The organism is Nocardioides baekrokdamisoli, assembly GCF_003945325.1.
GTDB lineage: Bacteria > Actinomycetota > Actinomycetes > Propionibacteriales > Nocardioidaceae > Nocardioides > Nocardioides baekrokdamisoli.
On sequence record NZ_AP019307.1, the window covers coordinates 2,395,543 to 2,509,218 of the forward strand.

The window sequence follows — 113,676 nt, forward strand, 5'->3', positions numbered from 1 at the left end:
ATCCCCACCGCACTCCCCAAGATCCCCGCAGACGGCGGCCTCCAGCCTGCGAAGGGGACGCAGCCGTGATCCGGGCCGGGCGCCGCGGCGGCGCGGACTGGTGGCTGTTCGCCGCAGTCGGAGGACTGATGGTGATCAGCCCGTTGGTGGTGTGGTCGGCGACCCAGAACGGGCAGGCAGACGGCGGAGCGGGCGGGGTCACGTACCTGGTCAAGCAGCTCATCAACATCGCCATCGGACTGGTCCTGATGGTCGTCGCGATGCGTACCGACTACCGCATGATCCGGCTGTTGACGCCGATCGTGTACCTCGGATCCGTCCTCGGTCTGATCCTGGTCCTCGCCATCGGCACCAACGTCAACGGACACAAGGCCTGGATCCAGTTCGGACCTGTCTCGATCCAGCCGGCCGAGTTCGCCAAGCTCGCAGTGGTGGTGTCGATGGCACTCGTCATAGCCGAGCGCAGCGAGCGTCGTGGTCGCACCATGCACGTCGTCACGCCGAGGGACCTCCTGGCGATGCTTGCGTTGGTCGTGCCTCCGGCGTTGCTGATCATCCTGCAGCCGGACCTCGGGACCGAGATCGTGCTGGGTGTCACCGTGTTCGGCGTGCTGGCTGTCGCCGGGACACCCGCGAAATGGCTCGCCGGGATGGCTGCGACAACTCTTGTGGGCATCGCCGTCGTGGTTCAGGCACACGTCCTCAAGCAGTACCAGATCGACCGCTTCATGGCCTTCACCAACCCGAACCTCGACCGTCAGGGCGCCGGCTTCAACGTCCAGCAGGCCAAGATCGCGATCGGTGACGGCGGCTGGTTCGGTCAGGGGCTCTTCCATGGCCAGGTCACCCGCTCAGGGCTGGTTCCGGAGCAGCACACGGACTTCATCTTCACCGTCGTCGGCGAGGAACTCGGCCTGATCGGCGCGCTGGTCGTCGTCGGGCTGCTCGGCGTGATCCTGTGGCGTTGCCTGGTGATCGCGAGGAACTCACCCGACATGTTCGGCCGGGTCTGCGCCGCCGGTTTTGCGACCTGGTTCGGGTTCGAGGCGTTTGAGAACGCCGGCATGTGCGTGGGCATCATGCCTGTCACCGGCGTGCCGATGCCGTTCGTGTCATACGGGGGATCGGCGATGTTCGCCTGTCTCGCCGCAGTGGGGCTGCTTCAGAACTTCCACCGGCGCACGTCGTGAAGCGCACTGAGTCGATCAGCGGATCCCGCACCCGGGTGCCGCCGAGGTGAGCAGGCTCTGGAAGGCCGCCTGTCCCGCCGCTGCCTTTCCGTCGTACTCCGACGTGAGGAGTTTGATGCTGACATCTCGGGTCACGACCCGGTCCATGCAGGCCTTCTGCGTGGCGGTGATCTTGGTGCCGAACCCGTCGTTCAGCCGCTGACGGAAGAACTGCACGACGCTGTTGTCGGGGGCGCAGTCCACCAACTGGGTCGCGAGGTAGGTCGCGTCGTCGACAGACCACGTCACCTTCTCGCCGAGTACGTGCTGCACGCCGACCCTCTCCATTCTCGCCACGCCTACGTGGTCGACCAGGTGGTCCGCGACGCACTGGGCTCCGGCGGCGTCGTACGGGATCGGCGGCGACTGCGATGTCAGGCTGTGCAACAGCGAGGCCTTGAATGCCGCCTTGAGTGCGCTCGCCGTCGCCGCGGTGTCGCTGGCGCTCGCGTCCGCGGACGGCGTGGACGGCGTCACGGAGGCTGACGTACTCGTTGCCACGGGAGCCGAGGAGTTCGACGGACTTGCGGGATGTGCGGAGCCGCACGCGGTGAGTGCCGCAGCCGAAACACCGGCGGCAAGGACGAGAGCGACGCGACTCAGAGCCATGGTCGTCAGGCTAGAGGTCACGCGCGGGGCACGCACTCGAGGTGCATGGAGAAGGTGTGAGCGAGCACTCACTCACGATAGTTAGGGAACCTATGCATCGCGGGAGTAGGGTGACTCCCGATGAGCGAGCAGGCGAGCCCCGACAGCATCGGCACGGGCGAATACACCCACCAGCAGATCCTCACGATCATGTCCGGGCTGATGCTCGGGATGTTCCTCGGATCCCTCGATCAGACCATCGTGAGTACGTCCATCCGGACGATTTCGGATGATCTCCACGGTCTGTCCGCGCAGGCCTGGGTGACCACCGCGTACTTGGTGACCTCGACGATCACGACGCCGATCTACGGCAAGCTCGGCGACCTGTGGGGCCGCAAGAAACTCTTCATGTTCGCGATCTCGATCTTCATCCTCGGGTCGCTGCTGTGCACGCTGTCCACGTCCATGTACGAACTTGCGGCCTTCCGTGCCTTCCAGGGACTCGGCGCGGGCGGCCTCTTCACCCTCGTGCTGGCCATCATCGGCGACATCGTCCCGCCGCTGCAGCGCGCCAAGTACACGGGCTACTTCATGGCTTCATTCGGGTCCGCGAGCGTGCTCGGTCCGGTCATCGGAGGTCTGCTCGCCGGTACGACCTCCATCCTCGGTGTCGCGGGCTGGCGTTGGGTCTTCCTGGTCAACGTGCCGATCGGCCTGATCGCTCTTGTCGTCGTCTACCGCACGTTGCACGTCCATCACGTCCGCCGCGATGCGAAGGTTGACTGGCGGGGCGCCGTGGCGCTCGTCGTCTGCCTCGTCCCGCTGCTCGTGGTGCTGGAGCAGGGCCGGTCGTGGGGCTGGACCTCGGGCCGTTCACTCGGCGCCTTCGCGATCGCCGCCGTCGGCCTGGTCGCGTTCCTCTGGGCCGAGAACCGGGCTGGTCTGACCGCACTGATCCCGCTCAAGTTGTTCACCATCCGCCCGGCCGCGGTCACCATCGTCGCCAGCGTCATCGTGGGCGCCGGGATGTTCGGCGGAATGATGCTGCTGCCGCTGTACATGCAGATCGTCCACGGTGCCTCGCCGACCCGGTCAGGCTTCCTGATGCTGCCGATGGTGGCGGGCCTGATGCTCGCCTCGACAGTCGCCGGCCAGGTGATCTCGCGGACCGGCCGGACGAGGATCTTCCCGATCCTCGGAGCCACCCTGATGGCACTGGCCCTGTTCTTGTTGACCCAGATCTCGGCGGACACGCCGCTGTGGCAGGTCGACGTGATGATGTTCGTCCTCGGCTACGGGGTGGGCAACTGCATGCAGCCGCTGATCCTCACGGTGCAGTCAGCGGTGCCGCCGCAGGCGATCGGTGTCGCGACGTCGTCGGCGACCTTCTTCCGGCAGATCGGCGGCACCATCGGTGTCGCGGTGTTCCTGTCGATCATGTTCGGCGGGGTGTCCACCAACATGTCGAAGGAGTTCGCTGCCACCCCGGCGGCGGCGATCCAAGCCAAGCAGCATGCCAGTCAGCTGGCGGGGATCACGGACGACTCCGCGGTCATCAACACCATGCCGCAGCCGCTCCAGCACGCGGTGAAGCAAGCCTTCGCGGAATCGATGACCCCGGTCTTCTGGATCGCGGGCGGACTGGGCATCCTCGCCATCGGCGTACTCCTGCTGATGCCGGAGGTGGAGCTCCGCAAGACCTCTGCCAACGCGGCCGTACGCCAGGCTGCGGCTGCGGCGAGCGAATAGGTAGCCCTGCGTACGCGTCGTAGGCTTGTCCTCATGCCTGCGGACGTGATCAGCCCCGAACCGGCGTCGGTCTTCCCGCTGTTGGAGCCACGCCTGTCGTTGGTGTCCAAGCCGATCCAGTACGTCGGCGGCGAGCTGAACTCCACCGTCAAGGAATGGTCCAGTGCCGATGTGCGCTGGGCGCTGATGTACCCGGACGCCTACGAGGTCGGGCTGCCCAACCAGGGCGTCCAGATCCTGTACGAGATCCTCAACGAGCGCGACGGGATCCTGGCAGAGCGGACCTATTCGGTCTGGCCGGACCTCGAGGCGATCATGCGCAAGGACGGGATCCCGCAGTTCACCGTCGACTCGCACCGTCCGGTGCGCGCCTTCGACCTGTTCGGTCTGAGCTTCTCCACTGAGCTCGGCTACACGAACATGCTCAACGCGCTCGATCTGGCTGGCATCCCGCTGCACGCCGTCGATCGGACCGAAGAGGACCCGATCGTCATCGCCGGCGGCCATGCGGCGTTCAACCCCGAGCCGATCGCCGACTTCATCGACGCCGCCGTCCTCGGCGACGGCGAAGAGGCCGTGCTGGCGATCACCGAGGTCGTACGCGAGTGGAAGGCCGAGGGTCGCCCGGGCGGCCGCGATGAACTCCTGCGCCGACTGGCGATCAGCGGCAACATCTACGTCCCGAAGTTCTACGACGTCACGTACGCCGCCGACGGTCATATCGAGGCCGTCGTCCCGAACCACCCGGACGCTCCGTGGCGCGTACGCAAGCACACGCTGATGGACCTCGATGCCTGGCCGTACCCGGCCAAGCCGCTGGTGCCGCTCGCCGAGACCGTGCACGAGCGCTTCTCGGTCGAGATCTTCCGTGGTTGCACCCGCGGCTGCCGCTTCTGCCAGGCCGGGATGATCACCCGCCCGGTGCGAGAGCGGTCGATCAACACGATCGGCGACATGATCGAGAACGGCATCCGCAAGTCCGGCTTCGAGGAGGTCGGTCTGCTGTCCCTCAGCAGCGCGGACCACACCGAGATCGGCGACCTCGCCAAGGGCCTGGCGGACCGGTACGAAGGCTCGAACGTCTCGCTGTCGCTGCCCTCGACCCGCGTCGACGCGTTCAACATCACGTTGGCGAACGAATTCTCGCGCAACGGCCGCCGCAGCGGTCTGACGTTCGCGCCCGAGGGTGGCAGCGAGCGGATGCGCAAGGTGATCAACAAGATGGTCACTGAAGATGACCTCATCCAGACGGTCTCCGCCGCGTACAGCCATGGCTGGCGCCAGGTGAAGCTCTACTTCATGTGCGGCCTCCCGGAGGAGACCGACGACGACGTCCTGCAGATCGCGGAGTTGGCCAAGAAGGTCATCGCCAAGGGCCGCGAGGTCACCGGCCACAACGACATCCGCTGCACCGTCTCGATCGGCGGGTTCGTACCGAAGCCGCACACCCCGTTCCAGTGGGCCGCGCAGCTGGATCACGAGACGACCGATGAGCGCCTGAAGAAGTTGCGCGACACCGTCCGCGACGACCGCCGTTACGGCCGCGCGATCGGTTTCCGCTACCACGACGGCAAGCCGGGCATCATCGAAGGCCTGTTGTCGCGCGGTGACCGTCGCGTAGGCGGGATCATCGAGCAGGTCTGGCGCGAGGGGGGCCGTTTCGACGGCTGGAGCGAGCATTTCTCGTACGCCCGCTGGGCCGAGGCCGCGGGCGTCGCGCTGGACGGGACCGGTGTCGATCTCGACTGGTACACGACTCGCAGCCGCGCCTACGACGAGATCCTGCCGTGGGACCACCTGGACTCGGGCCTCGACAAGGATTGGCTCTGGGCCGACTGGGAGGACGCCCTCGCGGTCGCCAACGGCGAGGACATCGAGGTCGAGGACTGCCGCTGGACGCCGTGCTACGACTGTGGTGTCTGTCCGGAAATGGGCACGGAGATCCAGGTCGGCCCGACGGGCCAGAAGCTGCTGCCGCTCCAGGTCGTTTGAACTAACTCACATGTGAGTGAGCTGGGGGATCGCCTCACTGCTCGCCGTTGATCGTTCCGACTGCAGTGATCAGATAGCCGGCCGGCGTGCGCTGGAGCGTGAATGCACGCGGTGCCCACCGTGGGACAGTCGCGTCAGCCGTCTGGTCCTTCGTGATGTGCAACTCCACGGCGTACGCGACGCAGCACGACGGTGAAGGCATCGCGAGCGGATTGCGCCACTGGTCGAACCCGAGTGGACCGATGCCCTGCGTGCCCACGCAGAGGTCCCCGTTGACGAAGGCCGACCGCAGCGCGAAGCGCTCAGCCGTCGCGCAGTCGCCGTTCCCGGCTGCGGTCAGGTAGGCGCTGAGCGCACCGAGCGGGGTGGCGGCGCGGCTGTCAGGACCGGCTGGATTGGCTGGGCCGTCCGCACAGGAGGCATCGCCACCGCACTCGGAGGATCCGGAGGTTGCGTTCGCGGAGCCTCCGCATCCGGTGAGGCCGGCCAGGATGAGTGCCACCGCTGCGAGCGTCACCCCAGATGAAGCCATGATCGAACTCTCCTCTGGCCCGGCGGAATTGGACAGCGGGCGCGCCGTCAGATCAGGCGCTTGGCGAGGTTCCAGTACGTCCGCGAGATCGCTCGCGGAGCGTTGCCGACCGTCATGCCGCTGCCCTCGCCGGGGTTGAGGTCGCCGGTGATCAACCACGCCAGATCGCGGTCGCTGACCTTCCGGCGGGCCTGGAGTTCGCGGCGACGATCGCGGATGAGCTGACGGTTCTGCCACAGCCACTTCCAGCCGTTGACCTTCTGCGTCGCCCAGCCGTCCTTCTTGGCCATCAGCAGGATCGCCAGTTCCAGCCCGCACAATGCCGGGGCGAGGACGAGGAGCGTACGCAGCTGGAACAACGTCAGGATCATGAAGAGCCGGTTGCGCTCGAGCAGGTAGTACTTGAGGTCGTTGCGGGAGAACTCGTAGAAGTGCAGCACGATCGCGTCCGGGACGTACGCCACCCGCCAGCCGTGCTGCCAGGCGCGGAGCGACAGGTCGGTGTCCTCGCAGTACGCGAACATCGGTTCGCAGAATCCGCCGAGCTCGGCGAAGCGGTCGGCGCGCATGGCCGTGGCGGCCCCGGTGGCCGACGGGATGTCGCGCGGCTCGGCCCACGAGGTCGCCGGCTCGTCGCAGCCACCGGCCCAGCTCAGGCCGGTGTAGTGCACCGGGTTGCCGGCGGAGTTCATCAGCTCCGGCGACTGGAAGAGCCGAAGCGACGCGCTGGTGATCCCGACCTCGTCGGTCAGGCCCGCGGCGAGATGGGCGAGAGCGAAGGGGTCCACGACGGCATCGCTGTTGATGAACGCCAGGACGTCGCCCGAGGCATGGCGGGCACCGAAGTTGCAACCTGCAGCGAAGCCGAGGTTCGAGCCGGGGTCGACGACGACCACGCCCGGACGGTCGCGGACACGGTCCACCCCGTCGTCGGTGCAGCCGTTGTCGACGAGGACGACCTCGACGGCGACCTCGCGCGAGGCGAGAGCAGCGTCGACTGCCTCCACCAACAACGGCTCGTCGCCCCAGGCCAACATGACCACGGAGACGCGGGTCATGGGGCCTCGTCAGACTCGACAGCGGGCTCGACGGGCTCGCCGTTGATGTGCTCGTCGATCTCGAGGCGGATCAATGCCACTTCCTCGGCCAGCGCCCGGGTCCGGTCCTCTGCGAGCCCGAGCTCATAGCTCAGCTGCGAGGTGAGCCCGAGCAGCACGATCAGGCCGACGAAGAACACCAGGTTGATCGGTAGGACCAGCCCGACAGCGCGAGTGGCCTCGCCGAGCAGGCCGGGGAACACCCCGATCAGCATCGACCCGATGCCGATGACCAGCCACGCCATCGCGTACCGCTCGCGCATCCGGCGCCGGCGCAGGAGTTCGAACAGGATGACGATGATCGCGATGCCGACGATCAGTCCGATGGCGTGGGCGCCGGTCATCAGGCCGCCTTCCTCAGGGCCTCGGCCAGGCCTTGTTCGAAGTCGGCCGGCCAGCGACGTACGAGTGCCAAGAAGAGCGCCACGACGGCCCGGAAGAGGTAGATCGCCGCCCGGATCGGGGACTGGCTGGGCGTGCCGCCGGCGCGTACACGCATGTCGACCGGCACCTGGGTGATCTTGCAGCCCAGTCGGACCGCGATCACGAGCGATTCGACCGTGTCGCCGAGGTATTCGGCGGGGTAGTGCTCGGCGAAGATGTGGATCGCGCGCCGTCCGGCCACCCGGTAGCCCGAGGTGGCGTCGGTGAGGCGCGTACCCGCCACCGCCGAGAGCACCGCTGCGAGCAGGACCATCGCCCACCGGCGCGGCCCACGAGCGACGTAGGTGTCTCCCTTGTGCGCGAAGCGTGCTCCGATGACCACGTCGGACGTCTCCAACTCGGCGACGAGTTGAGGGAGGAAACGCGGATCGTGCTGGCCGTCCGCATCGATCTGCGCGGCCACGTCGTAGCCGTTGCGCAGCGCGTACCGGAAACCGGTCCGCATCGCGCCCCCGACACCGACGTTGAAGGGGAGGATGGCGACCCGGGCGCCGGCTTCGCGAGCACGGGCCGCGGTCTGGTCCGCGGAGCCGTCGTCCACGACCAGGACGTCAACCGACGGGTTCGTGGCCCTGATCTCGGCGATGGTGTCAGCAATGCACGCCTCCTCGTTCCACGCGGGAACGATGACCAAGACGCGCGGTCCTGCAGGGCTATCCACTCGCGCAGATTAGCAAGGAGCGAGCCGGATTCCGGCTCTGGCATGATGCCCCCGTGCCGAGGACTGGAGCAGAACAGCGTGCCCAGGGCCCTCTTGTGTGGGTGTTGTTGGTCGTCTCGGCCGGCCTTGCCTGGGCAGCCTGGGCGGTGAGTTCGCCTGCCGGGTCCAGCCCGGATGACGATTTCCACCTCGCCAGCATCTGGTGCGCGGACGGTCCGTCCGCCGGTGCCGCCAGAGGAGATGTCTGTACGCCCGCCGACGGCCCGCCGACGTCAGGAGCCATCAATCGGGTGGTGCCGAATGACGTCCTGGTGGTCGGTCAGCACGGGCCGGACTGTTTCCGGTTCATGAGCCAGGTCTCGGCCGTGTGCGTACGCCTCGTGCCGCCCGGCACGACCGTGCACGTCACCAACGCGGGGCTCTACCCCCAGGGCTTCTACAAGGTCACGCATCAGTTCGTGTCGTCGTCGGTCACCACGACGGTCATGTGGATCCGCGGGTTGAACATCGTGCTCGCGCTCGTCGTCTTCGGTCTGGCCTTCCTGGTCAGCGGGCGCCGCACCCGGGCTGCGCTAGCGCTCACCCTCGGCTTGGCGATGTGTACGCCGATCGGACTGTTCTTCATCCCCTCCACCAATCCGACGGCGTGGAGCACGATCGGCATCGGCAGTCTGTGGGTCTTCGTGGTGGCCTACATGGACGCTGACGTCGCCTGGCGGCGTTGGACTGCGGCAGGCGGGGGATTCCTGGCGTGGCTCATCGCGGTGATGGCCCGCGCCGACGCCCCCGTGTACGCGGCTCTGACCGTGCTCGCCGCCGCGGCTATCGGTACCGAGCGCGGCCGGCTCATCACCACCAAACTGATCATGCCCGGCGCGCTCGTCGCGCTCTCGATCGGAGCGTTCTTCGCAGGCTCCGGTGGGTCAGTGGCGTCCAAGGGAGTTGCACCGACCGCCGCCGGCGCGACGCAAGGAGCGCCAGACTTCATCCTCCAGCAGATCGCGTACAACACGGCGCACCCGTTGCACCTGTTGCTGAGCAACATTCCGGGTTTGTGGGAGTACGAGCGAAAGCTGTTCTACACCGGTCCACTCGGGTGGGGCGACACCCCGATGAGCGAGCAGGGGTTCATCATCCCGGTGGTGCTGCTCGTGATCATGGTCACCGCGATCCTGCGTTACCGCGGATGGCATCGGACCGCGTACGTGTGCCTGTTCCTCGCCGCCCTCGTCATTCCGCTGGCCGTGCTTCAGCAGAGCCATCTCAGCGTGCACTCCGGCTACGTGCAGCCGCGTTACCTCTATCCGTTGATGTTGGGACTCCTCGGCCTTGGTCTGTCGGCGCACATCGGGTCGGGCCGATTCGACCGTATTGCCCGCAATCGTTGGGTCCTCGTCCTCACCTGGGCGGTGATCTCCGGGTTCGCCTCGCTGGCTCTGCACATCGAACTGCGTCGGTATGTCAGCGGTATCGATGTGAGCGACCTGAACCTCGACAGCCATCGTGAGTGGTGGTGGGTCGATTGGCCGCTGTCCCCGATGGGTGTGTGGGTGATCGGCACGGTCGCGATGGCGGTGAGCGTCGGGTTGCTTCTCCGGATCGCGCTGGTGAACGCCCGTTCGGTCGAACCAGTTCTCGACGCCTACGATCACTCCCGTGAGTCGTCAGCCGCCTGAACAACAGGCACCGCCTGTCCAGCGTCTGCGGATGCGGTACGCGAAGCGTGGCCGGCTCCGTTTCACCTCCCACCGCGACTTCTCCCGCGCGTTCGAGCGGGCGATCTTCCGCGCGCGTGTGCCGATGGCGTACTCGTCCGGCTTCAACCCGCACCCGCGGATCTCGTACGCCGGTGCAGCTCCCACCGGCGCGGCTTCCGAGGCTGAGTACGTCGAGATCATGCTGCGTGAGATCGTCGATCCGGCAGCAACGATGGCGCTCCTCGACGATGCCCTGCCGGACGGCCTCGATCTGGTCGACGTGGTCGTGTCCGAGGGTGGCTCGCTCGCGGACCGTCTGCAGGCCTCGTCGTGGCGGATCGACATCGATGCGCCCGCCGAGCAGATCGTGGCATCGGTGGCTTCCTTCCTGGCGGCCGACGAGGTCACTGTCGAGCGGATGACCAAGCGCGGGCTGCGTACCTTCGATGCGCGCGCTGCCGTGGTGTCGTTGGTCGCCGAGGACGGGGGAGTCGCGCTCGTCCTGCGACACCAGGAGTTGGCCGTACGCGCCGACGACGTCATCAACGGCCTGAAGTCGTACGGACTCGAGCCGATCACCGTGCCGCTCCTGACCCGCCTCTCGCAGGGACCGTTCGACGACGCCACCGGTGCGATCGGCGACCCACTGCGCTGAGGTCCTCACGTTCGGGCCCACCCCGCGGCACTGCGGGATCAGCCCGGAAGCGTGTGATGTGCGATACTCAACGCGGTAGCCGATCCGCGGCGGTCACCCGACCGCCAGGTGAAACTCCCGACGACGTTCTCGCCGGACACCTGAGTTCTTGAGGTGGTCGGCACAGGAAACGGTTCCGGTCGACCCGACCGCGACGCGGCCCACACACGGGCAAGCGACCGCGGTGAGGCAGATTGAGCCGCTTGTTGACGCTCCGCGGTGGGCGTCGTCGAATCGATCAGGCTTTGCGCCCGTACGGCGTCGATTTCGGCGTACGCGGGACAACGACACGAGTTCGCCCGGTGTGTCGCGGCGGACGTAGGAGTTGGCATGACCAACGACAGCAGCACCACGCCCGAAGCAACCACCGACGTCACCGTCGAGGAGTCCTCCGCTCCGGCGAAGAAGGCTCCCGCCAAGAAGGCAGCAGCCAAGAAGGCGACGACGTCGGCGCCCGCCAAGAAGGCAGCAGCGAAGAAGGCCCCGGCGAAGAAGGCCGCAGCAGCGGCCGAGGACGACGAATCCGCCGCTCCGGCGAAGAAGGCTCCCGCGAAGAAGGCTGCTGCCAAGAAGGCGCCGGCGAAGAAAGCCGCCGCGAAGCGACCGGCGAAGAAGGCAGCAGCGGCTCCCGTCGAGCCGCTCGAGGTCGAGGCAGCCGACGAGACGTCTGCCCCCGCAGCGCCTGCGGCTCTGTTCCAGGTCCCGGAGAAGGCCCCTGCCGCGAAGCGTCGCTCGAAGGCTGTTGCCAAGCCGGCTCCGGAGCCCGCGGAGGACGACGAGCTCGAGCTCGACGCCGAGGACGGCGACGCGGCCGGCACCGATGACGAGGTCGTCGAGGCAGACATCGACGCGGACGACGCCGAGGACGAGGACGCCGAGGAGAACGAGGACGGTTCGCCGACCCCCGCACGCCGTCGCCGTCGTCGTGGTGGCCGCCGTCGCCGCAAGGGCCCGAACTCCGGTGGCAACGCCCAGGCCGGTGACGACGACGCCGAGGACGACGAGGACGAGACCGACCCCGAGAACATTGAGAGCGACGACCAGGTCGACGGCGAGGAGACCGAGGGCGAAGGCGGTTCGGCCAACTCGCGTCGCCGTCGCCGTCGCCGTCGTGCCGGGGAGTCCGGTGGCACCTCGGACGATGACCCGGAGAACACCGTCACCCGAGTACGCGAGACTCGTACGGCGGAGCAGCAGATCACCTCGATCTCGGGCTCGACCCGTCTCGAGGCGAAGAAGCAGCGTCGACGCGAGGGCCGTGAGGCCGGCCGTCGTCGCGCCCCGATCGTGTCCGAGGCTGAGTTCCTGGCCCGCCGCGAGTCGGTCGACCGCGTCATGGTCATCCGCCAGCGCGAGGACCTCACTCAGATCGCTGTGCTCGAGGACAAGGTCCTCGTCGAGCACTACGTCGCCCGCGAGTCTCAGACCTCGATGATCGGCGACATCTACCTCGGTCGCGTCCAGAACGTGCTGCCCAGCATGGAGGCTGCGTTCGTCGACATCGGCAAGGGCCGCAACGCGGTGCTGTACGCCGGTGAGGTGAACTGGCCCTCGCTGGGCTGGAAGGACGGCCAGCCGCGCAAGATCGAGTCGGTGCTGTCAGCCGGCCAGACGATCCTGGTCCAGGTCACCAAGGACCCGATCGGACACAAGGGTGCCCGCCTGACCTCGCAGATCAGCCTCGCCGGCCGCTTCCTCGTGTACGTACCCGACGGCACCACCTCCGGTATCTCCCGCAAGCTCCCGGACACCGAGCGCAACCGTCTCAAGGCGCTGCTCAAGGAGATCGTTCCGGACACCGCCGGCGTCATCGTGCGTACGGCTGCCGAGGGCGCTTCGGAGGAGGAGCTGACCCGCGACGTCGAGCGCCTGAAGGCCCGTTGGGCCGACATCGAGGCCAAGGTCGGCGGCAATGCGCCGCAGCAGTTGCACGGTGAGCCGGACCTGACCCTGAAGGTCGTGCGCGACCTGTTCACCGAGGACTTCTCCAAGCTTGTCGTCCAGGGCGATGACGCGTGGGCGACGGTCCAGGGCTACGTCCAGCACGTCGCGCCGGATCTCGAGGAGCGCCTGGAGCGCTTCGCGGTCGGCGACAGTGCCGGTTCGAACAACGGCAAGGACGCGTTCCAGACGTACCGCATCGACGAGCAGATCTCGAAGGGCCTGGACCGCAAGGTCTGGCTCCCGTCCGGCGGCTCGCTGATCATCGATCGCACCGAGGCGATGACCGTCATCGACGTCAACACGGGCAAGTTCACCGGCTCCGGGGGCAACCTCGAGGAGACGGTCACGCGCAACAACCTCGAAGCCGCCGAGGAGGTCGTACGCCAGCTCCGGCTGCGCGACATCGGCGGCATCATCGTCGTCGACTTCATCGACATGGTCCTCGAGTCGAACCGTGATCTCGTCCTGCGCCGCATGGTCGAGTGCCTCGGCCGGGACCGTACCCGCCACCAGGTCGCCGAGGTCACCTCTCTCGGACTGGTCCAGATGACCCGCAAGCGGATCGGTACCGGTTTGCTCGAGGCGTTCTCCAGCAACTGCACCCACTGTCAGGGACGCGGCGTCGTGGTCCATGACCACCCGGTCGAGGACAGGGGCGGCAACTCCGGCAGCGGGGCTGGTGGCGAGGAGCGGCGTCCGCGCCGTTCACGTGGTGGTCGGGCCGCAACGGTCGTTGCCGAGGTTGACGGCGACCACAAGATCCCGTCGCCGGCGACCTTCGCCGCAATGGCCCGCCACGAGGGCGAGGATGGTGAACTCACCGACTCCGTCGAGGGCGATGCCGTCGTCGCGGTGGAGCCAGAGACCGAGGTCGTGGAGACTCCTGCCCAGGCAGAGGTCGAGGCCGTGACGGTCGAGGCTGAGCAGTCCGAGGCGCCGACGGAGGAGTTCGTGGCCGCCGTTGTGGACGAGCCGGTCACTGAGACCGCTGTGGAGGTCGTTGAGGCTGCGCCTGAGACCCCCAGCGTGCCGGAAGCGCCGAAGGTATTGACGCGTACGCGCGGCGGTGCCCGTCGCGCTGTCGTATCGACCGGTGAGGCGGTCTCGCTGGTCGCGGACGACGTCGCACCCGCGGTGATCGAGACGCCGGCAGTCTCGGCGGTGACGACGCGTACGCGTGGTGCGAAAGCGCCCGCAGCCGAGTCGCCGGTCGCTCACGTCCCGGTCAAGAAGAAGCGCTAGATCCTTTCCGGCTCAACGGTTGTCGTCGCGACCGTTGAGCCGGAGAGGTCGGCCGGTGCCCGTGGTTTTGCGGGGGAGAGGCCGCTCCCGTACTCTTGACCCTCGGCGCGTAACCCGTGCCAATCTGCCGGCACCAACCCATCCCTGGATGGATTGCCGTGCTGCAGACGAGACGTTGAAACAGACAAAGGAGACCGCGGTGTACGCGATCGTGAAGGCTGGCAGCAAGCAGCAGAAGGTTGCCGTCGGCGACGTCATCCAGATCGACCTCGTCGCTGGCGACGAGGGTTCGTCGGTGACCCTCCCGGTCGTCATGCTCGTGGACGGCGAGAAGGTTTCGGCCTCGGGTCTCGACAAGGCCTCGGTCACCGCTGAGATCCTCGGCGGCACCAAGGGCCCGAAGATCATCATCCAGAAGTACAAGAACAAGACCGGCTACAAGAAGCGCCAGGGTCACCGTCAGAAGTACACCCAGGTCAAGGTCACCGCAATCAACGCGTGAGCGTTGTAGCGATATCCGAAACTTCAGAGATCCAGAGGGACTGAACAATGGCACACAAGAAGGGCGCATCGTCCTCCAAGAACGGTCGTGACTCGAACGCTCAGCGCCTCGGCGTGAAGCGCTTCGGCGGCCAGACGGTCAACGCCGGCGAGATCATCGTCCGCCAGCGTGGTACGCACTTCCACCCGGGCGCCAACATGGGCATCGGTCGCGACGACACGCTGTTCGCGCTGGCCGCCGGTGCGGTCGAGTTCGGCACCAAGCGTGGTCGCCGTGTTGTGAACATCGTCGTTCCGGAGTGAACTGACGACTTCGAGTTTGTCCGAAGGGCGTCCCGTTTTGGGGCGCCCTTCGTGTTTTTCCCACCCACCTGAGAGGCTGACCTCATGGCAGTGCCCACCTTCGTCGACCGCGTCACGCTGCATGTGGCGGGCGGTCGTGGCGGGCACGGCGTCGCGTCAGTGCACCGGGAGAAGTTCAAGCCGCTCGGTGGTCCCGACGGTGGCAACGGGGGCACCGGAGGGTCCGTGATCCTGCGGGTCGACCCCGACGTGACCACCCTCATCGACTATCACCACAGCCCCAAGCGCAAGGCAGCCAACGGCGGCCAGGCGGCGGGTGACTTCCGCAACGGTGGCCGGGGTGCCGACATCGTCCTCTCGGTGCCCGAGGGCACCGTCGTCACCGACATGCAGGGCAACGTCCTGGCCGACATGATCGGCGTCGGTACCGAACTCGTCGTCGCCCAGGGCGGCGCCGGTGGCCTCGGCAACGCTGCGCTGGCGAACTCCAAGCGGAAGGCGCCCGGCTTCGCCCTCCTCGGCGAGCCCGGGGAGGAGCGGGAGATCGGCCTTGAACTCAAGGTCGTGGCCGACATCGGTCTGGTCGGTTTCCCCAGCGCCGGCAAGTCGTCGCTGATCGCCGCCATCTCGCGGGCCCGCCCGAAGATCGCCAACTACCCCTTCACCACGCTCGTCCCCAACCTCGGGGTCGTACGCGCCGGCGACATGGTCTTCACCGTCGCCGATGTCCCGGGCCTCATCGAGGGTGCTGCGGAGGGACGTGGCCTCGGACACGAGTTCCTCCGCCACATCGAACGCTGTGCCGCGCTCGTACACGTCGTGGACGCCGCCTCGATCGAGCCCGGGCGCAACCCGGTGGACGACCTCGCGGTCATCGAGAACGAGCTGGCGCGTTACGGAGGTCTTGAGGACCGCCCCCGGCTCGTTGCGCTGAACAAGATCGATGTCCCCGATGGGCGGGACCTGGCCGAGATCACCCGCGCCGACATCGAGGCGCAGGGCTACCGCGTCTTTGAGATCTCGGCCGCCTCCACCGAGGGCACCAAGGAACTCATCTTCGCGATGGCCGAACTGGTCACCGCCGCGCGCGTGGAGAACCCGGACGCGGCTCCCGCACAGCGGATCGTGCTTCGCCCCGCCAGTGTCACCGGCGGCAAGGACTTCACGATCACGCCGACCGCCGACGGCTTCGTCGTACGCGGCGACAAGCCGGAGCGCTGGGTGCGTCAGACCGACTTCGGCAATGAAGAGGCGGTCGGCTACCTGGCCGACCGGCTCGATCGTCTCGGAGTGGAGGCGCGGCTCCTCGAGCTCGGCGCCGACGAGGGCGACACCGTCATCATCGGGCCTCCCGAGAACGCCGTTGTGTTCGACTTCAAGCCGTCGGTCCAGGCTGGTGCCGAGATGCTCGGTCGTCGTGGCGAGGACCAGCGCTTCTACGAGGAGCGCCCGGCTGCGACCCGTCGCAAGGAGATCGACGCGTTGATGCCGACCCGTGCCGAGACCGAGACCCGCGCCGATGTGGCCCGTCGGCTGGATGCTGAACAGGCCGCAGAATCGGTCGAGGTCGGCCCCACCAGCTATGTGATCGGCTCGGAGGACGACCCCGACTGGGACGGCCGCGATGACGCGTAGTGAGGTTCTCGACGCCCGCCGTGTGGTCGTCAAGGTCGGTTCGTCGTCACTGACGACCGCCGCTGGCGGCATCGATCCCGAGCGGGTCTCTCGCCTCGTCGATGTGCTGGCGGACGTACGCGCCCGTGGCATCGAGGTGGTGCTGGTGTCATCCGGTGCGATCGCTGCCGGTCTGGCTCCGCTGGGCCTGTCGGCACGTCCGAAGGCCCTGGCGGCCCAGCAGGCCGCAGCCTCGGTCGGGCAGGGCCTCCTGGTCCACCGCTACACCGAGGAACTCGCTCGCCACGGCCTCGTCGCCGGTCAGGTCCTGCTGACCGTGGATGACGTCTCCCGGCGTGCTCACTACCGCAACGCCACCCAGACGCTGTCCACGTTGCTGGACCTGGGCGTACTCCCCATCGTCAACGAGAACGACACCGTCGCCACCTCGGAGATCCGGTTCGGTGACAACGATCGGCTCGCCGCGCTGGTCGCGCACCTGGTCAGTGCGGATCTTCTCGTGCTGTTGAGCGACATCGACGGGCTCTACGACGCGCCTCCTGCCACACCCGGTGCCACCCGGATCGCCGAGGTCGCCGACATCGACGCCCTCGAGGTCGAGGTCGGCTCGGTCGGGGCTGCCGGTGTCGGCACCGGTGGCATGGTGACGAAACTCGACGCCGCCCGGATCGCGTGCTCGTCAGGGATCCCGGTGGTCCTTGCCGCCGCCGATGACGCCGCAGATGCGCTCGTCGGGAAGCCGGTCGGCACGCTGTTCCATGCAGCCGGACGCCGCCGACCCCGGCGACTGCTCTGGCTGGCCCACGCCACCGAGACACTCGGCACCGTGACCGTCGACGCCGGGGCTGCCCGCGCCCTCGTCGAACGCGGCGCATCCCTGCTGGCCGCCGGGCTGATCGGCGTACGCGGTTCCTTCGTGGCCGGCGACCCGATCGCCGTCGAAGGGCCCGACGGGGTCGCCATCGCCCGAGGCCTGGTCAACTACGACGCCGAGGAGCTTGCCGATCTCGTCGGGGCCCAGGGCGTACGCGAAGTCGTCCACCGCGACGATCTGATTCTTCTCTGACGCGTCAGAGAAGAATCACGGGTGCGAGGAGTCCTTGCGGAGCCAGACCCAGAGTGCGACCAGCGGCACGATCAGGCCGCCGAGGCCGAGGATCAGGAACGCCCAGAGCCCCGTGACGTTCTCGACGAGCCACGAGAAGTTCTGTCCGAAGAAGCCGGTGATGAAGGTCAACGGCAGGAACACGGTCGCCAGGACCGTGAGCCGTTCCATGGTGGCGTTCTGGCGTACGCCGACCCGTGTCTGTTCGACCGAGATCACCGACAGGTTTGCGTCGAGGATGGTGCTGAGCAGGTCCCGCTGGGCCGCGACCTCATCGTTGATCAGGGCCAGGTGGTCACCGACGTCGCGCAGGTACGGCTGCAGAACCCCGTCCTCGATCGCGCGTTGAAGGCCGTTGATGACCGCGATCAACGGGTGCACGGCGCGATAGAAGTCCGTGGCTTCCCGACGCAGGGAGTAGATCCGTTCAGTCGGAGCTGAGCTGCCGGAGAACACGGTCGCCTCGAGCTGGTCGATGTCGTTCTCGAGACCGGCGACGACCGGCCCGTAGTCGTCGACCACATGGTCGAGGATTGCCCACAGCACGGCGGCCGGGCCGGCCCTGAGCAGTTCCGGTCGCTGCTCGAGACGCAGCCGCGCCTCATGCAGTTCGCTCGCGATGCCCTGCCGGACGGTGATCACGAACGTCGGAGCCAGGAACACGCTGATCTCACCGAAGTCGATCTCCTCGGTGGCGTCGTCGTACCGGGCCGTACGCAGGATGACGAGTTGGACGTCCCCGTCGTACGCCTCCAGTTTGGGGCGCATGTGGAACGTCTGCGCGTCCTCGACGGCGAGCTCGTGCAGGTTGAAGGCCTCGCGTACGCGGCTCAGCTCATCGGGAGTGGGTTCGAGGAGACCGAGCCAACTGAACCCCTCCGCCTGGCACAACGTCGAGGCGTCGTGCAGGTCCATCGGACCGGAGCCCTGGCGTTGGCCGTCCACGTAGTGGGCGCAATCGACGATCATTTGTCCTCCAGGTGCGGAGCCGATCCGGTGCGGATGGGACCACGGTATTCCGTGCGGCGCCGAGAGCGTCGCGCCGAGCCGGTCAGTCGCCGATGGCGGACTTGCCGCGCTGGACGATCAGGGGATCGGGTTGACCGACGACCGAGTGGTCCTTCCCGTCGTACTCGACGGTGGAGAGGAAGTAGCGCATGGCGCTCAGCCGCGCACGTTTCTTGTCGTTGGACTTGATCGTCGTCCACGGCGCGGTCTTGGAGTCGGTGCGGTAGAGCATCTCCTCCTTGGCAGAGGTGTACGCACTCCACTTGTCGAGTGATTCCAGATCCATCGGCGACAGCTTCCACTGCCGTACGGGGTCGATCTGACGAATGATGAACCGCGTGCGCTGCTCCGACTGCGTCACCGAGAACCAGAACTTCGTCACGTGGATGTCGGACTCGATCAACATCTTCTCGAAGCGTGGAGCCTGCTCCATGAAGGTCTCGTACTCGTCGTCGGAGCAGAAGCCCATCACACGCTCGACTCCGGCCCGGTTGTACCAACTCCGGTCGAAGAGGACGAGTTCGCCCGCGGCCGGCAGGTGGTTGACGTACCGCTGGAAGTACCACTGCGTCCGTTCGCGTTCGGTCGGCTTCACCAGCGCCACCGTGCGCGCGTACCGCGGGTTGAGGTGCTCCATGAAGCGCTTGATCGTGCCGCCCTTGCCGGCTGCATCGCGACCTTCGAAGACGATCACGTGTCGAGCGCCGGTCTTCTGCTGCCAGTTCTGGAACTTGATCAGCTCGACCTGCAGTTGGTACTTCTCGATGTCGTACACGTGACGGTCGAGCCGTTCCTCGTACGGGTAGTTCTCCCGCCAGGTGTCGACGGCGTTGCCGTGCCGGTCGATCAGGATCGGGTCGTCGTCGTGGTCGTCGCCGATGTGGTGACCGTCGATGTTGAGGCTGTCGATGTACGCACGCAGGTCCTCGATCACGCGGCGAACGTACGGGCCGCAGTTGAACGCCGGGTTAATCGGCATCGCGCCGTACGCTGGGCGACGCCATGACCCGTGTCTATCTCGATCACGCCGCTTCCACGCCGATGATTCCGGCGGCGCTACAGACGTTGCTCGAGTTGTCGGGTCAGGTGGGCAACTCGGCCTCCTTGCACGGCTCGGGACGTGCCGCGCGCCGTGTTGTCGAGGAGAGTCGTGAACAGGTCGCGGCGGCTCTGGGAGCGCACCCGACCGAGGTGATCTTCACCTCCGGGGGGACGGAGTCGGACAACCTCGCGATCAAGGGAATGGCCTGGGCTGCGCGGGCCGCCGATCCGGCCCGCAACCGAGTCGTGGTGAGTGCTGTCGAGCACCACGCGATCCTGGATCCGGCGCACTGGCTGCACTCGGCGCAGGGCTTCGAGGTTGATGAGATTCCGGTTGACGGCGACGGCCGACCGGACATCCATATGCCGTTCCTCGGGCCGGACGTCGCTGTCGCGAGCCTGATGTGGGCCAACAACGAGACCGGCACGCTCCAGCCGATCGAGGACCTGGTCGACGCCGCCCGGACGACGGGGGTGCTCACCCATTCGGATGCCGTCCAGGCGGTCGGATCGGTACCGGTCGATTTCGGGGCGTCGGGCCTGGACGCGTTGACGGTGTCCGGTCACAAGCTCGGCGGGCCGATCGGGGTGGGCGCCCTTCTCGCACGGCGCGGCCTCGCCCTCACTGAACTTGCGCACGGAGGTGCCCAGGAGCGAGCCCGCAGCGGCACGATGAATGCGCCGGCCATCGGGGCCTTCGCGGTGGCCGTCGAAGCCGCAGTGGCGGACCAGTCCACCTTCGCCGCACGGGTCGGCGCGCTGCGCGACCACCTGGTCGCCGGGATCCTGGCGTCGGTCCCGGACGCGACGCTCAACGGCGGTTCGGACCGCCTCCCGACCCATGCCAACATCACCTTCCCCGGTTGCGGTTCCGATGACCTGCTGATGCTGCTCGACGCCTCGGGCGTGGAGGTCTCTACGGGGTCGGCCTGTACCGCCGGAGTGCCCCAGCCCTCGCACGTCCTGCTGGCGATGGGCCGCTCCGAGTCGGACGCCAGTTCGAGCCTGCGTTTCAGTCTTGGGCGCACCACGAGGGCAGACGACATCGAGCGCGCCGTCGCGGCCGCGGCCGACGCCGTTCGCCGACTTCGGCACCAGTAGCCACGCCCGTAGGCTTGCCTGCGTTATGAGAGTGATCGCGGCAATGTCAGGCGGAGTCGACTCCGCCGTCGCCGCGGCCCGCGCCGTCGAGGCCGGGCACGACGTCACCGGCATCCACCTGGCGCTCTCCCGCAACCCGGCGTCCTACCGGTCCGGTGCGCGCGGGTGCTGCACGATCGAGGACTCCAACGACGCCCGCCGCGCCGCAGACGTGATCGGCATCCCGTTCTACGTCTGGGACCTCAGCGACCGGTTCCACGAGGACGTGGTCGTCGACTTCATGGACGAGTACGCCGCCGGGCGTACGCCCAATCCTTGCCTGCGGTGCAACGAGAAGATCAAGTTCGCCGCGGTACTCGACCGAGCGCTGAACCTCGGCTTCGACGCAGTCGCGACCGGGCACTACGCGGTCCTCAAGGACGGCCCGGACGGTGTCGAACTGCACCGCGCCAACGACCAGGCCAAGGACCAGTCGTACGTCCTCGGCGTGCTCACCCAGGACCAGTTGAAGCATTCGCTCTTCCCGCTCGGCGACACTCCGAAGCCGCTCGTCCGCGAGGAGGCGGCTCGCCGCGGCCTGCTGGTCGCCGACAAGCCGGACAGCCACGACATCTGTTTCGTCGCCGACGGCGACAATGCCGGTTGGCTGAAGGAGAAGCTGGGCGAACGTCAGCCCAACACGGGTGGGTCAATCGTCGACGAGTCCGGAGTTGAGCTCGGTACGCACACCGGCACGGTCGGATTCACGATCGGTCAGCGCAAGGGCCTGCGGATCGGGGTTCCGGCGGCGGACGGCAGGCCCCGGTTCGTGCTCGACATCGAGCCGGTCAGTGGGACCGTCACCGTGGGCCCGAAGGAACACCTCGCGATCGACCACATCTCCGGGATCCGTCCGCTGTGGGCAGGATCTGCACCGACCACCCTCGACGGCTCGGTCCAACTCCGCGCGCACGGTGACGAACACCGAGCGAGGATCACGGTTTCGAGCTCAACCAACGAACCGTCGGTGGAGATCGACCTGCACGACGTCGCGTACGGGATTGCCCCGGGTCAGGCAGCCGTGATCTACGACGGCACGCGGGTCGTGGGTTCCGCGACGATCGCGTCCACTCGTCGGGTGTCGCAGTGACGATCGCGACCGGTATCGGCTCGATGCCCGGTGAGGACATCGCCGAATCGATCCGGGTCGTCCTCGGCGAGCTCCCCGAGCTGCCGTACCTGCCGGAACTTCCCGCGCGTGGTGCGGGCGCGCACATGATCGGGCGTGCGCTCGCACTGGTCGACCTGGACGCCGACCTCCAACCGGCCGGGTGGCGACTCACCGGCACCGCAGGGGGCCGGGGCCGCGATCAGCGGCGAGCGCAGAGCCGGTTGGCGCAGGACCTCGACGTCCTGGAGGAACAGACGCAGGACTACACCGGAGCCTTCAAGGTCCAGGTCACCGGACCGTGGACATTGGCCGCGACTGTGGAGCGCCCTCGCGGGGACCGCCTCCTCGCTGATCACGGAGCGCGTCGCGAGCTCGCCGAAGCACTGGCCGACGGCCTGACCAGCCACATCCACGACGTACACAAGCGCGTGCGCGGCATCACCCGGCTCGTCGTCCAGGTCGATGAGCCCTCGCTGGCCGGAGTGCTTGCCGGCGCGATCCCGACGGCGTCGGGGTACGGACGACACCGCTCGGTCGACCTTCCGGAGGCCTCTGCGCTTCTCGAAATCGTCCTGGGTGCGGTCACCGCCGAAGGTGCCGAACCCTGGGTGCACAGCTGCGCACCGCGTACGCCCTGGTCGCTCGTCCGCGGTGCCGGCGCACGCGGCCTGTCGGTGGACCTGAGCCTGATGTCGCCTGCCGATCACGACGTGCTCGCCACCGCACTCGAGGCGGGGGAGACGGTGGCGTTGGGCGTGGTGCCGAGCCTCGACGCCACGATCAGCGACAAGCAGGTCGTGACCTCAGTGCTCAGGTGGCTGGACATGCTGGGACTCGACCCCGAGGAGCTCGGTCCTCGACTGATCGTGACGCCGACCTGCGGCCTGGCGGGTGCGAGCCCTGCGTACGCGCGAACGGCGCTCGCCCAGTTGAGGACGAGCGCCGCTGCGCTGAGTTGATCGACGCGATCAGCTGAAGAGGCCGAGCTTTCCGTACTTCTCCGCCAGCAAGTAGTAGACCGTGATACGCGACTTGGTGCGGTCGGCCTTCATCGTCTCCGCGACCTCGTCAAGGTCGGCGTCGGCGTCAGCGTCCGACAGCTCCAGGCCCAGCTTCTTCGTGAGGAAGTTGGCCTTGACGGTCGCGCGCTCCTCGGCGTCGGACAGTGCGACGTAGCGCGAGTCCGCATCGGTCATCACCAAGCGGTAGTTCTTCTCCAGACCCGCGATCGCGGCGTCGTCCGCATCCGGACGGTAGATCTTGACGTCAGCTGCCCAGTCGGCCATGTCAGTGCTCCCTCTGTGAATGGCGCCGCCGAGATCGGGCGCTCTGCTCGATCGTAGGCACGGATCTCACCGAGGCATAGAGCGATCGGTGAAGTCGTAGGTGAACAACAGGCAGCCCACAACGACGACGCGGCGCCCGCCCCGGAGGGCGAACGCCGCGTACTCAGTCGTGCTGGATCACGCCATCGCGCCGGGTGCGGTGTGATCGCCCTGGATCTCGGAGTGCTTGACATTGAGCACGATCCACAGCAGAGCCGAGGCGCCCCACATCATGAACGCGCCGACCAGGAAGGCCGTCGTGGAGCCGTGCGTGAACGCCGCCTGACCGACCGGGGAGACGGTCATTTGTGCTGGCGTCAGAGCGGCCCCGTGACCAGCGGGCAACTGGGCGACGAGCGCGTTGGCCTTGGACGTGATCGCGTTCACGGCGATGGTCGACAGGATGGCGAGCCCCAGGGCACCACCGAGCTGCTGAGCGGTGTTGAGCACGCCCGAGCCGACACCCGCGTCCCGCTCGTCGACACCGTGCAACGCGGTGAGCATCATCGGGATGAACGTCAGAGCCATGCCGAACGCCATCACAGCGATGTACGGGAAGATCTGCGTCCAGTAGTTCACGCCGTCGACGTACACCGGTGACATGCCACCACCGACCCAGCGGTGGGTCAGGTCGGCGAGGTTGGCCGCGGAGTCATTCACGTGCAGTCGGCTGAACATGAACAGCGACAGGCCGGCAAGCGCGGTGCCGGTGCCGGAGATGAATCGGGGATCGACCTTCGCGACCAGCTTCGAGGAGATGACGGCGCCGAACACCATCGCGAACGGGAACGGCAGGAATGCCAGGCCTGCCTGCAGCGGCGAGTAGCCCATCACGTTCTGGATGAACTGGGACAGGAAGTAGAACATCGCGAACATCGCGGCCGGCACGATGAACATGGTCGTGAATGCGACTCCGCGTGTCCGGTTGGTCAGGATCCGGATCGGAAGGAGCGGGTGCTTCATGCGTCGTTCGACGACGAAGAACGCAACAAGTAGAGCGGCTCCGACGATCAGGAAGGCGAGCGTCTCGCCCGACCCCCAGTGTGTGTGTCCGCTGGTGTCCGGGACGCCGCCGTGCTCCACGCCGTACACGATCGAGACGAGCCCGAGGGTGACGGTGAGGGCGCCGAAGACGTCGAGGCTGTTGCGGCTCTTCTCCGACTCCGCGAGTACGCGGGTTGCCAGGAAGGCCGCCACCAACCCGATCGGGACGTTGATGAAGAACGTCAGCCGCCAGCCGTGGACGCTGCCGATGTCCAACCCGGTAAGCCAGCCGCCGAGCAGGAGGCCGATCGCCGCCCCGACGCCGGAGAGCATCGCGAAGATCGAGAAGGCGCGGTTGCGCAGCGGACCGGCCGGGAAGTTCGTGGTGATCAGAGCGAGCGCGGTGGGGGAGGCCAGTGCTGCCCCGACGCCCTGGAGCGCACGGGACGAGAGGAGCATGCCCTCGTTCTGGGCGAACCCACCCAGCGCCGACGCGACGGCGAAGAGGGTGAGGCCGATGACGAAGACCTTGCGGCGTCCGTAGAGATCGCCGGCGCGACCGCCGAGGAGCAGCAGACCGCCGAAGGCGAGGGCGTACCCGGTGACGACCCACTGCAGGTTGCCCTGGGAGATGTGCAGGTCGTCGCGGATGTGGGGGAGCGCGATGTTGGCGATCGTCGAGTCGAGCACCACCATCAGTTGCGCGGCACAGATGACCAGGAGGGCAAGTCCCAGGTGCTTGTTGGCGGTTCCGGATTCCTCCGGTGCCGCCACGGTTGCGGTGTCTGTCATGTCGCTGCCTTTCGGAGGGGGTTCAGCGGGTCTGGACCGGTGCGCCGAAGGTGGCGGCCGGAAGGATCACGTGGTCGATGACGCGGGTGACGAGTTCGCTCGTCGGGACTTCACCGAGCAGGTACGAGCGGTGCAGCACGATCGCTGCGAGGGCGGGGCCGATGATCTCGAGGTCGATGTCGGGAGAGACCTCTCCGCGTTCGACGGCGGCCCGGTAGATCGCCTGGGTGACGGCGAGCTTGGGGCCGATGAACCTCTCGCGGAAGGTCGTCGCGAAATCGGGGTCGGTGTGGGTGGCGGTCAGGACAGCGCCCATGACCTCGGCGGCGCGAGAGTTGGCGATCCCGGTGTGGCCGCAGAAGGTTTCGATGAGGTCGCCCCGCAGGGTGCCGGTCGCCGGGATCGCAGGGTTCGGCATGTCCTTCGCCTTGACCAGCGCGTCGATCACGAGAGCAGCCTTCGACTCCCAGCGGCGGTAGAGCGTGGCCTTGGACGCCTTCGCCTGCTTGGCGACCGCATCCATCGTGAGTCGGTCGTACCCGACCGCCACGAGGAGGTCGATGGTCGCCTCGAGGATCTCGTCCTCGCGATCGCCCTCGACCCTTGGTCGCTGTCGAACTTCCACCATGTGTGCCGCCTACTTGGTACGAAACCGTTTCGTTCCATCAGAGAGTACGAAACGGTTTCGTTTCATGTCAACAGGTCCTCGGCGAAATGTCGGTGGACCTTGGCAGAATGCCCCTGTGACCGCCGTTGAGGATGCCCGCCAGCGACACCGCTTGCTCAGCGAGGAGGTCGAGGACGCGCGTTACCGCTACTACGTCCTGGACAACCCGACCCTCGCCGACGCTGACTTCGACGTCCGCATGCGTGAGTTGGAGTCGCTCGAGGCGGAGTTCGCCGAGCTGCGTACGCCGGACTCGCCGACCCAGAAAGTCGGCGGCGCAGTCGCCACGGAATTCACCGCCGTGGACCACCTCCAGCGGATGGAGTCGCTCGACAACGCGTTCACCGAGGAGGAGTTGGCTGCCTGGCACGCCCGCGTCGAACGCGACACCGGTGCTGCACCCGCGCTGCTGTGCGAGCTCAAGGTCGACGGTCTTGCGATCAATCTGCTCTACGAGGACGGCCGTCTGGTCCGGGCTCTGACCCGCGGCGACGGCACCACCGGCGAGGACGTCACCCCGAACGTGATGACGATCGCGTCGATCCCGCACCGCCTGACCGCGACCGAGGAGTTCCCGGTCCCGGCGTTGGTCGAGGTCCGCGGTGAGGTGTTCCTCCCGTTGGTGGCCTTCGAGGCGCTCAACCTGTCACTGTCGGAAGCCGGCAAACCGATGTTCGCGAACCCGCGCAACTCGGCTGCGGGGTCGCTGCGGCAGAAGGATCCGCGGGTGACCGCGAGCCGCGCGCTCGACATGGTCTGTCATGGCATCGGTGCGCGCCGCGGGTTCGAGCCGACCGCCCAGTCGCAGGGCTATGCCGCGATGAAGGCCTGGGGCCTTCCGACGTCGAAGCGCTTCAAGGTCGTCCCCGATCTGGCGGCGGTGCAGGAGTTCATCGCCCACTACGGCGAGCACCGCCATGACGTCGAGCATGAGATCGACGGGGTCGTGGTCAAGGTCGACGAGGTTGCGCTGCAACGTCAGCTCGGGTCGACCTCGCGCGCTCCGCGCTGGGCGATTGCGTGGAAGTACCCGCCCGAGGAGGTCAACGCCCGGCTCCTCAACATCTATGTCAACACGGGCCGGACGGGTCGAGTGACACCGTTCGGCGTGATGGAGCCGACGAAGGTTGCCGGCTCCACCGTCGAGATGGCGACGCTGCACAACTCGTACGAGGTCAAGCGCAAGGACGTACGCCCCGGCGACACCGTGATCCTCCGGAAGGCGGGCGACGTGATCCCGGAGATCGTCGGGCCGGTGCTCGCGCTGCGCCCCGAGGGGCTGGCCGAGTGGGTGATGCCGACCGAGTGTCCGACGTGCCACACGCTGCTGGTCGAGCAGAAGGAGGGCGATCGCGACCTGCGGTGTCCCAACCACCAGTTCTGCCCTGCCCAGGTGCGGGAGCGGTTCAACCACGTCGGCAGTCGCGGAGCCTTCGACATCGAGGGGCTCGGCTGGGAGGCCGGCGTCGCTCTGCTCGATGCAGGAGTGGTGACCAACGAGGCGGACGTCTTCGATGTCACCGCTGAGGATCTCCTGCGCACGGAGCTCTTCACCCGCGAGCCGAAGAAGGACGAAGAGGGCCGACAACTCTCCGCGAACGGGGCAAAGCTCCTCGAGGGGATCCAGAAGGCGAAGGACACGCCGCTGTGGCGGGTCCTGGTCGCGTTGTCGATCCGCCATGTCGGGCCGACCGCGGCGCGTGGGCTGGCCACCGAGTTCGGTTCCATGGAGGCGGTTCGATCCGCGAGTGTGGAGGAGTTGGCCCAGACCGAGGGCGTCGGCCAGGTGATCGCGGAGTCCGTCCGGGAATGGTTCGCCGAGGACTGGCACGTCGACATCGTGGATCGCTGGGCCGCCTCGGGCGTACGCATGGCGGACCAGAAGGACGAATCGATCCCGCAGACCCTCGCTGGCCTGACGGTCGTGGTGACCGGCGGGTTGCACGGCTTCACCCGCGACTCGGTCAAGGAGGCGATCATCACCCACGGAGGGAAAGCCGCCAGTTCGGTGTCGAAGAACACCGATTACGTGGTGATCGGCGAGAACGCCGGTTCCAAGGCCGCCAAGGCAGAGGAGTTGGGCCGCCCGATCCTGGATGAGGAGGGCTTCGTACGCCTCCTTGAGGGCGGACCGGAAGCACTGTAACTCCGAGTTACAGTTTGCTAGGTTGGGTCGCATGACCTCGATCGAACCCAGCGCTCCCGTCCTCGTCACCGGCGGCAGCGGCTACGTCGCCAGCTGGATCGTCCGGTATCTGCTGGAGGACGGCCGGACGGTGCGTGCGACCGTACGCAACCCCGACAAGGCCTCCGGGTTGGAGCACCTGCACGCTCTGGCGCAGGAGCATCCGGGTCGCCTCACCCTGCACAAGGCTGACCTGCTCGAGGAGGGCAGTTACACCGAGGCCATGCAGGGCTGCGAATTGGTCATCCACACCGCTTCGCCCTTCCTGATCGGCAAGGTGAACGACCCCTACGAGGACCTCGTACGCCCCGCTCTGGAGGGCACGAAGAACGTCCTGGACTCGGTGGAGGCCACTGCCTCGGTGAAGCGGGTGGTCCTGACCAGTTCGGTGGTGGCGATCTACGGTGACGCCGTCGAGATGCGCGGCAAGGACGCGTTCACCGAGGCCGACTGGAACACCACGAGCTCGCTCAGGCACCAGCCGTACTCCTATTCCAAGACCGTCGCTGAGCAGGAGGCGTGGAAGCGTGCCGAAGCCCAGGACCGTTGGGATCTCGTCACGATCCACCCGGGTCTCGTGCTGGGCCCGGCGCTCACCAACGTCAGCGTCTCCGGCTCGATGGCGACCATGAAGATGTTCACCGACTACTCCCAGGCGACCGGCACCGCCCGGCTCGAGTTCGGCATCGTGGACGTACGCGACGTCGCCCGAGCTCACATCGCGGCCGGCTTCACGCCAGAGGCGCACGGGCGCTACCTCACCAACTCCGAGTCGCTGAGCATGCTCAAGATCAGCAAGACGCTGCGCAAGGCCTTCGGTTACCGACCGTCGTTCCCGCTGATCGAGGCGCCGAAGGCTGCGGTCATTCTGATCGCACCGCTCGCCGGCCAGACCCGGGAGTTCATGAGGAAGAACGCTGGTTACCCGCTGAGGTTCGACAACTCGCGGACCGTGAGCGAGTTGGGTGTTCAGTTCCGCCCCGCCCGGGAGTCGGTCGTGGAGCATTTCCAGCAGATGATCGACGACGGCCTCGTGAGAGGCTGACGACGTGGACAACAAACTGTTCATCATCGTGCTGGTTGCGGCTGCGGCCGTGATCGGCGCGGCCGGGCTGTCCCGCTACATCACCAATTTGAGGATCGGCGAGCGGATGGCTGCCCGCAAGGCCGCCCTCAGGATCGAGAACGCGACCGCGGATGACGCCCTGAGCGATCCACTGCTGCGTTCCCTCATCGCCTGCCCGCAGTGCGGGACCGCGGGCCAGTTCGACGTCCTGGACGGGAAGCAGTGTCGGTGCCACAACTGCGCCGCCATGTGGGACGTGGGCTGAGCGCCAACTACGCTTCCCTGCATGCCCGAACTTTCCCGTGACGAGGTGCGCCATCTGGCGGATCTCGCCCGGATCGACCTCAGTGATGCTGAGCTCGACCACCTGGCCCCGCAGTTGAACGTGATCCTCGAGGCCGTCGCCTCGATCCAGGGTGTAGCCGGCGACGATGTCGTCCCGACGTCGCACCCGATCCCGATGACGAACGTCTTCCGCGAGGACGTCGTGGAGCCATCGCTGACGCCTGAGCAGGCGCTGTCGGGTGCCCCGTCAGTCGATCAGCAGCGCTTCAGTGTGCCGCGCATCCTGGGGGAGGAGTGACCATGAGTTGGATCCATCGCACTGCCGCCGAGCAGGCTGCAGCTCTCGCCGCCGGCGAGGTCACCAGCGTCGAGTTGACCCAGGCTCACCTGGACCAGATCGCCGCCACCAACGACGACCTGAACTCGTACCTGCACGTCGACGCTGCCGGAGCTCTCGCCCAGGCGGCTGCCTCGGACGCGCGGCGCCTCAAGGGCGAGCCGCTGCACGAGTTGGACGGCGTCCCGATCGCGATCAAGGACGTCCTCGCCACGCACGGCCTGCCGACCACGGCCGGGTCGAAGATCCTCGAGGGTTGGGTCCCGCCGTACGACGGCACCGTCGTCGCCAGGATCAAGGCGGCAGGTCTGCCCATCCTCGGCAAGACCAACATGGACGAATTCGCCATGGGGTCGTCGAACGAGAACTCTGCGTACGGTCCGGTGAAGAACCCGTGGGACCACACCTGTATCCCGGGCGGTTCAGGTGGTGGTTCGGCTGCGGCTGTCGCCGCATTCCAGGCGCCACTGGCAATCGGCTCCGACACGGGCGGGTCCATCCGTCAGCCGGGTGCGATGACCGGCACGGTCGGCGTGAAGCCGACGTACGGCTCGGTGTCGCGCTACGGCGTGATCGCGCTGGCGAACTCACTGGACCAACTCGGCCCGGTGACCCGCACCGTGCTGGACTCCGCGCTGCTGCACGAGCTGATCGGTGGTCACGACCCGAAGGACTCGACGTCGGTGACCACGCCGGTCGTCGGTCTGGTCGAGGCTGCCCGGCAGGGCGCTGCCGGCGACCTGAGCGGTGTCCGCGTGGGCATCGTCAAGGAGCTCCAGGGTGATGCCTGGTCCGCACCGGTGGTCGAGCGTTTCAACGAGTCGATCGAGATCCTCAAGGGCCTCGGCGCCGAGGTCGTCGAGGTGAGCCTGCCGAACTTCGTGCACGCGATGGCGGCGTACTACTTGATCCTGCCGGCTGAGTGCTCGAGCAACCTCGCCAAGTTCGATGCCATGCGGTACGGCCTTCGTGTGACGCCTGAGGGCGACCCGAGCGCGGAGGACGTGATGAGGGCCTCGCGCGACGCCGGTTTCGGCGACGAGGTCAAGCGCCGCATCCTGATCGGGACGTACGCGTTGAGCAGCGGCTACTACGACGCGTACTACGGCCAGGCGCAGAAGATCCGGACCTTGATCATCGAGGACTTCAAGAAGGCGTTCGAATCTGTCGACGTGCTGGTGTCGCCGACGGCTCCGACGACCGCCTGGTCGATCGGGGAGAAGGCGGATGACCCGCTCGCCAACTACCTCCAGGATCTCGCCACCATCCCCGCCAACCTGGCGGGTGTACCCGGGATCTCCATCCCGTCCGGGCTGTCGGCCGACGACGGCCTGCCCACCGGGATCCAGTTCCTGGCACCGGTACTCGAGGACGCCCGCCTCTACCGCGTCGGTGCCGCTCTCGAGGCGGCCCTGACCAAGCAGTGGGGCGCCCCGATCACCGCCCCGGCGTACGCGAAGGAGGCGTAGATGGTTCTGAACAACACGGTGGCCGAGACCTTGGTTCCGTTCGAGAAGGTCCTCGAGACGTACGACCCGGCGATGGGCCTCGAGGTCCACGTCGAGCTCAACACGAACACCAAGATGTTCTGCGGTTGCCCGACCGGCTTCGGCGCCGAGCCCAACACGCAGGTCTGCCCGACGTGCCTCGGTCTCCCCGGCGCGATGCCGGCGGTGAACCGCAAGGCTGTCGAGTCAGCCATCCGGATCGGTCTGGCGCTGAACTGCGAGATCGCCGAGTGGTGCCGGTTCGCCCGGAAGAACTACTTCTACCCGGACATGCCGAAGAACTTCCAGACCTCCCAGTACGACGAGCCGATCGCCTTCAACGGCTATCTCGACGTCGAGGTCGAGGGCGAGACCGTACGCGTCGAGATCGAGCGGGCGCACATGGAGGAGGACACCGGCAAGTCGACCCACGTCGGTGGCGCGACCGGTCGCATCCACGGTGCCGACCACTCGCTGGTCGACTACAACCGTGCCGGCATCCCGCTCATCGAGATCGTCACCAAGCCGATCCTCGGCACCGCCGAGAAGGCACCGTTGGTCGCCAAGGCGTACGTCTCGGCGCTGCGCGACCTGATCGTCGCTCTCGGTGTCTCCGACGCACGCATGGACCAGGGCTCGATCCGCGCCGACGTGAACCTGTCGCTGGCGCCGAAGGGGTCCGGCACGCTGGGCACCAGGACCGAGACCAAGAACGTCAACAGCCTGCGCTCGGTCGAGCGTGCGGTCCGGTTCGAGATGTCCCGGCACGCCGGGATCCTCGACGCCGGCGGTGCGATCCTGCAGGAGACCCGTCACTTCCATGAGGACACCGCCACCACGTCGGCCGGACGCCCCAAGAGCGACGCCGAGGACTACCGATACTTCCCGGAGCCGGACCTGGTGCCGGTCGCCCCGAGTCGTGAGTGGGTCGAGGAACTCCGTGGGACTCTCCCGGAGCCGCCACCGGTACGCCGTGCCCGCCTGCAGGCGGAGTGGGGCTTCGCCGATCTGGAGATGCGTGATGTCGTCAACGCCGGTGCGACCGAGTTGATCGGGGCGACCGTCGCGGCTGGTGCTGCGCCGCAGGCTGCGCGCAAGTGGTGGACCGCCGAGATCGCTCGACGTGCCAACGAGACCGGCGTCGAACTGGCCGAGGTCGGCATCACCCCGACCCAGGTGGCCGAGGTGCAGGCGCTCGTCGATGCCCGGACGATCAACGACAAGCTCGCCCGTCAGGTCTTCGAGGGTCTGTACGCCGGCGAGGGCACGCCGGCCGAGATCGTCGAGAAGCGCGGTCTGGCGCTGGTGTCCGACGACGGTCCGCTGATCGCGGCCATCGACGATGCACTTGCGGCACAGCCGGATGTCGCGGAGAAGATCCGCGGCGGCAACCTCGGTGCCGCCGGTGCGATCATCGGGGCGGTCATGAAGGCGACGCGCGGCCAGGCCGACGCGGCTCGCGTACGCGAACTGCTGCTCGAAAAGCTCGCCTGAAGACCTGTCGTACGAATGCGGTCGCCCGGGCAACCGAATTCGTGCGGCGAAGAGTGGTCGGCGTACGCTGGCCGGTCGTACGGTCCCGCACGGAAGGGTCCTGACCTCGAAGGGAACCCGATGGCGAACTGGCCGTTCAGCAGGAGCCAGCCGAAGGCCCCGGTCATGAGGCTCTATGACGCCATCAATCGACGTCGCGACACCCGCCGTGAGTTCAACGGCACCGTCGTCGACGACGAGGTGCTGACTCGACTGCTCTCGGCCGCCCATGCCGCGCCCAGCGTCGGGATGTCCCAGCCGTGGGACTTCGTGGTGATCCGCAACCCCGAGACGCTGGCCGCGTTCCGCGACCACGTCGCCTCCGAGCGTGACGTCTTCGCGGCGTCCTTGGACGGCGAGCGTGCTGACACGTTCTCCCGGATCAAGATCGAGGGCATCGTCGAGTCCGGTCTGGGGATCGTGGTCGGGTACGACCCGACCCGCGGCGGCTCGAACGTGCTTGGCCGACACGCGATTGCGGACGCCGGGCTCTACTCGACCGTCTGCGCGATCCAGAACATGTGGCTCGCCGCGACTGCCGAAGGGGTTGGCGTTGGTTGGGTGAGCTTCTATCGCGAGGAGTTCCTCCGCGAGTTGGTCGGCATGCCCGAGCACGTACGCCCGGTGGCGTGGTTGTGTGTCGGTCCGGTCGACGACCTTCCCGAGGTCCCCGACCTGGAGCGGTACGGCTGGCGGCACCGGTCCCCGCTCACGACGGTGCTGCACGACGAGCTCTACGGCCGGCGTACTGACGACTACGTGCCGACCTCCGTCGCCGCCCCGTCGGCCCTGGCCCGCCGCGAGGCGAACGAGCGTCTCGGCGCCCTGGCGACGCCTCCGGGCGCGCTCGGCCGCCTCGGTGAGCTCGGCGTCTGGGTCGCGGCCTGTCAGGGCGAGGTCCCGCCCCGTCCGATCCAGAACCCACGCCTGGTCATCTTCGCCGGCGACCACGGTGTCGCGGCGCACGGCGTCTCGGCCTTCCCGCCGGCGATCACCGGTGCGATGGTGCGTACCTTCCTGATCGGCAAAGCCGGTGTGTCGGCGCTGGCGAAGGCCAACGGTGTGGCGGTACGCGTCCTCGACATCGGGGTCGACGAGAACTTCGACGACATGCCGGCCGATGTGGTCGCGACCCTGCAGAAGCACAAGGTCCGCCGGTCATCGGGCGCCCTCCACCTCGAGGATGCGCTGAGCGCGACCGAGGTCCGTGCAGCCCTCGAGGCCGGCGCAACTGTCGCTCGTGAGGAGATCGCCGCCGGCGCGGATCTGCTGATCAGCGGTGACATGGGGATCGGCAACACCACGCCGGCCGCCGCCCTGATCGCGGCTGCCCTCGGCCTGCCTGCCTCGGAGGTCGTCGGGCGCGGTACCGGCATCGACGACCAGGCCCTGACCCACAAGACCGACCTCATCGACCAGGCGCTCCGTCGCGTCGGCTCCCGGACCAATGACCCCGTCGAGACCTTGCAGGCGCTCGGGTCGGCGGATCTTGCGGCCAGCGTCGGGTTCCTCCTGACCGCTGCAGCGTCGGGCGTACCTGTGCTTCTGGATGGCCTGATGGCCGTCGCCTGCGGACTGACCGCTGATCGGATCGCCCCCGGTGCGGCGGCCTGGTTCGCCGCCGGACACCGGTCCACCGAGCCGGCTCAGACGCTCGCCCTGGCCAAGATGGGCCTGGAACCGTTGCTGGACCTCGGCATGCGCCTCGGCGAGGGCTCCGGAGCCGTTGCCGCGGTGCCGGTGGTACGCAACGCCGTCGCGCTGATGCGGGATGTGGCGTTGCTGTCCGAGCTCGGGGTCGAGTAGCGCCTCCGTGCTACCGTGCAGCGTTCCTGCCCCCGCGGCAGGACGGTATGTGCTCAGCGAAGTCCGGTGAGATCCCGGCGCTGTCCCGCAACGGTGGTCCTCGACACGAGGCGAGCCCGGACGCCTGGCACCTGCCACGACACCTGTCCTCGGAGGAAGGCCGGATCGTGCGGGCCATTCTGGCCCCGGGCGAACGCACTTCGTCCTCCTTGGCGCATCGGAGGATGAACTGATGAATCGTTGGACGTCAGCCCGTACGGCCGCGGCCGTTGCCGTTCTCGCGGCTGGGCTCAGTGCCTGCGGCACCTCGACCGGCAGCGCCGGTACGACCGGCGGCTCTTTCCCGGTCAGTGTCGGCAGCAGCACCGCCGCGATCACTCTGACGGCGAAGCCGATCAGGATCGTCTCGCTCTCTGCGACCGCGACCGAGGATCTCTTCGCGATCGGCGCCGGCAGTCAGGTCGTCGCGGTGGACAAGGACTCCGACTACCCGGCGAGTGCTCCGCACACCCAGCTCGACGCGTACCAGCTCAACGCCGAGGCAGTAGCCGCCTACAAGCCCGACCTCGTGATCGAGGCAGGGCTCACCCCTGCTCAGGTCGGCCAGCTGACGCGCCTCCACATCCCCGTCCTGATCGAGCCTGCTGCCGCGAACCTGGACGAGGCGTACGCGCAGATCAACGAGCTCGGCAAGGCAACCGGCCACGTGTCGGAGGCGGCCGATCTGGTCACGTCGATGAAGTCGAAGGTGGCGTCGATCATCGCTCAGACGCCGAAGACGTCCGGGACCTTCTACTACGAACTCGACCCGACCTACTACTCGGTCACGAGCTCGACCTTCGTCGGCCAGCTGTTCAAGATGCTCGACCTGACCAGCATCGCCGACAGGACCAGCAACGCGGCCGGCGGCTACCCGCAGCTCAGCGGCGAGTTCGTCCTCAAGTCCAACCCGGGGTACGTCTTCCTGGCGGACTCCATCTGCTGCGGCCAGAACGCGGCGAAGGTCGGCACGCGTCCCGGCTGGTCGGCGCTCAGTGCCGTGTCGGGCGGTCGCGTCATCGCGCTCAACGACGACATCGCGTCCCGCTGGGGACCGCGGGTGGTCGACCTGCTCCAGACGATCGCCGACGCGATCAAGACCCACCCCGTCAAGTAGTCCTGCGTGTCGACCGGCCTGACCGAGCCTCGTGACCGGGGGCGTTGGCGCGTACGCATCAGCGCCGCCGTGGTCCTCGGCGTCCTGGTTGGTGTGGTCGTCCTCGCAGCCTGCATCGGTCCGGTACGGATCCCCGCGTCGGAGGTCGTGAGTTCCATCTCGGCCCACCTGTTCGGTACGAAGTCCTCGACGTCGCCGATCGACGACGCGGTGATCTGGGACCTCCGGCTGCCGCGGATCGTGCTCGCCGCGCTCGTCGGCGCCATGCTCTCGGTGAGTGGGGCCGCGTACCAGGGCGTCTTGCGCAACACGCTCGCCGATCCGTACCTGCTCGGCGTCGCCGCCGGTGGTGGCCTCGGTGCGACGGTGGCGATCGTGCTGGGCGTCAACGGCACCCTGTGGCTGCCGCTCGCCGCCTTCGTGGGGTCGTTGGGTGCCGTGGTCATGACGTACGTGATCGCCACCTCCGGCAGCGAGCGCGGTGACCGGTCGGTCATCATCCTCGCCGGCGTCGCGGTCGCCGCCATGCTCACCGCGATCCAGACCTTCCTCCAGCAACAGCACACCGACGAGATCCGCCAGATCTACAACTGGTTGCTCGGCAGCTTCTCCGTCGCGACCTGGGGTGACGTCGGTCTGGCCGCGCCGTACATCGTCGTCAGCATCGTGATCCTGATGGCGCACCGGCGCATCCTCGACGTGCTCCGCGTCGGAGCCGACGAGGCCGGCACCCTCGGGTTGCACCCGACCCGTACCCGGCTGCTCATCGTCGGCGCCGCCACCCTCGGGACGGCCGCCGCGGTCTCGGTGAGCGGCCTGATCGGTTTCGTCGGGATCATCGTTCCGCACGCGTTCCGGCTCGCGACCAGCGCCAGCTATCGCGTCCTGATGCCACTCGCGATGATTGGCGGAGCAGCCTTCATGGTGCTGGCGGACCTGATCGGCCGGACCATCGAGGCGCCCACTGAAGTGCCGATCGGCGTCGTGACGGCGCTCGTGGGTGCACCGGCCTTCTTGGTGATCCTGCGCTCCCGGCGTGGTCGCGGAGGCGCGTTGTGACGGCGCTGATCTTCGACGGCGTGACCGTTCGGTACGGCCGGAGCGTGCCAGCCGTCGGCGGCGTGGACCTCGTCGTCCAGGAGGGCCACTGGACCGGCCTGATCGGGCCCAATGGGGCGGGCAAGTCCAGCCTGCTGCGCGCTGCGACCGGCCTGGTGCCGCATACCGGCACCATTGCTGTGGCCAGCGGCGTACTCCGGGGCCTCTCGTGGCGCGAGCGTGCCCGCCAGATCGCGTACGTACCTCAGCAGCCCGAACTGCCGGCGGAGATGTCGGTGCTGGACTACGTCCTCCTCGGCCGCACTCCGCACATCAGCTATCTCGGCCGCGAGTCTGCTCATGACCGTCAGGTGTGCCTGGACCTCCTCGAGCGGATCGGGATGAGCCCGTTCGCCGAGCGACCGTTGGGCACCCTGTCCGGCGGTGAGGTCCAGCGAGTCGTGATCGCACGGGCGCTGGCGCAGGAGGCACCGGTGCTGCTGTTGGACGAGCCGACCAGCGCGCTGGACATCGGGCGCCGGGTGGAGGCACTCGAGTTGGTCGACGGCCTGCGTCGGGAGCGTGGACTGACGGTGCTCAGCGTGCTGCACGACCTGACCCTGGCCAGTCAGTTCGCCGATTCACTCGCACTGTTGGTCGAGGGCCGGGTCATCGCGGCCGGGGCGCCGCCAGACGTGTGTCGACCCGAGGTGCTGCAGACGGCGTTCGGCGCGGCAGTGGGTGTCCTCACCGATGGTGACGGGCGGCTCCTCGTGGTCCCGCAGCGGTCGATGCCGCCGCGCGCCGAGAGTGTCAGCGATCAGCCCGTGCCTTCTGCTCCACCTGGGTGAGGAAGTCCTGCAGCAGGCGGTGGACGAGCTCGGGCTGCTCCATCTGTACGAAGTGCGACGCATTGACCTGGACGAACGTGCCGTCCGGCACGCGCGCCGCCGCTGTGGCCATGTGACGCGATCCGGCGATCAGGTCCCAACGACCGGCGACAAACATCGCCGGAACGCGGATCCGGCGCAGCGAGACCCGGTTGTGCTCGGAGCTGCGCAGCGCGATGTGGAAGTACCACTCGACCGGGTTGGCGAGGAACTCCCGGAACGCGACCGCGGCCAGTTCCGGGTCGGGCACCTTGAAGATCAGGCCGGTGTGCGACAGGGCCTCGATGACGCGCGGACCGATGGCCAGATGCGAGGCGATCGGGCTCAGGGCCTTGCCGCCGAGCCACATCCCGCGGGCCATGCTCTGCGCGACCAGCCGTGCGATCGGGCGCGGCAGGTGCAGGGGGCCGAGAGTCGTGGAGAACGGATCGCCCGGGACCCCCGCGACCGCGAACAGCCCGGCCACCCGCTCCGGATGGATCGCGGCGAGCTCGAACATCGTGTCGACACCGATCGACCAGCCCATGATGACCGGCTTGATCAGGCCGTACGCGTCCATGACGGACAGGGCGTCCTCGACGAAGTACTGCACACCGACCCGGTTGGGGTCCGACGGGCGGTCGCTGCCGGAGGTGCCGCGGTGGTTCCAGGACACCACGCGTACGCCGCAGTCGGTGTTCAGCAGGGCCGGCCAGGCCCAGGCGGACGTCGCCAGACCGTTGCACAGGAGCACGGTCGGGCCGTCGATCACGCCGTCGGGGTCGTTGGTCCACGCGCGCAGGAGAGTGCCGTCATCGGACAACACGTCGCGGAACGCAACGGTTGACTCTGAGATGGCACGGGGCGTCGACATGGACCCATTGTGCCGTACAGGACTAGCGTTTTGCCGTGCCGAATTTCGCAAACACGCGTACCACTGTCATCAACGCCCCTGCCGCCACGATCCACGCGCTCGTCAACGACTTCCGCGAATGGACGAAGTGGTCCCCCTGGGAGGGCCTCGACCCGGACCTGAAGCGCACCTACAGCGGCGCGGCCACAGGCGTCGGCGCTGACTACGCCTGGGAAGGCAACAACAAGGCTGGTACCGGGACCATGGCGATCACCTCGTCGAGCGCGGACCGGATCGACATCGCTCTGGAGTTCCTCAAGCCCTTCAAGGCCTCGAACGTCGCCACGTTCTCCTTCACGGAAGCTGGCGGCGGCACGAAGGTCGACTGGACCATGAGCGGTCAGCGCAACGTGGCTTTCGCGGTCCTCGGCAAGCTGTTCTTCGACAAGGCGATCGCGAAGGACTTCGACAAGGGTCTCGCCCAGTTGAAGGCCACAGCCGAGGGCTGATCCCGATTCCCGCCGAACCGTGAGGTTTTCGGGTCCGAACCGTGAGCAAGCGTCACGGTTCGGACCCGAAAACCTCACGGTTCGGCATGCGGCCGTACCCTGAAGGCATGCCGCAACTCCGTTCTGCCACCTCCACCTCGGGTCGCAACATGGCCGGTGCCCGCGCGCTGTGGCGCGCCACCGGCATGACCGATGGCGATTTCGGCAAGCCGATCATCGCGATCGCGAACTCGTTCACCGAGTTCGTCCCCGGTCACGTGCACCTGCGTGACCTGGGCAAGATCGTCGCGGAGCAGATCCAGGCTGCCGGCGGCGTCGCGAAGGAGTTCAACACCATCGCCGTCGACGACGGGATCGCGATGGGTCACGCCGGCATGCTCTACAGCCTTCCGAGCCGCGAATTGATCGCGGACGCCGTGGAGTACATGGTCGAGGCGCACTGCGCCGACGCGATCGTCTGCATCTCCAACTGCGACAAGATCACCCCCGGCATGCTGCTGGCGAGCCTGCGACTCAACATCCCCGTCATCTTTGTCTCCGGCGGTCCGATGGAGGCCGGCAAGACCACCGCGATCGAGGGCATCGTCCACTCCAAGCTGGACCTGGTCGATGCGATGGTGCTGGCTGTGGACGAGCGCGTCAGCGACGAGGTCCTCGACACCGTCGAGCGCTCGGCCTGCCCGACGTGTGGATCGTGTTCGGGCATGTTCACCGCGAACTCGATGAACTGCCTCACCGAGGCGATCGGTCTCTCGCTGCCCGGCAACGGGTCGACGTTGGCGACGCACGCCAAGCGCCGCGCCCTCTTCGAGGAGGCCGGCCGACTGATCGTCGACCTGTGCAAGCGCTACTACGAGAACGACGACGAGAGCGTGCTCCCGCGAGCGATCGCGTCCCGTGCGGCGTTCGAGAACGCTGTCGCGCTCGACGTCGCCATGGGTGGCTCGACCAACACGGTGCTGCACCTGCTGGCGGCCGCGCGTGAGGCCGAGTTGGACTTCAACGTGCACGACATCGACGTGATCTCGCGTCGGGTGCCGTGCCTGTCCAAGGTCGCCCCGAACTCACCGAAGTACCACATGGAGGACGTCCACCGCGCGGGCGGCGTCCCGGCACTGCTCGGGGAGTTGCGTCGCGGCGGCGCCCTCAACGAGGACGTCCACTCGGTCCATTCTGCGAACCTCGATGAGTGGTTGGGGGAGTGGGACATCCGTGCCGAGGCGCCGTCGGAGAAGGCGCTGGCCCTCTTCCAAGCGGCTCCGGGCGGCGTGCGTACGACTGAGGCGTTCTCGACCGAGAACATCTGGGGCACTCTCGACACCGACGCCGCCGAGGGCTGCATCCGCGACTTCGAGCACGCGTACTCCGCGGATGGCGGCCTGGCGATCCTCTCGGGCAACATCGCCCCGGACGGTTGCGTGGTCAAGACCGCCGGAGTCCCGGACAACTGCCTGGTATTCACGGGCACCGCGATCGTCTTCGAGTCGCAGGACGACGCGGTCACAGGCATCCTCAGCAAGCGGGTCGAGGCGGGCAATGTCGTCGTCATCCGGTACGAGGGCCCGAAGGGCGGCCCGGGTATGCAGGAGATGCTCTACCCGACGTCTTACATCAAGGGCCTCGGTCTCGGTCAGCAGTGCGCTCTGATCACCGACGGTCGCTTCTCCGGAGGCACCTCGGGCCTGTCGATCGGGCACATCTCGCCCGAGGCGGCTGGTGGTGGACTGATCGCGCTGATCGAGGACGGCGACCAGATCTCGATCGACATCCCGAACCGATCGATCACTCTTGACCTCGAGGATCACGTGATCGACGAGCGTCGGATCGCCCAGGAGAAGCGCGACAAGCCGTACACCCCGGTGGATCGGGTACGTCCCGTCTCGGCCGCGCTGCGCGCGTATGCGTTGATGGCGACCTCGGCTTCCGACGGCGCGTATCGACGCGTTCCGGAGTAATCGCCTCGCTCGACGGCAACCGTTGTCGGTAGCGTCACGGCATGGGCAAGTCGTACGAGCGGATCGAAGGGCGCCTCAAGGAGTTCGTCGAGCGCCAACCGGTGTTCTTCGTAGCCACGGCGCCGTTGTCGGGTGAGGGTCACATCAACCTGTCCCCGCGTGGCATCACAGGTACCTTCGCGGTCCTCGACGACCTCACCTTCGCCTGGCTCGACACGAACGGCAGCGGTAGCGAGACAATCGCGCATCTGCGGGAGAACGGCCGGATCACCGTCATGTTCTGCGCCTTCGACGGTCCGCCCGACATCGTCCGGTTCCACGGCCGGGGGCGGGTCGCGCCGCTCGGCAGCGACGAGTACGCCCGCCTGCGCCCACGGTTCATCGACTATCCCGGAGACCGGGCCGTGATCGTGGTGGATGTCGAGCGCGTGACCGACTCCTGCGGCTACGGGGTTCCGCTCATGGAGTACCAAGAGGACCGCACGTTGATGCGCCAGTGGTCGGAGAAGAAGGGCCTCGACGGGCAGGTGGCGTACCGCCGCGAGAAGAACCTCACCAGCATCGACGGGCTCCCGTCGTACGATTACGACGGGTAGACTTTCTACCAGAGAGGGTAGAAGGGTGCCGTCGTGAGTCTGAACATCAAGAATCAACGTGTCCACGATCTCGCTCGCCGGGCAGCGGTGCTCGAGGGCACCACGCAGACCGGCGCGATCGAGGTGGCGCTCGAGAGGCTGATCGCCGATCACGACGCCCGCGAGGCCATCTCGACGAGGCGTGAGAGGGCTGAGCGCCTGCTCGCGTGGCTCGACACGAACATCACCGACGAGGATCGTGCAGCCATCGATCGGACCATGGCTGAGATGTATGACGAGGACGGGATGCCCCGGTGATCGTCGATGCCTCGGCACTCGTGTGCATCATCAAGGGTGAGCCCGAGAGGGCTGCGATCCTTGAGGTCCTGCTGAGTGCGGAGCGTGCTGACACGGGTGCCCCGACGTTGGTCGAAACGCGGCTCGCGCTGCGTTCGCTCGGGTTGCTGGGTCAGGCCTCGCTGAACCGCCTTCTCGATGCGTTGCAGATCGGTGTGGTTCCGTTCGGCGCCGAGCATGCGGAGCGAGCCGATGAGGCGCACCAACTCTACGGTCGCGGTTCCGGCCACCCGGCCGGGCTCAACTACGGCGACTGCATGGCGTACGCCGTTGCCTCCGTGGAGGGGCGCCGATTGCTCTTCAAGGGCAACGATTTCATCCATATCGACATCGAGTCCGCGTTGTGACCGATCTGACGACCTGGGCACCACGCGAGCGACCGGACGCCGTCACGCTCGAGGGCCGTTACGTACGCATCGAGCCGTTGTCGTCGGCGCACTACTCCGACTTGTACGCACTCACCTGTGCAGATGCTCCCGACGTCGACTGGACCTATCTGCCGGCCGTCGAGCCGATCGGCCTGGCCAATTTCTGGATGACGATGGCGCCGCTGGTGGATTCCGAGGACGACATCGCCTTCGCCGTCGTACCGCTGGAAGGGCCGTCGGCCGGACGGGTCGCCGGGACGATGAGCTACCTACGCATCGAGCCCAGGCATGGACAGGTCGAGGTCGGTTGGGTGCTGCTCGGCGACGGCCTGCGCGGTACGCGCGCAGCGACCGAGGCCTTCCATCTGCTGATGAAGTACGCCTTCGACGACCTCGGCTATCGCCGGTTCGAGTGGAAGTGCGACTCCGCCAACGAGCCGTCGCGGGCTGCGGCGTGGCGGCTCGGCTTCACCCACGAGGGGACGTTCCGGCACCACATGGTGCTCAAGGGACGCAACCGCGACACCGACTGGTTCAGCATCACCGACGACGAGTGGCCGTCGGTCAGGGAGCGTCACCAGGCATGGCTGACGCCGGACAACTTCGATGAGGCTGGCCAGCAGCGGCACCGACTGGCACGGTAGGGGCCGTGGCAACCCTCGACGGCGTGATCGGCAGCATCATCGACTCCCACATCCACCAGTGGGACGTCCCGCGGACGGCACACAGTCAGGCGGGTCTGGCGCGGATCTATCAGCGGGCGCCGTTCGTGATGGACCGGCTGTTCCCGTTGCTCGCACCGCGATCGGATCGCGAGTTCGTACGCACTCCGAAGCATGTGTTGCGCCCGTACCTCCCCTCGACGCTCGCCGCCGATCAGGCCCCGGCCGTCGGCGCCGTCGGCGTCCCGGTGAGCGGAGTCATCCACGTGCAGGCCGACTGGCACGGCGCGGACCCGGTCGACGAGACCCGGTGGTTGGAGACCCTGCCGTTCGGCGTCGACCGGAATCCGGACCTGCTCGGCATCGTCGGCTACGCGGATCCGCGACAGCCCACATTCGCCGACGTCCTGGACGCCCATGCCGAGGCGAGTACGCGGTTCCGCGGCATCCGGTGCATGGGCGCCTGGCACCCGGACAGGGGCGTACGCCGCTATGCCGACGAGGAAGGCCTGCTCGGCTCACCGGACTTCCTGCGTGGCTTCGCCGCACTCGCCGAGCGCAGGCTCACGTTCGACGCCTACGTCTACTCGCACCAGATGGACGACGTCGCCGTCCTGGCGGCGGAGTACCCGGAGACCACGATCGTGCTCGACCACTACGCCCCGCCTGTCGGTTGGGGAGGCCCCATGGCCGGGGTCGGGCGCACGTCGGGGGAGCGCGACCGGCTCCTTGCCGACTGGCGTGAGGCGATCAGCGGCCTGGCCGAGCACCGCAATGTCGTGGCCAAGCACAGCGGTCTGGCCTTCCCGATCCTCGGCCTGCCGAACGGCTCCTGGGAGCGTGAGCGGATCGCCGACACGATGCGTCCGCTGATCGACCACGCCCAGGACGCGTTCGGGACCGATCGCACCCTGTTCGGCTCGAACTTCCCGATGGACAAGGCCCTGGCGCCGTACGACCAGGTCGTCGGTGCCCTGGTCGATGTGTTGGCTCCTCGTGGGGGCGACGTCCTCGCGGCGGTGTTCCACGAAAATGTGCGGCGGATCTATGCCCTCTGAACCCTGATACAGTGGCGGCATGCTTCACCGCACTCTCGTAGTAATCAACGGGCGCTCCAGCTGATCTCCAGCTGAAGCGCCTCCCTCCGTTGCCTCCGGGCCGGAGGGTTTTTGTTTGCTGAGCCCTTCAGCATCGAGCCCGTTGACACCACGAGACGCACACTGACAAGGAACACAGATGACTGAGCAGATCTCTGGCGCACAGAGCCTGATCACCTCCCTGGAGGCGGCCGGCGTCGACACGATCTTCGGCTACCCGGGCGGCGCGATCCTGCCTGCATACGACCCGCTGATGGACTCCTCGATCCGCCACATCCTCGTGCGTCACGAGCAGGGCGCCGGCCACGCCGCCGAGGGGTACGCGGCCGCCACCGGTCGTGTCGGTGTCTGCATGGCCACCAGCGGCCCCGGTGCGACGAACCTCGTGACGCCGATCGCGGACGCGTACATGGACTCGGTCCCGATGGTGGCCGTCACCGGTCAGGTCCCCGCGGCGCTGATCGGCACGGACGCCTTCCAGGAGGCCGACATCCGCGGCATCACGATGCCGATCACCAAGCACAACTTCCTGGTCACCGACCCGGCCGAGATCCCGCAGGTGATCGCCGAGGCCTTCCACCTGGCCGGCACCGGTCGCCCGGGCCCGGTCCTGGTCGACGTCACCAAGTCGGCGCTGCAGGCGATGACCACCTTCAAGTGGCCCACCGAGCTCCACCTGCCCGGCTACCGCCCGGTCACCAAGCCGCACGCCAAGCAGATCCGTGAGGCCGTCAAGCTCATGCTCGGATCGCGCAAGCCGGTCCTGTACGTCGGTGGTGGCACCATCCGCGCCGGCGCGCACCGCGAGTTGCGCAAGCTCGCCGAGCTCACCGGCATGCCGGTCATCACGACCCTGATGGCTCGCGGCGCCTTCCCCGACAGCCACCCGCAGCACCTCGGCATGCCCGGTATGCACGGCTCGGTGGCCGCGGTCGCGTCGCTGCAGAAGAGTGATCTGATCATCAGCCTGGGTGCGCGGTTCGACGATCGCGTCACCGGTGACCTGGCCAGCTTCGCGCCGAACGCGCTGATCATCCACGCCGACATCGACCCGGCCGAGATCGGCAAGAACCGCTACACCGACGTCCCGATCGTGGGCGACGTGAAGGAGGTCATCATCGACCTCATCACGTTGCTCGAGCAGGAGAAGTCGGCCGGCCACGAGGGTGACTACGAGGCCTGGGTCGCGTTCCTGGCGGGTCTGAAGAAGGAGTATCCGCTCGGCTACGACCTGCCGCCGTCGGGGATGGCACCGCAGTACGTCATCGAGCGCCTCGGGAAGATCGCCGGCCCGGAGGCGATTTACGCCGCGGGCGTCGGTCAGCACCAGATGTGGGCCGCCCAGTTCATCGGGTACGAGCACCCCAACACGTGGCTCAACTCCGGCGGTGCCGGCACCATGGGTTACTCGGTGCCTGCGGCCATGGGCGCCAAGGTCGGTCGTCCCGACGCGACCGTGTGGTCGATCGACGGTGACGGCTGCTTCCAGATGACGAACCAGGAATTGGCCACCTGCGCGATCGAGAACATCCCGATCAAGGTCGCTGTCATCAACAACGACAGCCTCGGCATGGTCCGTCAGTGGCAGACGCTCTTCTACAACGAGCGCTACTCGAACACGAACCTCCAGAAGCACACTCAGTTGACCAACGGCGTACCGCGCCGGATCCCGGACTTCGTCAAGCTCGCCGACGCACTCGGTTGCATCGGCCTCGAGTGCGACCGGCCCGAGGACGTCGACTCGGTCATCGAGAAGGCCATGTCGATCAACGACCAGCCGGTGGTCGTGGACTTCCGGGTCCACAAGGACGCGATGGTGTGGCCGATGATCGCCGGCGGCGCCAGCAATGATGCCATCCAGTACGCGCGCGACCTTGCGCCCCGGTTCGAGGAGGACGATCTCTGATGAGCAAGCACACCCTCAGCGTTCTGGTCGAGAACAAGCCGGGCGTCCTGGCGCGTATCGCGGCCTTGTTCAGCCGTCGCGGTTACAACATCGACAGCCTTGCGGTCGGTCCGACCGAGCATTCCGACGTCTCCCGGATGACGATCGTCGTCGACGCCGAGGGGATCCCGCTGGAGCAGGTGACCAAGCAACTCAACAAGCTCGTCGAGGTCCTCAAGATCGTCGAACTCGAGCCCGGGTTCAGCGTCCAGCAGCAGTTGTTGCTCGCCAAGGTGACCACCACGCACGACAACCGTCGTCAGGTGCTCGACGTCGTGGACCTGTTCGGTGCCAAGGTGATCGACGTCTGGCCCGAGGCCGTCACCATCCGGGTCCTCGGCAACGCCGACAAGCTCGCCGACTTCCTGCGGGTGATCGAGCCGTTCGGCGTACGCGAACTCGTCCAGTCCGGCGTCGTCGGCATCGGTCGAGGGGCCCGCTCCATCTCTGAGCGGTCACTGCGTCCGGTGGTTGTCCCGGCGCCGCCCGCTGCCGTCTCCTGAACCAACGGCCGGCGTTCGCCGGCACAGCATTACGCTTCACCTATCCCAAAGAATCGAAGGAGCCCGTTGTGGCTGAAATGTTTTACGACGCCGACGCTGACCTGAGCATCATCCAGGGCAAGAAGGTCGCGGTCATCGGTTATGGCTCGCAGGGCCACGCCCATGCGCTCAACCTCCGTGACTCCGGCGTCGACGTACGCGTCGGCCTCAAGTCGGGCTCGAAGAGCATCGCCAAGGCCGAGGAGGAGGGCCTCCGGGTCCTCACGCCGGACGCCGCCGCCGCTGAGGCCGATGTCATCGTGATCCTCGCGCCGGACCAGGTGCAGCGCCACCTGTACAAGGACGACATCGAGGCGAACCTCAACGAGGGCGACACCATCGTCTTCGGTCACGGCTTCAACATCCGCTTCGGCTACATCCAGCCGCCCGCGGGCGTCGACGTGATCATGGTCGCCCCGAAGGCGCCGGGTCACACGGTGCGTCGCGAGTACGTCGCCGGCCGGGGCATCCCGGACATCATCGCCGTCGAGCAGGACGCCTCGGGCACCGCTCTGGAGACCGCGAAGTCGTACGCCAAGGCGATCGGTGGCACCCGTGCCGGTGTCATCAAGACCACCTTCACCGAGGAGACCGAGACCGACCTGTTCGGTGAGCAGGCCGTTCTCTGTGGCGGTGTCTCGCAGCTCGTGCAGTACGGCTTCGAGACGCTGACCGAGGCTGGCTACCAGCCGGAGGTCGCGTACTTCGAGTGCCTCCACGAGCTCAAGCTCATCGTCGACCTCATGTGGGAGGGCGGCATCGCCAAGCAGCGCTGGTCCGTCTCCGACACCGCTGAGTACGGCGACTACGTCTCCGGCCCGCGTGTCATCGACCCGAGCGTCAAGGAGAACATGAAGGCCGTCCTCGCGGACGTCCAGAACGGTGCCTTCGCGCAGCGCTTCATCGACGACCAGGACGCCGGCGCTCCCGAGTTCCTGGCTCTGCGTGCCAAGGGTGCAGCCCACCCGATCGAGGCGACCGGCCGCGAACTGCGTGCGCTGTTCTCCTGGAAGCAGCAGGACACCGACTACGTCGAGGGTTCGGCGGCTCGCTGATCTGGGGTGCGCCCCACTGCTGGGCGCGGGACATTTCTTAGCGTGTGGATTGCACTCACCAGGTGGGTGCAATCCACACGCTAAGTGCATTTCTGGGGCCTGCTGTCCTCAGTCATCACTCAGGAATTGGCGAGGTAAGCCTGCCCTAAGTTAGGGTGACCTTATGTTGCCCACTCTGGTCATCGGCCTGCGCGAAGGGCTCGAGGCGGTGCTGATCGTCGCGATCCTGGCCACCTTCCTTCGCCGCAACGGCGCGAAGCTCACCGGCCTGTGGATCGGCGTCGGTGCCGGCATCGGCCTCAGTTTCGCGGTCGGCGTGAGCCTCCGGATCATCGAGAAGGACCTTCCACAGGCGCAACAGGAGGCCCTCGAGACCGTCATCGGGATCATCGCGGTGTGCTTCGTGACGGCCATGATCCTGTGGATGCGCAAGCATGCACGCGACCTCAAGGCCGACCTGGAGGCGTCCGCGGCGGCCGCGATCGCGCAGGGTACGACCATGGCCGCCGCCGTGATGGCGTTCCTTGCGGTCCTGCGCGAAGGCTTCGAGACTGCGGTCTTCCTGCTGGCGACGATCCAGAATGCCTCTTCGGCACCGTCAGCCATGGGCGGAGCCGCGCTCGGCATTGCGATCTCGGTCGTTCTCGGACTTGCGATCTTCCGCGGCGGCGTACGCCTCAACATGCAGCGCTTCTTCCTGGTCACCGGAGTGTTCCTCGTCTTCGTCTCCGCCGGTCTGGTGCTGTGGGCCTTCCGCACCGGCCACGAGGCCGGTTGGGTCGCGGTCGGGCAGGGTCGGACCGTCGACCTGTCCTGGCTGGCTCCCACAGGTTCGATCCGTTCGGCGGTGCTCACCGGCGTCCTCGGGATCCCCGCTGACCCGCGCGTGATCGAACTCCTTGCCTGGGCCTGCTACCTGGTCCCGATGCTGGTCGTGCTGCTCTGGAACGGGCCGGCCCTGCCGCGTCGTATCCGACTGCAGGGCGCCGGCCTCCTGGCCATCGCCGCAGCAACCCTCGCGCTGGTGGTCCCCGCGGCGACCCCCGCTGCGCGGCCGACGTCGCTCTCCGCAGCTGAGTTGGTCACCGCATTGGGGCGTTCGCCCATCGGTCTGGACCGATCCCTGGCGCCAGGTCCGTATGCCGCGACCTGGAGCGAGCACACCGTGACCGTCACCGGCGGCGGACTCATCGGGCCGCGTACGTACTCCGTGGCTCCTGCGGCTTCGACCGACCCCGGCAACGACCGCGTCCTGTGGCGGCGCTGGTTCCCCCTCGCACTCCTCCTCACGGCGGGCGCGCTCGCGATCCGCCTTCCCCGACTCCCGAAAGGCCCCCACCATGTCCCGTCTGCTGCCTAGCTTCGCCCTCGCCACCGTCGGAGTGCTCTCGCTCGCGGCCTGCGGCGGCTCCGCGACGACCACGGACTCGAAGTCGAGCCACATCAAGGTCACCCTCACGAGTTCCGGCGACTGCACCTACAGTGCAACGTCGGTGCCGGCCGGGCCGATCACCTTCGACATCAGCAACACCGGAGCTCCGGGCCTCTCGGAGTTCGAGGTGATGACCGGCGAGCGGATCATCGGCGAGCGCGAGAATGTCGCGCCGGGTCTGCCGGCTGCGACCTTCACGCTCACCCTCGACGGCGGCGCCTACACCCTCTACTGCCCCGGCGCGAACACCGAGAAGACGACGCTGACGGTCACCGGCAAGGCCGCGGCCAAGGCATCCGGGTCTGCCGCCGACCTCCTCGCCCAGGGTGCAGCGGAGTACCAGACCTACGTCCAGGCGCAGGTCGACGGCATGGTCACCGCCGTGGGTCGGCTGCATGAGGCCGTGGAGTCGGGAGACCTCGCTGCGGCACAGCGGGCGTACGGCGAGGCGCGGCCGTTCTACGAGAAGATCGAGTCCGACGTCGAGGGCTTCCTGCTGCCCGGCGCCGCCGCCGGCGACAACGCGGCCAACCTCGACTATCTGATCGATATGCGTGCCTCGAACCTTGACCCCGCGGTCGGGTGGACCGGCTTCCATGCGGTGGAGCGGGATCTGTTCGAGAAGAAGGCGATCACCGAGCAGACCAAGACGTACGCGCACGACCTCGACACCAATGTGCAGAAGCTGGCAACAGTCGCGAAGACGCTGACGTTCAAGCCGGAGGATCTCGCCAACGGCGCAGCCGGCTTGTTGGAGGAGGTCCAGAAGAACAAGGTGACGGGTGAAGAGGAGGCTTTCAGCCACCTCGACCTCGTCGACCTGGCGTCGAACGTCGAAGGAGCGCAGCAGGCGTTCGAGGCGCTGAAGCCCGGTCTGGCGAAGATCAACCCGACGCTGTCGACTCAGATCGACCAGCGGTTCGGCCGGGTGCAGTCGCTCCTCGACTCGTTGCGCAGCAGGACCGCGATCGGTGGCTACGTCACCTACACCGCGACCGTCCGCGCGGCCGAGGCCGACCGGATCAGCCAGGCCGTCCAGGCTCTGCAGGACCCGTTGTCCCAGATCGCTGAGAAGGTCGCGACCGCATGAGCCTGAGCAGGCGAGGATTCATCGCCAGCGCGGGGGCTGGTGTCGCGCTGGGAGCTGCGGTCGGTGCCGGCGCGCAGGCGTACGCCGACTCCTCCGAGCCGGTTGACGCCGTGGACCTCAGCACGTCGTACGACTTCTACACCGGTTCGCACCAGGTCGGGATCGCCACACCGCCGCAGCGGCACTGCATCTTCATGACCTTCGATCTGGTGGCCGGCGCAACCAGCAAGGACCTTCAGGTACTGCTCGCAACCTGGTCCGCGGCGATTGCTCAACTGCAGGCCGGCAGGACCGTGGGTCAGATGGAGCCGATCTCCTTGAGTGCCGTCGCGACCGATACCGGCGAGGCGTACGGGCTGAGCACTGCGGGCCTCACCGTGACCGTCGGCCTCGGCCCCGGTGTCTTCGACAAGCGTCTAGGTCTGGCAGCCCACCGGCCGAAGCTGCTGGCTCCGCTGCCGGCGCTGCCGAGCGAGTCATTGGACCCGAAGCTGACCGGCGGGGACCTGTCGGTGCAGGCCTGTGCCGACGACCCGCAGGTGGTGTATCACGCGATTCGAGACCTGGCTCGGCTCGGACGCGGGGTCGTCGAGGTCGGCTGGACGGTGATGGGCTTCGGGCGCGCCTCGGCGGGTGCCGAACAGTCCACGCCGCGGAACCTGATGGGCTACAAGGACGGCACTCGGAACGTCTCGACCGAGGCGCAACGCGCGGAGTTCGTGTGGGTCGACGATGACGCTGCCTGGGCGGCGGGTGGCACCTATCAGGTCGCCCGCAAGATCCAGATGGACATCGAGATCTGGGACTCGGCCACGATGCAGACCCAGCACGAGGTGTTCGGGCGTACGAAGGTGGCCGGAGCGCCGCTGACCGGCACCCGTGAGTTCGACACCCCGGACTTCCATGCCACCGCGGGCGGCAAGCCGATCATCGATCCGGACTCGCATGTCGCTCTGGCGTCCCCGGAGAACAACCGCGGCTTGAGGATCCTGCGTCGCGGCTACAACTTCACTGACGGGCTCAACGAAGCCGGCCAACTCGATGCCGGTCTGCTGTTCATCGCCTACATGAACACGCCCGAGGCGTTCATCCGGCTGCAGACCAAGATGGGCCGCTCCGACAAGCTCAACGAATACATCACCCATGTCGGCTCTGGTGTCTTCTTCGTACCACCGGCGCCGAAGCCCGGGCACTATCTGGCGGAGCAGTTGTTCGGCTGATCAGGAACAACCGCGGACGTACGGGCGTTGGCCCCCACGTGCGTATCGAGATCTGGTCCGACGTCGTCTGTCCGTGGTGCTACATCGGCAAGCCGAGTACAGCGCCGCAGGGGCAGACGGTGTCAGACCACCTCACGCTCAGTGTCACGACCTTCTGACATTTGGGGTAGTCGTGTCGGACCATAGACAGCAGACTTGGCCGTCGGTGAACTACCTACTCCCGAACGTGGATCTTCTTCGTCACTTGAAGTTGACACTGAATCAGCGGTTGATCCCGTCATCGGACGGACGGACCGCGGCTACGGAACGATCGCGCTCGGCACTGACGTTGCCGTGCCTGCAGTGAAGGTGCCATCCGTTCCGTTAAAGGTGATCGTTATGGTCGCAGGCTTTCCCGTGCTGTCGATCTGCTCAGAGCCCGAGCTTCCTGACGTCGACCCAGTCGCCTCCCGCTCGGTAAACGCCTCACCGTGGACCGGCCCACAGATCACTTGTTCACCGTCCGTGATTGCATTGATGTGCGAGCACGTCACGTCAGAAGGTCTGACCCCGTCCCGCGGGGATGTGCATGTTGGCGCAAGATCGCCGCTGCCGCCGGTGAAAGTTGCCTCACAGTCCGAGGTCTGATCGACACCGAAGATCATCGCTGACTGTGTAGCGTTGTGTTCGTTCTGGACGTTGGATTGCGTCATCTGGTCGGCGAGCGCCGCCTCAAGTTCGCACGTAAGGCGATCAGATCCCGCACAAGCTCCCGTACTTCCGGCAGACAAGGCCGACGAGATGCCGAGGGTCACACCGATCCCGAGGACCAACCCGCCCAGTGCACCAATCCCTGTGTCCGGCCCCCCGATTTCTGGTCCAAAACTTGTGAGAATCCATCCATGAGTGAGAGGACCGGTGTCAGTGATGGCTGCCGCTAAGAGGTTGTCGCCTGAGCAGATCGTGGCGAAGTTGCGGGATGCGGAGAAGCTTCAGGGGCAGGGCGCGACGATCCCGCAGGTGTGCAAACGGCTCGGGGTGTCTGAGCAGACGTTCTATCGCTGGCGTCAGAAGTACGGGGCGTTGAAGGAAGACGAGGCGATCCGACTCAAAACCCTGGAGCAGGAGAACGCTCGGTTGAAACGGATCGTGGCTGAGCAGGCGCTCGACATCTCGATGTTGAAGGACCTTGCGAAGGGAAACTTCTGAGCCCGTCCCGTCGACGCGACGCGGTGGCGATGCTGACCAGGAAGCACAAGGTCAGCGAACGTCGCGCGTGCCGGCTGGTCGGGCAGAACCGATCCTCGAACCGCTACGTCGCGGTGCCTTCGGATTTCGAAGTCAAGCTCGTAGCGCGGATGACGAAGTTAGCTGCGCGGCATCCGAAGTGGGGTTACCGGATGATCCATCTGATTCTGGTTGAGGAGGGCTGGGAGGTGAACCGCAAACGGATCGAGCGGTTGTGGCGCCAAGAAGGCCTGCAAGTGCCCCCGTCGAGGGCTAAAGACGCAGGTCAGAAGGCGTTGGGGGCCGATGAGAACAGTCTGTGGAAGCTGCCACCGCTGCGTCGTAATCACATCTGGTCCTATGACTTCGTGACCCGCAGGACCGATGACGGGCGGGCGGTGCGGGTGCTGAACGTCATCGATGAGTTCACTCGGGTCGCGTTGGGGTCGTGGGTGGCGCGGTCGATCGGGGCGATGCACGTCCAGGAACACCTTGAAGCGCTGTTCGAGGTCCACGGGAAGCCGTCGCTGATCCGGGCCGACAACGGTCGGGAGTTCGTGGCTGATTCGCTGCGTGAATGGCTCACCGAGCAGGGCGTCCGGGCAGTGTTCGTGGCGAAGGCGTCGCCGCAGCAGAACGGGTACATCGAACGGTTCAACGGCTCGATGTCACGCGAGGTGTTCGGGCACGAGATCTACCACTCGGTGCTCGAGGTTCGACACGTGGTGAACGAGTGGACCGAGGTGTACAACACCCGCCGGCCTCATCGAGGACTTGGTGGCAAGACCCCGGCGGCGTACGCGAAGATGCATCCAGACACAGAAGATCCGGAAGAGGATGGTGGTTGCCCGTGAGAGGGACTACCACCACTGCGCGTGGACCAGTCCGCCCACGGGCCCGGATCGGATGTTCTGCCCGGAACTCTCACACCGGGCGGACCAGTTTCTTGGGGCCGGACACCTGCCATCACGATTGCCGTACGGGCCTTTGCCTGGCGAGGCGCATCGCGGGCCGCGGGTGCGCCGCAATCTACGCAGAACGACGCGTTCTCAGGCATGTGGTGCCCATTACGACAGCTGGGCATCAAGTCCTCCTTGGCCTTGGCTCGGGGTCAAGGCCAGTCAGCAAGGGAGCAAGGTCTTAGGGCAGGACTGTGTCAATGACACGCTCCAGCCGCTTGCGGCGAGGTCTTGAGCACTAAAGGTCGGCCCCCCAACCATGCCGGCATCAATCTTGTACGACGCCTGTCCGGTGGGCACCTTGATTGCTGCCTGGTACGTGCAGGTCTTGATGGTGCTCCCGTCGGACCCAGTGACGCTGCCACTGGTTCCCTGGCCAAACGGGGTGGTTCCAACTACCTTGCCACCGTCACCGATGACATTGATGTTGAAGCCAGGGCCGAAGGAGATGGGGAGGCTGCAGTCAGCCTCGTAGCCAACGAGCGTGAAGTTGATCGTCCTGGTCGATGGATCTCCGAAGGCGAGCATGCCGATGCCGATGCCTCCCGCCAGAACCAACACACCTATCGTCCCGGCGACGAGCCACGTCCGCCTGCTCCGAGTCATCCATGCGCGTTCGGTCGCGCCGGTTGTGGTCGGCAGGACGGGAGGGGCTGTCAGGCCTTGCGCCCGGCCACAGCCACCGCAGAATTGGGTGCCATCGACGGCGTTGCCGCAGTGAGGGCAGAACGGCACGGGTACTCCTTCGGGGTTGAGCCTCCCGAGCGGCGGTTCAAGTCAATCTAGCGAAGTGGCGGCCTGGCTTGTTCGATGCATGAAGGTCGGTAGCCATTTCCAACTGCCGTCATGGCCCGTCTTGTCCGCCGCTTAGCTTTGCGGCCACCGAGGCTGGACACTCCATCATCCCGCCGCTCTGAGTCTCAAGTTGTGCGTAAGCGGATGTCGGTAGCTGCATTCCCATGACCTCCCATACCGGACCCTCGTTGTTGGGTGATTGGTTGGTGGCGGAGCCTTCTCCTGGGTTGCTGTTGCAGTTGGTCAAGGCTTGTTGTGATGCCGCTGACTCGAGCCCAAACGTGACGTTGCTCGTCCAGAAATGGGTCGTTCCACCCCGCTCGTCGAAGCTTCCGTCGGGCCGCATGCACTTGTAGACGAAGTCACCCCGAAAGTAACCACCTGAAGCGGCAAACCAGGATCCGTCCTCGCGCCCCGACATGCCCGCTTCTTGCAGTGCACCGGTCGGGCAAATGATCTTGCCCAGCATCGCGGCTGCCGATGCCATCGTTGGGTAGGTGGCAGGAGGTGGCGTCGCCGAATCACCCGACGAAGAAGTAGCTGTAGGTGCGGGTTGCGCTCCCACGGAAGGCGGCATCGGCGACTGTGACTGCGCAGGCGGCCCATCGGCCCCGACGCTGTGGGTGACGATTGCTCGGCCGATCAGTACTCCGGCACCGCCGATGGCGCAGGTCGCCAAGATTGCGAGAACAATCGTCCACTGCTTCGTCACGTAGTTCGCCTCCACGCATCCGGCCCAACGAACCGCCCGCTCGGGCCGCATGGCGCACGATCTGTGGGCATATTGAATCAGGTTTCGGCCCTTGCGACAGAGCTTCGCCCACGCCCGTACCACCCGATAGAGATCAGCGCAGGTGTTGGGTTGGAATGGTCGACAGAGGCGTCAGAACGCGATCTAGGCGAGTTTCAGCACCGCAGTGAATGACAGTCACAGGGATTTTCGCCGCGATCTGGCGGCGTTTGTGCAGGTCAGAGGCGGTTTTGGTGTCGACCATGCCTGCCCATGTTGTTAAGACTTCTTCGCAAGAGGCGCCTTGAGAAGGCCCTCGCGACCTTCCCGCACGAGGTCGAGGTTGTCTGGCGTTCGTACCAGCTCGACCCCGGGTCCCCGAAGGATGCCGTCGACACGGTCGGCGACTACCTCGGCCGCAAGTACGGCGGTGGCCCCGAGGCCGGGCGCGCGATGATCGATCGCGTCGAAGCTGTCGCGGCCGAGGAGGGCATGATCTGGCGACACAGCCAGTCGCTCCGTGTGAACACGCTCGACGCCCACCGCCTGCTGCACGCCGCGTTGGCCGACGGCGGGCCGAAACTCCAAGGCGACCTGAAGGAGGCGCTCCTCAAGGCGTACTTCGTCGACACCCGCAACGTGGCCGATCATGGCGTTCTGGCTGAGATTGCTGCCGAAGTCGGTCTCGATGCCGGTCGGATCCGAGAGGTTCTGGGTTCAGTGGTCTATACCGATGAGGTCTGGAACGACCAACAGACCGCGGCTTCCCTCGGTGCGACCGGGGTTCCGTTCTACGTCATCGATCGCGCCTACGGCATCGCCGGGGCCGAATCGGCCGAGGTCTTCAGCAACGTCCTCCGGCAGGCATGGGAGGCGTCCCACCCCAGCCTGCAGATGGTCCAGGCCGATGACAGTTGCGGTCCCGACGGATGCGTGGTGCCGCAGCGCTGAGGTCAGCGGCGGTCACGGCCGCCAAGTGACAGCAGGGCAGCCTCGATGGTGCTGCTCCGGCTCATCAGCACCAGCCTGGTCCGCCGGCCGTCGGCGTGCAGTTCGATCGCCCGGCGACCGCCAGCCATGGCCGCCGTCACGCTGAGGACAGGCCGCGGGAAGATGTCCGTAACGCTCCGAGCCCCCACGACGGCGCGGTGCCGACCCGAGACGATCACCATCGAGTCGCTCACGACGACCAGAGCCTCGTCGTGCCTTCCGGAGCGGTTGACGCGGATGGCTGCCACGACGAACTCGACCCGGTCAGCACCTCGCGCCACGGCGTCGACGTGGCTGCGTAGGTCGTCGTAGCGTTCGCGGGCTGCGCGTACGTCCTCCGGATCGGAGGTCATCCGGCTCAGACCGTCGAATCCCTGCTCCATCAGTGCCGCCGACCAGTCGACCGAGGAGCCCACGCTCCTGGGCTGCGCGTTTGCGCGTTGATCACTCATGGTTCCCCCGGACGTCATCGGGCTCTGCCCGAGGTGACCGTGAAACGATCCCGCATCGCCGGGGTCACAGGCGTCTCACCTTTTCGGGGGACGTGACAGACCGCACCCACATGGCGGACCGTCCGACGGGGTCGCAGGAACCTCAGCGATAGTGAGACTGTGAGCGCGCCGCCAGTAGTCCCCGAGATCGTCGCGCGGGCGTTCGACGTCTCGCGCCGGGCGGGATACGTGTCGTTCTGCCGCAACGAGACCGGACGCCTTCTGGCGACCCTCGCGGCGACTCGAGAGGGTCTCATGGCGGAGTTCGGCACGGGTACGGGCGTCGGTACGGCGTGGCTCCGGTCAGGCATCCGTCACGAGAAGTCCAGGATCGTCACCGCCGAGCGAGACCCGAGGCTTGCGCATGCTGCAGCCGAGATCTTCGAGGACGATCCGCTGGTCGACGTCCTCACCGCTGACTGGGAGGAACTGACCCACAAGGGTCCATACACGCTGCTCTTCCTCGACGCCGACGCGCCGGCAGCACTAGGCCTCGACACCATCGCCGACCTAGTCGAGTGCGGGGGACTGGTCGTCGTCGACGACCTGGCGCCGTCGGAGTCCTGGCCGCCAATGTCGTACGGACGGGTCGACCCGATCCGCGAGGCATGGCTCACCGACGAACGCTGGACGGCCGCGGAGATCATGATCGCCGCCGACGCCTCGGTCCTGATCGCCACCCGCGCCTGATCTGTGGAGCAGTCCTCCGCTGTATCCGCACACGACGGTGGCGGCTCTGAGGATTGAGCCGTACCATTCCTGATATGCGCGCCGTGCTTCTCGTAGTAAGCGGCCGCGGCGGGGCCCGGAACTGATTCCGAGAGGCCACCCCCGTCGCGGTGGTCTGGCGTTCCCGAACGCCCCATGGTTCGTCCCACGAACTCGCTGGCTTCTCACCTCAGAGACAAGCCAAGGACGATCCGATGCCCAACACGCTCACCCACGCTTCCGACAAGCACCGCACCGACTCCCGCACCGACTGGGGACCGCACGCCGAGTACGACCCCGACGCCCATTGGGACGCGGCCGATGTGCGCCCGGACGACAACTAATCTTGCGTCCCATGACCACCCACAAGCTTGCTGTCATCCCCGGCGACGGCATTGGCCCGGAGGTGACCGCCGAAGCACTCAAGGTGCTCGAGGCTGCGTCCCCGGTCCAGTTCGAGAAGACGACGTACGACCTCGGCGCGGAGCGCTACCTGCGCACCGGTGAGGTGCTCCCGCAGAGTGTCCTGGACGAGGTTCGTACGCAGGACGCGATCATGCTCGGCGCGGTCGGCGGCAAGCCGAACGACCCGAACCTGCCCCCGGGCATCCTCGAGCGCGGGCTGCTGCTCAAGCTTCGCTTCGAGCTCGACCACTACGTGAACCTGCGCCCGAGTAAGCTCTTCCCGGGCGCGGTCTCGCCGCTCTCGGACGCCGTCCTCGGCAAGGGCGAGATCGACTTCGTCGTCGTCCGTGAGGGCACCGAGGGTCTCTACACCGGCAACGGCGGTGCGATGCGCGTCGGTACGCCGCACGAGGTCGCCACTGAGGTCTCGATCAACACTGCGTTCGGTGTGGAGCGGGTCGTACGCGACGCGTTCAACCGCGCCCAGCGTCGTCCAGCCAAGTTGCTCACCCTGGTCCACAAGACCAACGTCCTGGTCAACGCCGGCGGCGTCTGGTGGCGCATCGTGCAGGAGGTGGCCAAGGAGTTCCCCGAGGTCACGGTCGACTACCTGCACATCGATGCCGTGATGATCTTCATGGTCACCGACCCGGCGCGCTTCGACGTGATCGTCACCGACAACATCTTCGGTGACATCATCACCGACCTGGCGGCTGCCATCACCGGCGGCATCGGCCTCGCGGCGTCGGGCAACGTGAACCCGGACCGCACCACGCCGTCGATGTTCGAGCCGGTGCACGGCTCGGCCCCGGACATCGCCGGTCAGCAGAAGGCTGACCCGACCGCAGCGATCCTGTCGGCCGCCCTCCTGCTCGACCACCTCGGTTACTCCGATGCGGCCGCCAGGATCGACGCTGCGGTCCTCAAGGACCTCGAGACCCGCACCGGTACGCGATCGACGGCCGAAATCGGTGACGCGATCACGTCTTTGATCTAGTACTTCCCTCATCTGACAGGCTGGACCCCATGGACACTGCGCCGATGAACATCGTGGTCACCCAGAACCCGAACCCGGTCAGCGACGAGAAGTTGGCCGAGATCCTGGCGGACCCGGGCTTCGGCGTGCACTTCACCGACCACATGTTCCTGGTCGAGTGGACGCCGGACGCCGGCTGGCACAACGCCCGGGTGGAGCCGTACGGTCCGCTCTCGCTGGACCCGGCGACCGCCGTGCTGCACTACGCCCAGGAGACGTTCGAGGGGCTGAAGGCGTACCGCCACGAGGACGGCACCATCTGGGGTTTCCGACCGGAGAAGAACGCGCAGCGACTGGCGCGTTCCTCGCGACGCCTGGCGTTCCCGGAGCTGTCCGACGAGGACTTCCTCGCCGCCGTCGAGGCGCTGGTAAAGGCCGACGAGCGTTGGGTGCCGATGGCGTCCGAGGGTGACGAGAAGTCGCTCTACCTGCGTCCGTTCATGTTCGCCTCCGAGACGTTCCTCGGCGTCCGCGCCAGCCAGCACGTCACCTTCATGGTGATCGCATCGCCTGCCGGTGCGTACTTCAAGGGCGGCGTGAAGCCGGTCAAGCTCTGGCTGTCCTCGGACTACACCCGTGCGGGTCGCGGCGGCATGGGTGCTGCCAAGACCGGTGGCAACTACGCCTCGTCCCTGGTCGCCCAGCAGGAGGCGTACGCCAAGGGCTGCGACCAGGTCGTGTTCCTCGACGTCCCGGAAGCCAAGTGGATCGAAGAGCTCGGCGGGATGAACATCTTCTTCGTCTTCAAGGACGGTCATCTGGCCACCCCGGAGACGAGCGGGACGATCCTCGAGGGCATCACCCGCGCCAGCCTCATCGAGGCTGCGCGCGCTGCCGGCCACGAGGTCCAGGAGCGTCCGATCTCGATCGACGAGTGGCGCGACGGTGTCTCCTCCGGTGAGATCACCGAGATCTTCGCCTGCGGCACGGCCGCCGTGGTGACGCCGGTCGGAGAGTTGGTGTGGGACGGCGGTTCGGTGAAGACCGAGCAGGGTCCGGTGACGACCGCCCTGCGCAAGGCACTCGTCGACATCCAGTTCGGTCGCGCTGTCGACTCCTTCGGCTGGACCCGCCGCCTCGTCTGACCACGGCGGTCGGCCGACCTCAGGGTCCAGTGATCTGGGCCCGGAGCGCATTACGCTCGACGGCGTGGAGAGCGTGCCGACGACCCGTGTGACGGTGCCGCGCGCCTCCGCAGGCCCGGCAGTCCCACCAGTGCCGGGCTACACCGTGGTCTCACCGCTCGGCGAGGGCGGCATGGGTGTCGTCTACCTCGCCCGCCGCGACTCCACCGGGGAGCGGCTCTCGCTCAAGATCCTGCGTACGAACGTCGTCGGGGACGACGAAGGACGCCAGCGCCTGGCTCGGGAGGTCGCGACCCTGTCGCGGATCCGGTCGCCCTGGGTTGCCGAGATCGTCGACGCCGATCCGTGGGGCAAGGTCGCCTACGTCGCAACCCGGTACGTCCCCGGGCAGCCGCTGCACGATCACGTGGTCGACCGCGGCCCGCTGCGCGGCGACGATCTCTACCAACTGGCCGGAGGGCTGGCCGAGGGGATCGCGGCCTGTCACGCGGTCGGCATCCTGCACCGCGACGTGAAGCCTTCGAACGTCGTGATGGAGGGCCGCAACCCGGTCCTGATCGACTTCGGCCTGGCCCGCTCGGATGCCGATCCGCGACTCACCCAGGTCGGTCTGCTGCTCGGCACGCCTGGCTACCTCCCGCCGGAGATCCTGTCCGGCGAGGACGCCACTCCCGCCACCGATGTGCACTCGTGGGCCGCGACGGTTCTGTTCGCGGCGACCGGTCGGCCGCCGTTCGGCGGGGGAGACGCCTCAGTGGTGCTCACGCGTACGCGCGCCGGCGAGGCGGACCTCGACGGGGTCGCCCAGCCACTGCGTGCTGTGCTGACCGGAGCCCTGGATCCGGACCCGCTCCGGCGCCCGACGCTGAATGCGATCCGCAACTGGCTCCGTGACCCGACCGGTCCGCTCCCGGTAGCGGCCCCTCAGACCGCTGTGATGTCGGTCGGGCCGGTCGTCCACCCGGCTGCGGTGCCCCTGCCCGAAGGCCCACCGCCGACCACCTATGCAGGCGGCACCGGGTTCCGTGTCCTCGTGCTCGGCCTCGCCCTGGTCGCTCTCATCGGCGCCGCCGCCGGCGCATTTCCCGTCCTGACCGGCCTCGTCCTTGTCGTTGCCACGGTGGTGCTTCGCGGCGCCTGGCGCGGCTCGTACGTCCGCGCGCAGGCACGTGCGGCGCGTGGTCACCGATGGTGGGACGGGCCGCGGATGGTGCTCGGGGCGCCGGTGGACATGGTGGCCACGCTCCCCAAGACGTTGGGTCTGGTGGCGTGGGCCAGCGGCGTCGTGATCGCAGAGGCTCTCGTTTGCTACTCGCTCGCCGTCCCGATCAGGTGGGCGCTGACCGTCGGCGGGTTGGTGGCGGCTCTGACGCTGGCCATCGGTCCTGGAGCGGCCGGCGTACGCACTCCGCTGCGCGCGATGACGCGGTCCGCCAACGCTCGCTGGCAGCCGTGGTTCGCCCTGCTGGCCGTCGTCTTCGCGGCCGCGATCGGTCTGCTCCTCGTGGCCGACTACCGCGGCCCGTCGTACGTACCGTGGCCTGTCGGCTGGCACGTGCCGTTCCTCCGCCGCTGAAGCCGACCCGTGGATCGGCTAGAGTGGCTCGCATGGCGATCTCGATCATCATTAACAAGCGCGTTGCGTCCTGCTGACTGAGCACGACACAGCGCGCCACCTCTCGTACCCGCGAGAGGTTTTTTTGTGCCCCGACCAAGAACCGAGCTGAAGAGATCCATGGACAACTTCCACGTCTACGACACCACCCTGCGCGACGGCGCGCAGCAGGAGGGCTTGAACCTCACCGTCGCGGACAAGCTCGCCATTGCGCGCCACCTCGACGGGCTCGGGGTGGGATTCATCGAAGGCGGTTGGCCGGGCGCGAACCCCAAGGACACCGAGTTCTTCCGCCGCGCCCAGCAGGAGCTCCAACTCCAGCACGCACAGCTTGCCGCCTTCGGAGCGACTCGTCGGGCCGGGGTCAAGGCAGCGGATGACCCGCTGGTCGCCGCGTTGCGTGACAGCGGCGCCGGTGTCGTGACCCTGGTCGCGAAGTCGCACGACCGGCACGTCGAGCTCGCGCTCCGGACCACGCTGGAGGAGAACCTCGCGATGGTCCGTGACACCGTGAGCCACCTGCGTGCGGAGGGCCAGCGGGTGTTCCTCGACGCGGAGCACTTCTTCGACGGCTACCGCGACAACCGGGCGTACGCGCTGGAAGTGCTTTCGACGGCGTTCGAGGCCGGTGCGGAGATTGCCGCGCTGTGCGACACCAACGGCGGCATGCTTCCGGGCTGGATCCAGGACGTCGTCAACGACGTGATCGAGTCAACCGGCGTACGCGTCGGCATCCACTGCCACAACGACACCGGCTGTGCGGTCGCCAACACGCTGGCGGCCGTGGACGCCGGGGCGACCCATGTCCAGGGAACCATCAACGGCTACGGCGAGCGCACCGGGAACGCGGATCTGATCGCCGTGGTCGCGAACCTCGAACTGAAGCTCGGCCGCGACGTGCTCCCTGCGGGGCTGCTGCGTGAGGCGACGCGTACGGCGCACGCCATCGCCGAGGTCACGAATGTGCCGCCGGCATCGCGTCAGCCGTACGTGGGTTCGTCGGCGTTCGCTCACAAGGCAGGTCTGCACGCCTCGGCGATCAAGGTCGACCCGATGCTCTACCAGCACATGGACCCGATCGAGGTCGGCAATGACATGCGGTTGCTGGTCTCCGACATGGCCGGCAAGGCGTCGATCGAGCTCAAGGGTCGCGAGCTGGGCTACGACCTCGCTGAGCATCCGCAGACCGTCGCGCGCGTGACGGCGAAGGTCAAGGAGATGGAGGCCCGCGGCTACACCTTCGAGGCGGCCGATGCGTCGTTCGAGTTGATGCTGCTGGAGGAGGTCGAGGGCACCCGGCCGTCGTTCTTCACGGTCGAGTCGTGGCGGGTCATCTCCGAGTCGCGCGCCGTGGGTGAGGAGACCGAGGCGACCGTCAAGGTGCATGCCGGCGGTCAGCGGTATGTCGTCACCGGCGAAGGCAATGGTCCGGTGAACGCGCTGGACTCGGCGCTGCGTCGGGCGATCGCACGGGCGTTCCCGGCCGTCGCCGAGTTCGAACTCACCGACTACAAGGTCCGGCTGTACGACGACGGTCACGGCACTGACGCCAAGACGCGCGTTCTCATCGAGACAACGGATGGCGACACCTCCTGGGTCACTGTCGGCGTGGGCGAGAACGTCATTCAGGCGTCCTTCGAGGCGCTCGTGGACGGTTTGACGTTCGGTCTCTGGCGACACCAGAAGTGACATCGGCAGATGCTGCGCACTGACCGGTTGATCCTGCGTCCGACCACGATGGACGACGTCGAGGCGCTGTTGTCCTGGCAGTCCCTGCCGGACGTCTGCACCTACTTGCCGTACGCCCCGCGGACGCGCGCCGAGGTCGCGGCGAAGGTCGGGACGTACGACGGCGGCCAGTGGGTGATCGAGCGCCTCGATGGTTCGGCGATCGGCGAGGTGATGGTCTTCCGCAGTGGCACCGACCTCGATCTGGGGTACGTGCTGCACCCGACGGCGTGGGGATCGGGGTACGCCACCGAGGCGGCGCGGGCCGCCGTGGCGTGGGCCTGGGAGGCCTATCCGGATGATCGCGTGGTCGCGATCATCGATCCGGCCAATGTGTCCTCACGGCGAGTGCTGGAGCGAGTGGGGTTCGTTGAGGTCGGCACCGGCGACGACGAGCACGGACCGTTCGTGCGGTTCGAGATCGGGCGTCCGTCGGGAGGTGTGGCGTAGGTCACATGTCGGTTGGGAAGATTATCGCGGTTGTTGCTTGTTCAACCAACATGACTGACACCCGCGTACTCGCTCTCGTAGGCAGCCTCCGCGCCGACTCGCACAACCGCAAGATCGTCGAGGCGATCCAGGCCCAGGCTCCGGCCGGCGTCACCGTCGAGATCGCTGAGGGTCTTCACGAGATCCCGTTCTACAACGAGGAGCTGGACGGCGAGAACGTGCCGGCCGCTGCTGCCGCGTTGCGTGAGCAGGTCGCCAAGGCCGACCGCCTGCTGATCGTCACCCCGGAGTACAACGGTTCGACGCCCGCCGTGATCGCGAACGCGATCGACTGGGCTTCGCGCCCATACGGCGCCGGCTCGATCAAGGGCAAGCCGACTGCTGTGGTCGGTACGTCGGTTGGACAGTTCGGCGGCGCCTGGGCGCTCGCGAACACCAAGAAGTCGGCAGGGATTGCCGGCGCGGCGGTCCTGGAGGACGTCGACGTCGCACACGCGTACGCCTGGGGCTCGGACCCGGCCGCGGAGGCCGACGTCGTAGCCAAGTTCGTGGCAGCCGTTGAGAAGCTTGCCGTCTACGAGGGCATCGCCTGACACGTCTTTCTCAAAAGGGGCACCGGACTGGGTCCGGTGCCCCTTTTGGTGCCCGGTCGTCAATCTTCCGAACGTTCGGATGGCTGATCGATTGTCCTTCCGAACGTTCGGAAGGCTGACCGACTGTCCTTCCGAACGTTCGGAAGATTGGCTGGGAACCCTCAGGCACGCTTCGCGCCCAGCAGGCGCTGACCCAGGTGCTGCGCCGTCTCGCTGACGGCGGCGACCAGCGGCTCGATCGCCAGGGCTTCAGCCAGATAGGTGACGGCAACGGCGGCGACCGGCAGTCGGTTGTGGTCGAGGACCGCCGCGGCGACGGAGGCGAAACCCGGGGTGACCTCGCCGTTCTCGACGGCGTAGCCGCGTCTGCGGGTGTCGACGAGTTCGCTGCGCAGTTCGGTCAACGACGCCGGGCCGGTGCCGTGGCGCTGGACGAACGCGTCGCGGTCGGGGAACAGGGCGCGCACCTGCTCGGCCGGCATCGCTGCGAGGATCGCTCGCCCACTCGCGGTGAGGTGCGCCGGAAGGCGTACGCCCACGTCGGTGACCAACGGCGGGCGACCCGGTGCCCGCTCCTCCAGGACGTACAGCACGTCGCGTCCGTGCGGGACGGCGAGGTGAGCCGACTGGCCGATCCGGTCGACCAGGTTGGCGAGTGGGCGACGTGCGATCCGCTGGAGCGGCGCCTGTCGTGCATAGCCGGTGCCGACCTCGTACGCGGCGACGCCGATGCCGTAACAGTTCTCGTCGGCCAGATGGATGACGAAGCCTTCGACGATCATCGCGTTGAGCAGGTGGTACGCGCTGGAGCGGGGGATCTCGAGCGCTCGTGCGATGCGGTCCAGCGGGACCGGATTGGGTTGCGTCGCCAGGAAGCGCAGCACTCGCAGCGCCCGGGTTGCGGCTGGTACCTGGCTCATGGCTGAACCCTACTCGTGAGTCTCGAATCCGAGACAGATGAGCGTTTCCGGCCATAGCCGACGTCAGATCTCGGAGTGACGATGGACACATGGCATCTCCTACCTCCGTCGAAGTCGGCACCGGTCCCGTCTCCTTCGAGGAACTCGTCGCCGTGGCCCGCGACGGTGCCGGCGTGCACCTCTCGAGCGGTGCCCTGACTGCGATCGAGGCCGGACGGGCTGTGGTCGAGGAGCTTGCAGCCGCCCCGACGCCGGCGTACGGCGTCTCGACGGGGTTCGGCGCCCTCGCCACCCGACACATTCCGGCCGAGATGCGGGCGCAGCTGCAGAAGTCGTTGGTCCGTTCCCACGCCGCCGGGTCGGGTCCCGAGGTGGAGACCGAGGTCGTACGCGGTCTGATGCTGCTGCGCCTGTCGACCCTGGCGACCGGCAACACCGGGATCCGCCCGGAGACGGCCGAGTTGTACGCCGCGATGCTCACCCACCACATCACCCCGATCGTGCGTGAGTACGGCTCACTCGGCTGCTCCGGCGACCTCGCGCCGTTGGCGCATTGCGCGTTGGCGGCGATGGGCGAGGGCACTGTCCGCGACGCCAACGGCATCGAGATGCCGGCCGCCGAGGCTCTGGAAGCGGCGGGACTGGCGCCGGTCGAGTTGGGCGCCAAGGAAGGTCTGGCGCTCATCAACGGCACCGACGGGATGCTCGGTCAACTCGTCCTCGCGCTGACCGATCTCGACCGGTTGATGAAGACCGCCGACATCGCCGCTGCGATGTCCGTCGAGGGTCAGCTCGGGACCGACCGGGTCTTCGCTGCCGAGTTGCAGGCGCTGCGCCCGCACCCGGGCCAGGCCGACTCGGCCGCCAACCTGACCGCCCTGCTCGCCGACTCCGGCGTCGTGGCTTCACACCGTGGACCCGACTGCAACCGGGTGCAGGACGCGTACTCGCTGCGCTGCAGCCCCCAGGTGCACGGTGCCGCTCGCGACACGTTCGCGCACTGTGCGACGGTCGCCGGGCGTGAGCTCGCCAGCGCGGTCGACAACCCAGTCGTGCTGCGCGACGGGCGGGTCGAGTCGAACGGCAACTTCCACGGCGCCCCGGTGGCGTATGTCCTCGACTTCGCGGCGATCGCAGCCGCCGATGTCGCCTCGATCTCGGAACGGCGTACCGACCGCTTCCTCGACAAAGCTCGCAACCACGGGCTCCCGCCGTTCCTCGCCGATGACCCCGGCGTGGACAGCGGTCTGATGATCGCGCAGTACACCCAGGCTGCGATCGTCTCCGAGCTCAAGCGCCTCGCTTCTCCTGCATCCGTCGACTCCATCCCTTCGTCGGCGATGCAGGAGGACCACGTCTCGATGGGCTGGTCCTCGGCCCGCAAGCTTCGCCGCTCGATCGACGGCCTGACCCGGGTGCTGGCCGTGGAGGTCATGACCGCGGCCCGCGCGCTGCAGTTGCGCGCACCGCTGGAGCCGTCGCCCGCGAGTGCCGCGGTGATCGCGCTGCTGAGCGCCCACGACGTCGGCACGCCCGGACCCGACCGGTGGTTGTCGCCCGAGATCGAGCGGGCCGTGGAGCTGGTTCGCTCCGGTGCCGTACTCACCGCCGCCGAAGACACGATTGGAGCACTGCGATGACCAACGACGCGAAGAGCAACGACGCGAAGAGCAACCCCCGCCTTCCGATCCGTGCCGCCACCGGCACCACGCTCACAGCCCGCAGCTGGCAGACCGAGGCGCCGCTGCGGATGCTGATGAACAACCTCGATCCCGAGAATGCCGAACGCCCCGAGGACCTCGTGGTCTACGGCGGCACCGGCAAGGCCGCCCGCAACTGGGAGGCCTACGACGCCCTCGTGCGTACGCTCCGGACCCTGGCCGACGACGAGACGATGCTCGTCCAGAGCGGCAAGCCGGTCGGCGTCTTCCGGACGAACGAGTGGGCGCCGCGCGTACTCATCGCCAACTCCAACCTCGTGGGCGACTGGGCCAACTGGGAGGAGTTCCGCCGGCTGGAGGAGCTCGGGCTGACCATGTACGGCCAGATGACCGCCGGGTCGTGGATCTACATCGGTACGCAGGGGATCCTGCAGGGCACCTTCGAGACCTTTGCTGCGGTCGCGGACAAGAGGTTCGGGGGCACGCTCGCCGGCACGATCACGCTCACCGCCGGACTCGGCGGCATGGGCGGCGCGCAGCCGCTCGCCGTCACGATGAACGACGGCGTCGTGATCTGCGTCGACGTCGACCAGTCCCGGATCACGCGTCGGATCGAGCACCGCTACCTCGACGTCCAGGCTGAGGATCTCGGGCACGCGCTCGAGCTGGCGGCGGCTGCCCGAGACGAGAAGCGCCCGTTGTCGATCGGCCTGCTGGGCAACGCTGCCGAGGTCTTCCCGCGACTGCTCGAGATGGACGCGCCGATCGACATCGTGACCGATCAGACCTCGGCGCACGACCCGCTGAGCTACCTCCCGATCGGTGTCCCGTTCGAGGAGTGGCACCAGCGCGCCGACGCGGACCCTGTCGGGTTCACCCAGGAGGCACAGGCGTCGATGGCGGCGCACGTACGCGCCATGGTCGAGTTCCAGGACAAGGGTGCCGAGGTCTTCGACTACGGCAACTCGATCCGCGACGAGGCCCGCAAGGGTGGCTACGACCGCGCGTTCGAGTTCCCGGGATTCGTGCCGGCCTACATCCGTCCGCTGTTCTGCGAGGGGAAGGGTCCCTTCCGTTGGGCGGCGCTCTCCGGTGACCCCGAGGACATCAGGAAGACCGATGAGGCGATCCTGGAGCTCTTCCCGGACAACGCGCGGCTGCACACGTGGATCCGGATGGCGCAGGAGAAGGTGCATTACCAGGGGCTGCCGGCGCGAATCTGCTGGTTGGGTTACGGCGAGCGCCACCTGGCCGGGCTGAAGTTCAACGAGATGGTGCGCACCGGTGAGCTGAAGGCGCCGATCGTGATCGGACGCGACCACCTCGACTGTGGCTCGGTGGCCTCTCCCTACCGCGAGACGGAGGCGATGAAGGACGGCTCGGACGCGATTGCCGACTGGCCGCTTCTCAATGCCCTGACTGCGACCTCCTCGGGAGCCACCTGGGTCTCGATCCACCACGGGGGCGGCGTCGGCATGGGCCGGTCCATCCACGCGGGTCAGGTCTGCGTGGCGGACGGCACCGACCTGGCGGCGCAGAAGATCGAACGCGTCCTCACGAATGACCCCGGCATGGGCGTCATCCGGCACGTCGACGCGGGGTACGAGTCCGCGGCCGAGGTTGCTGCAGAGCGGGGCGTACGCATCCCGATGCTCGAGCACTGAAATCTCGTATCCGAGACTGTGATGCCGGTCACGTAGTGGCGGCCGACGACGAAAGTGGCTGAACTGGTGAGCATGGACTTCGAGGCGATGTGGCGGGCGCTGCTGCCTGTTGGCCGGGCGTCGACCGGTGGCTACCGGCGCAGCCCGTTCGCCTCCGCCGAGCGCGAGTGCCTGGACTGGTTCCTCGAGGCGGCCGTCGCCCGGGATCTGCGGATCGAAAGTGACGGCAACGGGAACGTCGTCGCGTGGTGGGAGCCGGTCGGCGCGGCCGGCCCCGCCGTGGTCACCGGATCGCACCTCGACAGCGTCACCGAGGGCGGTGCGTACGACGGCCCGCTCGGTGTGGTCTCGGCGCTTGCGGCGATCGACGTCCTGCGTGAGCGTGACGTACGCCCGGGTCGGCCGATCGGTGTGTCGGTGTTCGCGGAGGAGGAGGGCTCCCGGTTCGGGCTGGCTTGCCTCGGATCGCGCCTCGCCACCGGCGTACTCGCCCCGGAGAAGGCGGCGGCTCTGACTGATCGTCAGGGGGTCCGTCTGGACGAGGCGATGGCCGCGGCTGGCGTGACCGGCGCACTGGGCCGCTCCGCATGGCTCGACCGCGTGGGCACGTTCGTCGAACTCCACGTCGAGCAGGGCAGGGACCTCGTTCATCGCGACCGGTCGGTCGCCGTGGCCAGCGAGATCTGGCCGCACGGTCGCTACCGTTTCGACTTCACCGGGGAGGCCAACCATGCTGGCGCCACGCGGATGGAGGACCGGCATGACCCGATGCTGGCGTACGCGGCGACCGCGCTCGCGGCCGGTGAGCAGGCTCGAGCCAGCGGGCAAAGGGCCACCTTCGGCCGGATCGAGGCGGTGCCGAACGGCACCAACGCCGTCCCTTCGCGAGTCACCGCCTGGCTCGATGCGCGGGCCGAGTCCGACGACGTGCTCGCCGATCTGGTCAGCGACATCGAGGACGCGGGTCGTACGCGGTCCCAACTCGACGGGACCGCGCTGACGTTGACGCCCGAATCCGTGTCCCCGTCGGTGGCCTTCGACGCCTCCTTGGCCCGTCGGCTCGCGAGGGCTCTCGGCGACGCCCCGATCATCCCCACCCAGGCCGGGCACGATGCAGGCATCCTCTCGGGTGCGGGCATCCCCACCGCGATGCTGTTCGTACGCAATCCGACCGGCGTCTCCCACGCGCCTGGCGAGTACGCCGAGATGGCGGACTGCCTGGCTGGCGTGACGGCGCTGGCCGATGTCCTCGAGGAGTTGGCGTCGTGACGGCGCTCGTCCTGGAGCACGCGATCCTCGACGGTGTCTCGGTGCCGGACGTGGCGGTCACGGTGGCCGACGGCGTGATCACGGCCGTTGACCCGGTCGCAGCGGGCGGCGACGGCAGCTCGACAACCGTCCCCGGACTGACCGTCGCTGGCTTCGCCAACTGTCACTCGCACGCCTTTCATCGAGCGCTTCGAGGTCGCACCCAGGCCGAGCGCGGCAGCTTCTGGACCTGGCGCGAGCAGATGTACGCCCGTGCGGCGACGCTGACTCCGGACGAGTACTTCAGGCTCGCGACCCGCGTCTACGAGGAGATGCGCGCGACCGGGATCACCGCGGTCGGTGAGTTCCACTACCTGCACCACCAGCCCGGCGGCACCCCGTACGACGACCCCAACGAGATGGGTCGCGCACTGCTCGCGGCCGCCGATGAGGCCGGCATCCGGATCCGCCTGCTTGACGCCTGCTACGTCTCATCGGGCTTCGGGCAGGCTCCGGAGGGGGTGCAGCGCCGATTCAGCGACGGCGATGCCGACCGGTGGGCCGAACGGGTCGCCGCCTTCGACGATCCGCGTGTCGGTGTCGCGATCCACTCCGTACGCGCGGTCCCGCGGGAGCAGTTGGCAACGGTGGTGAAGGTGGCCGAGGGCCGCCCGCTGCACGTGCACCTCTCCGAGCAGGTCACCGAGAATGAGCAGTGCTTGGCTGCGTACGGCATGACGCCGACGCACGTGCTCGCCGAAGCGGGCGCGCTCGGCCCGATGACGACGGTGGTGCACGCGACGCATCTGACCGACTCCGACATCCGCATGCTCGGCGAGGCGCGCGTGTTCGTGAACTTCTGTCCCACCACCGAACGCGACCTCGCCGACGGCATCGGTCCGTCGCGCCGACTGGCTGAAGCCGGGGCGCGGCTGACGCTGGGCTCCGACAGCCACGCGGTCATCGATCTCTTCGAGGAGATGCGGGCAGTGGAGATGCACGAACGGCTCGCCACCCAGCAGCGCGGCCACTGGTCTGCGGCCGAACTGATTGCTGTGGCGACCGTCGACGGCCACGCCTCGCTCGGGTTCGAGGACGCCGGTCGGATCGCCCCGGGTCAGCGGGCTGATCTCGTCACCATCGACCTGGACACCCTTCGTACCCGCGACTGTGGCGCCTCCGCCGAGGCTTTCGTGTTCGCAGCGACAGCGGCCGATGTACGAGAGGTGCGCCGTGGCTGAGGTCTACACGAATGTCGGCGAACTGGTCACCAACGACCCGACTCACGACGGCACCCTGCTCGGCCTGATCCACGATGCCGCGGTGGTGGTCGAGGGCGGCCGGATCGCCTGGGTCGGACCAGCCGCAACGGCACCGGCCGCCGACACGGCGCACGATCTCGGTGGACGCGCAGTCATCCCCGGCTTCGTCGACTCGCACGCCCATCTCGTCTTCGCCGGCGACCGGGCTCCAGAGTTCGCGGCACGGATGGCGGGGGAGGCGTACGCCGCCGGCGGGATCCGCAGCACCGTCGCGGCGACCCGCGCCGCCACCGATGAACAACTCGAGGCCAACCTCGTACGCCTCCTCGCGGAGATGCGCCGCCAGGGCACGACCACGGTCGAGATCAAGAGTGGATATGGGCTGAGCGTCGGCGATGAGGCCCGGAGTCTGGCGATCGCCGCGCGCCACACGTCCGAGACCACCTTCCTGGGTGCTCATGTCGTTCCTGCCGACACCACGCCCGAGGAGTACGTCGCGACCGTCACCGGTCCGATGCTCGAGGCCGCCGCGCCGTACGCGAAGTGGATCGACGTCTTCTGCGAACGTGGCGCCTTCGATGCCGATCAGGCCCGTACGATCCTCAAGGCAGGCATCGCCAAGGGGCTGCTCCCCAGGATGCATGCCAACCAGTTGGGTCACGGGCCCGGCATTGAGGTCGCCTGCGAGGTCGGGGCGGCCAGCGCCGACCATTGCACATTCGCCACCGACGACGACCTGCGCAACCTGGCCGACGCCGGTGTGGTGGCGACTCTGCTGCCGGGCGTCGAGTTCAGCACGCGGCAGCCCTATCCGGACGCCCGCCGCTTCCTCGACGCCGGGGTCACGGTCGCGCTCGCAAGCGACTGCAACCCGGGTTCGTGCTACACCAGTTCGATGCCCTTCTGCATCGCGGTGGCCGTACGGGACATGAGGATGACTCCCGCGCAGGCGGTCTGGTCCGCGACCGCTGGTGGCGCTCGAGCGCTGCGTCGCGACGACGTCGGCGTACTCGTCCCGGGAGCCCTCGCGGACCTGGCGGTGCTGGCCGCGCCCTCCCACATCCACCTCGCGTACCGCCCCGGCGTGCCGATTGTCAGCCCTCTCCCCGAGGGTCGTCTCCCACTCGAAACAAAAAGGGTGTGAGATATGCCAAGTTGTTTGTACGCAGTTCAGAGCCCGTCCATCACTAGAGAAGGAAGCCCCATGCGCCGCCTTTCACTCGCCGTCTCCGCGACGGCCGCATCCCTGGCCCTCGCGGCCTGTGGTTCCAATTCGCTGACCAACACTGCCCCGAGTGCGTCGGCCACGGTCACGACCTCGGTTGACGCTGCGGCGGCCGCGCTTCTCCCGCCAGCCGTCAAGGCCAAGGGCACGCTGCTCGTGGGCATGGACACGACCTATCCACCGGTCGACGCGCTCGCGGGCGACGGCCAGACCGCTGTCGGTCTTGATGTCGATTTGTTCAACGCCGTGGCCAAGACCCTTGGCCTGACGGCCACGTACCAGACCGCAAAGTTCGATTCGATCATCGACGGGGTGGGTAGCGGCAAGTACGACGTGGGCGTCTCGGCCTTCTCGATCACCGATGCGCGTAAGAAGCAGGCTCACATGGTGAGCTACTTCATGGCTGGCACTGAGTGGGCTGCTCCGGTCGGCAACCCCAAGCACATTGATGTGAAGAGTCCGTGTGGCATCAGTGTTGCGGTGCAAACCGGTACCACCGAGGCGCTGCAGGACCTTCCGCCGAAGGTGGCGGCATGCGAGAAACTCGGCAAGCCTTTGCACGTCGATCACTACGACGCGCAGACTGCCGCGAATGCTGCGGTGATCAGCGGTAAGGACGACGCCATGCTGGCTGATTCGCCGATCACGGCTTACGCGGTGAAGCAGTCCACGGGCAAACTGCAGACGATTGGCACAATCTACGGCTCGGCGCACTACGGCTTTGTGGTTTCGCTGCCCAACACGGCGCTCGCCAACGCGTTCGCGGCTGCGCTCAAAGTGATGTACGAGAACGGTACCTATACGAAGGTGTTGGAGGCTTGGGGCGCAACTCAGGGCGGGATCAAGAGCTTCGCTGTCGACCCGGCCGTACAGTGACCCGCTGATTCGCGATCGCCATGAGCACTCAGTCAACTGGCTCAGCCTCCGCCCCCGGTAGCACCGGGGGCGGGGCCGAGCGCCCCGGCTCCATCAATGCCGTACCCGTGCGCCATCCCGGTCGGTGGTTGGCGGTCGTTGTCATCCTCGTGCTGGCTGCCAAGGGCATCCAGATCCTCGTGACGAACCCAGCCTTCGACTGGAACTTCATCGGGCAGGCGATGGTTCAGAGCCCGGTGATCCACGGGCTGGTTGCTGGGACGATCGTGGCAACCTTCGGCGCGATGGCCATCGGGGTCGCGCTGGGTGTGCTGCTTGCGGTGATGCGATTGAGCGAGAACAAGGTCCTCTCCTACGCGGCCTGGTTCTACATCTGGTTCTTCCGCGGTGTCCCGCGGTACGTGCTGCTCGCGCTGATGGGTGCGCTTGGCGTGGTCTTTCCGCCTTCGCGAGGCGGACTGGGTGTCGGGATTCCGTTCGGGCCTGAGTTGATGAAGCTATTCGGCCTCCACGGCGGCCTCCAGGTCTTCAGCCTTGATGCGAACCACCTGTTGGGCGGCATCTTGGGCGGAATTCTCGGGCTCGGCCTTTCAGAGGCTGCGTACATGGCTGAGATCGCTCGCGCCGGCATCCTGTCCGTCGACCCGGGGCAGCAGGAGGCGGCGTATGCGATCGGCATGTCTCGTGGCAAGGCAATGTGGCGGGTCGTGCTGCCACAAGCGATGCGGGTGATCGTGCCGCCGACAGGCAACGAGACGATCGGTATGTTCAAGGACACCACCTTGATGACGGCTCTCCCGGTCACCGTCGAACTCTTTTACCAGCTCAACAACATCGGCCTCAACACGTTCAAATCGTTCGATACGGATGTCGCTGCAATCCTCTGGTATCTCGTGATCTGCAGCGTGATGATGTTTGGCCAGATGCATCTGGAGCGTTACTTCGGACGAGGGTTCGGCTCCAAGGAACAAAGGCGCAAACTCTTCACATTCAAGGTAAAGGCACTCTCCACCAGCGACTCCGGAGGCCACCGATGACGTCCAGTGCGCCGCTCGTGCACACCGTCAACGTGCACAAGAGCTTCCACGGGAACGGAGTGCTCAAAGGCGTTGATCTCGACGTCCGTTCGGGGGAGGTCGTGTGTCTGCTCGGCCCGTCCGGCTCCGGTAAGACCACGTTCCTGCGCTGCATCAACCAGCTCGAGACGATTCAAGGCGGCCGCATCTGGATTGACGGTGAGTTGGCCGGCTACGAGGACCGCAACGGCAAGCTCTACCGGCTGACCGACAAGAAGATCGCAGCCCAGCGTCGCGAGATCGGGATGGTGTTCCAGCGCTTCAACCTGTTCCCGCACAAGACGGCGCTCGAGAACGTCATCGAGGGGCCCGTCCAGGTCAAGCGCCTCTCGAAGGCAAAGGCCCGCGAGCGTGGGCTCGAACTGCTCAACCGCGTGGGCCTGGGCGACCGGTGCGATCACTATCCCGCTCAGCTCTCCGGAGGTCAGCAGCAGCGGGTCGCGATCGCCCGTGCGCTGGCGATGGACCCGAAGTTGATGCTCTTCGACGAGCCGACCTCGGCACTCGACCCGGAGCTGGTCGGGGAGGTGCTGTCGGTCATGCGTGAGCTCGCTGACGCGGGCATGACGATGATCGTCGTCACCCACGAGATGGGCTTCGCTCGCGATGTGGCGGACCAGGTCGTCTTCATGGACGGCGGCATCGTCGTCGAGAAGGGGACGCCGACCGAGGTCTTCAACAATCCGCAGCACGAGCGCACGAAGTCGTTCCTGAGTCGGCTGCGTTCGGAGAGTCAGGAGTACGTCGAGGCGCTGAAGGCCGCAGCGGCGGCCGAGAGTCTCGACTGATCAGTCGTTGAACCAGCCCGAGGCGCTGGTGCGGAACTCCTCCGGGGCGACCGTACCGGCGCCTTCTGGTATCTCGGCGATGACCGGCACACCGCTGACCCGGGGCAGGTCGTCGCGGTTGAGGCGTTCGGCCAGGCCGGGGGAGGCGGGCATCGACCCGATGATCAGCCCGACCGGTTCGACCCCTCGGGCGCGAAGGGCCTGCACGGTGAGTTCGGTGTGGTTGAGCGTGCCGAGGCCGGCAGCGCAGACGACCACCACGTCGGCATCGGTCTGGGCTGCGATGTCGAGGACGGTGCCGCCCTCCGCGTCGAGGCGTACGAGCAGCCCCCCGGCGCCTTCGACGATCACCAGGTCGTACGCAGGCGCGAGCGCCGTGATCCGCGCCGCGTACTCGCTCACGCGCGGGATCTGGACTCCTTCGAGCCCCGCGGCTGTGTCGGGCGCCAACGGCTCCTGCAGGACCGTCCATTCCTGGACCTCGACGCCGGTGAGCCGGTGGATCTCCCGAGCATCGCTGTCGCCGTCGACGGCACCTGTCTGGGCGGGCTTGACCACCACGACGCGTTGGCCCGCCGCTGCGGCCCGTGCTGCCAGGGCAGCCGTCGCGATCGTCTTGCCGACCCCGGTGTTGGTGCCGGTGACGACGAGGATGCTCATCGGTGCGCCTCCGCGACCTTGATGACGATGTCGGTCGCACGCTGCCAGTCCTCGTCACTGAGGCCTGCGTTGGCCGTCACCCGCAGCCGGGAGATGCCATCCGGGACCGAGGGCGGGCGGAAGCATCCGACGCGTACGCCCTCGGCCGCGCACGCCTCGGCGGCTGCGAGCGCGGCCTGGGGAGTGGGCATCGGGATCGAGGTGACTGCGCCGGCCGGCGCCTCGACGCCGGCGCGGGACGCGAACCCCTCGACCCGGCGACGGATCCGGTCGGTGGCATCGGCGTCAGCCTCGAGCAGACGCAGCGCACCGAGGGCCGCGGCGGCTGAGGCGGGAGCCAAGCCGGTATCGAAGATGAACGGTCGGGCCCGGTTGACCAGGTGTTCGATGAGCGCAGAGGAGCCGAGTACGGCGCCCCCCTGGCTGCCGAGCGCCTTGGACAGCGTCGCGGTGACGATCACGTGGTCCTGACCTGCGAGGTCGGCCTGCGCCACCAGACCGGCGCCGTGCACGCCGAGCCCGTGAGCCTCGTCGACGATCAGGAGTGCGCCGTGGCGCTCGCAGACTGCTGCGAGGTCGGCCAGTGGTGCCGCATCTCCGAGGACGGAGTAGATGGACTCGACGAGCACCAACGCCCGGGTCGACCCGGCGAGCGCCGCGTCCACCGCAGCCACGTCGTTGTGCGGCGTCACCGTGACCGCGGCGCGCGCGAGTCGAGTGGCGTCGATCAGCGAGGCGTGGACATGCGCGTCCGAGACGATCAGGGTGTCCTTGTCAGCGAGCGCGCTGACGATGCTGAGGTTGGCGTGGTAGCCGGTCGAGAACACCAAGGCGGCGGGCTGGCCGAGATACGCGGCGAGTTCGGTCTCGAGTTCAGCGTGGATGCCGAGGCTGCCCGTCACCAAGCGCGAGGCAGCCGCGCCGCCACCCCAACGGACCGCCGCGGCAGCTGCGGCAGCCGTGACCGCCGGATGCTTGGCCAGGCCGAGGTAGTCGTTGCCGGCGAGGTCGATCACGCCGTCGTCGTACGCCCGCGGCTTGAGCCGCCGGGTCAGTCCCGCGGCCTCGCGGGCAGCTGCCTGTTCGGCGAGCCAGTCGTTCCAGGTCATCCGACAGCCACCGCCGCTTCGATCGCCGCCACGATCTGCTCGACCTCGTCGGTGGTGCAGACGTACGGCGGCATCGTGTAGATCAGGTCGCGGAACGGTCGCAACCAGACGCCCTTCCCGAGCGCAGCCTCGGTCGCGGCGACCACATCGACCGGGTGGTCGAGTTGGACGACGCCGACCGCGCCAAGGACGCGTACGTCGGCGACTCCGGGCGTGGAGCGGACCTTCTCCAGGCCGCCGAGTGCGTTGTGGACCCGGGCCACATCGGTCTCCCAACCCCGCGAGGCCAGCAGGTCGATTGAGGCGGTGGCGATCGCGCAGGCCAGTGGGTTCGCCATGAAGGTGGGCCCATGCATGAGTACGCCCGACTCCGAGTCGGACACGCCCTGGGCGATCCGCCCGGTGGTGAGCACGGCGGCCATCGTCAGGTAGCCACCGGTGAGCGCCTTGCCGACGCAGAGGATGTCAGGGGTGACCAGTTCGGACACGAACAGGTGACCCGTCCGGCCGAACCCGGTCGCGATCTCATCGAAGATCAGCACCAGCCCCAACTCGTCCGCGATCTCGCGCAGGACCGTCAGGCACGCGGCGTCGTACGGCCACATCCCGCCGGCGCCCTGGAGCAGCGGTTCCACGATGATTCCGGCGAGCTCGTGCGCGTGGTGCTCAGCGAGGGCGCGTACGCCCGCGGCCCAGCCATCGATGTCGTCGCCCGGTGCCGGGGGAGCGTCTGCGAACACGTGCTCCGGGAGTAGACCACGCCACATCGAGTGCATGCCACCGTCGGGGTCGGTGACGGACATCGGGTGGAAGGTGTCGCCGTGGTAACCGCCGCGAAGCGCCAGGAACCGCTTGCGCTCGGGTCGTCCGGAGCCTCGCTGGAACTGCAACGCCATCTTGAGCGCGATCTCGACGCTCACCGATCCGGAGTCAGCCAGGAAGACCTTGTCCAACGGCTCAGGGGTGATCTCGATGAGTTTCCGGGCGAGCGTGATCGCTGGTTCGTGGGTCAGGCCGCCGAACATCACGTGCGACATCGACTCCAGTTGGGAGTGAGCGGCGTGATCGAGCTCGGGCACGGCGTACCCGTGGATGGCCGCCCACCACGAGGACATCCCGTCGATGACCTCGCCGTACCCGGCCAGTCTCAGGCGTACCCCCCGGGCGCTCTCGACGAGCCGAACCGGGGTCGGCTCGGTCATCGAGGTGTACGGATGCCAGACGTGCTCGCGGTCGTACGCGAGCAACCCGTCGGCGCGTGGATCAGGCGTTGGCGGCAACTTCGGTCCCCGCGCCGCGGCGGCGGATCGCCGGGTTGTGCTCGGAGGTCTCGGCTTCGGGCGACGTCGAGGCGACCGAGCAGCCACCGCAACCGTCGCCGCAACCGCCGGCAGAGGAGCCGCACGCCCCGCCACTGGTGGCACATCCACCCTGCGTCGCGTGGGCACGGTGGGTGATGCCGGCTTGGTGGGAGGTGATGAGTTCGTTGAACGCGTCCTGGTCCATGCCGAGGATCGAGAAGCCGTTGTCGCGCAGCATCTCCAGGTCGGTGAGCGCGTCCTGGCCCTCGGAGGTGAGGTAGTCGCCGAGGAAGATCGAGTTCGCGACCTGCAGTGCGGTGGCCTGCAGGGAGCGCAGGTGCATTTCGCGGCCACCGGCGATGCGGATCTCCTTGTCGGGGCACACGAACCGGGCGGTGGCGAGGATCTTCACGCAACGCACCGGGGACAACTCCCAGGTGTTCTCGTACGGGGTGCCGTCGAACGGCATCAGGAAGTTCACCGGGATCGAGTCCGACTCCAGGGCCTTGAGCGCGAACAGTGCCTCGGCCAACTGCTCATCGGTTTCCCCGAGGCCGGCGATCAGACCCGAGCACGGTGAGAGGCCGGCGGTCTTCGCCTTGCCGATGGTGTCGACCCGGTCGGCGTAGGTGTGGGTCTGGACGATGGTGTCGTGGTTGGACTCGGCGGTGTTGATGTTGTGGTTGTACGCATCCACGCCGGCGGCCTTGAGGCGCTCGGCCTGGCCGTCCTTGAGCAGGCCCAGGCAGGCACAGACCTCGACACCGGCGTATTCGTCCTTGAGTGCCTCGGTCATCTCGACGACCTTGTCGATGTCGCGCTCGGAGGGGCCGCGGCCTGAGGAGACCATGCAGACACGGGTGGCGCCGCCCTGCAGGCCCATCCCGGCCTGCTTGAGCGTCTCTTCCTTCGACAGGTAGGAGTACTTCAGGATCGGGGCCTCGGAGCCGATGGCCTGGCTGCAGTAGTTGCAGTTCTCCGGGCACAGACCGGACTTGAGGTTGACCAGGTAGTTGACCTTGACCGTGTTGGCGAAGTGCTTGCGGCGCAGTCGACCGGCCGCAGCGACGATCGACATCAGCTCGGAGTCATCGGCCTGCAGGACCGCCACCGCATCCTCGGGGGTGGCGGAGCCACCAGCCAGGATCTTGTCGGCGAGGTCGTCAAACGAGATGGTCATGGAACTCCTCAGGTCACGCGTACCGGCTGTGCACGGCCGGACGCTCCAGTATGAGGCCGCTCGGAAGTTACTCCCCAGTCGGGGTGTCGCGGTGGGACGTGCCGATGGGCCCCGTGGGCGGCCTCTGCGGACGCTCAGCCCTGGGGCGAGACGTTGACCATCCATGAGATGCCGAACTTGTCGATCAGCATGCCGAATTCGTCGCCCCACATCTGCTTCGCGTACGGCACGGTGACGGTGGCGCCGTCGCTGAGCTTGTCCCAGTAACCCTTGAGTTCCTCGGACTCGCTGCCGCTCAGGCTGATCGCGATGTTCGTACCCGGGTTGTAGTCCATGCCATCCGGGGTGTCCGAGGCGAAGAGGGTGAAGCCCGACGGAGTCTGGAGCGAGGAGTGCATGATGCCCTCGGCGTTGGCCGCATCCGGGTCGCCCATGTCACCGAACTTGGCGAAGAACAGTTCGCCGCCGAGGACCGACTGGTAGAACTCCATCGCGTCGCGGGCGGTGTCCTTGAAGGAGATGTACGGGTTCAGGATGGCCATGCCTCGACGCTAGCCGCTGCTAGTGTCCGGCGCCATGAGGCTCGTACGCGCTGCGCTGATCATCGGTGCGGTGACCACAGGCTTCTCGATCTGGCTGATCGGTCATCCATCGGCCGATTTCGCGGTCTACCTCGGTGCCACACATCGCTGGGTCCACGGCGGTGATCCGTACGCGTCGCTGATCACGTCTCCGCAGATCACCCCGCCGGGGATGCTCTTCACGTACACGCCCTTTGCGCTGATCGCGCTGGCGCCGCTGACCGTGCTGTCGTGGCAGGCGGTGACCGTGATCTGGACGCTGGTGACGGTTGCGATCCTGTACGTCCTGGTCGAGCGGTTGACGCCGGACGTGCCTCGGCGCGCACTGGTGGTGCTCGGGGTGTTCGCGCTGCTGATGGGCGACCACGTCGTCAACTACAACGTGACCTGCGAGCAGATCAACATCCCGCTGATGGGGTTGGTGCTGTTCGACATGATGCGGAGCGACGACAGTCCGTCCGCCCGATGGCTGCCCCGCGGAGTCATGGTCGGTGCGGCCACCGCGATCAAGCTGACACCGGGCCTGTTCATCGCCTACTTCATCCTCTCGAGGCAATGGCGGCTGGCACTGTGGAGTGCCTTGTCCGCGGCCGGGGTCACGTTGGCGTCGTGGGTCCTGATGCCGCATCTCAGTTCGGAGTACTGGTTCCATCTATCGGACCTGCAGAACCGCGTCGTCACCGGTGCCGGCAGCCTCGCGAACTCCTCCAACGGCTCGATCCAGGGGATGTTCGACGCAGGCTGGCCGGGTGCCCCGCCCATGCTCGTCAAAGGCATCACGGTGCTGGTCGCACTCGCCGCACTCGCCACGGCCGTGTACGTCCACCGCCGCGGGCGAAGCCTCGAGGCGGCCCTGATCATCGGCATGGCTGCGCCGGCCTTGTCGCCAGTCGGCTGGGTGCACCACTGGGCCTTTGTCGCCCCGGCCATCGTCGTGGCGCTCTTCCACGTCCGGTGGACGCGGGTCACCGCGACGCTCGGTGTGTTGCTCTATGCCGCGCAGGAGTTCGTACCGAAGTTGGGTGATCGCCTGTCCGAGCATGCGCCATGGCTGACGCCGGTCGGCCTGGTCGTACGCGAGGCGCCCGGTCTGACGGCGCTGTTCCTGATCGTGCTGTTCGTGATGAACGCGCGTTCGGCCGCTACCGGTCGACCAATGAAACAGGGTTATACCGAGGTATACTCGACGTCATGAAGACAGCGATCTCCGTCCCGGACGAGATTTTCGAACGGGTTGAGCGCATGGCCAAGCGACATGGGATCAATCGGTCGCAGTTCTACTCGCAGGCTGCCGAGCGGTACGCGTCCGAGTTGGAGGCGAATGACCTCAAGGACGCGATCAACGCAGCTGTCGACATCGCCTATCCCGACATGTCGGTCGACTTCGCCCTCGAAACCGGCCGCCGCCTGCTCGGCGCTGATGACGAGTGGTGACCCGCGGCGAGGTCTATTGGTGCGACCTGGGGGAGCCCGTGGGCAGTGCCCCCGCCAAGCGGCGTCCCGTTCTGGTGATCCAGTCGGACGACTACAACGACACGAGATTGCAGACGACGATCGTCGTCGCCCTGACATCCAACACGGCCCTGTCGGCCATGCCTGGAAACGTATTCCTCGATGTCAATGTCACCGGGCTTCCCAAGGATTGCGTCGCCAACGTGACGGCGATTGCCACCGTTGATCGCCGCGACCTCCATGTGCGGCCGCTTGCACGCGTGCCGCAGCACTTGATGGACCAGGTCGACCGCGGCCTCCGCCAGGTCCTGGATCTCGCTTAGCGCTGCTGTTTCACGCGCATGGTGCGTGTTTCGGCAGCGTTAGACCGCGGTCGTCCGCGTATCCGGCCACTCTGGGCGATCAACTGACCCAGCGCCGATGCACGTTGGTCGAGTCCCCGGTCGCCTTGCGGTCAGGAGGACGGTGTTGATTCGCTCCACGTCCAGGCTCGTTTGCGAAGCGCGGCGACTGAACAAACCCCGAGGATGCCTCCAACACCCCCGATCACCGCCCCGATGACGGCTGTCGTCGTCGGGCTCACGTCGGTCGCCTGAGACGGATCGCCGCCGCGCAGATAAATCGTGTGATGGCTGCCGGCCGACCAGAAGCATCCAGATCTGCCGCCCCGGTTGACCCACACGTGGCTGTGGCCCTGATGGTCAAGGAACTGAACGTCGCAGTCGCGGCCGCCGACCGGGAGCACCAGGCCATCAACCCCATCGGATGAACCGATGGACCCGCCGATCATGAGGGCCCCGATCAGGACGAGGAGGACGGCTCCGCCGATGCACGCGACGATCTTGAAGCGCCGCCTCAGAGTTGACGTCCAAGCAGCCGGTCGCATTCCGCAATGATCGCAGCCCTCAGCGGCGCAGCACGCTCGGCGAACTCGCGCTGAGCAGCCGCGTACGCCTGCTTGCCCTCGGGCGTCTCGATGCGGACCGGTTCGAGTCCGAGGTCGGCGAAGTCGTACGGCGACGCCCGCATGTCCAGGACCCTGACCTTCCACGCCAGTTCGAAGCAGTCGGCGACGAGTTCGGAAGGGATCAGCGGAGACAGCCTGAAGGCATGCTTGTAGAGGTCCATGGTGCCGTGCAGGCACCCGGGCTGCTCGAAGTCGGCGCGGTCACCGACCCCGGGCCGAAGGGTGTTGAGCGGCAGCGCCGGCGGGGTGAAGAACCGGTAGGCGTCGAAGTGCGAGCACTGAATCCGGTGCGACTCGACGACCGCATCGGTCCCGGCCCCCCACAGCCGCAGCGGCCACTCCGGGTGGCGTACGCCATCGACCTCCATCCGATAGACCATCGCCCACTCGTGCAGCCCGAAACATCCGAGTTGGGGGGAACGCCCGGCGGTGGCCGACAGCAGATTCCGGAGCCCACGGATCAGCGGGAGTTGGCGAGCGAGCCAAGCCGCGGTGACAGCGCCCTCGGCGTACCCGCGCAGCCCCTCGTACTCGGGCGCGTTCTCCAGTCGTACGCCGAACCCCGGATGCCAGCGCAGCAGCTGGGCAGGTCGGTGGGCGTAGTAGGTGAACAGGAAGTCATGGACGGGATGCCGGACCCCGGAATGGCGCCGTTCGAGATGCGGTGTGACGTACGGAAGCAGCCGCTCCCGGTGGGCAGCGGCGCGAGTCGACCATGCGCTGTGTGACAACACCACGTGCGCGCTTCCCTCCACAACGGCAAGGGTAGGAGCACAATGCTGATGTGTTCGTCTTGGCGTCGGTCGTCGGATTGCTCTTCATCTGCACGGGTGCGGTGAAGCTGGTCGGTGTCCCGTTCAGTCTCGAGATGCGCGATCACCTCAAGGTGAGCGTGCAGTTGTGGCGCATCATCGGCACCCTCGAGATCCTCGGTGGCATGGGCGTGATCGTCGGCATCGCCTGGGAGCCGCTCCAGATCGCGACGTACGCGTGCCTCGCGGCCCTGATGGTCGGCGCGCTGCGGTACCGAGTGAAGGCCCATGACGGTCTGCTCTGGACCGGGGTGGATGTCGCGACTCTGGCGTTCGTCGTCGTCGCTGCGGTGCTCCGCCTCACCTGAGAAGTCCTGACATTTCGGGGTACGAAGATGCCCCGATAGCCTCAAGCCGTGCGCATCGTTCGATTCACCGTCCCCGGCACCGAAGGTCCGCAATACGGAGCCCTGACCGGCGACCTGGACGAGTTCGGTCAGCCCGCTGACGACGCCGTCATCGTCGCGTTGGCCGGTGACCCGCTGTACGCCGGCGTCCACATCCTCGAGCAAACGTACCCGCTGAGCGCGGTCGGCCTGCTGGCGCCGATCATCCCGCGGAGCAAGATCGTGGCCATCGGCAAGAACTATGCGGACCACGCCGCTGAGATGGGCGGTGAGGTACCGGCCGAACCGCTGATGTTCCTCAAGCCCAACACGGCGGTCGTCGGCCCGGGCGACGGCATTGTCTACCCGACCCAGAGCGAAAACGTGCACTACGAGGGCGAGCTGGCGATCGTGATCAGTCGGATCTGCCGTGACGTGCCGAAGGAACGTGCCGCCGAGGTCATCTACGGCTTCACGCTCGCCAACGACGTGACCGCGCGGGACCTGCAGAAGCGCGACGGTCAGTTCACGCGCGCGAAGGGTTTCGACACGTTCTGCCCGCTGGGCCCGTGGATCGAGACCGAACTTGCTCTGGAGACGATCAAGGACGGCATCGCGATCCAGACCTACCTGGACGGCGATCTCGTCCAGGACGGCTCGACCAAGGATCTGATGTTCGACGTCCCGACGCTCATCGAGGCGGTGACCAGCGTGATGACGCTGCTGCCCGGCGATGTCATCCTGACCGGCACCCCGTCCGGTGTCGGCCCGATGACGGTGGGACAAGAAGTAGAAGTTGCGAGCCCGGTCCTGGGTGCGCTGATGAACACGGTGGTAGCCAAGAAATGACTGTTCGCGTACGTATGGCCCCGAGCCCGACCGGCTCCCCGCACGTCGGTCTGGTGCGTACGGCTCTGTTCAACTGGGCCTTCGCGCGCCACCACGGCGGCACCTTCGTGTTCCGGGTGGAGGACACCGACAAGGAGCGCTCGACCGCTGAGTCCGAGGCCGCCGTGATCGACCTGCTGCACTGGCTGGGCCTGGAGTGGGACGAGGGCCCCGAGGTCGGCGGCCCGTACGGCCCGTACCGCCAGTCCGAGCGCACTGAGCTCTACAAGGACGCGCTCGCGCGTCTCGTCGACGGTGGGCACGCGTACAAGTGCTACTGCACGACGGAGGAGACCGAGGCCCGGTTCGCGGAGAAGAAGGCCGCGTACGACTCCGCGAAGGCGGCCTTCGTTGCCGCTGGTGGCCAGGGTACGAAGCCCGAGGCGCCGATCATGGGCTACGACGGCTTCTGTCGCGACCTCACCGCCGAGCAGCTCGCCGCGTTCGAGGGGCGGCCGTGGGTGCCGCGGCTGCGGATGCCGGACGGCTCGATCACCTGGAATGACCTCGTCCGCGGAGACGTGACGTTCGAGACCAAGCACATCCCGGACTACGCATTGGCCCGCGCCAATGGTGACCCGCTCTACACGCTGGTCAACCCGGTCGACGACGCGTACATGAAGATCACCCACGTCCTGCGCGGCGAGGACCTGCTCTCCAGCACCCCGCGCCAGATCGCGCTGTACGACGCGCTCAAGGCGGTCGGGATCGCTGATCTGACTCCGGAGTTCGGGCACCTCCCTTACGTCATGGGGGAGGGCAACAAGAAGCTCTCCAAGCGTGACCCCGAGGCGCACGCCCTGGCGTACCGCGACCAGGGATTCATCCCCGAGGGCCTGCTCAACTACCTGGCTCTGCTCGGCTGGTCGATCGCTGGCGATCGCGACATCTTCTCGCTGGAGGAAATGGTCGAGGCGTTCGACATCAAGGACGTCAACCCGAACCCAGCCCGCTTCGACATCAAGAAGTGTGAGGCGATCAACGCCACGCACATGCACCAACTCTCGGTCGAGGACTGCACCCATCGGGCGCTGCCGTTCCTCAAGCGCGACGGCGTGCTGACCGACCCGGTGTCGCCAGCCGACCAGCAACTGCTCGAGCTGGCGATGCCGTTCGTGGCCGAGCGGGTCAACAAGCTCACCGAGGTCGGTGAGCTGTTGCGCTTCCTCTTCGTGTCCGATGACGACTTCACGGTCGACGCCGAGGACAAGGAGAAGGTCGTCGACGCCGGCGACGGTCCCGCTGTCATCCAGGCCGCGTACGACGCCCTGAGGTCGATCGAGATCTGGTCGGCCGCGACCATCTCGGATGCGCTGTCCCTGGCTCTCGTCGAGGAGATGGGCCTCAAGCCGCGCGTCGCGTTCGGTCCAGTACGCGTCGCCACCACCGGCCGTCGGATCAGCCCGCCGCTGTACGAATCGCTCGAACTCCTCGGTCGCGACCGTACGCTTCGCCGACTGCAGGCTGCGCTCTGACCTCGCCGCGCCTCACGTACCCCCAGTTGCACCGGCTCGGCCGGCACAGCTGGGGGTTGTGGGTTGTAGGGATCGTGGGTGCCTTCGTCGGTGCGCTGGTGCTGGTGCCGCTTGTTGCCGCTCTGGGGATCCGGATCGCGAATGCGATCGGTGGGGCAGATTTCATCAGCACGGATCGGCTCACCGCGAAGGTCGGCGTCACCCCGCCTGACCTGGCCGCCCTCAACCTCAACAACGCGGGCTGGATCCTCGTCGCCGTCGCGCTGACCTGGTTCGTCCATCGGGTACGCCCCGGCTTCCTGATCAGCGTTGCGCAGCGGTTCCGGTGGCGCTGGCTGGCGGTGTGCTTCGGGCTGGGAATCCTCACCCTGGCGGTGACCGTGCTGGTCGAACTGGTGATCCCGTCGACGACCAGCGCGGCCGCGGCCGAGCACTACTCGACCGAGCGGACCGCTGCGTTCATCGCGGTGGTCGCGCTGACGACGCCGTTGCAGGCGATGGGCGAGGAGTTCATGTTCCGCGGCTATCTCACCCAGGCCATGGGCGGCGTCGCGCCGAAGGCTGTTGCTGTGGTCGTGCCCGCGTTGCTGTTCGCCGCCGCACACGGATCGCAGGGTCTGCCGGTGTTCATCGACCGACTGACGTTCGGGCTGATGGCCGGCGTCGTGGTGCTCGTCAGCGGAGGTCTCGAGGCCGGGATCGCGATGCACGTCCTCAACAATCTGGTCGCCTTCGGGGTCGCCATCGGGACGCACTCCGTCAGCGCGACTCTGGCTGCGTCCGGTGGCACCTGGTGGGTCGTGCCGGTGACCCTCACGCAGAACGGCGTGTTCCTCGTGCTGGTCGTCTGGGCCACCCGCCGGCGTGGGCCGGACTTCGCGTCCGCTCCAGCTGCAGCCGCCTGAAGTGCGGTCTGTGGGTGTCGGCATCGGCGCCCAACGATGCGTCCTGGCCCGTCCTACCTGCGCAAATGCAGTTCCAGCAGCCTGCCGTTGCGGGTCGACTGGTACCGCGAGTCGTGAAGCCTTCGGTGGTGGTGACCGCACACGAGTAGTGCGTTGTTGAGGTCGGTGCGGCCGCCACGGGACCAGGGGTCTTCGTGGTGGGCGTCGCACCACGTCGAGGGCACGTCGCAGCCTTGGACCTGGCAGGTGGAGTGTCGGGTGCGCAGCGCCTTGCGCTGGGCTGGCGTGAACAACCGTTGCGCACGACCCAGGTCCAGCACCTGCGACCTGCCTCCCAGGACAACAGGAATGATCTCGGCGGTGCAAGCCAATCGGCGTGCTTCGGCGGCGCTGAGTCGTTGGTCGGAGTCGAGCCCGCCGATCGACGCGGCACCCAAGTCGGTGCGGAGGACGGCCAGTGGGACGGTCACCATGACGGTGGTCGCGTGACCACCGTGCTTCGGCAGTGTGGCCGGATTGATGTGCTCGAGGAGGTCGCAGAACGCCCGGCCCAGCAACTGATCGGCACGGGCAGTCTCGCCGTCGAGCTTCCGGGGCTGGGTGAACGCCTCCACGTACGTCCGGAGCCGCTGGGCGGCCGACGCCGGGATGACGCCGCTGATCGTTGAGGTGCCGTCGTACCGATCCAGGATTCGCAGGGACGTCTTCTCCCACGCCGACCGTTCCTCCCGCAAGAGCGCCTTCGCTTCGGCCGCATCTGCCGCGTCTGGATCGACCACCGCTTCCAGATGGCGAGCCACGCGAGAGAGCGCCTTGGGGGAGAGGGTAGGAGCCTGATCCACCAGCGCCGCCTCGGCACGATCGCGGAGTTCGGCGGTCACATCGGAGGGGAGTCCGTCGAGGGCACGGACGATGATCCCGGCTTTGGCAACATCGATCACACCCTCCGCGAGCGCTGCCGACACGATCGGCGCGGACTCAAGCGACCGACCGAGCTGAAGCGAGCGACGTACGGCATGGACGTCGTCGTGCGCCTCGTGCGCCAGCCAGGCGGCGACGTCCCGCGCGCCCGCGTCGAAGGCCACATCGTCCGCTGCCGCCAGCAACCTTGCCTGCAATGAGGCCGCGGAGGCCAACGCCTCGCGGATCGCCAGGAGGGCGGCCGCCTTGTCCTTCGTCGGCATGAACGTCGGATCGAGGTCGGCGACATCGATGAGTGCGGAGCGGACCGTACGCGCACACGCCAACACCGGGTGGGTGTGATGCGGGTCGTCCATGGCAGCTCCTCGAGTTGCCACAACTTTACCGCCGGCCACCGACAAAAACGAACAAATGTTCGAATAGGTGGTGAGATGAATTACCGAGCCGCGCGAACCGTCTGACCACGCCGCGTCAATGCCGGATTTCGCGTCAACCCCGGTCGCCGGGTAACGTTCTCCAACGGCTGGCCGACGCTCTTTCGAGGGCCGAAGTGAGCCATTGGGATATGGTGTAATTGGCAACACTACGGTTTCTGGTTCCGTCATTCTAGGTTCGAGTCCTGGTATCCCAGCCACATTGAACGGCGACTCCTGCGAGTCGCCGTTCGGCGTTTCCGGGGGTCGCACGCCGCGACGGTTAGAGTCAGGCCGTGCCCGAGGATCCCGCCCCCACCCGCCTGTCGCAGCGCGTACGCGATCGTTTGCCGATTGCCGCGGTCCTGACCGGATCGCTCGTTCTGTACACGTGGAATCTCGCGGTGAACCAGTGGGGCAACACGTACTACAGCGCCGCGGTCTGGGCGGGCTCGCGCAACCTGGAGGCGGCGTTCTTCGGGTCCATTGATCCGCACAACGCGATGTCGGTGGACAAGCCGCCGGCCGCGTTCTGGTTGCCCGAGATCCTGGTTCGGATCTTCGGCCTGCACAGTTGGACGCTGATGCTGCCGAATGCTCTTCTCGGCGTCGCCACCGTCGGCATGGTCTATCTGATCGTGCGCCGGGTGGCGACCGAAAGAGCTGCCGTCTTCGGTGCGATCGTCACCGCGCTCACCCCGGCGGCTGCGCTGATGTTCCGTTACAACAACCCGGACGCATTGCTCGTCTTCCTGCTGGTGACGGCTGGCTACGCCACGATCCGCGCCATTGAGACCGGTGCGCGACGCTGGCTGATCACGGCGGGTCTGCTGGTCGGGTTCGGAGTGCTGACCAAGATGCTGCAGGCCGGACTGGTCGTGCCGGTCTTCGCTCTGGCCCACCTCGACCTCGCCCCGGGGACGGTCAAGCGCCGACTCGTCGACCTGCTCTGGGCCGCCGCGGCGATCATCGTCGGGTGCGGCTGGTGGTTCGCTATTGTGGCGCTGACCCCGGCGGGTCATCGCCCCTTTATCGATGGCACCACCAACAACTCGATCATCGATCTGGTCTTCGGCTACAACGGCTTCGGTCGGCTGACCGGCGGATCCGGCAACGAGGGTGCCTCGAACGGCCTCATCTCGATGTTCCGACTGACAGGCCGGAACGCGTTGCCGATGGTGTCCTGGTTGGTGCCGGCCGCAGTGCTGCTCGGTCTGGTCGCCCTGGTCAAGGTGCGGCGGAGGCCGCGGACGGACCCGCTGAAGGCGGTGCTGCTGATCGCGGCTGGCTCGATGGTCATCAGCATCATGTTCTTCATCCTGATGGGGGGCATCTACCACGACTACTACATGGTGGCCGTCGTGCCGTGGCTGGCCATCACGATCGCCGTCGCCGCACCTGTGGCCGGGCGGCGTGCGGTCGCCACCGCGGCGGCGGTCTCTGCAGCCTGGGCATATCACATCCTGCAGCGGGCGCCGATGACAGACTACCGCGTGTTGGGCTGGCTGCTGCTCGTCGCGGGGCTGGGAGTCGCGGCCGTGGTTCTCATCGGCCGGGGCCGGGTCGCCGCTGGCGCCATGGTCGCTGCCGCGGTCCTCGCGGTCGTCGGGCCGGCGGCGTACGCGCTGCGCATTCCGGCCCACGGGTACGCCGGGTCCAACGCAGTCGTGACGCCGTCCATCGGTATGGACATCGCCCTGGACCGACCCGAGATGATGACCACCCACTGTCCGAAGGTCTTCGGGGGCGCATCGCTCCCGATCCCCGGCTTCGGCCAGGCGCCGTCGATCCCGGCGGCGACCGCGCAGGTGCTTCGCAGCGACACGGGATCGCGCCCGTGGGTCGCCGCGACCGTCGGCTCGGAGCGAGCCGCGTCGTACGAGCTCGCCTCGGGCAAGTCGGTCATGGGGGTCGGCGGCTACAAGATCCGTACGCCCGGGATCTCACTCGCCGCGTTCCAGAACCTGGTGAAGCACGGGCAGGTCCGCTACTTCCTGCCGGTCTGTGTCTGGCCCGTCGACGAGACGACCTACCTGATCTCGGTGTGGGTCTGGCAGCACTACGCGCCGACGACGGTGGCCGGGATCCCGGTCATCGACTTCACGAAGCCGCGTACGAAGGCGTCGTGAATTTGGGGCGAACTCGTCGCCTCGGCTAATGTTTCCTCTCGTTCGCCGAGTCTGGCGAGCATGTTTTGCCCCCGTTGTGTAGCGGCCTAGCACGCCGCCCTCTCACGGCGGTAGCGCCGGTTCGAATCCGGTCGGGGGTACAAACAGAAGGGCCTCGCTCCGGCGGGGCCCTTCGTCGTTTCTGCGCTTTCGCTGCCGCAGCCACCGAGTAGGTAGCCTCGGCAGGTGGTCGTTGTGTCGGTGGAGCAGATGCGCCAGACATTCGACCCCGCGACGATTGCCCGAGGCCGGGCGTACGTCGCCGAGGGCCGCGTGCTGAAGACCTCCGCGGGGACCGGTCGCGGTCAGACCGTCGTGATGGGAGAGGTACGCGGCTCGGGTCGACACCCGTACGTCGCCACCGTCACGGTCACCGATGTGGGAGCGATTCGGGACACCCGTTGCAGTTGCCCGGTCACGTACGAATGCAAGCACTGCGTCGCGGTCCTGCTGGCGGAGCAGGCGCGCTCGACCGAGCCGACGCCGGCCGCGGTCTCCGGCTGGGTCAAGGATCTCGCCGGGTTGTTGGGCGACCTGGATCAGCAGCCGACCGGGTCCGTTGCCTGGGTGCCGCTGGCGCTCGAGGTGGAGTATCACCCGCGTGAATCGCGCTGGGGCGGGCAGGCGTTCACCCTGCCGATCCGACCGATGAAGCGCGGTAGGCGGGACAACTGGATCAAGACCGGTGTCTCCTGGCGTGATGCCGAGTACGGGATGCGCTATCAGCGGGAGTACCGGCCTGCCCAGGTCGAGGTGCTCGCGGACATGGCCACGACCTTCGTACAGGGCTACAGCAATCAGAACCCCGATCTGTTGTCACTCGGTCCGATGGTCTGGCCGCTGTTGCGCCGCGCGCAGCAGGCGGGCATCGAACTGTTGCCCGGCCCGGGACTGACCTCCATCACGCTCGACAGCGATGCGGCGACCGTGCAGGCCGACGTCAGCCGCGACGACACTGAAATGGCCGTACGCATCGGAGTCCAGGTCGACGGTCGCTGGTGGCCGAACGACGAGGGCGAGCTGGCGACGATCGGCGACAAGGCCCACGGCCTGGCGCTGTTGCGACGTGCCGAGGATGCGGGCCGTTACCCGCGGCCGACGCGCGAGTTGACCCTGGTGCCGCTGGCCCAACCGCTGCCGGCGTCGCTGCAACGACGGTTGCCGGTGCGTACGCCCATCGTGGTGCCGGCCGCAGCACGTGACCAGTTCGAGGTCGAGTTCCTGCCGCGCCTGCGGCGACACCTGTCGGTGGGATCCTCCGACGGGACGTATGAGGTGCCGACAGTGGCACCGCCGCGTCTGGTCTGCACACTCGAATGGGCGGCGACGGCCTCGGTCCGTACCTCCTGGACCTGGCGCTACGCCCAGGGCCGTCACGTCCAGACGTACGTACTGGACTCGCTGCCGAGCACGACGGACAACCGTGACCTCGACGCCGAACGCGCGATCCTCGATGCCCTGACGGCGCCGGACGGAATGGCCGGCTGGGGCGCCCGGTCATGGACGGACGCCGATCTTGTGCGGTTCGTCGCCGACGTGCTGCCCGAGTTGCGCGCGGCTGCCGAGAGCGGGGCGTACGTCCTCGACGAAGTCGGCGAGCCCCGGGACTATCGCGCCGCCATCCGAGCCCCCGACGTGACCTTCGGTGCCAGTGAGGCCAAGGACGACCGCGACTGGCTCGACCTCTCGGTCGCGATCAGCGTCGACGGTGAGTCGGTCCCGCTGGGGTCGGTGCTCACGGCGCTCACGACCGGCCAGGAATTCATCTTCACCGAGGCCGGGCGCCACGTCCCTGCGCGCCATCCCGCGTTCGCGCGGCTCGCCGACCTCGTTGCCGATGCCGCCCAGTTGGTCGACCAGCCGGGCGACGGCCTCCGAGTCAGCCGCCACGACTTGTCGATGTGGGCCGAACTGGAAGCTCTGGGCGTGGTCGATGACCAGGCCAGCCAGTGGGCTCGGAACGCCCGGGCGCTGATGCACTTCGACGGTCTGCCCGACGTCTTGCTCGAAGGTCTGGCGGCGGAACCACGGCCCTACCAGGTCGACGGCATCCGCTGGTTGACCTATCTGTGGAAGGCCGGGCTGGGCGGGATCCTGGCCGACGACATGGGGCTGGGCAAGACGCTGCAGACCCTCGCGCTGATCGACCATGCGCGGCGTACCGGAGCCGGCCCCTTCCTGGTGGTGGCACCGACCAGTGTGATCGGGACCTGGGTGTCGGAGACCGCTCGGCACACGCCGGGTCTGGTGGCCCGTCCCGTCACCGCGACGGTGGCCGGTCGGGGCCAGACACTGGCGGAGGCGTACGCAGGCGCCGACATCGTGGTCACGTCGTACACGCTCTTCCGTCTGCGGGCGCAGGAGTATCGGGACCTGTCGTGGGGTGGGCTGATCCTCGACGAGGCGCACACCGTGAAGAACCACCAGGGCAAGACCTACAACGAGATCCGGCAGCTCGACGTGCCGTTCCGGCTGGCGCTGACCGGGACGCCGTTCGAGAACCGCCTCCTTGAACTGTGGTCGTTGCTGTCCATCGTCGCGCCGGGCCTGTATCCGCATCCGAAACGCTTCACCGAGTACGTCGTACGCCCCGTCGAACAGGGCGGGGACGATCAGGCGCTGGCGCGTTTTCGCAGGCGCGTACGCCCGTTCCTGCTGCGTCGCACGAAAGACCTCGTGGCCGCGGACCTGCCGCCGAAGCAGGAGCAGGTGCTCTCGATCGAGTTGAGTCCGAAGCACCGACGGATCTATGACACCCACCTGCAGCGCGAGCGGCAGACGGTCCTGGGCCTGGTCGACGACTTCAACCGCAACCGGATCGCGATCTTCAGTGCGCTGACCCGGCTGCGCCAGCTCAGCCTCGATCCGGCGCTGGTCGACGCCGAGCATGAGGGAGTCGGCTCGGCAAAGCTCGACGCGCTGGTCGATCAGGTGGCCGAACTGGCCTCGGAGGGTCATCGGGCGCTGGTGTTCAGTCAGTTCACGACGTATCTGCGGCGGGTGCAACGCAGGCTCGAGGCCGAGGGCATCGACACCGTCTATCTCGACGGCCGCACCCGCGATCGGCCGCGCGTGATCGAGGAGTTCAAGAGCGGGACGCAGCCGGTCTTCCTGATCAGCCTCAAGGCCGGCGGGTCGGGTCTCACCCTGACCGAGGCGGACTACGTCTTCATCCTCGACCCCTGGTGGAACCCGGCCGTGGAGGCTCAGGCGATCGACCGGACCCACCGGATCGGGCAGACCCAACACGTGATGGCGTACCGGATGGTGTCGGTCGGCACGATCGAGGAGAAGGTGATGGCGCTCAAGGAGCGCAAGGCTGCCCTCTTTGCGAAAGTGCTCGACGGTGAGTCCGGGATGTCGGCCGAACTCGGTGCCGCGGACGTACGCGCGCTCTTCGACGACCCCGTGTAGTCAGCGAGGGCCTGGACCGTGGCGGTGTGTCACGTTCTGTCGGTGGCCGCTGGTAGTAATGCCTCATGTGGACAGAGATCGATTCGCCCGTGGGCCGGCTGCGGCTGGTGGAGCGTGAGGGGTCGATCGCGGCGATCGACTTCTTCCCTTTCACGTACGCCGATGGCCGTCCACGCGGTGATCGTGACGATCAGCATCCGGTGCTGCTGGAGTGTGCACGACAACTTGCTGAGTACTTCGCGGGAGACCGCAGTGTGTTCGACCTGCCGCTCGCCCCGATCGGGACCGAGTGGCAGCAGCAGGTGTGGGGTGCGCTGCTCGAGATCCGGTTCGGGGAGACGGCGACGTATGGCGACATCGCACTGCGCCTGGGGAAGACCAACGCGGCTGCGCGAGCGGTCGGCCTGGCGAACGGGTCGAATCCCATCCCGATCGTGATCCCGTGCCACCGCGTCATCGGAGCCGACGGGTCACTGACTGGCTACGCCGGCGGGATCGAGCGCAAGCAACTACTGCTCGACATCGAGTCCGAGAGCCTCTTCTAGGACCCCGCCGCTGTGGGGCCGTTGTACGCGACACCCCGTACGCCGCGCAGCTGCGCGTTGGCGCCGATCAACTGAGCGCTGGCGGCCTTCCCGTCAGCAGTCGGCTTCAGACGTCCGAGCTGTCGTTTGACCAGGCCGGCGTCGGTGAGTTCGCGCTCGATGGCAAGGACGGGTTCGGTTTTCGGGACCTGCTTCGCGATCAGTGCGGCCGTTGCCCGCGGTTCCAGGGAGATCAGGTTGAGCACGACCCGCTGGATCGTCTCCTCCGGCTTGAGATGGTCGCCGCGACGGACCGACAGGACCCCGTCGGTCTCGTAGAGCCGCCGGTGGGCGGTCAGCGACGCGATCGCGACCTCGGTGAGCCGGAGCTCTCCGCCGATCAAGTACGCGTCGCGCCAGGCGGGATCGCCCAACGGAAGGAAATCAGCGTCCATGGACGGAGGTTAGTCCTCCGACCCGCTCACCATGGGCGGTTGAGGGCGATGGATGCGTACGTCAGCGCACACAGCGTCTCGGCGTCGGTGAACGCGCCCGAGGCGATCAGGTCGCGTATGTCTGACCACGGCACGCGCCGGACTTCGGTGATGCCTTCCTCATGCATCGCATGCGATGTCACCTGGGTGAGCCCGCGGGCGAGGAAGACGTACCCGGGTGCCCGGCAGATGCCGTTGAGCGAGTTGAAGAAGCCGATCTGTTGCCAGTCGGTCGCGGCGTACCCGGTCTCCTCGGCGAGTTCGCGCGCCGCTGCCACCACGGGGTCCTGGCCGTCGCTGCCGCCCGCAGGGATCTCAAGGCTCTCCCCGACCGTGTAGCGCTGGACCGTCACCAACAGGACCTCATCGGCGTCGGTCAGCGCGACGATCCAGACGGCCGGGTTGTGTACCTCCACCACGCCATAGATGCCCTCGCCGCCGTCAGGGCGTACGACCTCGTCCTCAAGGACGCGGATCCACGGGTTCGCGTACGCGACGCGGCTGGTCAGTTGCTTCCACATGGGATGCAGTCTGACGAACGTCGGGTCTGCTGCGCTTTGCGCAGCACTCCCTCGCTCGGCACAAGCGCTCGCGCAAGCGCGGCGCGTGGCCTCTCTCCGGTCGTCTCGACCTGACGGATGTCGGGTTTCGGCGGCTACTCAGCGGCTGCGCGGCGAAGGGATTCCGACAGGCGCTCGGCCGCGGCGAGGACGGCAGGCGCGTGCATCCGGCCCGGGGTACGGGTGAGTCGCTCGAGCGGGCCCGAGACGGACACAGCCGCGATGATCTTGCCGGCGGGGGAGCGTACGGGGGCGGAGACCGACGCCACGCCTGCCTCGCGCTCGCCGACCGACTGCGCCCAGCCGCGGCGGCGGATGCCGGACAGGGCAGCGGCAGAGAAGGCGGCGTTCTGCAGCCCACGGTGCATCCGCTCCGGGTCCTCCCAGGCCAGGAGCACCTGGGCGGCGGAACCGGCACGCATGGTCAGCTGAGATCCGACCGGGATCGTGTCGCGCAGGCCCGAGGGCCGTTCGGCGGCAGCCACGCAGATGCGGACGTCGCCCTGGCGGCGCCACAGCTGCGCCGACTCGCCGGTGATGTCACGCAGGCGTGCCAGGACCGGGCCAGCGGTGGCCAGCAGTCGGTCTTCTCCGGCGGCACTGGACAACTCGGCCAGGCGAGGGCCGAGAATGAAACGTCCCTGCATGTCACGAGCGACGAGGCGGTGGTGTTCCAGTGCGACGGCGAGACGATGCGCCGTCGGTCGAGCGAGTCCGGTGCCGGCGACGAGGCCCGCCAGCGTGAGCGGACCTGACTCCAGAGCGGTCAGTACCTGGGCGGCCTTGTCGAGGACGCCAACGCCACTGCCGCTCTCGAGCCGAGTACTGTCCATACGACCGTTGTCCATATTGCAAGACTAAATGTCTCATTTGCTGGACGCAAGTCGTACGCTGTTCAAGCGTCTCGATGACGCTGATTTCGAAGGCCCGCGGCGTAGCCGCATGTGAGGAGAGCGTGATGGGTAAGACCCTGTCAGAGAAGGTGTGGGACGCGCACGTCGTCCGGTCCAACCCCGGTGAGCCGGACCTGCTCTACATCGACCTCCACCTCATCCACGAGGTGACCTCTCCGCAGGCATTCGACGGTCTGCGCCTGGCTGGACGTACGGTCCGCCGCCCCGACCTGACCCTCGCGACCGAGGACCACAACGTCCCGACGCTCGACTGGGACAAGCCGATCGCCGACCCGGTCTCCAAGACCCAGGTCGACACGCTGCGCAAGAACGCCGCCGAGTTCGGCGTACGCCTGCACCCGCTCGGCGACATCGAGCAGGGCATCGTGCACGTCGTCGGCCCGCAGCTGGGTCTGACCCAGCCGGGCGCCACGATCGTCTGTGGTGATTCGCACACCTCCACGCACGGCGCGTTCGGCGCGATCGCATTCGGCATCGGTACGTCCGAGGTGGAGCACGTGCTCGCCACCCAGACGCTGATGCAGGCCAAGCCGAAGACCATGGCCGTGACCGTCAACGGCGACCTGGCTGACGGCGTCACCGCCAAGGACCTGATCCTCTACCTGATCGCACAGACCGGCACCGGCGGAGGCCAGGGCTACATCGTCGAGTACCGCGGCGGCGCCATCGAGAAGCTCTCGATGGAAGGTCGGATGACGATCTGCAACATGTCGATCGAGTGGGGCGCGAAGGCGGGCATGATCGCCCCGGACCAGACCACCTTCGACTACATCGACGGCAAGCCGGAGGCCCCGAAGGGTGCTGACTGGGATGCCGCCGTTGCGTACTGGAAGACCCTGACGACCGACGCGGACGCGACCTTCGACAAGGAGATCGTGATCGACGCCGCCGACGTGACGCCGTTCGTGACCTGGGGTACGAACCCGGGCCAGGGCGTGCCGCTCGGCGCGAACGTGCCCTCGCCGGCCGACTTCACCGACCCGGTTGACAAGATCGCGTGCGAGAAGGCCCTGGAGTACATGGGTCTGGAGGCCGGCCAGCCGATGAGGTCGGTCAAGGTCGACACCGTCTTCGTCGGTTCCTGCACCAACGGTCGCATCGAGGACCTCCGTCTGGCCGCCGAGATCATCAAGGGCCACAAGGTCGCCGAGGGCACCCGCCTGCTGGTCGTGCCGGGTTCGGTGCGCGTACGCAACCAGGCGATGGAGGAGGGCCTCGACAAGGTCTTCATCGAGGCTGGCGCCGAATGGCGAGGCGCGGGCTGCTCGATGTGCCTCGGCATGAACCCGGACACGCTCGCCCCGCAGGAGCGCAGCGCGTCGACCTCGAACCGCAACTTCGAGGGTCGTCAGGGCAAGGGCGGTCGTACGCACCTCGTCTCGATCCCGGTCGCTGCGGCCACCGCCGTACGCGGCACGTTGTCCTCGCCCGCCGATCTGGCTCCGGCCACGGTCTGAACAGCGCCTTTTAGAAGCAGGAGTCTGATCATGGACAAGTTCACCTCGCACTCCGGCGTCGGCGTCCCGCTGCGGCGCAGCAACGTCGACACCGACCAGATCATCCCGGCGGTGTACCTCAAGCGAGTCACTCGCAGCGGCTTCGAGGACGGCTTGTTCGCCGCATGGCGCAACGACCCGGAGTTCGTCCTCAACCAGGACCAGTACAAGGCCGGTTCGGTCCTCGTGGCAGGCCCCGACTTCGGGACCGGGTCCTCGCGTGAGCACGCTGTCTGGGCGCTCCAGAACTACGGCTTCAAGGTCGTCGTCTCGGCTCGATTCGCGGACATCTTCCGCGGCAACTCCGGCAAGGCCGGCCTTCTCGCTGCGCAGATCGACGAGTCGGCCGTCGAACGGATCTGGGAGTACCTGGACGCGAATCCTGGTGGCGAGGTGTCCGTGGACCTCGAGACCCGGACCGTCAAGGCTGGCGACATCGAGACGTCGTTCGACATCGATGACTACACGCGTCACCGGTTGCTCAACGGCCTCGACGACATCGGCATCACGCTGGGTCACGTCGCGGACATCGCCGCGTACGAGGCCGGGCGTCCGAGCTTCAAGCCGACGACTCTCTGAGTCCTCCCGCTGGCTATCCGGAAGGGCCGCCACGTCGACCAGACGTGTGCGGCCCTTTTGCTTTTCCTGATTTCTCAATACCGTGGAGCGTCCTGACCTGGAGAAAGGTTTCCCCCGTGGCTACGAACAGCTTCCTGGACGCGCTCGCCGCGCGTTTCGATGGCAACAAGAAGAAGGCAACCGAGGCGCTCGACGTCGTGCTCGACACGCTGTCCGGCGAACTCGCGCGTGGTGAGAAGGTCGTCCTGCGCGGCTTCGGTACCTTCCAGAAGGTCGCTGCCGTCCCCGGCGACACCGCGAAGCGCACCCGTGCTGCAGTCCTCGAGTTCAGCCCGTCGGCTGCCCTGAAGGACGCCGTCGGCTCGCTCCCGGGCCTCTCGGCCGGCCGCAAGGCCAAGGCCACCGCACAGATCGATGCAGCCAAGGCCAAGGTGGATGCTGCCGAGGCGAGGACGAAGGCCTCAGTCGACAAGGCCAAGGCCAGGGTGGATGCGGCCGAGGCCAAGGCCAAGTCTTCGGTCGACAAGGCGAAGGCGAAGGTCGACGCTGCCATCGGCGACGCGAAGTTGGAGGCGAGGACGGCGGTGGCGACTGCTGAGGCCGCCGCCGAGAAGAGCGTCAACACGGTCAAGAAGACCGTTGCCCGTACGCCGGCGAAGAAGGCTGCTCCGGCAGCGAAGAAGGCCACCGCGACTGTGAAGAAGGCCGCAGCGCCGGCGACGAAGAAGGCCACCGCAACGGCAACCAAGGCTGCGGCTCCAGTGAAGAAGGCAGCCGCCAGGAAGGCGCCTGCAAAGAAGGCTCCGGCCAAGGCTGCTGCGACCAAGGCTGCGCCCGCCAAGAAGGCTCCTGTGAAGGCTGCCGCCAAGAAGACCGTGGCGGTCAAGAAGACCGCGCCGGCCAAGAAGGCTCCCGCAAAGACCGCGGCCAAGAAGGCTCCGGCCAAGAAGTCCTGACCGACCTACAGATACGAGCCGAGCCCCTGACCGGGGCTCGGCTCGTATCATTTTCTGTGCACGCGTGCCTCCTGACGCTGAGCGACGGCCGCCACTAAGTTGGGCGGGTGGGAAAGTTCCGCAAGCTCAATCGACGACCCAACTGGGCATGGTCGTTCGCCGTCGCCATCCTGCTGGTGCCGCTGCGCACGCTCACCAAGCGGGACTGGCGCAACGCCGACCGGATCCCCGCGGACGGCGGCGCGATCATCGCGATCAACCACGTGTCGCACGTCGATCCGCTCACTGCGGCGCACCTGACCTACGAGTGGGGTCGGCAGTCGCACTACCTGGCGAAGGCCGCACTGTTCAGGGGCAGGCTCGGGACGTTCCTGCGCGCAGCGGGCCAGATCCCCGTCGACCGCTCTTCCGGCGGAGCTGACGCCCTGTCGGAGGCGATTGCGGCGGTGAACGCCGGCGAATTGGTCGTCGTCTACATCGAGGGCTCGATCACCAAGGACCCGACCGGCTGGCCGATGGTGCCCAAGACAGGGGCTGCCCGGCTGGCGCTCGCGACCGGCGCCCCGGTGATCCCGGTGGGACAGTGGGGGGCGCAGGAGATCCTGCCGGCGTACTCGAACAAGCCGAAGCTGTTCCCCCGCAAGACCGTCCACATCAACGTCGGCGAGCCGATGAACCTCGCCGGCATCGCGGACGATGCCGAGGGCGTACACCGTGCGACCGACCTGATCATGGGTGAGATCGTCGCGTTGGTGGAGGATCTGCGGGGCGAGAAGGCCCCCGCGGAGCGCTTCGACCCGATCGCGCACGGCATGCGTGCCACCGGCAACCCGAACAAGGACTGACATGACTCGACACATCGCCGTACTCGGTTCTGGTTCGTGGGGGACCGCGTTCTCGCTCGTCCTGGCCGATGCCGGCAACGACGTCACCATGTGGGCGCGGCGGGAAGAGCTCGCGAAGGCGATCCGGGAGACGCACGAGAACCCCGACTATCTGCCCGGGCTTCCCCTACCGGAGCGGATCACCAGCACCCACGACGTCGAAGAGGCGATCGGCGGCGCAGACGTCGTCGTCCTGGCCACCCCGTCCCAGACGCTGCGGGAGAACCTGAAGGACTGGGCGCCCTTGGTCGCGCCCGATGCTGTCTTCGTCTCGCTGATGAAGGGGGTCGAGCTCGGCACCCTCAACCGGATGAGCGAAGTCATCGCCCAGGAGACGGGTGCCGACCCCGGCCGGATCGCCGTGGTCAGCGGTCCGAACCTCGCCAAAGAGATCGCCCGCCGCGAGCCAGCGGCATCGGTGGTCGCCTGCGCGGACGATCGCGTCGCCACTGCGTTGCAGAGCCGGATGCACTCGCCGACCTTCCGCCCGTACACATCCACCGACGTCCTCGGGTGCGAGATCGGCGGTGCGTACAAGAACGTGGTGGCACTCGCCGTCGGCATGGCGGTCGGCCTGGGGTACGGCGACAACTCGACCGCATCCGTGATCACACGCGGCCTCGCCGAGACCGCACGCCTCGCGATGACCCTCGGAGCCGACCCGCTGACTCTGATGGGTCTGGCCGGCCTCGGCGACCTGGTCGCGACCTGCTCCTCACCGCTGTCCCGCAACCGGACCTTCGGCGAGCGCCTCGGCATGGGGGAGACCACTGCCGACATCATCGCGACCTCCAACCAGGTCGCCGAGGGGGCGAAGTCCTGCTCGTCGTTGCGGGCGCTCGCGGCAGCCAGTGGCGTGGACGCACCGTTGGTCCAGTACGTCGACGATGTCGTTGCCGGCCGGATCACCCCGACCGACATGGTCGATGCGATCCTCTCCCGGTCGACGAAGGCTGAACGGGACTGAGCGCGAAAGGTGAAGAAATCTCGGACGAAAGGTGAAGAAATCCCGTTCGCGATGACGTGCCGTGGATCGTCGCGCTGTTTGGGTGTCCGAGATTTCTTTACCTTTCGTCCGAGATTTCTTCACCTTTCGCGCTGATGGCCTGGTCAAGGTCGGCCCAGAGGTCTTCGACGTCCTCGATCCCGACCGACAGACGCAGGAGGCCCTCAGGCACGTCGGGCGACTCACTGACCCAGCGTCGGCGCCGTTCCAGCGTGGATTCGACGCCTCCCAGCGACGTCGCGTGCGTCCACAGGCGTACGCGCCGCTCCACCCACTCACCCGCCTCGGCGGTCGGCATCACGATCGCGAGCATCGCGCCGAAGCCCGGGTCGCGAACCTCGACACCAGCCTCACGCAGCCGCGAAGCCAGCTCGCGGGCATTGGCCGAGGCCCGCTCGACCCGCAGGGCCAGGGTGCGCAGACCACGCAGGGCAAGCCACGCCTCGAACGGCCCCGGGATCGCGCCCAGCAGATCCCGACGGCCCTTGAGGACCTTGAACAGCTCCTCGTCGCTGACCACCACCGCGCCCATGGTCACGTCGGAGTGACCGGCGAGGAACTTCGTCACCGAGTGCACGACGATGTCGGCCCCGAGCTCCAGCGGGCGCTGGAGCAGCGGCGTGGCGAAGGTGTTGTCGACCACGACGCGTACGCCGGCGTCATGGGCGAGCTTGATCAACGCCGGCAGATCCGCAACCTCCATGCCGGGGTTGGTCGGGGACTCGATCCACAGGAGCGCGACGTCGTCATCGTCGACGGCGGCCGCCACCTCATCAAGATCCGTGATGTCGACGAGCTTGCTCCGGAGGCGCTCACGCAACTGCAGGTCGGCGAGTTGGCCGATCGTCCCGCTGTAGGCCTGCCCGCACACGACCGTGCTGTCCGAGACCAGGTCAAGCAGCACGGCGGTCGCCGCCTGTCCGCTCGAGTACGCCAGCGCGTGCCCACCCTCGAGTGTCCCGAGCGCCTCCTCGAAGGCAGTCCAGGTGGGGTTCGTCCAGCGGCCGTACTCGAACTCGCCGCCCCCGACGTACGTCGACGCCATCGTGATCGGCGTGTTCAGAGGCGCGTCGGGAACCTTCAGCGGCCGCCCCGCGTGCACGACCTGGGTGGCAGGACTGAGTTGCTCCATCCGACCAGTGTGCCGGACATCGCCCGCCGGTTGACTCGATAGGGTGTGGACGTGCTGGCGACGTTGTTGGGGGGCCGCGCGTACGCCGAGAAGTTCGGTGACGGCGAGCCGCAGGTGGTCGCGCTCCACGGGTGGGCGCGCAACCGGTCGGACTGGGCGACCACCCTCGACGGCATGGATGCCCTGGCGGTCGACCTCCCCGGGTTCGGGGCGACACCGACCCCGCCGTCGGGATGGTCGACGAGTGAGTACGCCGGCTGGCTCGCGCAGATCCTTGGCGACCTGGACCGACCTGTCCTGGTCGGTCATTCGTTCGGTGGACGGCTCGCGATCCAGTTGGCCGCCGCCCGGCCAGATCTCGTCAGGGGCCTGGTGCTGACCGGTGTGCCGTTCTTCCGCGGGCGCACCCACTCCCGTCCGCCGCTCGGATTCCGGATGGCGCGTTCTGCCCATGCGAACGGGCTGATCACCGACGAGACCATGGAGAAGTACCGCCACAAGTACGGTTCCCCGGACTACCGGGCGACGTCCGGCCACATGCGGGACGTACTCGTCAAAGCGGTCAACGAGGAGTACGCGGTGCAGCTGGACACGATCGCTCGCTCCGGGGTGCCGGTCCGCCTGGTGTGGGGTGAGGCCGACGAGGTCTCGCCGCTGTGGATGGCACAGCGTGCCGCGCAGATCCTGGACGCCCCGTTCGTGGTCGTGCCGAACTCCGAGCACCTGATTGATGCCCGGATCTCGGCGTCCCTGCGCGCAGCGATCGAGAGCCTGCCGTGATCGCCCTGTCGCTGTCGGAGATCGCCGACATCGTCGACGGCGAGCTGGTTGGCGCCGATGTGACGATCGACGGCCCGGTGGTGATCGACAGTCGCGAGGCGGGGCCCCGAGGCTTGTTCGCCGCGTTCGTCGGCGAGCATGTGGACGGCCACGACTACGTCGAGGCGGCGCGCGAGCGCGGTGCCGTGGCGGTGCTGGGGAGTCGCGCCACCTCGTTGCCGACGGTCATTGTTGCTGACCCGCAGCGGGCGTTGCAACGGCTCGCCTCTCACGTGGTCGGAGTGTTGCGTGAAGCCGATTTCCTGACTGTCCTCGCGGTGACCGGATCCCAGGGAAAGACCTCGACGAAGGACCTGCTCGCGGCCGTGCTGGCCGCAGAGGCTCCGACGGTCGCGACGGCGGGCTCGTACAACAATGAGTTGGGCGTGCCGATCACCGCGCTGCGAGCGACGCGGGAGACCCGCTTCCTGCTGCTCGAAATGGGCGCACGCGGCGTCGGGCACCTGCGCGAGCTCACCGACTTGATCGCCCCCGACGTCCCGATCGTGCTGAACGTTGGCACCGCGCATCTGGGGGAGTTCGGGTCGCGAGACGCGATCGCGCTGGCCAAGAGCGAACTGGTCTCGGGCATGGCGGAGGGCGGCATCGCGATCCTCAACGCCGACGATCCTGCCGTGTCGGCGATGGCCGTCCTCGCGCCGGAGGACACCTTCACCTTCGGCACGGGAGCGGATGCGGACGTACGGGTCGTCAATCTGCGGCTGGATTCGCGCGGGCGGCCGTCGTTCCGTCTGCACACCGGGCAGGGTGACGCCGACGTGTCGTTGCGGCTCGTCGGTGCGCACCAGGCCATGAACGCCGCTGCGGCCGCGGCGGCGGCACTGATCGAGGGCGTCCCTCTCGAGACGGTCGTCGAGGCACTGGGGCAGGTCACGGAACTGTCCAAGTGGCGGATGGAACTCACCGAACGCGACGGCATCACCTTCCTCAACGACGCGTACAACGCGAACCCCGAGTCGATGCGGGCCGGACTGGATGCGCTGGCGACGATCGGCGCCGCTGACGACGTGACCCGCACGGTCGCCGTGCTCGGCGAGATGAAGGAGCTCGGCGCGGAGTCGGAGGACGCACACCGCTCTGTCGGCGCGTACGCCGCCTCGATCGGGATCGACTCCGTGGTCGTGATCGGCGAGCCTGCTCGAGGCACGCACGATGCGTTCCCCGGCAGCGTTTTCCTCTCGACCAACGACGAGGCCGTCGACTGGTTGCGCGGACATCTGCGCACTGGCGATGCGGTGCTCTTCAAGGCCTCCAACGGGGCGCGCCTCTATGAGGTCGCCGAAGCCCTTCGTTAGGCTCGCGGATCATGGCTGACGCAACGATCCTCCCCTTCACCTCGGGCCGGAAGACACGCGTCGCGCTGCTGTTCGGCGGCCGCTCCGGTGAGCACTCGATCTCGGCGGCCACCGCGGCTGGTGTCCTGAACGCCATCGATCGCTCCAAGTACGAGGTGGTGCCGATCGGGATCACGCGCGGCGGACAGTGGGTGCTGACCTCGTCGGACGCCGCCCAGTTCGAACTCGCTGGCGGCCACCTCCCGGAGGTCACCGAGGACTCCGGGAGAGCCCTGGACACGCTCTCGGACGCCGGTCCGATTGATGTGGTGTTCCCGGTGCTGCACGGCCCGTTCGGTGAGGACGGCACCATCCAGGGACTGCTGGAGATGGCAGGTGTCCGTTACGTCGGCTGCGGCGTACTCGCCAGTGCCGTCGGCATGGACAAGCACTACATGAAGATCGCGTTGGCAGCTGCCGGTCTGCCGGTGGGCCCGTACGTGGTGGTCCACCCGCGCGACTGGGAACGCCGACAGGCCGAGATCGTCGCGGAGGCCAGCAAGCTCGACTTCCCGGTCTTCGTGAAGCCCTCGCGTGCAGGCTCCTCGCTCGGCGTGACCCGTGTCGACGACATCGCGCACCTGGTCGGCGCAGTCGACCTGGCGCGGTTCCACGACCCGAAGGTGCTCATCGAGCAGGGGATCGAAGGCCGCGAGATCGAGTGCGCCGTGCTGGGCGGACGCGGCGGCGCGCCGGCCCGGGCCTCTGTCCCCGGGGAAGTCGTCGTCGACCACGACGAAGCCGACTTCTACGACTTCGAGGCGAAGTACCTCTCCGCATCACAGGCGCGTACGGATGCCCCGGCGGATCTTCCGGAGAGCATCACGGCCACCATCCAGGAGTACGCGGTCCGCGCGTTCGAGGCGATCGGCGGCGAAGGCCTCTCCCGGGTCGACTCGTTCGTGACGCCCGAAGGCGACGTGATCATCAACGAGATCAACACGATGCCCGGCTTCACGCCGATCTCGATGTATCCGAAGATGTGGGAAGCCAGCGGGCTCGCGTACCCGGACCTCATCGACCAGCTCATCCAGCTGGCAGTCGAGCGCCCGATCGGGCTGAGATGATCGACGCATGAAGGCATTTCGTGAGCTGGTCGAGGCCGGCGATGTCAGCAACGTCGAGGCCCTGCTCGCACTGGAGGTGCGATTCACCAGCCCGGTTGCGTTCAAGCCGTACGACGGCGCGCCGATGGTGGCGGCGATCCTGCGTGCCGCGTTCCGGGTCTTCGAGGACTTCACGTACGTCCGCGAGGTCACGGACGCGCCCAACTCGGTGCTGGAGTTCACCGCGACCGTCAACGGTCTGGCCATCAACGGAGTCGACATGATCCGGGTGAACGCCGACGGTCTCATCGACGACTTCAAGGTCATGGTGCGACCGCTCTCGGCTGCGACTGCACTGGCCGAGCGGATGGGCGTCGAGTTCGCCCAGATCGCCGCAGAGCTGAGCTAGCGAGCGACAGCCCGCTCGAGCAGCCCGAGTGCGACGTGCCCCAGCGTGGTGCCTGAGGCGGCACACGCGTACGGGAAGACCGAGGTCTCCGTCGTGCCCGGGGTGATCGCGACCTCGAGGACCACGTACGAACCGTCCGCGGCGACCAGGAAGTCGCTGCGCGACACGTCGCGCAGACCCAGCGTTTCGTGCGCGCGTACGGCGACGTCGCCGAGCTCGTCGAGCAGAGGCTGGGGGAGTTCTGGCTTCGCCAGGCCGACGAACTCGGCGGTGTAGCGCGCCGAGAAGTCGAACTCGTGACCCTTGGTGAAGTCGATCGCGATCGGCGTCAGCGCCTGTGGGCCATCGGGACCCTCCAGGACGACGACAGAGACATCGATGCCGGGGTAGAACCGCTCGATCAGCGCGTCGTCGTAGTACGCGTACGTGCCGACGAGAGCCGACGGCAGTTCGGCCAGACCATCCACGCCGGTGACGCCGAGAGCCGAGCCGCCGCGGGCCGGTTTGACCACGACACGCTCACCCAAGCGGGACAGGACGTGCTCCATGAGCGTGGCCGCACCGACGTCGCGGAAGGTCTGCGAGGACAGGCCGACGCTGTCCGGCACCGGGATGCCGCCGCGCCGCAGCAACTCGCGCGCGGCGCTCTTGTCGTACGCCAGCCGGCAGGTCTGTGACGTCGAACCGACGTACGGGACGTCGATCAGTTCGAGCAGGGTCTGGATCTCGCCGTCCTCGCCGAACTGGCCGTGCAGCGCGGGGAGCACCGCGACGACCTTGTCGCGCTCCAGGTTGTGGAGCAGGTTGCGGTCGAAGTCGTACGAGGCGACCTCGAGGCCGAGGCCGCGCAACTCGCGGACGAGGTTGCGGCCGCTGGCCAGCGACACGTCGCGCTCATGGGAGAGGCCGCCGGCGATGACGGCAATCGAGCCGAAGGAGGGATTGCTCATGTCAGATGTGCACGACCGGGCAGGTGAGCGTACGAGTGATCCCGTCGACTTCCTGGACCTTGGCGACCACGAGCTTCCCGAGCTCGTCGATGTTGCGGGCCTCAGCGCGGACGATGACGTCGTACGGGCCAGTGACGTCCTCCGCGGCGGTGACGCCATCGATCGCCCCCACGGCGTCGGCGACGTCGTGCGCCTTCCCGACCGCGGTCTGGATCAGGATGTACGCCTGTACGGCCATGGGAACTCCTTTGGTGGCGGCGCCCGAGTGCGCCGAGTGGGGGTTCCCAACATAGTGCGGACGACGGCGCGCGTCTCCCGTGGTCCGGTGAACGTCGACTGTGAGGTTGGATGGAGGCGTGGGACAGACGGTGGCAGACCTCGGGGAATTCGGCCTGATCGCGCTGTTGACGCAGCGGTTCAGCCAGGGCGAGCACGTCGTGGTCGGACCGGGCGATGACGCGGCACTGGTACGCACCAGGCAGGGCCATGTGGTCGCCTCGGCGGACATGATGGTCGAGGGTCGTCATTTCCGACGCGACTGGGTGGCGGGTTCCGATGTCGGCCACCGGGCAGCCGCACAGAACCTGTCGGACATCAACGCCATGGGCGGTGTCGCACATTCGCTGACGCTCTCGCTGGGCCTGCCACCGGATCTCGAGGTCGCCTGGGTGACCGATCTGGCCACGGGCTTCGCTGAGGAGGCCGCCCTGGTCGGAGCGTCGGTGATCGGGGGAGACATCACGTCTGCGCCCCAGGTCGTCGTGGCGGTGTCCGTACTGGGTGCGGTCAGCCAGGCTCCCGTGCTGCGGTCGGGCGCGCGGCCGGGGGACACGCTGGCTCTCGCCGGGCGGCAGGGGTGGGCGGCCGGTGGACTCGCCGTACTCGGTCGCGGGTTCCGGTCACCGCGCCTGCTGGTGGATGCCTATCGCCGTCCGGAACCGCCGTACGCGGCCGGTCCGCAGGCCGCGGCTGCCGGCGCGACCTCGATGATCGATGTGTCCGACGGGCTGTTGTCCGAGACCGGACACATCGCCCAGGCGTCGGGAGTGGCGATCGACGTACGCTCCGCGGCGTTCGAGATCCCCGAACCGCTCCATGCGGTCGCCGCCGCGACCGGTGCGGACCCGCTCACGATCATCCTCGGTGGGGGAGACGATCACTCCCTCCTCGCGACGTTCCCGGGAGATCTACCGGAGGGCTGGACCGCCATCGGCACCGTCGCCGAAGGCGAAGGCGTCACTGTCGACGGAGCTCCGTACGACGGCCCGACGGGGTGGCGCCACTTCTGATCTGGGTGGAAAACGGACTCCCGAAAAACTGACAGACATGTCTGTCTGGGTCTGGGCGTCACGAGGGTGGGCGATCGTGGGATGACAGACATGTCTGTCAGTTTTTCGGGAGTCCGTTTTCCACCCAGATCAGAAGCGCCGACAAACACGAAGGCCCCCGTCCGAGTGGACGAGGGCCTTCGAGAAAAGCTGGGATCAGCGGGTGACCTTGCCGGCCTTGATGCAGCCGGTGCACACGTTCATGCGCTTCGGGGTGCCGTTGGCGGTGACCGCGCGAACACGCTGAATGTTCGGGTTGAAGCGGCGGTTCGTGATCTTGCGCGACCACGGGCGGTTGTGACCGAAGCCCGGCTTCTTGGCACAGATGTCGCACACGGCAGCCATCGGAACTCCTGAATATCGTTGACGTCTTGGGGAGCGCAGCGGACAAACCCGCCAGCGCAACCCGACGAGAATAGCCGACAACGTCCGGCCCGAAGAAATCTGCGGCCTCGCTGGTCGGTACGACCGACCCACTAACCTTGGCGGCGCACGGTCGAGTTCTGAGGAGGAGACAACGTGATCGACGCTGACCTCTTCCTGCGCTTCGCCGATCTTGCCGTACAAGGCCTCGCCGAGGCACGCGAGGAGATCAACGGCCTCAACGTGTTCCCGGTGCCCGATGCCGACACCGGTACGAACATGTACCTGACGATGACCGCCGCCCGCGATGCCGCGTACGCCGTGGATCGGACCGATCTGGTCGCGGTGGCACGGGCGCTCGCGACCGGTGCCCTGACCGGGGCTCGGGGCAACTCCGGCGTGATCACCGCGCAGATCATGGGTGCCGTGGTCCGCCACATCGCCGATGCGTCGCCGGCCGACGCGTACGCCGGCGTCGTGGCGACCGCCCTCAACTCTGCGGCAGAAGCTGCGTACGCCGCTGTCGGTGACCCGCAGGAGGGCACCATGCTCACCGTGTGGCGTGAGGCGGCGCGTGCCGGCGCCGCCACCGCCACCGGGCCGGGTGTCCACACAGCCGATGTCGTGGCGGCTGCTGTCGTCGCTGCCCGCGAGGCGCTGCTGCACACGCCGGAGCAACTCGAGGTTCTGCGTACCGCCGGTGTCGTCGACGCCGGTGGCCGTGGCGCCTGCGTCGTCCTGGAAGCGGCCGAGCAGGCACTCACTGGACGCAAGCGCGAGCCCGTCAGGTTCCGCGTGGCCCGGCCCGTCGCGGCTCAGGACGAGCCGACCTCCGGACCTGCGTACGAGGTGATGTACCTCCTGGACGCTGGTGATGACGCGATTGGTCCGTTGAAGACCGCACTGACACCCCTGGGGGATTCGCTGGTCGTCGTCGGCGCGGAGGGTCTGTGGAACGTGCACGTCCACGTTGACGACGCGGGCGCGGCGATCGAGGCCGGCATGGCCGCAGGGCGACCGCACCGGATCAAGATCACCCACTTCGGCCCCCAGCAGGTTGCGCCGGTACGCCAGGGCCGCGCAGTCGTCGCCGTGAGCGTCGGGGCGGGCCTCACCGAACTGATGCGAGAGTCCGGTGCGACCGTCCTCGAAGGTCGTGGGCAGTCGAGCGCGAACATCCTCGCCGCCATCCGGGCGACCGGCGCCGCGGAGGTGATCCTGTTGCCCAACGACGAGGACAGTTTGGCCAACGCCGAGATCGCCGCCAGTGCGGCGGAGATCGACGACGAGATCAAGGTCGCGGTGATCCCGACGAGGTCGCAGGTACAGGGCTTGGCGGCGCTGGCGGTCCACGACCCTCAGCGCTCCTTCGACAAGGACGTGCTCGCCGTGGCGACGACGGCCAGTCAGGTACGCCGCGGCGGCGTGACGATCGCGACCCTCAAGGCGTTCACCAGTGCCGGCCCGTGTGAAGTGGGCGACGTCCTGGGGGCGATCGGTGGCGACTTCGTGGTGGTCGGTTCGGACCTGGTCGCGATCGCGATCGAGGTCGTGGGCCGCCTCGTCGGCGGTGGTGGCGAACTCGTCACCCTGGTGACCGGCGCGAAGGATCCCGAAGGAACGCTGGCGGCTGCCGTCACGACCTGGCTCGCCGAGACACATCCGGCGATCGAGGCGATCACGTACGACGGCGGCCAGGAGCGGTATCCGCTCCTCATCGCGGTGGAATGACGCCGTGGTCGGTGAGATCACGCCGGACAGCCCGATCGAGGCGGTTCTCGGTGCCAGCAAAAAGGCCGACAGGTTCACCGCCGGGCTCGGCCTGCGGACCGTACGCGACCTGCTCGATCACGTCCCGCGGCGGTATCTGGACACGGCGAAGCTGACCGACATCGACGACCTGCGTGAAGGTGTCCTTCTGACCGTTGTCGGCGAGGTCGCGACCAGCCGGGTCGCTCAGTACACCGATCGGCGTACCGGTCGTGCGGCCGCGCGCCTCGACGTCACCGTCAGGACCGGCGGACCGTCTATGCGTATGACGTTCTTCGCCAAGAGTCCACGAGTGACCCAGTGGCAGGCTCAGCGGCTGGCCCCGGAGACCAAGGGGATCTTCGTCGGCAAACTCGGCAGCTTCCGGGGCGAGTGGCAACTGACGAACCCGCAGATGGTGCTGTTCGGCGATCCGGGTCAGGGCGCCGAGGACACCAGCATGGCGATCGAGGAGCTCACCGACCTGTTCCCGATCTATCCGCTGACCGCGGGACTGGAGTCGTGGGACGTCATGCGGGCGACGCGCTTCGCCCGCACTGTCGTGACGGATCTCGACGACCCCATCCCGCACGAGCTGCGTGAGGAACACAAGCTCATCGAGCTGCGCACCGCGTACGACTGGATCCATGCGCCGAAGACCTGGGCGCAGAAGGGTGCTGCGGAGAAGCGGTTCAAGTTCGGGGAGGCGCTGGTCCTGCAACTCGTGCTCGGCCGTCGCAGGCAGGCGATCCAGGCCCAGAACGCCCAGGCGCGGACCGGTGGCGGCACGCTGCTGGGGGAGTTCGACGCACAACTTCCGTACGACCTCACCGCCGGACAGCGGGTCGTGGGCGAGGAGATCGAGGCCGATCTGGCGCGGTCGTACCCGATGAACCGCTTGCTACAGGGCGACGTCGGCACCGGAAAGACTCTCGTGGCGCTGCGGGCGATGCTCCGGGTGGTCGATTCGGGTGGGCAGGCGGTCCTGCTGGCGCCGACCGAGGTGCTCGCGCAGCAGCATCTGCGCTCGATCACAGCGATCCTCGGCGATCTCGGGCAGGGGGCACTCTTCGGTGGTGGCACCACCGTCGACCTGCTCACCGGTTCGATGACGAAGAGCCAGCGCGCCGGCGTCCTGAGCCGTCTGGTCACGGGGGAGACCGGGATCGTGGTCGGGACCCACGCGCTGCTCGAGGACAACGTGATGTTCGATGACCTCGGACTGGTCGTGGTCGATGAGCAGCACCGGTTCGGCGTGGAGCAGCGTGCCGCGCTGACCGACAAGGCCGGGACGCCACCCCACCTGCTCGTCATGACCGCGACCCCGATCCCGCGCACGGTCGCGATGACCGTGTTCGGTGATCTCGATGTGTCGACGCTCACCGAACTTCCGGCGGGTCGTGCGCCGATCCAGACCAACGTGGTCCCGCTCGCCGAACAATCGGCCTGGTGGGACCGTGTCTGGGCCCGCGTACGCGAGGAAGTCGACAAGGGGCATCAGGCGTACGTGGTGGTCTCGAGGATTGCCGGCGACGTCGCCGAGGCCGATCCGGGTGACCTGCCCGAGGACGAGGCGACGGTGCCTCCGCGTGGTGTCGATGAGTTGCTCGAGGAGTTGGCGAGCGGTCCCCTCGCCGGTCTGCGACTGGCGCCGTTGCACGGGAGACTCCCGTCGGACGTCAAGGAACGGACGATGTCCGACTTCGCCGCGGGTCAGGTCGACGTGGTGGTCGCGACCACCGTCATCGAGGTGGGCGTGGACGTGGCGAACGCGACCATGATGGTCGTCATCGATGCCGATCGGTTCGGCATCTCCCAGTTGCATCAACTGCGTGGCCGGGTCGGTCGTGGCGGCCTGCCCGGGCTGTGCCTCCTGGTCACCAACACGCCGGCGGAGACGCCCGGTCGGGAACGTCTTGCGGCAGTGGCCTCGACCACCGACGGATTCGAACTGGCCCGGGTCGACCTGGAGCAGCGGCGCGAGGGCGATGTGCTGGGAGCTACCCAGTCCGGGGGACGTTCGAGTCTTCAGGCCTTGCGCGTTCTGCGCGATGAGTCCACGATCGTGGAAGCGCGTGGTGCAGCCGAACGGCTCCTTGAGGGGGAGCCGCTGGAGACAGTTGCGCCCGGCTTGGCAGAGGTCGTACGCCAGATCGAGCATTCGACCCGAGCCGACTACCTGGAGAAGTCGTGACACGGATCATCTCGGGGATCGCAGGTGGACTGCGGCTCGCCGCCCCCCACGGTTCAGCGACCCGTCCGACCAGTGATCGCGTACGCGAAGCCCTTTTCAGCCGGATCGTGTCCGAGTTCGGATCGTTGGAGGGCCTGCGTTTCCTTGATCTGTACGCCGGGTCCGGCGCCGTTGGTCTCGAGGCCTGGTCCCGCGGAGCCGGCGTCGTGAAGTTGGTCGAGCAGGACCGCAGAACGGCAGCGCTGATCTCCAAGAACGCCGCGGCCATCGGATTCCCGAAGGCCAAGGTGGTCGCCACCAGCGTCGCGACGTTCCTCTCCTCGCCGCCGACCGCGCCGTACGACATCGTCTTCCTCGATCCGCCGTACGCCCTGCCCGATGCGGACGTCGCCAAGGACCTGGCGATGCTGGTCGATGGCGGCCGACTCGCCGCCGGTGCCATGGTCATCGTGGAGCGGTCCTCGCGCAGCCCGGAACCGATGTGGCCCGGCGGCATCGAGCTGGTCCGGGAGAAGAAGTACGGCGAGACCCGGATTTGGTACGGTCACGCGACTGATCAGTGAGGAGTCCCGATGGTGCGTCGTGCGATCGTCCCCGGTTCGTTTGACCCGCCCCACCACGGGCACATCGACATCATCGTGCGCGCGGCGACGCTCTTCGACGAGGTCGTGGTCGCGGTCGGGGTCAACAAGTCCAAGACGTCGTCGCGACTGTTCTCCTCCGACGAGCGGCTGGCCATGCTCGATGCGGTCACCGACCACCTTCCGAACGTCACCACGGCGGGCTTCACGGGACTGATCGTCGACTTCTGTCAGGACATCGAGGCAGTGGCGATCGTGAAGGGTCTTCGCGGCGGGTCGGACTACGAGTACGAACTCCAGATGGCCCAGATGAACTCGCACCTGACCGACGTGGAGACCGTCTTCATCCCGACCGCGCCCGAGTACGCCTTCGTCTCCTCGAGTCTGGTCAGGGAGGTCGCAACGCTGGGCGGCGACGTGTCGGACCTGGTGCCCGAGCATGTGCACCGGTTGTTGACCGAGCGTCTCGCGAAGCACTGAGTCGGTCGCGCCCGCGTACGCTCTCTCCCGTGAAGCTTGACCCGACCAACCCCTTCGTCCTCGACACCCGCGACCTGAGGCGTGGTGCTGGCAATCAGAAGCAGATCGGTCGGACCGTCCAGGCGCCTGCGGACCTGGGATCGGGCGTGATGAATGTGCCGGAGGGCTCTGACATCATCCTCGAACTGCGGCTGGAGGCCGTCATGGACGGCGTTCTGCTCAGCGGCACGGCCAGTGTCGAGCTGGATGGCGAGTGTGCCCGCTGCCTGCAGGAGATCCGCGACGAGCTCGACGTCGATCTGACGGAGTTCTACCTCTACGAGGAGCCGCAGGACCCGAACGAGGACGCCGACGAACTCGTCCTCGAGGACGACATGATCGACCTCGATCTGGTCCTGCGCGACGCCGTCGTGGGCGCCATCCCGTTCCAGCCGCTGTGCACGGACGACTGCCCCGGGTTGTGTCCCGACTGTGGTGCTCGCCTGGCCGATGAGCCCGACCACAACCACGATGCGAAGATCGATCCGCGTTGGGCGGGCCTGGGTGGCCTCGAGCTGGGCGACGACGCGACCTAGGCCACACGGGACCGGCCGCAATTTTCAGATGCGAGCCACCTCCGCCTAGACTTCCCGGGTTGCCGCTCGTCGGCCCCACAAGACTTTTTTTGTTTGTCCCGTAAGGAGATCACCGTGGCTGTTCCGAAGCGCAAGATGTCGCGTTCCAACACCCGCCACCGCCGCTCGGCGTGGAAGGCCACCGCGGTTGCTGTCGTCACCTGCCCGAACCCGGCCTGTGGCGCCAACGTGCTCCCGCACCGCGCGTGTGGCGAGTGTGGCCAGTACGGCGCCAAGGGCGCTCGTCGCCAGGTTCT

General features: G+C 67.4%; 112 protein-coding genes and 2 tRNA genes (2 of these 114 cut by a window edge). 84 read left to right on the forward strand and 30 right to left on the reverse strand.

Features of this window, described 5'->3' with window-relative positions:
• Positions 1-69, forward strand: the 3' end of a protein-coding gene (locus KCTC_RS11725) for a peptidoglycan D,D-transpeptidase FtsI family protein (RefSeq protein ID WP_125569436.1). The gene continues 2,037 nt to the left of window position 1, outside the view; only the last 69 of its 2,106 coding nucleotides appear in the window; its start codon lies beyond the left edge, outside the window; it ends in the stop codon at positions 67-69.
• Positions 66-1,190 carry a rod shape-determining protein RodA gene (gene rodA, locus KCTC_RS11730; protein ID WP_231998713.1) on the forward strand — a complete coding sequence of 375 codons (1,125 nt, stop codon included), beginning with the start codon at positions 66-68 and terminating at the stop codon, positions 1,188-1,190. The genes KCTC_RS11725 and rodA overlap by 4 nt, the downstream gene beginning before the upstream one ends.
• Positions 1,191-1,205: 15 nt before the next feature.
• Here rodA and KCTC_RS11735 read toward each other — a convergent pair whose 3' ends face one another.
• Positions 1,206-1,838, reverse strand: a complete 633-nt coding sequence (locus tag KCTC_RS11735) for a hypothetical protein (protein WP_125569437.1) — start codon at positions 1,836-1,838, stop codon at positions 1,206-1,208.
• A gap of 120 nt (positions 1,839-1,958) precedes the next feature.
• Between KCTC_RS11735 and KCTC_RS11740 the strand changes: the two genes are divergently transcribed.
• Complete coding sequence (locus KCTC_RS11740; protein WP_125569438.1) at positions 1,959-3,566, forward strand: MDR family MFS transporter; 1,608 nt, start codon at positions 1,959-1,961, stop codon at positions 3,564-3,566.
• 33 nt (positions 3,567-3,599) lie between these two features.
• Positions 3,600-5,558 (forward strand): TIGR03960 family B12-binding radical SAM protein, encoded by a 1,959-nt coding sequence (locus KCTC_RS11745; RefSeq protein ID WP_125569439.1) that lies wholly within the window; start codon positions 3,600-3,602, stop codon positions 5,556-5,558.
• 34 nt (positions 5,559-5,592) lie between these two features.
• Here the strand turns inward: KCTC_RS11745 and KCTC_RS11750 are convergent, their stop codons facing one another.
• From KCTC_RS11750 to KCTC_RS11765, 4 genes are read right to left on the reverse strand one after another with little or no spacing between them, the layout of a single operon-like run.
• A complete protein-coding gene (locus KCTC_RS11750; RefSeq protein WP_125569440.1) occupies positions 5,593-6,090 on the reverse strand; it encodes a hypothetical protein in 498 nt (165 codons plus the stop codon).
• A 47-nt stretch (positions 6,091-6,137) separates the two neighbouring features.
• Positions 6,138-7,148, reverse strand: a complete 1,011-nt coding sequence (locus KCTC_RS11755; RefSeq protein WP_125569441.1) for a glycosyltransferase family 2 protein — start codon at positions 7,146-7,148, stop codon at positions 6,138-6,140.
• The gene (locus KCTC_RS11760; protein WP_125569442.1) at positions 7,145-7,531 is read right to left on the reverse strand and encodes a DUF2304 domain-containing protein; all 387 of its coding nucleotides are present in this window, start codon (positions 7,529-7,531) and stop codon (positions 7,145-7,147) included. The genes KCTC_RS11755 and KCTC_RS11760 overlap by 4 nt, the downstream gene beginning before the upstream one ends.
• Positions 7,531-8,292, reverse strand: coding sequence for a glycosyltransferase family 2 protein (locus KCTC_RS11765; protein ID WP_125569443.1), 762 nt, complete (start codon positions 8,290-8,292; stop codon positions 7,531-7,533). Before KCTC_RS11765 ends, KCTC_RS11760 begins: the two co-directional genes overlap by 1 nt.
• A gap of 53 nt (positions 8,293-8,345) precedes the next feature.
• Here KCTC_RS11765 and KCTC_RS11770 point away from each other — a divergent pair, with 53 nt between their 5' ends.
• The 7 genes from KCTC_RS11770 (at position 8,346) to proB (ending at position 17,374) form a co-directional block, all read left to right on the forward strand.
• Positions 8,346-9,968 carry a DUF2142 domain-containing protein gene (locus tag KCTC_RS11770; RefSeq protein WP_164512585.1) on the forward strand — a complete coding sequence of 541 codons (1,623 nt, stop codon included), beginning with the start codon at positions 8,346-8,348 and terminating at the stop codon, positions 9,966-9,968.
• Positions 9,940-10,644, forward strand: a complete 705-nt coding sequence (locus KCTC_RS11775; RefSeq protein WP_197715299.1) for a TIGR03936 family radical SAM-associated protein — start codon at positions 9,940-9,942, stop codon at positions 10,642-10,644. The genes KCTC_RS11770 and KCTC_RS11775 overlap by 29 nt, the downstream gene beginning before the upstream one ends.
• Positions 10,645-11,013: 369 nt before the next feature.
• The gene (locus tag KCTC_RS11780; protein ID WP_179951403.1) at positions 11,014-13,869 is read left to right on the forward strand and encodes an Rne/Rng family ribonuclease; all 2,856 of its coding nucleotides are present in this window, start codon (positions 11,014-11,016) and stop codon (positions 13,867-13,869) included.
• 199 nt (positions 13,870-14,068) lie between these two features.
• Positions 14,069-14,371, forward strand: coding sequence for a 50S ribosomal protein L21 (gene rplU / locus KCTC_RS11785; RefSeq protein ID WP_174233048.1), 303 nt, complete (start codon positions 14,069-14,071; stop codon positions 14,369-14,371).
• A 47-nt stretch (positions 14,372-14,418) separates the two neighbouring features.
• Entirely contained in the window at positions 14,419-14,673 is a 255-nt protein-coding gene (rpmA, locus tag KCTC_RS11790) for a 50S ribosomal protein L27 (RefSeq protein WP_125569446.1), read from the forward strand.
• Positions 14,674-14,757: 84 nt separating this feature from the next.
• Positions 14,758-16,308: a GTPase ObgE gene (gene obgE / locus KCTC_RS11795; protein ID WP_174233049.1), complete on the forward strand. Its 1,551-nt coding sequence runs from the start codon at positions 14,758-14,760 to the stop codon at positions 16,306-16,308.
• Complete coding sequence (gene proB, locus KCTC_RS11800) at positions 16,298-17,374, forward strand: glutamate 5-kinase (protein WP_125569447.1); 1,077 nt, start codon at positions 16,298-16,300, stop codon at positions 17,372-17,374. The genes obgE and proB overlap by 11 nt, the downstream gene beginning before the upstream one ends.
• 15 nt (positions 17,375-17,389) lie before the next feature.
• Here proB and KCTC_RS11805 read toward each other — a convergent pair whose 3' ends face one another.
• Together KCTC_RS11805 and ppk2 are read right to left on the reverse strand one after the other, a co-directional pair.
• A complete protein-coding gene (locus KCTC_RS11805; protein ID WP_125569448.1) occupies positions 17,390-18,382 on the reverse strand; it encodes a magnesium and cobalt transport protein CorA in 993 nt (330 codons plus the stop codon).
• Positions 18,383-18,464: 82 nt separating this feature from the next.
• Positions 18,465-19,355 carry a polyphosphate kinase 2 gene (ppk2, locus tag KCTC_RS11810; protein WP_231998714.1) on the reverse strand — a complete coding sequence of 297 codons (891 nt, stop codon included), beginning with the start codon at positions 19,353-19,355 and terminating at the stop codon, positions 18,465-18,467.
• Positions 19,356-19,423: 68 nt separating this feature from the next.
• Between ppk2 and KCTC_RS11815 the strand changes: the two genes are divergently transcribed.
• The 3 genes from KCTC_RS11815 to KCTC_RS11825 are packed head-to-tail and all read left to right on the forward strand — an operon-like array spanning position 19,424 to position 22,672.
• Positions 19,424-20,563 (forward strand): cysteine desulfurase family protein, encoded by a 1,140-nt coding sequence (locus KCTC_RS11815; RefSeq protein WP_125569450.1) that lies wholly within the window; start codon positions 19,424-19,426, stop codon positions 20,561-20,563.
• A 25-nt stretch (positions 20,564-20,588) separates the two neighbouring features.
• Entirely contained in the window at positions 20,589-21,692 is a 1,104-nt protein-coding gene (gene mnmA, locus KCTC_RS11820; RefSeq protein ID WP_125569451.1) for a tRNA 2-thiouridine(34) synthase MnmA, read from the forward strand.
• Positions 21,689-22,672: a uroporphyrinogen decarboxylase/cobalamine-independent methonine synthase family protein gene (locus KCTC_RS11825; protein WP_231998715.1), complete on the forward strand. Its 984-nt coding sequence runs from the start codon at positions 21,689-21,691 to the stop codon at positions 22,670-22,672. The genes mnmA and KCTC_RS11825 overlap by 4 nt, the downstream gene beginning before the upstream one ends.
• A 9-nt stretch (positions 22,673-22,681) precedes the next feature.
• Here KCTC_RS11825 and KCTC_RS11830 read toward each other — a convergent pair whose 3' ends face one another.
• The 3 genes from KCTC_RS11830 to KCTC_RS11840 all read right to left on the reverse strand — a co-directional run bounded on the left by KCTC_RS11830 (position 22,682) and on the right by KCTC_RS11840 (position 25,442).
• The gene (locus KCTC_RS11830) at positions 22,682-22,999 is read right to left on the reverse strand and encodes a DUF2853 family protein (RefSeq protein WP_125569452.1); all 318 of its coding nucleotides are present in this window, start codon (positions 22,997-22,999) and stop codon (positions 22,682-22,684) included.
• Positions 23,000-23,176: 177 nt separating this feature from the next.
• Positions 23,177-24,814: an MFS transporter gene (locus KCTC_RS11835; RefSeq protein ID WP_125569453.1), complete on the reverse strand. Its 1,638-nt coding sequence runs from the start codon at positions 24,812-24,814 to the stop codon at positions 23,177-23,179.
• Positions 24,815-24,836: 22 nt separating this feature from the next.
• A complete protein-coding gene (locus KCTC_RS11840) occupies positions 24,837-25,442 on the reverse strand; it encodes a TetR/AcrR family transcriptional regulator (RefSeq protein WP_125569454.1) in 606 nt (201 codons plus the stop codon).
• 64 nt (positions 25,443-25,506) lie between these two features.
• On the opposite strand from KCTC_RS11840, the gene ligA reads away from it, so the two are divergent.
• The 10 genes from ligA to KCTC_RS11890 all read left to right on the forward strand — a co-directional run bounded on the left by ligA (position 25,507) and on the right by KCTC_RS11890 (position 37,225).
• Positions 25,507-27,627 (forward strand): NAD-dependent DNA ligase LigA, encoded by a 2,121-nt coding sequence (ligA, locus tag KCTC_RS11845; RefSeq protein WP_125569455.1) that lies wholly within the window; start codon positions 25,507-25,509, stop codon positions 27,625-27,627.
• 31 nt (positions 27,628-27,658) lie between these two features.
• Positions 27,659-28,711: an NAD-dependent epimerase/dehydratase family protein gene (locus KCTC_RS11850; RefSeq protein ID WP_197715189.1), complete on the forward strand. Its 1,053-nt coding sequence runs from the start codon at positions 27,659-27,661 to the stop codon at positions 28,709-28,711.
• A gap of 4 nt (positions 28,712-28,715) precedes the next feature.
• Positions 28,716-28,997, forward strand: coding sequence for a hypothetical protein (locus KCTC_RS11855; RefSeq protein ID WP_125569456.1), 282 nt, complete (start codon positions 28,716-28,718; stop codon positions 28,995-28,997).
• Between the two features lie 21 nt (positions 28,998-29,018).
• Positions 29,019-29,315 (forward strand): Asp-tRNA(Asn)/Glu-tRNA(Gln) amidotransferase subunit GatC, encoded by a 297-nt coding sequence (gene gatC / locus KCTC_RS11860; protein ID WP_125569457.1) that lies wholly within the window; start codon positions 29,019-29,021, stop codon positions 29,313-29,315.
• A 2-nt stretch (positions 29,316-29,317) separates the two neighbouring features.
• Positions 29,318-30,823, forward strand: coding sequence for an Asp-tRNA(Asn)/Glu-tRNA(Gln) amidotransferase subunit GatA (gene gatA / locus KCTC_RS11865; protein WP_125569458.1), 1,506 nt, complete (start codon positions 29,318-29,320; stop codon positions 30,821-30,823).
• Positions 30,824-32,335 (forward strand): Asp-tRNA(Asn)/Glu-tRNA(Gln) amidotransferase subunit GatB, encoded by a 1,512-nt coding sequence (gene gatB, locus KCTC_RS11870; RefSeq protein WP_125569459.1) that lies wholly within the window; start codon positions 30,824-30,826, stop codon positions 32,333-32,335.
• A gap of 165 nt (positions 32,336-32,500) precedes the next feature.
• On the forward strand, positions 32,501-34,180 hold the full coding sequence (gene cobT, locus KCTC_RS15070) for a nicotinate-nucleotide--dimethylbenzimidazole phosphoribosyltransferase (protein WP_231998716.1): 1,680 nt from the start codon (positions 32,501-32,503) through the stop codon (positions 34,178-34,180).
• Positions 34,181-34,412: 232 nt separating this feature from the next.
• On the forward strand, positions 34,413-35,336 hold the full coding sequence (locus KCTC_RS11880; protein ID WP_125569461.1) for an ABC transporter substrate-binding protein: 924 nt from the start codon (positions 34,413-34,415) through the stop codon (positions 35,334-35,336).
• A gap of 6 nt (positions 35,337-35,342) precedes the next feature.
• Positions 35,343-36,395 carry a FecCD family ABC transporter permease gene (locus KCTC_RS11885; RefSeq protein ID WP_197715190.1) on the forward strand — a complete coding sequence of 351 codons (1,053 nt, stop codon included), beginning with the start codon at positions 35,343-35,345 and terminating at the stop codon, positions 36,393-36,395.
• Positions 36,392-37,225, forward strand: a complete 834-nt coding sequence (locus tag KCTC_RS11890; RefSeq protein ID WP_197715191.1) for an ABC transporter ATP-binding protein — start codon at positions 36,392-36,394, stop codon at positions 37,223-37,225. Before KCTC_RS11885 ends, KCTC_RS11890 begins: the two co-directional genes overlap by 4 nt.
• On the opposite strand, the gene KCTC_RS11895 is transcribed toward KCTC_RS11890, so the two are convergent.
• Positions 37,188-38,117 (reverse strand): alpha/beta fold hydrolase, encoded by a 930-nt coding sequence (locus KCTC_RS11895; protein WP_125569462.1) that lies wholly within the window; start codon positions 38,115-38,117, stop codon positions 37,188-37,190. The two genes, KCTC_RS11890 and KCTC_RS11895, sit on opposite strands and share 38 nt — an antisense overlap.
• A gap of 35 nt (positions 38,118-38,152) precedes the next feature.
• Between KCTC_RS11895 and KCTC_RS11900 the strand changes: the two genes are divergently transcribed.
• The 15 genes from KCTC_RS11900 to KCTC_RS11970 all read left to right on the forward strand — a co-directional run bounded on the left by KCTC_RS11900 (position 38,153) and on the right by KCTC_RS11970 (position 52,963).
• Positions 38,153-38,605 carry an SRPBCC family protein gene (locus KCTC_RS11900; protein ID WP_125569463.1) on the forward strand — a complete coding sequence of 151 codons (453 nt, stop codon included), beginning with the start codon at positions 38,153-38,155 and terminating at the stop codon, positions 38,603-38,605.
• A gap of 107 nt (positions 38,606-38,712) precedes the next feature.
• On the forward strand, positions 38,713-40,560 hold the full coding sequence (gene ilvD, locus KCTC_RS11905) for a dihydroxy-acid dehydratase (RefSeq protein WP_125569464.1): 1,848 nt from the start codon (positions 38,713-38,715) through the stop codon (positions 40,558-40,560).
• Positions 40,561-40,601: 41 nt separating this feature from the next.
• Positions 40,602-41,156, forward strand: a complete 555-nt coding sequence (locus KCTC_RS11910) for a pyridoxamine 5'-phosphate oxidase family protein (RefSeq protein WP_125569465.1) — start codon at positions 40,602-40,604, stop codon at positions 41,154-41,156.
• Between the two features lie 33 nt (positions 41,157-41,189).
• The gene (locus tag KCTC_RS11915; protein ID WP_125569466.1) at positions 41,190-41,453 is read left to right on the forward strand and encodes a type II toxin-antitoxin system VapB family antitoxin; all 264 of its coding nucleotides are present in this window, start codon (positions 41,190-41,192) and stop codon (positions 41,451-41,453) included.
• On the forward strand, positions 41,450-41,839 hold the full coding sequence (locus tag KCTC_RS11920) for a type II toxin-antitoxin system VapC family toxin (RefSeq protein ID WP_125569467.1): 390 nt from the start codon (positions 41,450-41,452) through the stop codon (positions 41,837-41,839). The genes KCTC_RS11915 and KCTC_RS11920 overlap by 4 nt, the downstream gene beginning before the upstream one ends.
• Complete coding sequence (locus KCTC_RS11925) at positions 41,836-42,504, forward strand: GNAT family N-acetyltransferase (protein ID WP_125569468.1); 669 nt, start codon at positions 41,836-41,838, stop codon at positions 42,502-42,504. The genes KCTC_RS11920 and KCTC_RS11925 overlap by 4 nt, the downstream gene beginning before the upstream one ends.
• 5 nt (positions 42,505-42,509) lie before the next feature.
• The gene (locus KCTC_RS11930; RefSeq protein ID WP_125569469.1) at positions 42,510-43,580 is read left to right on the forward strand and encodes an amidohydrolase family protein; all 1,071 of its coding nucleotides are present in this window, start codon (positions 42,510-42,512) and stop codon (positions 43,578-43,580) included.
• A 178-nt stretch (positions 43,581-43,758) separates the two neighbouring features.
• Positions 43,759-45,525 (forward strand): acetolactate synthase large subunit, encoded by a 1,767-nt coding sequence (locus tag KCTC_RS11935; RefSeq protein WP_125569470.1) that lies wholly within the window; start codon positions 43,759-43,761, stop codon positions 45,523-45,525.
• Positions 45,525-46,067 carry an acetolactate synthase small subunit gene (gene ilvN, locus KCTC_RS11940; protein ID WP_125569471.1) on the forward strand — a complete coding sequence of 181 codons (543 nt, stop codon included), beginning with the start codon at positions 45,525-45,527 and terminating at the stop codon, positions 46,065-46,067. The genes KCTC_RS11935 and ilvN overlap by 1 nt, the downstream gene beginning before the upstream one ends.
• Before the next feature lie 68 nt (positions 46,068-46,135).
• Positions 46,136-47,161: a ketol-acid reductoisomerase gene (gene ilvC, locus KCTC_RS11945; RefSeq protein ID WP_125569472.1), complete on the forward strand. Its 1,026-nt coding sequence runs from the start codon at positions 46,136-46,138 to the stop codon at positions 47,159-47,161.
• 163 nt (positions 47,162-47,324) lie between these two features.
• Positions 47,325-48,521 carry an iron uptake transporter permease EfeU gene (efeU, locus tag KCTC_RS11950; protein ID WP_125569473.1) on the forward strand — a complete coding sequence of 399 codons (1,197 nt, stop codon included), beginning with the start codon at positions 47,325-47,327 and terminating at the stop codon, positions 48,519-48,521.
• Positions 48,502-49,683: an iron uptake system protein EfeO gene (gene efeO / locus KCTC_RS11955; RefSeq protein ID WP_125569474.1), complete on the forward strand. Its 1,182-nt coding sequence runs from the start codon at positions 48,502-48,504 to the stop codon at positions 49,681-49,683. Before efeU ends, efeO begins: the two co-directional genes overlap by 20 nt.
• The gene (locus KCTC_RS11960; protein ID WP_125569475.1) at positions 49,680-50,903 is read left to right on the forward strand and encodes a Dyp-type peroxidase; all 1,224 of its coding nucleotides are present in this window, start codon (positions 49,680-49,682) and stop codon (positions 50,901-50,903) included. The genes efeO and KCTC_RS11960 overlap by 4 nt, the downstream gene beginning before the upstream one ends.
• A gap of 906 nt (positions 50,904-51,809) precedes the next feature.
• Positions 51,810-52,091: a transposase gene (locus KCTC_RS11965; protein ID WP_125568569.1), complete on the forward strand. Its 282-nt coding sequence runs from the start codon at positions 51,810-51,812 to the stop codon at positions 52,089-52,091.
• Between the two features lie 29 nt (positions 52,092-52,120).
• Positions 52,121-52,963, forward strand: coding sequence for an IS3 family transposase (locus KCTC_RS11970; protein WP_125568571.1), 843 nt, complete (start codon positions 52,121-52,123; stop codon positions 52,961-52,963).
• Positions 52,964-53,230: 267 nt separating this feature from the next.
• Here KCTC_RS11970 and KCTC_RS11975 read toward each other — a convergent pair whose 3' ends face one another.
• Together KCTC_RS11975 and KCTC_RS11980 are read right to left on the reverse strand one after the other, a co-directional pair.
• Complete coding sequence (locus KCTC_RS11975; RefSeq protein WP_125569476.1) at positions 53,231-53,629, reverse strand: hypothetical protein; 399 nt, start codon at positions 53,627-53,629, stop codon at positions 53,231-53,233.
• Positions 53,630-53,912: 283 nt separating this feature from the next.
• Positions 53,913-54,575, reverse strand: a complete 663-nt coding sequence (locus KCTC_RS11980) for a hypothetical protein (RefSeq protein ID WP_125569477.1) — start codon at positions 54,573-54,575, stop codon at positions 53,913-53,915.
• Positions 54,576-54,866: 291 nt separating this feature from the next.
• Here KCTC_RS11980 and KCTC_RS11985 point away from each other — a divergent pair, with 291 nt between their 5' ends.
• Positions 54,867-55,544 (forward strand): DsbA family oxidoreductase, encoded by a 678-nt coding sequence (locus KCTC_RS11985; protein ID WP_197715192.1) that lies wholly within the window; start codon positions 54,867-54,869, stop codon positions 55,542-55,544.
• Between the two features lie 2 nt (positions 55,545-55,546).
• Here KCTC_RS11985 and KCTC_RS11990 read toward each other — a convergent pair whose 3' ends face one another.
• The gene (locus tag KCTC_RS11990; RefSeq protein WP_125569478.1) at positions 55,547-56,035 is read right to left on the reverse strand and encodes a hypothetical protein; all 489 of its coding nucleotides are present in this window, start codon (positions 56,033-56,035) and stop codon (positions 55,547-55,549) included.
• A 159-nt stretch (positions 56,036-56,194) separates the two neighbouring features.
• Here KCTC_RS11990 and KCTC_RS11995 point away from each other — a divergent pair, with 159 nt between their 5' ends.
• The 8 genes from KCTC_RS11995 (at position 56,195) to KCTC_RS12025 (ending at position 63,694) form a co-directional block, all read left to right on the forward strand.
• Entirely contained in the window at positions 56,195-56,764 is a 570-nt protein-coding gene (locus KCTC_RS11995; RefSeq protein WP_125569479.1) for an O-methyltransferase, read from the forward strand.
• Positions 56,765-56,997: 233 nt separating this feature from the next.
• Positions 56,998-57,126, forward strand: coding sequence for a hypothetical protein (locus tag KCTC_RS15180; protein WP_269461427.1), 129 nt, complete (start codon positions 56,998-57,000; stop codon positions 57,124-57,126).
• An 11-nt stretch (positions 57,127-57,137) separates the two neighbouring features.
• Entirely contained in the window at positions 57,138-58,184 is a 1,047-nt protein-coding gene (locus KCTC_RS12000; RefSeq protein ID WP_125569480.1) for a 3-isopropylmalate dehydrogenase, read from the forward strand.
• Between the two features lie 29 nt (positions 58,185-58,213).
• A complete protein-coding gene (locus tag KCTC_RS12005; RefSeq protein WP_125569481.1) occupies positions 58,214-59,308 on the forward strand; it encodes a branched-chain amino acid aminotransferase in 1,095 nt (364 codons plus the stop codon).
• A 64-nt stretch (positions 59,309-59,372) separates the two neighbouring features.
• Positions 59,373-60,884, forward strand: a complete 1,512-nt coding sequence (locus tag KCTC_RS12010) for a serine/threonine-protein kinase (RefSeq protein WP_125569482.1) — start codon at positions 59,373-59,375, stop codon at positions 60,882-60,884.
• 159 nt (positions 60,885-61,043) lie between these two features.
• A complete protein-coding gene (gene cimA, locus KCTC_RS12015; RefSeq protein ID WP_125569483.1) occupies positions 61,044-62,612 on the forward strand; it encodes a citramalate synthase in 1,569 nt (522 codons plus the stop codon).
• Between the two features lie 9 nt (positions 62,613-62,621).
• Positions 62,622-63,101: a GNAT family N-acetyltransferase gene (locus tag KCTC_RS12020; RefSeq protein WP_125569484.1), complete on the forward strand. Its 480-nt coding sequence runs from the start codon at positions 62,622-62,624 to the stop codon at positions 63,099-63,101.
• 50 nt (positions 63,102-63,151) lie between these two features.
• Positions 63,152-63,694 (forward strand): NADPH-dependent FMN reductase, encoded by a 543-nt coding sequence (locus KCTC_RS12025; protein WP_125569485.1) that lies wholly within the window; start codon positions 63,152-63,154, stop codon positions 63,692-63,694.
• A gap of 161 nt (positions 63,695-63,855) precedes the next feature.
• Here the strand turns inward: KCTC_RS12025 and KCTC_RS12030 are convergent, their stop codons facing one another.
• Entirely contained in the window at positions 63,856-64,614 is a 759-nt protein-coding gene (locus KCTC_RS12030; protein WP_125569486.1) for an IclR family transcriptional regulator, read from the reverse strand.
• A gap of 89 nt (positions 64,615-64,703) precedes the next feature.
• On the opposite strand from KCTC_RS12030, the gene hutH reads away from it, so the two are divergent.
• The 8 genes from hutH (at position 64,704) to KCTC_RS12070 (ending at position 74,414) form a co-directional block, all read left to right on the forward strand.
• Positions 64,704-66,254, forward strand: a complete 1,551-nt coding sequence (gene hutH / locus KCTC_RS12035; RefSeq protein ID WP_125569487.1) for a histidine ammonia-lyase — start codon at positions 64,704-64,706, stop codon at positions 66,252-66,254.
• Complete coding sequence (gene hutU / locus KCTC_RS12040) at positions 66,251-67,939, forward strand: urocanate hydratase (protein ID WP_125569488.1); 1,689 nt, start codon at positions 66,251-66,253, stop codon at positions 67,937-67,939. The genes hutH and hutU overlap by 4 nt, the downstream gene beginning before the upstream one ends.
• 72 nt (positions 67,940-68,011) lie before the next feature.
• Positions 68,012-69,208, forward strand: coding sequence for an allantoate amidohydrolase (locus KCTC_RS12045; protein ID WP_125570158.1), 1,197 nt, complete (start codon positions 68,012-68,014; stop codon positions 69,206-69,208).
• Positions 69,205-70,428, forward strand: a complete 1,224-nt coding sequence (locus KCTC_RS12050; RefSeq protein ID WP_125569489.1) for a formimidoylglutamate deiminase — start codon at positions 69,205-69,207, stop codon at positions 70,426-70,428. Before KCTC_RS12045 ends, KCTC_RS12050 begins: the two co-directional genes overlap by 4 nt.
• Complete coding sequence (gene hutI / locus KCTC_RS12055) at positions 70,421-71,593, forward strand: imidazolonepropionase (RefSeq protein ID WP_197715193.1); 1,173 nt, start codon at positions 70,421-70,423, stop codon at positions 71,591-71,593. The genes KCTC_RS12050 and hutI overlap by 8 nt, the downstream gene beginning before the upstream one ends.
• Positions 71,594-71,653: 60 nt before the next feature.
• A complete protein-coding gene (locus tag KCTC_RS12060) occupies positions 71,654-72,550 on the forward strand; it encodes a transporter substrate-binding domain-containing protein (RefSeq protein ID WP_125569491.1) in 897 nt (298 codons plus the stop codon).
• Between the two features lie 20 nt (positions 72,551-72,570).
• Positions 72,571-73,587, forward strand: coding sequence for an amino acid ABC transporter permease (locus tag KCTC_RS12065; protein ID WP_125569492.1), 1,017 nt, complete (start codon positions 72,571-72,573; stop codon positions 73,585-73,587).
• The gene (locus KCTC_RS12070; protein ID WP_125569493.1) at positions 73,584-74,414 is read left to right on the forward strand and encodes an amino acid ABC transporter ATP-binding protein; all 831 of its coding nucleotides are present in this window, start codon (positions 73,584-73,586) and stop codon (positions 74,412-74,414) included. The genes KCTC_RS12065 and KCTC_RS12070 overlap by 4 nt, the downstream gene beginning before the upstream one ends.
• On the opposite strand, the gene bioD is transcribed toward KCTC_RS12070, so the two are convergent.
• From bioD to KCTC_RS12095, 5 genes are all read right to left on the reverse strand, one after another.
• Positions 74,415-75,074 (reverse strand): dethiobiotin synthase, encoded by a 660-nt coding sequence (gene bioD, locus KCTC_RS12075; protein WP_125569494.1) that lies wholly within the window; start codon positions 75,072-75,074, stop codon positions 74,415-74,417.
• Positions 75,071-76,183: an aminotransferase class I/II-fold pyridoxal phosphate-dependent enzyme gene (locus KCTC_RS12080; protein ID WP_125569495.1), complete on the reverse strand. Its 1,113-nt coding sequence runs from the start codon at positions 76,181-76,183 to the stop codon at positions 75,071-75,073. The genes bioD and KCTC_RS12080 overlap by 4 nt, the downstream gene beginning before the upstream one ends.
• A complete protein-coding gene (locus KCTC_RS12085) occupies positions 76,180-77,463 on the reverse strand; it encodes an adenosylmethionine--8-amino-7-oxononanoate transaminase (protein ID WP_231998717.1) in 1,284 nt (427 codons plus the stop codon). Before KCTC_RS12085 ends, KCTC_RS12080 begins: the two co-directional genes overlap by 4 nt.
• Positions 77,447-78,664 (reverse strand): biotin synthase BioB, encoded by a 1,218-nt coding sequence (gene bioB, locus KCTC_RS12090; RefSeq protein ID WP_125569496.1) that lies wholly within the window; start codon positions 78,662-78,664, stop codon positions 77,447-77,449. Before bioB ends, KCTC_RS12085 begins: the two co-directional genes overlap by 17 nt.
• Positions 78,665-78,798: 134 nt before the next feature.
• The gene (locus KCTC_RS12095; protein WP_125569497.1) at positions 78,799-79,206 is read right to left on the reverse strand and encodes a VOC family protein; all 408 of its coding nucleotides are present in this window, start codon (positions 79,204-79,206) and stop codon (positions 78,799-78,801) included.
• Positions 79,207-79,240: 34 nt separating this feature from the next.
• On the opposite strand from KCTC_RS12095, the gene KCTC_RS12100 reads away from it, so the two are divergent.
• The 3 genes from KCTC_RS12100 to KCTC_RS12110 are packed head-to-tail and all read left to right on the forward strand — an operon-like array spanning position 79,241 to position 81,020.
• Positions 79,241-80,440, forward strand: coding sequence for a glycosyltransferase family 87 protein (locus KCTC_RS12100; RefSeq protein WP_125569498.1), 1,200 nt, complete (start codon positions 79,241-79,243; stop codon positions 80,438-80,440).
• Positions 80,437-80,679, forward strand: a complete 243-nt coding sequence (locus KCTC_RS12105) for a ribbon-helix-helix domain-containing protein (RefSeq protein ID WP_125569499.1) — start codon at positions 80,437-80,439, stop codon at positions 80,677-80,679. The genes KCTC_RS12100 and KCTC_RS12105 overlap by 4 nt, the downstream gene beginning before the upstream one ends.
• Positions 80,676-81,020 carry a type II toxin-antitoxin system PemK/MazF family toxin gene (locus KCTC_RS12110; protein ID WP_269461428.1) on the forward strand — a complete coding sequence of 115 codons (345 nt, stop codon included), beginning with the start codon at positions 80,676-80,678 and terminating at the stop codon, positions 81,018-81,020. Before KCTC_RS12105 ends, KCTC_RS12110 begins: the two co-directional genes overlap by 4 nt.
• A 131-nt stretch (positions 81,021-81,151) precedes the next feature.
• Here KCTC_RS12110 and KCTC_RS12115 read toward each other — a convergent pair whose 3' ends face one another.
• Both KCTC_RS12115 and KCTC_RS12120 read right to left on the reverse strand, forming a co-directional pair.
• Complete coding sequence (locus tag KCTC_RS12115; RefSeq protein WP_125569501.1) at positions 81,152-81,583, reverse strand: hypothetical protein; 432 nt, start codon at positions 81,581-81,583, stop codon at positions 81,152-81,154.
• Positions 81,553-82,419: a 3-methyladenine DNA glycosylase gene (locus KCTC_RS12120; RefSeq protein WP_125569502.1), complete on the reverse strand. Its 867-nt coding sequence runs from the start codon at positions 82,417-82,419 to the stop codon at positions 81,553-81,555. The genes KCTC_RS12115 and KCTC_RS12120 overlap by 31 nt, the downstream gene beginning before the upstream one ends.
• Before the next feature lie 29 nt (positions 82,420-82,448).
• On the opposite strand from KCTC_RS12120, the gene KCTC_RS12125 reads away from it, so the two are divergent.
• From KCTC_RS12125 to KCTC_RS12140, 4 genes are all read left to right on the forward strand, one after another.
• Complete coding sequence (locus KCTC_RS12125; protein ID WP_125569503.1) at positions 82,449-82,784, forward strand: DoxX family protein; 336 nt, start codon at positions 82,449-82,451, stop codon at positions 82,782-82,784.
• 48 nt (positions 82,785-82,832) lie between these two features.
• Entirely contained in the window at positions 82,833-83,651 is an 819-nt protein-coding gene (locus KCTC_RS12130) for a fumarylacetoacetate hydrolase family protein (protein WP_125569504.1), read from the forward strand.
• The gene (gene gltX, locus KCTC_RS12135; RefSeq protein WP_125569505.1) at positions 83,648-85,165 is read left to right on the forward strand and encodes a glutamate--tRNA ligase; all 1,518 of its coding nucleotides are present in this window, start codon (positions 83,648-83,650) and stop codon (positions 85,163-85,165) included. Before KCTC_RS12130 ends, gltX begins: the two co-directional genes overlap by 4 nt.
• A 74-nt stretch (positions 85,166-85,239) precedes the next feature.
• Positions 85,240-86,070, forward strand: a complete 831-nt coding sequence (locus tag KCTC_RS12140) for a CPBP family intramembrane glutamic endopeptidase (protein ID WP_125569506.1) — start codon at positions 85,240-85,242, stop codon at positions 86,068-86,070.
• Between the two features lie 53 nt (positions 86,071-86,123).
• Here KCTC_RS12140 and KCTC_RS12145 read toward each other — a convergent pair whose 3' ends face one another.
• A complete protein-coding gene (locus KCTC_RS12145; protein ID WP_125569507.1) occupies positions 86,124-87,347 on the reverse strand; it encodes an HNH endonuclease signature motif containing protein in 1,224 nt (407 codons plus the stop codon).
• A gap of 203 nt (positions 87,348-87,550) precedes the next feature.
• Between KCTC_RS12145 and KCTC_RS12150 the strand changes: the two genes are divergently transcribed.
• The 5 genes from KCTC_RS12150 (at position 87,551) to KCTC_RS12170 (ending at position 93,531) form a co-directional block, all read left to right on the forward strand.
• A tRNA-Gln gene (locus KCTC_RS12150) sits at positions 87,551-87,625 on the forward strand.
• Positions 87,626-87,700: 75 nt separating this feature from the next.
• Positions 87,701-89,533 (forward strand): ArnT family glycosyltransferase, encoded by a 1,833-nt coding sequence (locus KCTC_RS12155; protein ID WP_125569508.1) that lies wholly within the window; start codon positions 87,701-87,703, stop codon positions 89,531-89,533.
• 67 nt (positions 89,534-89,600) lie between these two features.
• A tRNA-Glu gene (locus KCTC_RS12160) sits at positions 89,601-89,673 on the forward strand.
• Positions 89,674-89,758: 85 nt separating this feature from the next.
• Positions 89,759-92,986: a DEAD/DEAH box helicase gene (locus KCTC_RS12165; RefSeq protein ID WP_125569509.1), complete on the forward strand. Its 3,228-nt coding sequence runs from the start codon at positions 89,759-89,761 to the stop codon at positions 92,984-92,986.
• Between the two features lie 65 nt (positions 92,987-93,051).
• The gene (locus KCTC_RS12170) at positions 93,052-93,531 is read left to right on the forward strand and encodes a methylated-DNA--[protein]-cysteine S-methyltransferase (RefSeq protein ID WP_125569510.1); all 480 of its coding nucleotides are present in this window, start codon (positions 93,052-93,054) and stop codon (positions 93,529-93,531) included.
• On the opposite strand, the gene KCTC_RS12175 is transcribed toward KCTC_RS12170, so the two are convergent.
• The 3 genes from KCTC_RS12175 to KCTC_RS12185 all read right to left on the reverse strand — a co-directional run bounded on the left by KCTC_RS12175 (position 93,528) and on the right by KCTC_RS12185 (position 95,412).
• Positions 93,528-93,965, reverse strand: coding sequence for a hypothetical protein (locus tag KCTC_RS12175; protein ID WP_125569511.1), 438 nt, complete (start codon positions 93,963-93,965; stop codon positions 93,528-93,530). The two genes, KCTC_RS12170 and KCTC_RS12175, sit on opposite strands and share 4 nt — an antisense overlap.
• Positions 93,966-93,991: 26 nt before the next feature.
• Entirely contained in the window at positions 93,992-94,525 is a 534-nt protein-coding gene (locus KCTC_RS12180; RefSeq protein WP_125569512.1) for an NUDIX domain-containing protein, read from the reverse strand.
• Positions 94,526-94,659: 134 nt separating this feature from the next.
• Complete coding sequence (locus tag KCTC_RS12185) at positions 94,660-95,412, reverse strand: IclR family transcriptional regulator (protein WP_269461429.1); 753 nt, start codon at positions 95,410-95,412, stop codon at positions 94,660-94,662.
• A gap of 110 nt (positions 95,413-95,522) precedes the next feature.
• On the opposite strand from KCTC_RS12185, the gene leuC reads away from it, so the two are divergent.
• From leuC to KCTC_RS12210, 5 genes are all read left to right on the forward strand, one after another.
• Positions 95,523-96,935: a 3-isopropylmalate dehydratase large subunit gene (gene leuC, locus KCTC_RS12190; RefSeq protein ID WP_125569513.1), complete on the forward strand. Its 1,413-nt coding sequence runs from the start codon at positions 95,523-95,525 to the stop codon at positions 96,933-96,935.
• Positions 96,936-96,965: 30 nt separating this feature from the next.
• Positions 96,966-97,553 carry a 3-isopropylmalate dehydratase small subunit gene (leuD, locus tag KCTC_RS12195; protein ID WP_125569514.1) on the forward strand — a complete coding sequence of 196 codons (588 nt, stop codon included), beginning with the start codon at positions 96,966-96,968 and terminating at the stop codon, positions 97,551-97,553.
• A 116-nt stretch (positions 97,554-97,669) separates the two neighbouring features.
• Positions 97,670-98,509, forward strand: coding sequence for an HU family DNA-binding protein (locus tag KCTC_RS15185; protein ID WP_125569515.1), 840 nt, complete (start codon positions 97,670-97,672; stop codon positions 98,507-98,509).
• Between the two features lie 107 nt (positions 98,510-98,616).
• Positions 98,617-99,354, forward strand: coding sequence for a lysophospholipid acyltransferase family protein (locus KCTC_RS12205; protein WP_125569516.1), 738 nt, complete (start codon positions 98,617-98,619; stop codon positions 99,352-99,354).
• Position 99,355: 1 nt separating this feature from the next.
• A complete protein-coding gene (locus KCTC_RS12210) occupies positions 99,356-100,360 on the forward strand; it encodes an NAD(P)H-dependent glycerol-3-phosphate dehydrogenase (RefSeq protein WP_125569517.1) in 1,005 nt (334 codons plus the stop codon).
• Positions 100,361-100,457: 97 nt separating this feature from the next.
• On the opposite strand, the gene KCTC_RS12215 is transcribed toward KCTC_RS12210, so the two are convergent.
• Positions 100,458-101,531 carry a trans-sulfuration enzyme family protein gene (locus KCTC_RS12215; protein ID WP_125569518.1) on the reverse strand — a complete coding sequence of 358 codons (1,074 nt, stop codon included), beginning with the start codon at positions 101,529-101,531 and terminating at the stop codon, positions 100,458-100,460.
• 51 nt (positions 101,532-101,582) lie between these two features.
• On the opposite strand from KCTC_RS12215, the gene KCTC_RS12220 reads away from it, so the two are divergent.
• Genes KCTC_RS12220 through KCTC_RS12235 form a run of 4 tightly spaced genes read left to right on the forward strand, consistent with a single transcriptional unit; the run spans position 101,583 to position 105,160 of the window.
• Entirely contained in the window at positions 101,583-102,311 is a 729-nt protein-coding gene (locus KCTC_RS12220; RefSeq protein ID WP_164512586.1) for an alpha/beta fold hydrolase, read from the forward strand.
• On the forward strand, positions 102,308-103,666 hold the full coding sequence (locus KCTC_RS12225) for a UDP-N-acetylmuramoyl-tripeptide--D-alanyl-D-alanine ligase (RefSeq protein WP_125569520.1): 1,359 nt from the start codon (positions 102,308-102,310) through the stop codon (positions 103,664-103,666). The genes KCTC_RS12220 and KCTC_RS12225 overlap by 4 nt, the downstream gene beginning before the upstream one ends.
• Before the next feature lie 11 nt (positions 103,667-103,677).
• Positions 103,678-104,772, forward strand: a complete 1,095-nt coding sequence (locus KCTC_RS12230) for a D-alanine--D-alanine ligase family protein (RefSeq protein ID WP_125569521.1) — start codon at positions 103,678-103,680, stop codon at positions 104,770-104,772.
• Between the two features lie 7 nt (positions 104,773-104,779).
• Positions 104,780-105,160, forward strand: coding sequence for a nuclear transport factor 2 family protein (locus KCTC_RS12235; RefSeq protein WP_125569522.1), 381 nt, complete (start codon positions 104,780-104,782; stop codon positions 105,158-105,160).
• Here the strand turns inward: KCTC_RS12235 and KCTC_RS12240 are convergent.
• Together KCTC_RS12240 and KCTC_RS12245 are read right to left on the reverse strand one after the other, a co-directional pair.
• Complete coding sequence (locus KCTC_RS12240) at positions 105,157-106,110, reverse strand: D-alanine--D-alanine ligase family protein (protein WP_125569523.1); 954 nt, start codon at positions 106,108-106,110, stop codon at positions 105,157-105,159. The genes KCTC_RS12235 and KCTC_RS12240 overlap by 4 nt on opposite strands.
• 1 nt (position 106,111) lies before the next feature.
• Positions 106,112-106,348 (reverse strand): Lrp/AsnC family transcriptional regulator, encoded by a 237-nt coding sequence (locus KCTC_RS12245; protein WP_125569524.1) that lies wholly within the window; start codon positions 106,346-106,348, stop codon positions 106,112-106,114.
• A 118-nt stretch (positions 106,349-106,466) separates the two neighbouring features.
• Here KCTC_RS12245 and KCTC_RS12250 point away from each other — a divergent pair, with 118 nt between their 5' ends.
• Complete coding sequence (locus tag KCTC_RS12250; protein ID WP_125569525.1) at positions 106,467-107,399, forward strand: thiamine-phosphate kinase; 933 nt, start codon at positions 106,467-106,469, stop codon at positions 107,397-107,399.
• Between the two features lie 195 nt (positions 107,400-107,594).
• Here the strand turns inward: KCTC_RS12250 and rpmB are convergent, their stop codons facing one another.
• Positions 107,595-107,783 carry a 50S ribosomal protein L28 gene (gene rpmB / locus KCTC_RS12255; RefSeq protein WP_125569526.1) on the reverse strand — a complete coding sequence of 63 codons (189 nt, stop codon included), beginning with the start codon at positions 107,781-107,783 and terminating at the stop codon, positions 107,595-107,597.
• A gap of 174 nt (positions 107,784-107,957) precedes the next feature.
• On the opposite strand from rpmB, the gene KCTC_RS12260 reads away from it, so the two are divergent.
• The 6 genes from KCTC_RS12260 to rpmF all read left to right on the forward strand — a co-directional run.
• On the forward strand, positions 107,958-109,532 hold the full coding sequence (locus KCTC_RS12260; protein ID WP_125569527.1) for a DAK2 domain-containing protein: 1,575 nt from the start codon (positions 107,958-107,960) through the stop codon (positions 109,530-109,532).
• Between the two features lie 4 nt (positions 109,533-109,536).
• Entirely contained in the window at positions 109,537-111,744 is a 2,208-nt protein-coding gene (locus tag KCTC_RS12265) for an ATP-dependent DNA helicase RecG (protein ID WP_231998718.1), read from the forward strand.
• Positions 111,741-112,307: a 16S rRNA (guanine(966)-N(2))-methyltransferase RsmD gene (rsmD, locus tag KCTC_RS12270; protein ID WP_125569528.1), complete on the forward strand. Its 567-nt coding sequence runs from the start codon at positions 111,741-111,743 to the stop codon at positions 112,305-112,307. Before KCTC_RS12265 ends, rsmD begins: the two co-directional genes overlap by 4 nt.
• 9 nt (positions 112,308-112,316) lie before the next feature.
• Positions 112,317-112,805 carry a pantetheine-phosphate adenylyltransferase gene (gene coaD / locus KCTC_RS12275; RefSeq protein WP_456299589.1) on the forward strand — a complete coding sequence of 163 codons (489 nt, stop codon included), beginning with the start codon at positions 112,317-112,319 and terminating at the stop codon, positions 112,803-112,805.
• A gap of 29 nt (positions 112,806-112,834) precedes the next feature.
• Positions 112,835-113,380 carry a YceD family protein gene (locus KCTC_RS12280; protein WP_197715194.1) on the forward strand — a complete coding sequence of 182 codons (546 nt, stop codon included), beginning with the start codon at positions 112,835-112,837 and terminating at the stop codon, positions 113,378-113,380.
• Between the two features lie 114 nt (positions 113,381-113,494).
• Positions 113,495-113,676 carry the 5' portion of a 50S ribosomal protein L32 gene (gene rpmF / locus KCTC_RS12285; protein ID WP_125569530.1) on the forward strand. It continues 4 nt past the right edge of the window, so 182 of the gene's 186 nt are visible here — the first part of the coding sequence; the start codon lies at positions 113,495-113,497; its stop codon lies off the right edge, out of view.

Bases quoted from the DNA above. Each gene is read 5' to 3' on its own strand.
- KCTC_RS12060 (WP_125569491.1), top strand. From the start codon at position 71,654: ATGCGCCGCCTTTCACTCGCCGTCTCCGCGACGGCCGCATCCCTGGCC.
- ligA (WP_125569455.1), top strand. From the start codon at position 25,507: ATGTCAACAGGTCCTCGGCGAAATGTCGGTGGACCTTGGCAGAATGCC.
- KCTC_RS11990 (WP_125569478.1), bottom strand. From the start codon at position 56,035: ATGAGTGATCAACGCGCAAACGCGCAGCCCAGGAGCGTGGGCTCCTCG.
- KCTC_RS11780 (WP_179951403.1), top strand. From the start codon at position 11,014: ATGACCAACGACAGCAGCACCACGCCCGAAGCAACCACCGACGTCACC.
- mnmA (WP_125569451.1), top strand. From the start codon at position 20,589: ATGAGAGTGATCGCGGCAATGTCAGGCGGAGTCGACTCCGCCGTCGCC.
- KCTC_RS12180 (WP_125569512.1), bottom strand. From the start codon at position 94,525: ATGTGGAAGCAACTGACCAGCCGCGTCGCGTACGCGAACCCGTGGATC.
- KCTC_RS12170 (WP_125569510.1), top strand. From the start codon at position 93,052: ATGTGGACAGAGATCGATTCGCCCGTGGGCCGGCTGCGGCTGGTGGAG.
- KCTC_RS11985 (WP_197715192.1), top strand. From the start codon at position 54,867: ATGTTGTTAAGACTTCTTCGCAAGAGGCGCCTTGAGAAGGCCCTCGCG.
- hutH (WP_125569487.1), top strand. From the start codon at position 64,704: ATGGCATCTCCTACCTCCGTCGAAGTCGGCACCGGTCCCGTCTCCTTC.
- proB (WP_125569447.1), top strand. From the start codon at position 16,298: ATGACGCGTAGTGAGGTTCTCGACGCCCGCCGTGTGGTCGTCAAGGTC.
- KCTC_RS12175 (WP_125569511.1), bottom strand. From the start codon at position 93,965: ATGGACGCTGATTTCCTTCCGTTGGGCGATCCCGCCTGGCGCGACGCG.
- KCTC_RS11895 (WP_125569462.1), bottom strand. From the start codon at position 38,117: ATGTCGACGCCCCGTGCCATCTCAGAGTCAACCGTTGCGTTCCGCGAC.
- KCTC_RS12105 (WP_125569499.1), top strand. From the start codon at position 80,437: ATGAAGACAGCGATCTCCGTCCCGGACGAGATTTTCGAACGGGTTGAG.
- KCTC_RS12095 (WP_125569497.1), bottom strand. From the start codon at position 79,206: ATGGCCATCCTGAACCCGTACATCTCCTTCAAGGACACCGCCCGCGAC.
- KCTC_RS12020 (WP_125569484.1), top strand. From the start codon at position 62,622: ATGCTGCGCACTGACCGGTTGATCCTGCGTCCGACCACGATGGACGAC.
- KCTC_RS11935 (WP_125569470.1), top strand. From the start codon at position 43,759: ATGACTGAGCAGATCTCTGGCGCACAGAGCCTGATCACCTCCCTGGAG.
- KCTC_RS12210 (WP_125569517.1), top strand. From the start codon at position 99,356: ATGACTCGACACATCGCCGTACTCGGTTCTGGTTCGTGGGGGACCGCG.
- ilvN (WP_125569471.1), top strand. From the start codon at position 45,525: ATGAGCAAGCACACCCTCAGCGTTCTGGTCGAGAACAAGCCGGGCGTC.
- leuC (WP_125569513.1), top strand. From the start codon at position 95,523: ATGGGTAAGACCCTGTCAGAGAAGGTGTGGGACGCGCACGTCGTCCGG.
- obgE (WP_174233049.1), top strand. From the start codon at position 14,758: ATGGCAGTGCCCACCTTCGTCGACCGCGTCACGCTGCATGTGGCGGGC.
- KCTC_RS12005 (WP_125569481.1), top strand. From the start codon at position 58,214: ATGGACACTGCGCCGATGAACATCGTGGTCACCCAGAACCCGAACCCG.
- KCTC_RS11740 (WP_125569438.1), top strand. From the start codon at position 1,959: ATGAGCGAGCAGGCGAGCCCCGACAGCATCGGCACGGGCGAATACACC.
- KCTC_RS11880 (WP_125569461.1), top strand. From the start codon at position 34,413: ATGAATCGTTGGACGTCAGCCCGTACGGCCGCGGCCGTTGCCGTTCTC.
- KCTC_RS11815 (WP_125569450.1), top strand. From the start codon at position 19,424: ATGACCCGTGTCTATCTCGATCACGCCGCTTCCACGCCGATGATTCCG.
- KCTC_RS11830 (WP_125569452.1), bottom strand. From the start codon at position 22,999: ATGGCCGACTGGGCAGCTGACGTCAAGATCTACCGTCCGGATGCGGAC.
- KCTC_RS12240 (WP_125569523.1), bottom strand. From the start codon at position 106,110: ATGAGCAATCCCTCCTTCGGCTCGATTGCCGTCATCGCCGGCGGCCTC.
- gatC (WP_125569457.1), top strand. From the start codon at position 29,019: ATGCCCGAACTTTCCCGTGACGAGGTGCGCCATCTGGCGGATCTCGCC.
- KCTC_RS12000 (WP_125569480.1), top strand. From the start codon at position 57,138: ATGACCACCCACAAGCTTGCTGTCATCCCCGGCGACGGCATTGGCCCG.
- KCTC_RS12145 (WP_125569507.1), bottom strand. From the start codon at position 87,347: ATGGACGACCCGCATCACACCCACCCGGTGTTGGCGTGTGCGCGTACG.
- KCTC_RS12025 (WP_125569485.1), top strand. From the start codon at position 63,152: ATGACTGACACCCGCGTACTCGCTCTCGTAGGCAGCCTCCGCGCCGAC.
- KCTC_RS12185 (WP_269461429.1), bottom strand. From the start codon at position 95,412: ATGGACAACGGTCGTATGGACAGTACTCGGCTCGAGAGCGGCAGTGGC.
- gatA (WP_125569458.1), top strand. From the start codon at position 29,318: ATGAGTTGGATCCATCGCACTGCCGCCGAGCAGGCTGCAGCTCTCGCC.
- KCTC_RS12215 (WP_125569518.1), bottom strand. From the start codon at position 101,531: ATGGAGCAACTCAGTCCTGCCACCCAGGTCGTGCACGCGGGGCGGCCG.
- leuD (WP_125569514.1), top strand. From the start codon at position 96,966: ATGGACAAGTTCACCTCGCACTCCGGCGTCGGCGTCCCGCTGCGGCGC.
- rpmB (WP_125569526.1), bottom strand. From the start codon at position 107,783: ATGGCTGCCGTGTGCGACATCTGTGCCAAGAAGCCGGGCTTCGGTCAC.
- KCTC_RS12065 (WP_125569492.1), top strand. From the start codon at position 72,571: ATGAGCACTCAGTCAACTGGCTCAGCCTCCGCCCCCGGTAGCACCGGG.
- rpmA (WP_125569446.1), top strand. From the start codon at position 14,419: ATGGCACACAAGAAGGGCGCATCGTCCTCCAAGAACGGTCGTGACTCG.
- efeO (WP_125569474.1), top strand. From the start codon at position 48,502: ATGTCCCGTCTGCTGCCTAGCTTCGCCCTCGCCACCGTCGGAGTGCTC.
- KCTC_RS12115 (WP_125569501.1), bottom strand. From the start codon at position 81,583: ATGCGACCGGCTGCTTGGACGTCAACTCTGAGGCGGCGCTTCAAGATC.
- KCTC_RS12045 (WP_125570158.1), top strand. From the start codon at position 68,012: ATGGACTTCGAGGCGATGTGGCGGGCGCTGCTGCCTGTTGGCCGGGCG.
- KCTC_RS12230 (WP_125569521.1), top strand. From the start codon at position 103,678: ATGGCTGACGCAACGATCCTCCCCTTCACCTCGGGCCGGAAGACACGC.
- KCTC_RS15180 (WP_269461427.1), top strand. From the start codon at position 56,998: ATGCCCAACACGCTCACCCACGCTTCCGACAAGCACCGCACCGACTCC.
- efeU (WP_125569473.1), top strand. From the start codon at position 47,325: ATGTTGCCCACTCTGGTCATCGGCCTGCGCGAAGGGCTCGAGGCGGTG.
- KCTC_RS11750 (WP_125569440.1), bottom strand. From the start codon at position 6,090: ATGGCTTCATCTGGGGTGACGCTCGCAGCGGTGGCACTCATCCTGGCC.
- KCTC_RS11910 (WP_125569465.1), top strand. From the start codon at position 40,602: ATGGGCAAGTCGTACGAGCGGATCGAAGGGCGCCTCAAGGAGTTCGTC.
- KCTC_RS11805 (WP_125569448.1), bottom strand. From the start codon at position 18,382: ATGATCGTCGATTGCGCCCACTACGTGGACGGCCAACGCCAGGGCTCC.
- KCTC_RS12070 (WP_125569493.1), top strand. From the start codon at position 73,584: ATGACGTCCAGTGCGCCGCTCGTGCACACCGTCAACGTGCACAAGAGC.
- gatB (WP_125569459.1), top strand. From the start codon at position 30,824: ATGGTTCTGAACAACACGGTGGCCGAGACCTTGGTTCCGTTCGAGAAG.
- KCTC_RS12100 (WP_125569498.1), top strand. From the start codon at position 79,241: ATGAGGCTCGTACGCGCTGCGCTGATCATCGGTGCGGTGACCACAGGC.
- gltX (WP_125569505.1), top strand. From the start codon at position 83,648: ATGACTGTTCGCGTACGTATGGCCCCGAGCCCGACCGGCTCCCCGCAC.
- bioD (WP_125569494.1), bottom strand. From the start codon at position 75,074: ATGAGCATCCTCGTCGTCACCGGCACCAACACCGGGGTCGGCAAGACG.
- hutU (WP_125569488.1), top strand. From the start codon at position 66,251: ATGACCAACGACGCGAAGAGCAACGACGCGAAGAGCAACCCCCGCCTT.
- cobT (WP_231998716.1), top strand. From the start codon at position 32,501: ATGAGGCTCTATGACGCCATCAATCGACGTCGCGACACCCGCCGTGAG.
- KCTC_RS11745 (WP_125569439.1), top strand. From the start codon at position 3,600: ATGCCTGCGGACGTGATCAGCCCCGAACCGGCGTCGGTCTTCCCGCTG.
- KCTC_RS11840 (WP_125569454.1), bottom strand. From the start codon at position 25,442: ATGGTGGAAGTTCGACAGCGACCAAGGGTCGAGGGCGATCGCGAGGAC.
- KCTC_RS11835 (WP_125569453.1), bottom strand. From the start codon at position 24,814: ATGACAGACACCGCAACCGTGGCGGCACCGGAGGAATCCGGAACCGCC.
- ilvD (WP_125569464.1), top strand. From the start codon at position 38,713: ATGCCGCAACTCCGTTCTGCCACCTCCACCTCGGGTCGCAACATGGCC.
- KCTC_RS12235 (WP_125569522.1), top strand. From the start codon at position 104,780: ATGAAGGCATTTCGTGAGCTGGTCGAGGCCGGCGATGTCAGCAACGTC.
- cimA (WP_125569483.1), top strand. From the start codon at position 61,044: ATGGACAACTTCCACGTCTACGACACCACCCTGCGCGACGGCGCGCAG.
- KCTC_RS11735 (WP_125569437.1), bottom strand. From the start codon at position 1,838: ATGGCTCTGAGTCGCGTCGCTCTCGTCCTTGCCGCCGGTGTTTCGGCT.
- bioB (WP_125569496.1), bottom strand. From the start codon at position 78,664: ATGACCATCTCGTTTGACGACCTCGCCGACAAGATCCTGGCTGGTGGC.
- KCTC_RS11760 (WP_125569442.1), bottom strand. From the start codon at position 7,531: ATGACCGGCGCCCACGCCATCGGACTGATCGTCGGCATCGCGATCATC.
- KCTC_RS12030 (WP_125569486.1), bottom strand. From the start codon at position 64,614: ATGAGCCAGGTACCAGCCGCAACCCGGGCGCTGCGAGTGCTGCGCTTC.
- KCTC_RS11960 (WP_125569475.1), top strand. From the start codon at position 49,680: ATGAGCCTGAGCAGGCGAGGATTCATCGCCAGCGCGGGGGCTGGTGTC.
- KCTC_RS11850 (WP_197715189.1), top strand. From the start codon at position 27,659: ATGACCTCGATCGAACCCAGCGCTCCCGTCCTCGTCACCGGCGGCAGC.
- KCTC_RS11965 (WP_125568569.1), top strand. From the start codon at position 51,810: ATGGCTGCCGCTAAGAGGTTGTCGCCTGAGCAGATCGTGGCGAAGTTG.
- coaD (WP_456299589.1), top strand. From the start codon at position 112,317: ATGGTGCGTCGTGCGATCGTCCCCGGTTCGTTTGACCCGCCCCACCAC.
- KCTC_RS11755 (WP_125569441.1), bottom strand. From the start codon at position 7,148: ATGACCCGCGTCTCCGTGGTCATGTTGGCCTGGGGCGACGAGCCGTTG.
- KCTC_RS12080 (WP_125569495.1), bottom strand. From the start codon at position 76,183: ATGACCTGGAACGACTGGCTCGCCGAACAGGCAGCTGCCCGCGAGGCC.
- KCTC_RS11970 (WP_125568571.1), top strand. From the start codon at position 52,121: ATGCTGACCAGGAAGCACAAGGTCAGCGAACGTCGCGCGTGCCGGCTG.
- KCTC_RS12245 (WP_125569524.1), bottom strand. From the start codon at position 106,348: ATGGCCGTACAGGCGTACATCCTGATCCAGACCGCGGTCGGGAAGGCG.